107 protein-coding genes and 2 riboswitches (1 of these 109 running past the window's edge) are annotated in these 110,192 nt (G+C 69.2%); of the genes, 45 read left to right on the top strand and 62 right to left on the bottom strand.

Features of this window, described 5'->3' with window-relative positions:
• The 4 genes in view from AC07XP_RS03375 to AC07XP_RS03360 are tightly spaced (at most 27 nt apart) and all read right to left on the bottom strand, a layout consistent with a single transcriptional unit that may run on beyond the window.
• Positions 1–550 carry the start of an enoyl-CoA hydratase/isomerase family protein gene (locus AC07XP_RS03375; RefSeq protein WP_495263794.1) on the bottom strand. Its footprint begins 569 nt before the window's first position, so 550 of the gene's 1,119 nt are visible here — the first part of the coding sequence; it begins with the start codon at positions 548–550; the stop codon falls past the left edge of the window.
• A 27-nt stretch (positions 551–577) separates the two neighbouring features.
• Positions 578–1,732 carry an acyl-CoA dehydrogenase family protein gene (locus AC07XP_RS03370; protein WP_070059332.1) on the bottom strand — a complete coding sequence of 385 codons (1,155 nt, stop codon included), beginning with the start codon at positions 1,730–1,732 and terminating at the stop codon, positions 578–580.
• A complete protein-coding gene (locus AC07XP_RS03365; protein WP_070059333.1) occupies positions 1,729–2,127 on the bottom strand; it encodes a lysozyme inhibitor LprI family protein in 399 nt (132 codons plus the stop codon). The genes AC07XP_RS03370 and AC07XP_RS03365 overlap by 4 nt, the downstream gene beginning before the upstream one ends.
• A complete protein-coding gene (locus AC07XP_RS03360) occupies positions 2,124–3,647 on the bottom strand; it encodes a CoA-acylating methylmalonate-semialdehyde dehydrogenase (protein WP_495263793.1) in 1,524 nt (507 codons plus the stop codon). Before AC07XP_RS03360 ends, AC07XP_RS03365 begins: the two co-directional genes overlap by 4 nt.
• A gap of 152 nt (positions 3,648–3,799) precedes the next feature.
• Between AC07XP_RS03360 and AC07XP_RS03355 the strand changes: the two genes are divergently transcribed.
• Positions 3,800–4,708: a LysR family transcriptional regulator gene (locus AC07XP_RS03355; protein WP_062476442.1), complete on the top strand. Its 909-nt coding sequence runs from the start codon at positions 3,800–3,802 to the stop codon at positions 4,706–4,708.
• 13 nt (positions 4,709–4,721) lie between these two features.
• On the opposite strand, the gene AC07XP_RS03350 is transcribed toward AC07XP_RS03355, so the two are convergent.
• The 4 genes from AC07XP_RS03350 to AC07XP_RS03335 all read right to left on the bottom strand — a co-directional run bounded on the left by AC07XP_RS03350 (position 4,722) and on the right by AC07XP_RS03335 (position 8,747).
• Positions 4,722–5,789, bottom strand: a complete 1,068-nt coding sequence (locus AC07XP_RS03350) for a DUF4241 domain-containing protein (protein WP_495263792.1) — start codon at positions 5,787–5,789, stop codon at positions 4,722–4,724.
• 12 nt (positions 5,790–5,801) lie between these two features.
• The gene (locus AC07XP_RS03345) at positions 5,802–7,199 is read right to left on the bottom strand and encodes a CoA transferase (RefSeq protein ID WP_495263791.1); all 1,398 of its coding nucleotides are present in this window, start codon (positions 7,197–7,199) and stop codon (positions 5,802–5,804) included.
• Positions 7,200–7,303: 104 nt separating this feature from the next.
• On the bottom strand, positions 7,304–7,942 hold the full coding sequence (locus AC07XP_RS03340) for a 3-oxoacid CoA-transferase subunit B (RefSeq protein ID WP_095744909.1): 639 nt from the start codon (positions 7,940–7,942) through the stop codon (positions 7,304–7,306).
• 1 nt (position 7,943) lies between these two features.
• Entirely contained in the window at positions 7,944–8,747 is an 804-nt protein-coding gene (locus AC07XP_RS03335; protein ID WP_062476435.1) for a CoA transferase subunit A, read from the bottom strand.
• 93 nt (positions 8,748–8,840) lie between these two features.
• Here AC07XP_RS03335 and AC07XP_RS03330 point away from each other — a divergent pair, with 93 nt between their 5' ends.
• Positions 8,841–9,407, top strand: a complete 567-nt coding sequence (locus AC07XP_RS03330) for a LuxR C-terminal-related transcriptional regulator (protein ID WP_062476432.1) — start codon at positions 8,841–8,843, stop codon at positions 9,405–9,407.
• A gap of 138 nt (positions 9,408–9,545) precedes the next feature.
• On the opposite strand, the gene AC07XP_RS03325 is transcribed toward AC07XP_RS03330, so the two are convergent.
• On the bottom strand, positions 9,546–9,992 hold the full coding sequence (locus AC07XP_RS03325; protein ID WP_495263790.1) for a GNAT family N-acetyltransferase: 447 nt from the start codon (positions 9,990–9,992) through the stop codon (positions 9,546–9,548).
• A gap of 204 nt (positions 9,993–10,196) precedes the next feature.
• Between AC07XP_RS03325 and AC07XP_RS03320 the strand changes: the two genes are divergently transcribed.
• Complete coding sequence (locus AC07XP_RS03320; RefSeq protein WP_172438277.1) at positions 10,197–10,343, top strand: hypothetical protein; 147 nt, start codon at positions 10,197–10,199, stop codon at positions 10,341–10,343.
• 16 nt (positions 10,344–10,359) lie between these two features.
• Here the strand turns inward: AC07XP_RS03320 and AC07XP_RS03315 are convergent, their stop codons facing one another.
• The 13 genes from AC07XP_RS03315 to AC07XP_RS03255 all read right to left on the bottom strand — a co-directional run bounded on the left by AC07XP_RS03315 (position 10,360) and on the right by AC07XP_RS03255 (position 25,824).
• On the bottom strand, positions 10,360–11,325 hold the full coding sequence (locus AC07XP_RS03315; protein WP_495263789.1) for a Bug family tripartite tricarboxylate transporter substrate binding protein: 966 nt from the start codon (positions 11,323–11,325) through the stop codon (positions 10,360–10,362).
• Positions 11,326–11,373: 48 nt separating this feature from the next.
• A complete protein-coding gene (locus tag AC07XP_RS03310) occupies positions 11,374–11,754 on the bottom strand; it encodes a VOC family protein (RefSeq protein WP_495263788.1) in 381 nt (126 codons plus the stop codon).
• On the bottom strand, positions 11,751–12,734 hold the full coding sequence (locus AC07XP_RS03305; RefSeq protein WP_495263787.1) for a hydroxymethylglutaryl-CoA lyase: 984 nt from the start codon (positions 12,732–12,734) through the stop codon (positions 11,751–11,753). The genes AC07XP_RS03310 and AC07XP_RS03305 overlap by 4 nt, the downstream gene beginning before the upstream one ends.
• Positions 12,731–13,903: a CaiB/BaiF CoA transferase family protein gene (locus AC07XP_RS03300; RefSeq protein WP_495263786.1), complete on the bottom strand. Its 1,173-nt coding sequence runs from the start codon at positions 13,901–13,903 to the stop codon at positions 12,731–12,733. The genes AC07XP_RS03305 and AC07XP_RS03300 overlap by 4 nt, the downstream gene beginning before the upstream one ends.
• A 110-nt stretch (positions 13,904–14,013) precedes the next feature.
• Entirely contained in the window at positions 14,014–14,787 is a 774-nt protein-coding gene (locus AC07XP_RS03295; RefSeq protein ID WP_062476414.1) for a magnesium transporter CorA family protein, read from the bottom strand.
• Positions 14,787–15,485: a phospholipase D-like domain-containing protein gene (locus tag AC07XP_RS03290; RefSeq protein WP_159277368.1), complete on the bottom strand. Its 699-nt coding sequence runs from the start codon at positions 15,483–15,485 to the stop codon at positions 14,787–14,789. The genes AC07XP_RS03295 and AC07XP_RS03290 overlap by 1 nt, the downstream gene beginning before the upstream one ends.
• Positions 15,485–20,752: a DNA repair ATPase gene (locus AC07XP_RS03285; RefSeq protein ID WP_495263785.1), complete on the bottom strand. Its 5,268-nt coding sequence runs from the start codon at positions 20,750–20,752 to the stop codon at positions 15,485–15,487. The genes AC07XP_RS03290 and AC07XP_RS03285 overlap by 1 nt, the downstream gene beginning before the upstream one ends.
• Positions 20,753–20,764: 12 nt before the next feature.
• Entirely contained in the window at positions 20,765–21,310 is a 546-nt protein-coding gene (locus tag AC07XP_RS03280) for a TFIIB-type zinc ribbon-containing protein (RefSeq protein ID WP_495263784.1), read from the bottom strand.
• 14 nt (positions 21,311–21,324) lie between these two features.
• Positions 21,325–23,493: a flotillin family protein gene (locus AC07XP_RS03275; RefSeq protein ID WP_159277371.1), complete on the bottom strand. Its 2,169-nt coding sequence runs from the start codon at positions 23,491–23,493 to the stop codon at positions 21,325–21,327.
• A gap of 121 nt (positions 23,494–23,614) precedes the next feature.
• On the bottom strand, positions 23,615–24,259 hold the full coding sequence (locus AC07XP_RS03270) for an OB-fold-containig protein (protein WP_070059349.1): 645 nt from the start codon (positions 24,257–24,259) through the stop codon (positions 23,615–23,617).
• Between the two features lie 42 nt (positions 24,260–24,301).
• Positions 24,302–24,661: a hypothetical protein gene (locus tag AC07XP_RS03265; RefSeq protein ID WP_062476395.1), complete on the bottom strand. Its 360-nt coding sequence runs from the start codon at positions 24,659–24,661 to the stop codon at positions 24,302–24,304.
• A gap of 2 nt (positions 24,662–24,663) precedes the next feature.
• A complete protein-coding gene (locus tag AC07XP_RS03260; RefSeq protein WP_495263783.1) occupies positions 24,664–25,395 on the bottom strand; it encodes a PspA/IM30 family protein in 732 nt (243 codons plus the stop codon).
• Between the two features lie 12 nt (positions 25,396–25,407).
• Positions 25,408–25,824: a YjfI family protein gene (locus AC07XP_RS03255; RefSeq protein WP_062476391.1), complete on the bottom strand. Its 417-nt coding sequence runs from the start codon at positions 25,822–25,824 to the stop codon at positions 25,408–25,410.
• 141 nt (positions 25,825–25,965) lie between these two features.
• On the opposite strand from AC07XP_RS03255, the gene AC07XP_RS03250 reads away from it, so the two are divergent.
• Positions 25,966–26,883, top strand: a complete 918-nt coding sequence (locus tag AC07XP_RS03250; protein ID WP_495263782.1) for a LysR family transcriptional regulator — start codon at positions 25,966–25,968, stop codon at positions 26,881–26,883.
• Between the two features lie 15 nt (positions 26,884–26,898).
• Here the strand turns inward: AC07XP_RS03250 and AC07XP_RS03245 are convergent, their stop codons facing one another.
• Entirely contained in the window at positions 26,899–27,276 is a 378-nt protein-coding gene (locus tag AC07XP_RS03245) for a DUF779 domain-containing protein (RefSeq protein WP_095947459.1), read from the bottom strand.
• Positions 27,276–28,796, bottom strand: coding sequence for an aldehyde dehydrogenase (gene adh, locus AC07XP_RS03240; RefSeq protein WP_495263781.1), 1,521 nt, complete (start codon positions 28,794–28,796; stop codon positions 27,276–27,278). Before adh ends, AC07XP_RS03245 begins: the two co-directional genes overlap by 1 nt.
• Positions 28,797–29,031: 235 nt before the next feature.
• Here adh and AC07XP_RS03235 point away from each other — a divergent pair, with 235 nt between their 5' ends.
• Positions 29,032–30,927 (top strand): sigma-54-dependent Fis family transcriptional regulator, encoded by a 1,896-nt coding sequence (locus AC07XP_RS03235; RefSeq protein ID WP_495263780.1) that lies wholly within the window; start codon positions 29,032–29,034, stop codon positions 30,925–30,927.
• A gap of 56 nt (positions 30,928–30,983) precedes the next feature.
• Complete coding sequence (locus tag AC07XP_RS03230) at positions 30,984–31,814, top strand: class I SAM-dependent methyltransferase (RefSeq protein ID WP_493192631.1); 831 nt, start codon at positions 30,984–30,986, stop codon at positions 31,812–31,814.
• A 7-nt stretch (positions 31,815–31,821) separates the two neighbouring features.
• On the opposite strand, the gene AC07XP_RS03225 is transcribed toward AC07XP_RS03230, so the two are convergent.
• Both AC07XP_RS03225 and AC07XP_RS03220 read right to left on the bottom strand, forming a co-directional pair.
• The gene (locus tag AC07XP_RS03225) at positions 31,822–32,622 is read right to left on the bottom strand and encodes a DUF1266 domain-containing protein (protein WP_495263779.1); all 801 of its coding nucleotides are present in this window, start codon (positions 32,620–32,622) and stop codon (positions 31,822–31,824) included.
• A gap of 44 nt (positions 32,623–32,666) precedes the next feature.
• The gene (locus AC07XP_RS03220) at positions 32,667–33,668 is read right to left on the bottom strand and encodes a hypothetical protein (RefSeq protein WP_157755025.1); all 1,002 of its coding nucleotides are present in this window, start codon (positions 33,666–33,668) and stop codon (positions 32,667–32,669) included.
• Positions 33,669–33,998: 330 nt separating this feature from the next.
• Here AC07XP_RS03220 and AC07XP_RS03215 point away from each other — a divergent pair, with 330 nt between their 5' ends.
• The 3 genes from AC07XP_RS03215 to AC07XP_RS03205 all read left to right on the top strand — a co-directional run bounded on the left by AC07XP_RS03215 (position 33,999) and on the right by AC07XP_RS03205 (position 38,833).
• Positions 33,999–34,385 carry a DUF4259 domain-containing protein gene (locus AC07XP_RS03215; RefSeq protein ID WP_495263778.1) on the top strand — a complete coding sequence of 129 codons (387 nt, stop codon included), beginning with the start codon at positions 33,999–34,001 and terminating at the stop codon, positions 34,383–34,385.
• 220 nt (positions 34,386–34,605) lie between these two features.
• A complete protein-coding gene (locus tag AC07XP_RS03210; protein ID WP_495263777.1) occupies positions 34,606–37,641 on the top strand; it encodes a hypothetical protein in 3,036 nt (1,011 codons plus the stop codon).
• Between the two features lie 148 nt (positions 37,642–37,789).
• On the top strand, positions 37,790–38,833 hold the full coding sequence (locus AC07XP_RS03205; protein WP_495263776.1) for an RNA methyltransferase: 1,044 nt from the start codon (positions 37,790–37,792) through the stop codon (positions 38,831–38,833).
• On the opposite strand, the gene AC07XP_RS03200 is transcribed toward AC07XP_RS03205, so the two are convergent.
• Positions 38,826–39,578, bottom strand: a complete 753-nt coding sequence (locus tag AC07XP_RS03200; protein WP_495263775.1) for an alpha/beta fold hydrolase — start codon at positions 39,576–39,578, stop codon at positions 38,826–38,828. The two genes, AC07XP_RS03205 and AC07XP_RS03200, sit on opposite strands and share 8 nt — an antisense overlap.
• 240 nt (positions 39,579–39,818) lie before the next feature.
• Between AC07XP_RS03200 and AC07XP_RS03195 the strand changes: the two genes are divergently transcribed.
• A complete protein-coding gene (locus AC07XP_RS03195) occupies positions 39,819–41,417 on the top strand; it encodes an OpgD/OpgG family glucan biosynthesis protein (protein ID WP_492741566.1) in 1,599 nt (532 codons plus the stop codon).
• A 25-nt stretch (positions 41,418–41,442) separates the two neighbouring features.
• On the opposite strand, the gene AC07XP_RS03190 is transcribed toward AC07XP_RS03195, so the two are convergent.
• Positions 41,443–41,937 carry a pentapeptide repeat-containing protein gene (locus AC07XP_RS03190; RefSeq protein WP_495263774.1) on the bottom strand — a complete coding sequence of 165 codons (495 nt, stop codon included), beginning with the start codon at positions 41,935–41,937 and terminating at the stop codon, positions 41,443–41,445.
• Positions 41,938–42,222: 285 nt separating this feature from the next.
• Entirely contained in the window at positions 42,223–42,636 is a 414-nt protein-coding gene (locus tag AC07XP_RS03185; RefSeq protein WP_159272246.1) for an FKBP-type peptidyl-prolyl cis-trans isomerase, read from the bottom strand.
• Positions 42,637–42,772: 136 nt separating this feature from the next.
• Here AC07XP_RS03185 and eat point away from each other — a divergent pair, with 136 nt between their 5' ends.
• The 4 genes from eat to AC07XP_RS03165 are packed head-to-tail and all read left to right on the top strand — an operon-like array spanning position 42,773 to position 46,973.
• Entirely contained in the window at positions 42,773–44,179 is a 1,407-nt protein-coding gene (gene eat, locus AC07XP_RS03180; RefSeq protein ID WP_495263773.1) for an ethanolamine permease, read from the top strand.
• 9 nt (positions 44,180–44,188) lie between these two features.
• A complete protein-coding gene (locus AC07XP_RS03175; protein WP_492695587.1) occupies positions 44,189–45,583 on the top strand; it encodes an ethanolamine ammonia-lyase subunit EutB in 1,395 nt (464 codons plus the stop codon).
• Positions 45,580–46,395, top strand: a complete 816-nt coding sequence (gene eutC / locus AC07XP_RS03170) for an ethanolamine ammonia-lyase subunit EutC (protein WP_495263772.1) — start codon at positions 45,580–45,582, stop codon at positions 46,393–46,395. The genes AC07XP_RS03175 and eutC overlap by 4 nt, the downstream gene beginning before the upstream one ends.
• Entirely contained in the window at positions 46,392–46,973 is a 582-nt protein-coding gene (locus tag AC07XP_RS03165; protein WP_062474448.1) for a peroxidase-related enzyme, read from the top strand. The genes eutC and AC07XP_RS03165 overlap by 4 nt, the downstream gene beginning before the upstream one ends.
• Positions 46,974–46,995: 22 nt before the next feature.
• Here AC07XP_RS03165 and AC07XP_RS03160 read toward each other — a convergent pair whose 3' ends face one another.
• Genes AC07XP_RS03160 through AC07XP_RS03150 form a run of 3 tightly spaced genes read right to left on the bottom strand, consistent with a single transcriptional unit; the run spans position 46,996 to position 50,089 of the window.
• Entirely contained in the window at positions 46,996–48,759 is a 1,764-nt protein-coding gene (locus tag AC07XP_RS03160; protein WP_495263771.1) for a phosphoethanolamine transferase, read from the bottom strand.
• Between the two features lie 57 nt (positions 48,760–48,816).
• On the bottom strand, positions 48,817–49,392 hold the full coding sequence (locus AC07XP_RS03155) for a phosphatase PAP2 family protein (protein ID WP_070059370.1): 576 nt from the start codon (positions 49,390–49,392) through the stop codon (positions 48,817–48,819).
• A complete protein-coding gene (locus tag AC07XP_RS03150; protein WP_495263770.1) occupies positions 49,379–50,089 on the bottom strand; it encodes a phosphatase PAP2 family protein in 711 nt (236 codons plus the stop codon). The genes AC07XP_RS03155 and AC07XP_RS03150 overlap by 14 nt, the downstream gene beginning before the upstream one ends.
• A 138-nt stretch (positions 50,090–50,227) precedes the next feature.
• On the opposite strand from AC07XP_RS03150, the gene AC07XP_RS03145 reads away from it, so the two are divergent.
• Both AC07XP_RS03145 and AC07XP_RS03140 read left to right on the top strand, forming a co-directional pair.
• Positions 50,228–50,902 (top strand): response regulator, encoded by a 675-nt coding sequence (locus tag AC07XP_RS03145; protein WP_062474437.1) that lies wholly within the window; start codon positions 50,228–50,230, stop codon positions 50,900–50,902.
• Positions 50,899–52,257: a sensor histidine kinase gene (locus AC07XP_RS03140; RefSeq protein ID WP_495263769.1), complete on the top strand. Its 1,359-nt coding sequence runs from the start codon at positions 50,899–50,901 to the stop codon at positions 52,255–52,257. Before AC07XP_RS03145 ends, AC07XP_RS03140 begins: the two co-directional genes overlap by 4 nt.
• 30 nt (positions 52,258–52,287) lie before the next feature.
• On the opposite strand, the gene AC07XP_RS03135 is transcribed toward AC07XP_RS03140, so the two are convergent.
• From AC07XP_RS03135 to AC07XP_RS03125, 3 genes are all read right to left on the bottom strand, one after another.
• Positions 52,288–52,710: an acyl-CoA thioesterase gene (locus AC07XP_RS03135; RefSeq protein ID WP_307694017.1), complete on the bottom strand. Its 423-nt coding sequence runs from the start codon at positions 52,708–52,710 to the stop codon at positions 52,288–52,290.
• Positions 52,707–53,540, bottom strand: a complete 834-nt coding sequence (locus tag AC07XP_RS03130) for a DMT family transporter (protein WP_235926640.1) — start codon at positions 53,538–53,540, stop codon at positions 52,707–52,709. Before AC07XP_RS03130 ends, AC07XP_RS03135 begins: the two co-directional genes overlap by 4 nt.
• 77 nt (positions 53,541–53,617) lie before the next feature.
• The gene (locus AC07XP_RS03125; RefSeq protein WP_369647498.1) at positions 53,618–54,400 is read right to left on the bottom strand and encodes an SDR family oxidoreductase; all 783 of its coding nucleotides are present in this window, start codon (positions 54,398–54,400) and stop codon (positions 53,618–53,620) included.
• 140 nt (positions 54,401–54,540) lie between these two features.
• On the opposite strand from AC07XP_RS03125, the gene AC07XP_RS03120 reads away from it, so the two are divergent.
• Positions 54,541–56,244 (top strand): electron transfer flavoprotein-ubiquinone oxidoreductase, encoded by a 1,704-nt coding sequence (locus AC07XP_RS03120; protein ID WP_095947441.1) that lies wholly within the window; start codon positions 54,541–54,543, stop codon positions 56,242–56,244.
• 60 nt (positions 56,245–56,304) lie between these two features.
• Here the strand turns inward: AC07XP_RS03120 and AC07XP_RS03115 are convergent, their stop codons facing one another.
• Positions 56,305–57,366: a hypothetical protein gene (locus AC07XP_RS03115; protein ID WP_495263768.1), complete on the bottom strand. Its 1,062-nt coding sequence runs from the start codon at positions 57,364–57,366 to the stop codon at positions 56,305–56,307.
• Positions 57,367–57,431: 65 nt separating this feature from the next.
• On the opposite strand from AC07XP_RS03115, the gene denD reads away from it, so the two are divergent.
• The 4 genes from denD to AC07XP_RS03095 all read left to right on the top strand — a co-directional run bounded on the left by denD (position 57,432) and on the right by AC07XP_RS03095 (position 61,374).
• Positions 57,432–58,448, top strand: a complete 1,017-nt coding sequence (gene denD, locus AC07XP_RS03110) for a D-erythronate dehydrogenase (protein WP_495263767.1) — start codon at positions 57,432–57,434, stop codon at positions 58,446–58,448.
• A gap of 55 nt (positions 58,449–58,503) precedes the next feature.
• Positions 58,504–59,478, top strand: a complete 975-nt coding sequence (locus AC07XP_RS03105) for a TRAP transporter substrate-binding protein (RefSeq protein ID WP_095744873.1) — start codon at positions 58,504–58,506, stop codon at positions 59,476–59,478.
• 80 nt (positions 59,479–59,558) lie between these two features.
• The gene (locus AC07XP_RS03100) at positions 59,559–60,071 is read left to right on the top strand and encodes a TRAP transporter small permease (RefSeq protein ID WP_062474469.1); all 513 of its coding nucleotides are present in this window, start codon (positions 59,559–59,561) and stop codon (positions 60,069–60,071) included.
• A 10-nt stretch (positions 60,072–60,081) separates the two neighbouring features.
• On the top strand, positions 60,082–61,374 hold the full coding sequence (locus AC07XP_RS03095) for a TRAP transporter large permease (protein ID WP_062474420.1): 1,293 nt from the start codon (positions 60,082–60,084) through the stop codon (positions 61,372–61,374).
• 36 nt (positions 61,375–61,410) lie between these two features.
• Here the strand turns inward: AC07XP_RS03095 and AC07XP_RS03090 are convergent, their stop codons facing one another.
• The gene (locus AC07XP_RS03090; RefSeq protein ID WP_495263766.1) at positions 61,411–62,190 is read right to left on the bottom strand and encodes an AraC family transcriptional regulator; all 780 of its coding nucleotides are present in this window, start codon (positions 62,188–62,190) and stop codon (positions 61,411–61,413) included.
• Between the two features lie 109 nt (positions 62,191–62,299).
• Here AC07XP_RS03090 and AC07XP_RS03085 point away from each other — a divergent pair, with 109 nt between their 5' ends.
• From AC07XP_RS03085 to gcvP, 6 genes are all read left to right on the top strand, one after another.
• Positions 62,300–63,490 (top strand): MFS transporter, encoded by a 1,191-nt coding sequence (locus AC07XP_RS03085; protein ID WP_495263765.1) that lies wholly within the window; start codon positions 62,300–62,302, stop codon positions 63,488–63,490.
• A gap of 243 nt (positions 63,491–63,733) precedes the next feature.
• The gene (locus AC07XP_RS03080; RefSeq protein ID WP_495263764.1) at positions 63,734–64,225 is read left to right on the top strand and encodes a L,D-transpeptidase Cds6 family protein; all 492 of its coding nucleotides are present in this window, start codon (positions 63,734–63,736) and stop codon (positions 64,223–64,225) included.
• A 96-nt stretch (positions 64,226–64,321) separates the two neighbouring features.
• The gene (locus tag AC07XP_RS03075) at positions 64,322–64,858 is read left to right on the top strand and encodes a hypothetical protein (protein ID WP_062474467.1); all 537 of its coding nucleotides are present in this window, start codon (positions 64,322–64,324) and stop codon (positions 64,856–64,858) included.
• A gap of 31 nt (positions 64,859–64,889) precedes the next feature.
• Positions 64,890–64,980, top strand: a riboswitch (glycine riboswitch).
• 12 nt (positions 64,981–64,992) lie between these two features.
• Positions 64,993–65,097, top strand: a riboswitch (glycine riboswitch).
• Positions 65,098–65,144: 47 nt separating this feature from the next.
• Positions 65,145–66,320, top strand: a complete 1,176-nt coding sequence (gcvT, locus tag AC07XP_RS03070) for a glycine cleavage system aminomethyltransferase GcvT (protein WP_495263763.1) — start codon at positions 65,145–65,147, stop codon at positions 66,318–66,320.
• A 71-nt stretch (positions 66,321–66,391) separates the two neighbouring features.
• The gene (gene gcvH, locus AC07XP_RS03065) at positions 66,392–66,763 is read left to right on the top strand and encodes a glycine cleavage system protein GcvH (RefSeq protein WP_062474411.1); all 372 of its coding nucleotides are present in this window, start codon (positions 66,392–66,394) and stop codon (positions 66,761–66,763) included.
• Between the two features lie 58 nt (positions 66,764–66,821).
• Positions 66,822–69,731: an aminomethyl-transferring glycine dehydrogenase gene (gene gcvP / locus AC07XP_RS03060; RefSeq protein WP_492726007.1), complete on the top strand. Its 2,910-nt coding sequence runs from the start codon at positions 66,822–66,824 to the stop codon at positions 69,729–69,731.
• Between the two features lie 31 nt (positions 69,732–69,762).
• Here the strand turns inward: gcvP and AC07XP_RS03055 are convergent, their stop codons facing one another.
• The 3 genes from AC07XP_RS03055 to AC07XP_RS03045 form a co-directional block, all read right to left on the bottom strand.
• Complete coding sequence (locus AC07XP_RS03055) at positions 69,763–70,002, bottom strand: hypothetical protein (protein WP_495263762.1); 240 nt, start codon at positions 70,000–70,002, stop codon at positions 69,763–69,765.
• Between the two features lie 117 nt (positions 70,003–70,119).
• Positions 70,120–71,031, bottom strand: coding sequence for a DUF3014 domain-containing protein (locus AC07XP_RS03050; RefSeq protein ID WP_307694026.1), 912 nt, complete (start codon positions 71,029–71,031; stop codon positions 70,120–70,122).
• Positions 71,032–71,173: 142 nt separating this feature from the next.
• Positions 71,174–72,292 carry a DUF2855 family protein gene (locus tag AC07XP_RS03045; protein ID WP_495263761.1) on the bottom strand — a complete coding sequence of 373 codons (1,119 nt, stop codon included), beginning with the start codon at positions 72,290–72,292 and terminating at the stop codon, positions 71,174–71,176.
• Between the two features lie 50 nt (positions 72,293–72,342).
• Here AC07XP_RS03045 and AC07XP_RS03040 point away from each other — a divergent pair, with 50 nt between their 5' ends.
• On the top strand, positions 72,343–72,963 hold the full coding sequence (locus AC07XP_RS03040; RefSeq protein ID WP_495263760.1) for a TetR/AcrR family transcriptional regulator: 621 nt from the start codon (positions 72,343–72,345) through the stop codon (positions 72,961–72,963).
• On the opposite strand, the gene AC07XP_RS03035 is transcribed toward AC07XP_RS03040, so the two are convergent.
• The 5 genes from AC07XP_RS03035 to AC07XP_RS03015 all read right to left on the bottom strand — a co-directional run bounded on the left by AC07XP_RS03035 (position 72,938) and on the right by AC07XP_RS03015 (position 77,679).
• Positions 72,938–73,615, bottom strand: coding sequence for an alpha/beta hydrolase (locus AC07XP_RS03035; RefSeq protein WP_495263759.1), 678 nt, complete (start codon positions 73,613–73,615; stop codon positions 72,938–72,940). The genes AC07XP_RS03040 and AC07XP_RS03035 overlap by 26 nt on opposite strands.
• A gap of 39 nt (positions 73,616–73,654) precedes the next feature.
• Entirely contained in the window at positions 73,655–74,695 is a 1,041-nt protein-coding gene (locus tag AC07XP_RS03030) for an NAD(P)H-dependent flavin oxidoreductase (protein ID WP_495263758.1), read from the bottom strand.
• A gap of 104 nt (positions 74,696–74,799) precedes the next feature.
• Positions 74,800–75,297 (bottom strand): hypothetical protein, encoded by a 498-nt coding sequence (locus tag AC07XP_RS03025; protein ID WP_495263757.1) that lies wholly within the window; start codon positions 75,295–75,297, stop codon positions 74,800–74,802.
• A gap of 7 nt (positions 75,298–75,304) precedes the next feature.
• Positions 75,305–76,606: a UDP-N-acetylglucosamine 1-carboxyvinyltransferase gene (locus AC07XP_RS03020; protein WP_495263756.1), complete on the bottom strand. Its 1,302-nt coding sequence runs from the start codon at positions 76,604–76,606 to the stop codon at positions 75,305–75,307.
• Between the two features lie 155 nt (positions 76,607–76,761).
• The gene (locus AC07XP_RS03015) at positions 76,762–77,679 is read right to left on the bottom strand and encodes a protein NO VEIN domain-containing protein (RefSeq protein ID WP_495263755.1); all 918 of its coding nucleotides are present in this window, start codon (positions 77,677–77,679) and stop codon (positions 76,762–76,764) included.
• Positions 77,680–77,790: 111 nt separating this feature from the next.
• Here AC07XP_RS03015 and AC07XP_RS03010 point away from each other — a divergent pair, with 111 nt between their 5' ends.
• Complete coding sequence (locus AC07XP_RS03010; protein ID WP_495263754.1) at positions 77,791–78,510, top strand: hypothetical protein; 720 nt, start codon at positions 77,791–77,793, stop codon at positions 78,508–78,510.
• Between the two features lie 3 nt (positions 78,511–78,513).
• On the opposite strand, the gene AC07XP_RS03005 is transcribed toward AC07XP_RS03010, so the two are convergent.
• On the bottom strand, positions 78,514–78,831 hold the full coding sequence (locus AC07XP_RS03005) for a hemagglutinin (RefSeq protein ID WP_390344812.1): 318 nt from the start codon (positions 78,829–78,831) through the stop codon (positions 78,514–78,516).
• 108 nt (positions 78,832–78,939) lie between these two features.
• Here AC07XP_RS03005 and AC07XP_RS03000 point away from each other — a divergent pair, with 108 nt between their 5' ends.
• Positions 78,940–79,161, top strand: coding sequence for a DUF7661 family protein (locus tag AC07XP_RS03000; RefSeq protein ID WP_143599026.1), 222 nt, complete (start codon positions 78,940–78,942; stop codon positions 79,159–79,161).
• Positions 79,162–79,172: 11 nt separating this feature from the next.
• Here AC07XP_RS03000 and AC07XP_RS02995 read toward each other — a convergent pair whose 3' ends face one another.
• Positions 79,173–79,442, bottom strand: coding sequence for a hypothetical protein (locus tag AC07XP_RS02995; RefSeq protein ID WP_390344816.1), 270 nt, complete (start codon positions 79,440–79,442; stop codon positions 79,173–79,175).
• 107 nt (positions 79,443–79,549) lie between these two features.
• On the opposite strand from AC07XP_RS02995, the gene AC07XP_RS02990 reads away from it, so the two are divergent.
• From AC07XP_RS02990 to AC07XP_RS02980, 3 genes are all read left to right on the top strand, one after another.
• A complete protein-coding gene (locus AC07XP_RS02990; protein WP_495263753.1) occupies positions 79,550–81,646 on the top strand; it encodes a S8 family serine peptidase in 2,097 nt (698 codons plus the stop codon).
• 89 nt (positions 81,647–81,735) lie between these two features.
• Positions 81,736–81,987: a hypothetical protein gene (locus tag AC07XP_RS02985; protein WP_495263752.1), complete on the top strand. Its 252-nt coding sequence runs from the start codon at positions 81,736–81,738 to the stop codon at positions 81,985–81,987.
• Between the two features lie 91 nt (positions 81,988–82,078).
• Positions 82,079–83,683 carry a phospholipase D-like domain-containing protein gene (locus tag AC07XP_RS02980; protein WP_495263751.1) on the top strand — a complete coding sequence of 535 codons (1,605 nt, stop codon included), beginning with the start codon at positions 82,079–82,081 and terminating at the stop codon, positions 83,681–83,683.
• Here AC07XP_RS02980 and AC07XP_RS02975 read toward each other — a convergent pair.
• On the bottom strand, positions 83,674–84,645 hold the full coding sequence (locus AC07XP_RS02975) for a LysR family transcriptional regulator (protein ID WP_495263750.1): 972 nt from the start codon (positions 84,643–84,645) through the stop codon (positions 83,674–83,676). The genes AC07XP_RS02980 and AC07XP_RS02975 overlap by 10 nt on opposite strands.
• Positions 84,646–84,773: 128 nt before the next feature.
• Between AC07XP_RS02975 and AC07XP_RS02970 the strand changes: the two genes are divergently transcribed.
• Both AC07XP_RS02970 and AC07XP_RS02965 read left to right on the top strand, forming a co-directional pair.
• On the top strand, positions 84,774–85,994 hold the full coding sequence (locus AC07XP_RS02970; RefSeq protein ID WP_495263749.1) for a M20 aminoacylase family protein: 1,221 nt from the start codon (positions 84,774–84,776) through the stop codon (positions 85,992–85,994).
• A gap of 41 nt (positions 85,995–86,035) precedes the next feature.
• Positions 86,036–87,028 carry a Bug family tripartite tricarboxylate transporter substrate binding protein gene (locus AC07XP_RS02965; protein WP_495263748.1) on the top strand — a complete coding sequence of 331 codons (993 nt, stop codon included), beginning with the start codon at positions 86,036–86,038 and terminating at the stop codon, positions 87,026–87,028.
• A gap of 16 nt (positions 87,029–87,044) precedes the next feature.
• Here AC07XP_RS02965 and AC07XP_RS02960 read toward each other — a convergent pair whose 3' ends face one another.
• Positions 87,045–87,245 (bottom strand): hypothetical protein, encoded by a 201-nt coding sequence (locus tag AC07XP_RS02960; RefSeq protein ID WP_062474379.1) that lies wholly within the window; start codon positions 87,243–87,245, stop codon positions 87,045–87,047.
• 157 nt (positions 87,246–87,402) lie between these two features.
• On the opposite strand from AC07XP_RS02960, the gene AC07XP_RS02955 reads away from it, so the two are divergent.
• Positions 87,403–87,693 (top strand): hypothetical protein, encoded by a 291-nt coding sequence (locus tag AC07XP_RS02955; RefSeq protein WP_062474377.1) that lies wholly within the window; start codon positions 87,403–87,405, stop codon positions 87,691–87,693.
• A gap of 114 nt (positions 87,694–87,807) precedes the next feature.
• Entirely contained in the window at positions 87,808–88,695 is an 888-nt protein-coding gene (locus tag AC07XP_RS02950) for an amidohydrolase family protein (protein ID WP_495263747.1), read from the top strand.
• Between the two features lie 12 nt (positions 88,696–88,707).
• On the opposite strand, the gene AC07XP_RS02945 is transcribed toward AC07XP_RS02950, so the two are convergent.
• From AC07XP_RS02945 to AC07XP_RS02890, 12 genes are all read right to left on the bottom strand, one after another.
• Entirely contained in the window at positions 88,708–89,463 is a 756-nt protein-coding gene (locus AC07XP_RS02945) for a tRNA-uridine aminocarboxypropyltransferase (RefSeq protein ID WP_495263746.1), read from the bottom strand.
• Between the two features lie 56 nt (positions 89,464–89,519).
• On the bottom strand, positions 89,520–90,743 hold the full coding sequence (locus AC07XP_RS02940; protein WP_495263745.1) for a DUF1501 domain-containing protein: 1,224 nt from the start codon (positions 90,741–90,743) through the stop codon (positions 89,520–89,522).
• 14 nt (positions 90,744–90,757) lie between these two features.
• Positions 90,758–92,353 carry a DUF1800 domain-containing protein gene (locus AC07XP_RS02935; RefSeq protein WP_495263744.1) on the bottom strand — a complete coding sequence of 532 codons (1,596 nt, stop codon included), beginning with the start codon at positions 92,351–92,353 and terminating at the stop codon, positions 90,758–90,760.
• Between the two features lie 115 nt (positions 92,354–92,468).
• The gene (locus tag AC07XP_RS02930; protein WP_495263743.1) at positions 92,469–93,143 is read right to left on the bottom strand and encodes a DsbA family oxidoreductase; all 675 of its coding nucleotides are present in this window, start codon (positions 93,141–93,143) and stop codon (positions 92,469–92,471) included.
• A gap of 47 nt (positions 93,144–93,190) precedes the next feature.
• On the bottom strand, positions 93,191–94,612 hold the full coding sequence (locus tag AC07XP_RS02925; RefSeq protein ID WP_369632327.1) for an MFS transporter: 1,422 nt from the start codon (positions 94,610–94,612) through the stop codon (positions 93,191–93,193).
• A gap of 49 nt (positions 94,613–94,661) precedes the next feature.
• Positions 94,662–96,563, bottom strand: a complete 1,902-nt coding sequence (locus tag AC07XP_RS02920) for a bifunctional sugar phosphate isomerase/epimerase/4-hydroxyphenylpyruvate dioxygenase family protein (RefSeq protein WP_495263742.1) — start codon at positions 96,561–96,563, stop codon at positions 94,662–94,664.
• A gap of 141 nt (positions 96,564–96,704) precedes the next feature.
• Complete coding sequence (locus AC07XP_RS02915; protein ID WP_070059403.1) at positions 96,705–97,481, bottom strand: alpha/beta fold hydrolase; 777 nt, start codon at positions 97,479–97,481, stop codon at positions 96,705–96,707.
• Positions 97,478–98,722 (bottom strand): MFS transporter, encoded by a 1,245-nt coding sequence (locus AC07XP_RS02910; RefSeq protein ID WP_495263741.1) that lies wholly within the window; start codon positions 98,720–98,722, stop codon positions 97,478–97,480. The genes AC07XP_RS02915 and AC07XP_RS02910 overlap by 4 nt, the downstream gene beginning before the upstream one ends.
• The gene (locus tag AC07XP_RS02905) at positions 98,719–99,144 is read right to left on the bottom strand and encodes a carboxymuconolactone decarboxylase family protein (RefSeq protein WP_095947412.1); all 426 of its coding nucleotides are present in this window, start codon (positions 99,142–99,144) and stop codon (positions 98,719–98,721) included. The genes AC07XP_RS02910 and AC07XP_RS02905 overlap by 4 nt, the downstream gene beginning before the upstream one ends.
• Positions 99,141–100,355, bottom strand: coding sequence for a 3-carboxy-cis,cis-muconate cycloisomerase (gene pcaB / locus AC07XP_RS02900; protein ID WP_095744850.1), 1,215 nt, complete (start codon positions 100,353–100,355; stop codon positions 99,141–99,143). Before pcaB ends, AC07XP_RS02905 begins: the two co-directional genes overlap by 4 nt.
• A gap of 16 nt (positions 100,356–100,371) precedes the next feature.
• Positions 100,372–101,205, bottom strand: a complete 834-nt coding sequence (locus tag AC07XP_RS02895) for a shikimate dehydrogenase family protein (protein WP_495263740.1) — start codon at positions 101,203–101,205, stop codon at positions 100,372–100,374.
• A gap of 30 nt (positions 101,206–101,235) precedes the next feature.
• Complete coding sequence (locus AC07XP_RS02890; protein WP_390344842.1) at positions 101,236–102,159, bottom strand: shikimate dehydrogenase family protein; 924 nt, start codon at positions 102,157–102,159, stop codon at positions 101,236–101,238.
• A gap of 199 nt (positions 102,160–102,358) precedes the next feature.
• Between AC07XP_RS02890 and AC07XP_RS02885 the strand changes: the two genes are divergently transcribed.
• The 8 genes from AC07XP_RS02885 (at position 102,359) to map (ending at position 109,030) form a co-directional block, all read left to right on the top strand.
• Positions 102,359–103,153: an IclR family transcriptional regulator domain-containing protein gene (locus tag AC07XP_RS02885; protein WP_056573982.1), complete on the top strand. Its 795-nt coding sequence runs from the start codon at positions 102,359–102,361 to the stop codon at positions 103,151–103,153.
• A 74-nt stretch (positions 103,154–103,227) separates the two neighbouring features.
• Positions 103,228–104,235: a Bug family tripartite tricarboxylate transporter substrate binding protein gene (locus AC07XP_RS02880; RefSeq protein WP_495263739.1), complete on the top strand. Its 1,008-nt coding sequence runs from the start codon at positions 103,228–103,230 to the stop codon at positions 104,233–104,235.
• Between the two features lie 132 nt (positions 104,236–104,367).
• A complete protein-coding gene (locus AC07XP_RS02875; RefSeq protein WP_062482520.1) occupies positions 104,368–105,033 on the top strand; it encodes a response regulator in 666 nt (221 codons plus the stop codon).
• Complete coding sequence (locus AC07XP_RS02870; protein WP_495263738.1) at positions 105,034–106,449, top strand: sensor histidine kinase; 1,416 nt, start codon at positions 105,034–105,036, stop codon at positions 106,447–106,449.
• A 22-nt stretch (positions 106,450–106,471) separates the two neighbouring features.
• Positions 106,472–107,491: a Bug family tripartite tricarboxylate transporter substrate binding protein gene (locus AC07XP_RS02865; protein WP_495263737.1), complete on the top strand. Its 1,020-nt coding sequence runs from the start codon at positions 106,472–106,474 to the stop codon at positions 107,489–107,491.
• Positions 107,492–107,506: 15 nt separating this feature from the next.
• Positions 107,507–107,911, top strand: coding sequence for a DUF6194 family protein (locus AC07XP_RS02860; RefSeq protein WP_495263736.1), 405 nt, complete (start codon positions 107,507–107,509; stop codon positions 107,909–107,911).
• A 67-nt stretch (positions 107,912–107,978) separates the two neighbouring features.
• On the top strand, positions 107,979–108,239 hold the full coding sequence (locus AC07XP_RS02855; protein WP_062482851.1) for a ParD-like family protein: 261 nt from the start codon (positions 107,979–107,981) through the stop codon (positions 108,237–108,239).
• On the top strand, positions 108,239–109,030 hold the full coding sequence (gene map / locus AC07XP_RS02850) for a type I methionyl aminopeptidase (RefSeq protein ID WP_495263735.1): 792 nt from the start codon (positions 108,239–108,241) through the stop codon (positions 109,028–109,030). The genes AC07XP_RS02855 and map overlap by 1 nt, the downstream gene beginning before the upstream one ends.
• 33 nt (positions 109,031–109,063) lie before the next feature.
• Here the strand turns inward: map and AC07XP_RS02845 are convergent, their stop codons facing one another.
• The gene (locus AC07XP_RS02845; RefSeq protein ID WP_495263734.1) at positions 109,064–110,038 is read right to left on the bottom strand and encodes a Csu type fimbrial protein; all 975 of its coding nucleotides are present in this window, start codon (positions 110,036–110,038) and stop codon (positions 109,064–109,066) included.
• Between the last annotated feature and the right edge of the window lie 154 nt (positions 110,039–110,192).

Here is a 110,192-nt window from a genome sequence, read left to right as displayed (position 1 = left end):
TGTCGTGCGCGTTGATGTTGGCGGCCGTGAGCGCCAGGAACAGGCCCGTGCGGCCCGGCGTGCGGCGCAGGAACCAGCTGCCGCCCACGTCGGGATACAGGCCGATGTTGATCTCGGGCATGGCGATGCGGCTTTGCAGCGTCATCACGCGGTGCGAGGCGCCCGCCAGCAGGCCCACGCCGCCGCCCATCACGATGCCGTGGCCCCAGCACAGGAAGGGCTTGGGGAAGGTGTGGATCAGGTGGTCGAGCTCGTACTCTTCGCGGAAGAAGTCTTCGGCGTAGGTGTTGCGCGCGGGGCCGCAGTCGAGCAGCGTCTGGTAGAGCTGGCGCAGGTCGCCGCCGGCGCAGAAGGCTTTTTCGCCCGCCGCGTCGAGCAGCACACCGACGATGCCGGCGTCGGCTGCCCACTCGCGCAGCTTGGGCGTGAGCAGGCGCACCATGTCCACGGACAGCGCGTTGAGCGAAGCCGGCGCATTGAGCGTGGCCACGGCAAAACGCTGGCCGCCGGCGGTCTTGATTTCGTTGAAGAGAACTACGTTGTCGGTCATTGTTTTCAGGTCCTGGATGCGGCGCGTTCAGCGGATATCGCTGTCGCCTTCCAGCAATTTTCGCGCAACGATGACGCGCATGATTTCGTTGGTGCCTTCGAGGATCTGGTGCACGCGCGTGTCGCGCACCAGGCGCTCGAGCGGGAACTCGCTCAGGTAGCCGTAGCCGCCGTGCAATTGCAGTGCGTCGTTGCAGACGTTGAAGCCCGCATCGGTCGCGAAGCGCTTGGCCATCGCGCAATAGGTGCTCGCGTCCGCATGGCCCGCGTCGAGCTTGCTGGCGGCCAGCCGCACCATCTGCCGCGCGGCGACCAGCTCGGTCGCCATGTCGGCCAGCTTGAACTGCAGCGCCTGGAAGCTCGCGATCGGCTTGCCGAACTGCTGGCGCTCGTGCAGGTAGCGGCGCGCTGCGTCGAGCGCGCCCTGCGCCGCGCCCACCGAGCAGGTCGCGATGTTGATGCGCCCGCCATCGAGACCCTTCATGGCGATGCGAAAGCCCTCGCCTTCCTTGCCCAGCAGGTTCTGCGCCGGCACGCGCACGTTGTCGAAGTTGATGGTGCGCGTGGGCTGGCTGTTCCAGCCCATCTTGTGCTCCTTCTTGCCGTAGCTCACGCCCGGCGCGTCGGCCGGCACCGCGAAGGCCGAGATGCCGCTGGCGCCCGCGCCGCCCGTGCGGGCCATGAGCACCAGCACGTCAGTGGAGCCGGCGCCGGAGATGAAGGCCTTGTTGCCGTTGATCACGTACTCGGCACCTTGCAGTTCGGCGCGCGTCTTGAGCGACCCCGCGTCGGAGCCCGCGCCCGGTTCGGTCAGGCAGTACGACGCCAGCTTGCGCCCGCTCGTGAGGTCTTCGCCCCACTGCTGCGCCACCGCGTCGGTGGCCCAGGTGCCGAGCATCCACGTCGCCATGTTGTGGATCGTGATGAAGGCCGTGGTCGACGGGTCGACCGCGGCCATTTCCTCGAACACCAGCGCCGAGTCGAGCCGCGGCAGGCCCAGGCCGCCGATACGCTCGGGCGCGTACAGGCCGCAAAAGCCCAGCTCGCCGGCCTTGGCGATGGCCTCGCGCGGAAAGACCGCCTCGGCATCCCACTGCGCGGCATGCGGGGCGAACTCGGCCTGCGCGAAATCGCGCGCGGTCTGTGCAAAGGCGTTCTGTTCTTCGGACAGTTCGAAATTCATGGTTGACGACCCTTCCAGAGGTCCAGTTCGGCGGTGCGTTTGCGGGTCGATTTTTCCAGGCACGCGTTGAACACCAGCGGCCAGATCGAGCCGCCTTCGTTCGCCTTCGCGGCCCGCTTGCACCCGGGGTCGCGGCCCTTGAGCCAGGTCCGCTGCTCGGTGCGCAGCGCGACGCGCATCTGCGGCGAAAGCGTCTTCATCACCTCGCCGTAGCGGATGTTGAGCTCGGCGTCGGCCGCGCGGAAATCGCGCAGCGCGCAGTCGTTCATCTGCTGCTGGTTGCCGTTGGGGTTGCAGTCGACCGGCTCGTCGGAACCGGCCGCCTGCGCCCCGCCGGCCAGCAGGGCAAGCGCCGCCGCGGCGGCCCAGGCTGCGACGCGAAGCCCCTGCCTCACTTGAGGCTGATCGTGGTGTTGACGCCGTGCGAGACGGTGCTGTCGTCGAACCAGCGTGCCGTCACGGTCTTGGTCTGCGTATAGAACATGATGACCTGCTTGCCGTACGGGCCCAGGTCGCCGAGCTTGGAAGCGCGCGAACCGGTGAACGAGAACATCGGGACCGGCACCGGGATCGGCACGTTGATGCCCACCTGGCCCACGTCGATGTCTTCCTGGAAGCGGCGCGCCGCGGCGCCCGACTGCGTGAAGATCGCCGTGCCGTTGCCGTTCGGGTTGCTGTTGATCAGGTCGATGGCCTCGTCGATGGTCTCGGCGTCGGCGATGCACAGCACGGGGCCGAACACTTCCTGTTCGTAGATGGTCATGCCGGGCTTCACGCCGGTGAAGATCGTCGGGCCGACGAAGTTGCCCTTCTCGAAGCCGGGCACGGTGGGCTTGCGGCCGTCGAGCACGAGCTTGGCGCCGTCGGCTTCGCCGCGCTCGATCAGGCTGTTCACGCGGTCGTACGCTGCGCACGAAACGAGCGGGCCCACGTCCACGCCCTTTTCAGTGCCCGCGCCGATCTTCAGCGTCTTGGCCTTCTCGATGAGTTCGGGCACCCAGTTGCGCGCCTCGCCCACCAGCACCGCGACCGACACGGCCATGCAGCGCTGACCGGCGGCGCCGAAGCTCGCACCGGCCAATGCGTTGAGCGTCTGCTCCTTGTTGGCGTCGGGCATCACGATGGCGTGGTTCTTCGCGCCCATCATGCATTGCGCACGCTTGCCGGCCAGCGTGGCGCGGTTGTAGACGTGCGTGCCGACCTTGGTCGAGCCGACGAAGCTGATCGCCTTGATGTCCTTGTGGTCGCAGATGCCGTTGACGACCGCTTCGCCACCGTGCACCACGTTCAGCACGCCCGGCGGCACGCCGGCTTCGAGCGCGAGTTCGCACAGGCGCATCGTGACCATCGGGTCTTGCTCGGAAGGCTTGAGCACGAAGGTGTTGCCGGTGACGATGGCCATCGGGAACATCCACAGCGGGATCATCGCGGGGAAGTTGAACGGCGTGATGCCGGCGCACACGCCCAGCGGCTGCAGCAGCGTGTAGGTGTCGACGCCGTTGGCCACGTTGTTGGCCAGCTCGCCCAGTTGCAGGTTGCCGATGTTCGAGGCGTGCTCGACCACTTCGAGGCCGCGGAACACGTCGCCCTCGGCGTCCGGCAGCGTCTTGCCCTGCTCGGCCGTGAGGATCGCGGCCAGCTCGCCCATGTTCTCGCGGATGAGCTGCTGCAGCTTCAGGAAGATGCGGGCGCGCGCGCCCAGGGGCGTCTTGCGCCAGGTCTTGAAGGCTTCCTTGGCGGAGGCCACGGCGGCGTCGAGTTCAGCCTGGGTGGCGAAGGGCACTCGGGCCAGCACCTGTTGCGTGGCCGGGTTGACGACGTCGCGCCATTCGGTGGTCTTCGATTCGACGAACTTGCCGCCGATGAGCAGCTTGACGGTGGCGACCTGCGTCGAGGGGGTGGTGGTGGCGTCCATGGGGGTTTGTCTCCTGTGAATACGGGACCGGTTCGAACCGGTGCAGCCTGCATCCTAGCTTTGCAGATTTGCCATGACAATAGACAAATATGCGTCATCGCTTTGCAAAAATGCAAAGCACCGCACGCCACCCCACACGAGGCCGCACGCACATGGACTGGGACAACCTGCGCTACTTTCTCGAACTCGCCCGCTCGGGCACGCTGATGAGCGCGGCGCGCCGGCTGGAGGTCGACCACACCACCGTCGCGCGGCGCATCCAGGCGCTCGAAAAGGAGGTGGGCGCGCCCCTCTTTTCGCGCGAGGCCGGCGGCCACCGGCTCACCGAGGCGGGCCGTCGGCTACAGCCGCAGGTCGAGGCGATGGAGAGCGCCTTCCAGGCCGTGGAGAGCACCGCGCCGGCATCGCAGGAAGGCCTGTCCGGGCTGGTGCGCATCGGTGCCACCGAGGGCTTCGGCACCGTGGTGCTGGCGCCGCAGCTGGCATTGTTCGCGGTGCAGCACCCGAAGCTCACCATCGACCTGCTCGCGATGCCGCGGCTGGTGCACCTGTCTCGGCGCGAGGCCGACATCGTCATCTCGCTCGAGCGGCCGGCGCGCGGGCCGGTGGTGGTCACCAAGCTCACCGACTACACGCTGCGCCTGTACGCATCCAAGCAGTACCTGGCCGCGCACAAGCCCATCAAGACGCGCGAAGACCTGCGCGGCCACACCTTCATCAGCTACGTGGACGACCTGCTGTTCAGCAAGGAGCTGCAGTACCTGGACGAACTGCACCGCCCCGACAGCTTTGCGCTGCGCAGCACCAGCGTGCTGGCGCAGCACCGGGCGGTGGCGGCGGGCGCGGGGATTGCGGTGCTGCCGGCGTTCATCGCGCAGGACGACCGCGCGCTCAAGCCGGTGCTGCCGGACGCGGCGAACTTCACGCGGACCTTCTGGATGTCGATGCCGGCGGAAACGAAGCACCTGGCGCGCATGCAGACGGTGTGGGAATTCCTGCGCGCGACGGCCACGGCGCAACAGCAGGTGCTGTTGCCTGACAGCGCGGCGAACGCCAGGTGACCGGCTCGCGCGCTCAGGAAAACAGGCGCTTCAGGAACCCAGGCTTGGCCGCCGGTGCCGGCGCTGCCACCTTTTCGAGCAGCTCGATCAGCCCGTCCACGCGCGGCTTCTTGAGCCGGCGCGCGTAGTCGATGTAGCTCTCTTCCTCGTCCATCCGGTAGAACTGCGGCGGCATCGGCAGTTGGCCTGGCAGCGCCGCCAGCAGCACGCGCAGCGCGTCCAGCTGGTTCATGCGGATGGCGCTCATGATCGCGGTCTCGCCGAGCGAAGGGACGATCTCGTTGGGCTGCGCGAGCCCGCCGTCGAGCAGGGGCTGGATCGCCGTCGCATCGCCTGCGACCGCCGCCGCGCCCAACGCCTCGAGCGCCGCCAGCTTCTCGGGCGAAAGGCTGGCCACATAGGCGTCGCTGCGCTTGTCGTCCTCGTCGCGCGCATCACCGCCCTGCATGACCATGAAGTCGGTCACGAGCGCCACGGGCTCGCCCGCGGCGTCGAGCGCCCAGAAGCTCGGGTAGCTGCCGTCGCCCCAGCCGGCGCTGAAGATCAGCACGTTGTTCGCGCTGCCCGCGCCCAGCGGGTAGTGGTCGGCGATGTCGGACGAAGCGAGGTCCGCGCCGAGCACGTCGTCGTAGTAGCTGACGTACTCGGGGTTGGTGGCGGACTCGCGCGCCTCGCGCTCGGCCATGGCCTTGGCGCCGTCGGCGTCCATGAAGCAGCCGACGCCGGCATCGACCGGGTAGCCATAGAACTCGTCGCTGCCGAGCTCGTCCTGCGACTGCCCTTCGAGCAGCGCCGCCTCCCAGCGCAGCTCGCCCGTCTGCAGGCCGGCGCGCTCACGCAGCCACAGCACGGCCAGCGCATGGCGGCCTCCGCCTTGCAGCACCTCGACGGGGAATGCGCCCCGCCCGCTCACGCTGCGAACGAAAGGCTCGCGCTCGGGCTGCACCAGTGGATCGCAGGCCACGATGCGGCCGCTCGTGATGTTCAGGGCCCCGCAAGGCTGGCGCTGCAGATGCCGTGCGCGCAGCGCCTCGTCGTCAAGAAAAATGCTCTGGAGGTTGTCGATGTCTAGGTAAGCCATGCGCCCAGTTTCTCATCCCCCGGCAGTGGCGGGCCACACGGGCGGATGGCTGCCCGGCGGCATCGACGGCCGCGGCCAGGCGGCCGGTGTATGTGACAGCTGCGCGCTGTGGCGCACCGCAGCCAGTTCGCCGAAGCCCGAGGCGGAGGTCTCGACGTACGGCGCGACATCGGCCCGCGCGATCGACAGCCCGCCGTCCACGCGCCCCAGCCCGCGCAGCCACTGCCCCGTCTGCGCCAGCGACACCTGCACATGCCAGCTGCCGCCCTCCTGCAGCTGGCGCCACAGCGCCGCGGCGGCGCCCAGGGCGATCAGGTAGCCGCTGGCTTCGTCGAGGATCTGCATCGGCATCGGGCGCGGCTTGCCGTCGCCCGCGGCCTCGCCCTCCGCATGGTTGAAGCCCATGGCGGTCTGCACCAGCGAATCGAAGCCGCGCCGATCGGCCCACGGCCCCTGCGTGCCATAGGCCGTGAGCGACACGCAGACGATGCCCGGCCGCTCGCGCGCCAGCGCCTCGGGACCGAAGCCCAGCGCCGCGATGCCGCCGGGGCGGTAGCCCTGCACGAAGACATGCGCATCGGCGACGAGGCCGTGCAGCACGGCGCGACCTTCATCCGTGCACAGGTCCACGTGCGTCGAGAGCTTGCCGCGGCTGGTGTCGGCGATGGATTCGATGTTCGGCAGGTTCGGCGAATTGACCAGCATCACGTCGGCGCCATAGGCCGCCAGCGCCCGGCCGCCGACCGGCCCCGCGAGGATGCGTGTGAGGTCGAGCACGCGCAGGCCTTCGAGCGGGCGCTGGTCGTCGCGCAAGGGCGGCAGCGTGCGCGGCGGTGCATCGCCGATGCGCTCGATGGTGAAGAGCGGCTGCGCCGCCACCGCCTGCCCGTGGGGCGAGGCGTCCCATTCGTCGAAGCGGCGCAGTGCGGTCGCCACCAGGCCTTGCGCGGCGGCGGCCGATTCGAAATCGACCGCGCGCCAGCCGGCCATCGCGGCCTCGGCGTCGGCGCGCGTGGCGTTGGCCGGGTCCAGCTTCATGAGGCGCAGCGCGCCTTCGCGGTGGTGCTTGAAGTTGGCGTGGATGCGCACCCAGCCGTCGGCGCAGCGGTACATGCCGGAGAAGGTGTCCCACAGATCGGGCACGCGGCCGTCGAGGCTGAACCAGCCCGTGCAGTCGAGCGCGGCGTGCAGCATGTCGACCGCGACCTCTTGCCGCGCCACGCCGCGCCGGTGTCCCAGTTCGCAGGCCGCGAGCGCGGCGGCCGCGATGCTGGCCTGCGCCGCGAGGCCGACCGCGAAGGACGACGGCAGCACCGGGTCGGCGCCCGTGAGCCGCGCGAAGGCCAGCGCCTCGGCGGGCAGCCCCGCCAGTTGCCAGAGACCGGCCAGGACTTCTTCACTCGTTGCCATGCGTCGCCCCTTCAGGGAAGGAAAAAGAAATGAAAAAGGCAGGGTCCGCTTGCGCGGCCCTGCCCTTGTTGCTGTCGTTGCGTTCGCGACCTTGTGCGAGTTGCTTACTGGATCAGCTTCGCACCGGTCTTGGCCTGCAGCGCGTCGAAGCTCACGCCCGGCGCCAGCTCGACCACCTTGAGGCCTTCGGGCACGACGTCCATCACGGCCAGGTCGGTGATGATGCGGTCGACCACGCCCACGCCAGTCAGCGGCAGCGAGCATTGCTCGAGGATCTTCAGGTCTTCGGTGCCGTCCTTCTTCTTGGCCACGTGTTCCATCAGCACGATCACGCGCTTCACGCCGGCCACGAGGTCCATGGCGCCGCCCATGCCCTTGACCATCTTGCCGGGGATCATCCAGTTGGCGAGGTCGCCCTTGGCGCTGACCTGCATCGCACCGAGGATCGACAGGTTGATCTTGCCGCCGCGGATCATCGCGAAGCTGTCATGGCTGCCGAAGATGGCCGAGCCGGGCAGCGTGGTGACGGTCTGCTTGCCGGCGTTGATGAGGTCGGCGTCGACGTTGTCTTCGGTCGGGAACGGGCCGATGCCGAGCATGCCGTTTTCGCTCTGCAGCCAGACTTCCTTGGTGCCGGTGTGGTTGGCCACCAGGGTCGGGATGCCGATGCCGAGGTTGACGTAGAAGCCGTCTTCGAGTTCTTGCGCGGCGCGGGCCGCCATCTGGTCTTGGGTCCAGGGCATCTCAGGCTCCTTCTTTCTTGTTGACGGCCTTCACGGCCGATTCGCTGCCGGCGGCGGCGGCCTGGGCGATGGCGGTCTGGGCCTCGACCTTGGCGGCGGCGGCATCGACCGAGGCGCTCACGGTGCGCTTCTCGATGCGCTTTTCGGGCGTGGCGTTGAGCACCAGGCGGTGCACGTAGATGCCCGGCAGGTGGATGTCGTCGGGGGCCAGCTCGCCCACTTCGACGATCTTCTCGACCTCGACGATGCAGACCTTGCCGGCCATGGCGGCGGCGGGGTTGAAGTTGCGTGCCGTGAGACGGAAGCGCAGGTTGCCGGCCTTGTCGGCCACGTCGGCCTTGACCAGCGCCACGTCGGGCACCAGCGAGTGCTCCATGACGTAGGTCTCGCCGCCGAACTCGCGCAGTTCCTTGCCTTCGGCCACTTGCGTGCCCACGCCGGTCTTCGTGAAGAAGGCCGGAATGCCCGCGCCGCCGGCGCGCAGCTTCTCGGCCAGCGTGCCCTGGGGCGTGAATTCGAGGGCGAGTTCACCGGCCAGGTACTGGCGCTCGAACTCCTTGTTCTCGCCCACGTACGACGCGATCATCTTCTTGATCTGGCGCGTCTCGAGCAGCTTGCCGAGGCCGAAACCGTCGACGCCCGCGTTGTTCGAGATGACGGTGAGGTTCTGCACGCCGGAATCCTTCAGCGCGTCGATCAGCGCTTCGGGAATGCCGCACAGGCCGAAGCCGCCGACCGCGAGCGTCTGCCCGTCGGCCACGACCCCCTTGAGTGCCGCGTCTGCGGAGGGATAAATCTTGTTCACTCGGGCTCCTTGATGGGTGGTGGAGAGTGGGTGGGAAAGGCTTCAACGATACTACCTACTCGTATACGTAGTATTTCGTAATGGTGACACCCGATGCCCGAGATCGATTACCGGCTGGCTTTTGAACATGCACCCGTCGGCATGGTGGTCTCGAGCAACCGCACCATCGTCGCCTGCAACCAGCGTGTGTGCGAAATTTTCGGCGCGGAGCCCTCTGCCTTGGTAGGACATTCGTTCAGCATCCTGTACCCCAGCGTGGCGGAGTTCGAGCGCATCGGCAAGCGCATGGAGCCCTTTTTGAACGCCAGCGGCCACTATGCCGACAACCGCATGATGAAGCGACTGGGCGGGCTGCACGGCGCGCTGGCCGGCGAGACCTTCTGGTGCCACGTCACCGGCCACGCGATGAACCGCGCGGCGCCGCACGAGGCCGGCATCTGGACCTTCGAGGACCTGGGCTCGCGCCGCGCGGTGAAGGCCGAGCTCACGCCGCGCGAGCGGGAGGTGGCGGCGCAGGTGATGCGCGGGCTGACGTCGAAGGAGATCGGGAAGGCGCTGGGCATCAGCCATCGCACCGTTGAATTGCATCGGGCGCGGTTGATGCGCAAGTACGCGGCGGCGACGACTGCGGAGCTGGTGCAGAAGTTGATCGCGGGGTGATTCCTTCAGGGCGCGTGCACAGGCCACCGGGTACTTCCCTCCGCGAATGTCCCCCGGGCTTCGCCCTCCTCCTTGATTTCGCTGCGGGAAGTACCCAGTGTCCTGCGCACACTGAGCGCGGTCGTGGTGCGGGGCGCGCTAGAGCACCATCTCCATGCGCACCAGGTCTCGCAGCGGGATGCCGTTCTGCTTCGTCGCCTTGCCCCAGCGGCGCACGAAGTAGTCGACGTCGACCCCGACGATGCGAAAGCCGAAGCGCTGGTAGAAGGCCAGCTCGCGCAGGCTGCTGTTGCCTGTGCCGACTTCGAGCCGGTGCGCACCGCGCTGCCTGGCAAGCGCTTTCGCCTTCTTCAGCATCGCGGTGCCGATGCCCTGGCCCTTGTGGGCTTCAGCCACGGCGATGTTCATGATTTCCCAGGTGTCGACGCGCGTGGCCATGAGCACCATCTGGCCGACGACCTCGCCGGCCTGTTCGGCCAGCCATTGCTCGCCGCGCAGCAGGTACTTTTCGATCTCGGGGCGCGGGCCGTCCGCGTCGAACAGGAGCGGCCAGGGCACGGCATCCGCCGGGGCGGCCCTGCGCATCGTCAAACCCTTCATGCGAGTGTTTCGTTCTTTCCGTTGCATGACCTCATTCTGAGTTCTGGGCAGAAGTTCCCTGCCAGAGGCCCCGGATCGTTGCGAAAACGGAAACGCCGTGTCGACAAAACCCGTGCGCCATCGCACGTTGGGAGGCCTATCGTGGAACCCACGCGAACACATCGTTCGCCCCACACAGGAGCAGACACCATGTCCACACCCCTTCATTCGGAAAAGAACCTCCTTCAGCAGACGAAGCTGTCCGTGGCCCAGGCCCGCGCGCTGGCCGGGCACCAGGTGCCCGTGGCGCTCGGCCTCGCGGCGGTGATCCTGTCGGTGCTGGGCGTCAAGCCCTGAACCTGGCCGGGGGCGTTCACTCCGGCTTGATGTCGGCGCCCTTGATCACCTTCGACCAGGCCGCGAGTTCCTGGTCGACGAACCGGCCCAGCGTTGCGGGGTCCATGTAGGTCGCGAAGGCGCCCTGCTCGTCCACCTTCTTGCGGAAGGCCTCGCTCTCGACGATCTTCCTGATCTCGGCGCTGAGCTTGTTCACCACTTCGGGTGGCGTCTTCGCCGGGGCGAACACCGCGAACCACGACTCGACCTCGTAGCCCGGCAACCCGGCCTCGGCCGAAGTCGGCACGTTCGGCATCGACGCGTGCCGCTTGCTGCCGGTGTACGCCAGCGCCTTGATGCGCCCGCCCGCGAAGTGGCCGATGACCGAGGGCGGCGTGGTGATGAAGATGTCGACATTGCCCGCCACCAGGTCGTTGATGGCCGGCCCCGAGCCCTTGTAGGGCACGTGCGTGGCCGGTTGCTTGGTCTGGCGCGACAGCAGCTCGCCGGCGATGTGCTGGATCGAGCCGTTGCCCGACGAGGCATAGAACAGACCGCCCTCCTTCTTCCTGCCGTACTCGATGAGCTCCTTCATCGAAGTCACCGGCAGCTTGCCGCTCACCGCGACCACGTGCGGCGCGCGCATCACCATCGCCACCGGCACGAAGTCCTTGGTCGGGCTCCAGCGCAGGTTCGGGTACAGCGACGGGTTGCCGACGTGGTAGCCCGAGTACTGCAGCAGCAGCGTGTAGCCGTCGGGCGCGGCGCGAGCCACGAACTCGGTGCCGATGTTGCCGCTGGCGCCGGGCTTGTTGTCGACCACGACCGGCTGGCCCAGCGCGCGCTGCAGCGGGTCGGCGACCAGCCGCGCCATGATGTCGGTGGAGCCCGCGGGTGCCGTCGGCACCACGAAGGTCAGGGGTTTGGAAGGCCAGGTGTCGGCCTGCGAGGCGACGGCGGCCAGCGCGAGGCCGACCGCGAGCAGGCGGTGAACGGGTTTCATGGGTTTGTCTCCGGTGGTTTTTTGTGGGCTGTCTTCGGGCTGTAGGCGTCAGTGCACCAGCTCCGAAATCTCGATGAGGTTCAGGTCGGGGTCGCGCACGTAGACCGAGCGGATGCGCGACGTGGCGCCCGTGCGCATCACGGGGCCCTCGAGGATCGGCACGCCCTGCGCTTGCAACCGCACGATGACTTCTTCGAGCGGCACGCTGGCGATGAAGCACAGGTCGAGCGAACCGGGCGTGGGGAGCTCCGCCTTGGGCTCGAACTCGTGGCCCTTCACGTGCAGGTTGATCTTCTGGTGGCCGAAGCGAAAGGCCTTGCGGCCGGCGCCGAAGGTTTCCAGCGTCATGCCCAGCACCTCGACGTAGAAGCGCACACAGGCTTCTTCGTTCGCGGTCGTGAGCACCAGGTGATCCAGGTGGTCGATCATGCGTTCTCCTTCTTGATGGGGCGCGCCTTCGCGCGCTCGACGATGGCGTTGAAATCGGCCGGCGGCGCGTGCCGCGTCAGCCGGTGGCCGGCGCGCGAGACCTGACTCGACAATTCGTGCTGCACGAGCGATTCGAGTTCAGCCGCAGCGCCGATCAGGCCTTCGAGGTCCATGCCGGTGTCGTAGCCCATGCACTGCAGCATGTGGACCACGTCCTCGGTCGCGACATTGCCGGTCGCGCCCGGTGCATAGGGGCAGCCGCCGATGCCGCCGAGCGACATGTCGAGCCGGCGGATGCCCACCTCGACCGCGGCGATGGTGTTCGCCAGGCCCATGCCGCGCGTGTTGTGGAAATGCGCCGTCCATTCCAATGCCGGATGCCGCGCGCGCACGGCCTCGCACACCGCCTGCACCTGCGTGGGATAGGCCATGCCGGTGGTGTCGCACAGCGTGAGGCCTTGCACGCCCAGCGCCGCGAAGCGGTCGGACCAGCCGAGCACCGTTGCCAGCGGCACCTCGCCTTCCATCGGGCAGCCGAACACGCAGGAGAGCGACACGTTCACCGGCACCTTCGCCTGCTTCGCCAGCGCGATCACCTCGGCCAGTTGCGCGAACGACTGCTCGCGCGTCATCCGCAGGTTGCTGAGGTTGTGCGTCTCGCTGACCGACATGACGATGTTGAACTCGTCGATGCGGCTTTCCAGTGCGCGCTCCGCCCCCCGCACGTTCGGCACCAGCGCTGTGTAGACCACGCTAGGCCAGCGCGCGATGCGCTGCATCACTTCTTCGCCGTCGCGCAGCGCGGGAATGGCCTGGGCCGAAGTGAACGAGGTGACCTCGATCTTGGCGTAGCCGAGCGTGCCGAGCCGGTCGATCAGCGCGACCTTGTCGTCGGTGGGGATGAAGCGGCTTTCCATCTGGAAGCCGTCGCGCGTGGCGACCTCGTTGATGAACAGCCGCGTGCCGTTGCCGGTTTTCATACGGCCTCGCTTTCCACGCCACGCACCGGCCAGCCCGCGCCCTGCAGGTCCGCCGTGTGTTCGCCCAGACGCGGCGCCGCATGCGCGATGCGCCCCGGCGTGGCGCTGAGCTTGGGCACCACGCCCGGCACCTTGAGCAGCGCGCCGTCGGAGCCGCGCGCTTGCACGATCATCTCGCGCGCCAGGTACTGCGGATCGGTCGCGATGTCGGCCACCGTGTAGATGCGCCCGACCGGCACGCCCGCCACGTCGAGCACGGCCAGCACCTCGTCGCGGCTGCGCTGCAGGGTCCACGCTTCGATGGCGGCGTCGATCTCTTCCACGCGCAGCACGCGGCCGTCGTTGTGCACGAGCCCTGCGTCATTCTCCAGGTCCGCGCGGTCGATGGCGCGCATCAGCCGGCGGAAGATGCTGTCGCCGTTGCCTGCCACCAGCACGTAGTGGCCGTCGCTGCAGCGGTAGGCGTTGGTCGGCGCGATGCCCGGCAAGGCGCTGCCGGCCCGCTCGCGCACGGCACCGAAGGCGTCGTACTCGGGCAGCAGGCTTTCCATCACGTTGAAGACCGACTCGTACAGCGCCACGTCGATGAACTGCCCCTCGCCGCCGTGAGCCGTGCGGTGGTGCAGCGCCGTGAGCACGCCGATCACGCCATGCAGCGCGGCCAGCGTGTCGCCGAGCGAGACGCCCACGCGCACCGGCACCCGGCCGGGCTCGCCGCTGAGGTAGCGCAGCCCGCCCATCGATTCGCCGAGCACGCCGAAGCCCGGCTTGTCGCGGTAGGGGCCGGTCTGCCCGTAGCCCGAGATGCGCAGCATGATGAGCCGCGGGTTCAGCGCATGCAGCTGCTCCCAGCCCAGGCCCCAGCCTTCGAGCGTGCCGGGCTTGAAATTCTCAATGAGCACGTCGGCCTCGAGCGCCAGGGCGCGCACGGCCTCCTGCCCTTCGGCGCTGCGCAGATCGAGGCACACGGAGCGCTTGTTGCGCGACTGCACCTCCCACCACACCGAGGTGCCATCGCGCAGCAGCCGCCACCTGCGCAGCGGATCGCCGACGCCGGTGGGCTCGACCTTGATCACGTCGGCGCCGAACTCGGCGAGCGTCTTGCCGGCGAAGGGGCCGGCGATGAGCTGGCCGAGCTCCAGCACCTTCAGGCCTTCGAGTGCGTTCATCTTTGTCTGTCTCCAGGTGGGTTGCCCCGACTCTAGGAACAGATGGCGATGAACGGAATTGCTCGGATGGCAGCAGGCCTTCGCGAAACGCGAAGACCCTGCGGTGCGCCCTACTTTTTCTTCAGCGTGGACGCAGGCCTGGCAACCACCGGTGGCTCGGCCGGCGTCTTCACCCAGCCGCGCAGCATCACGCCCAGGCAGATGCCGGCCGCGAAGATCAGCCAGTACACCCACGACGGCAGGTTCTCCACCCCGCTGTGCAGGTTCATGCCGAAGGCCGCGCCGATGGCCATGAGCGGAAAGGTCAGTGCGGCGATGGTGTTGAGCTTGTGCTGCGCACGGCTCATCTCGAGGGCCGAGTGCGCCTGCGCCTCGGCGGCGCGTGCGAGCCGGTAGTCGAGCGACATGCGCGTGTCGGCCAGCAGCAGCTCGAAGCCGCGTGCGATCTCCACCGCGAGGTCGCGCTGGTCGATGAGCATCAGGTCGCCCTTCACCGCATCGCGCGCGGCCTGCAGGGTGTCCTGCATGTTCCGCGCGGCGCGGGTGAGCGGGATCAGCGGGCCGAGGATCTGGAACAGGTCTTCCGAGGTCTCGGCGGCCTGGTGGCGGATCTCGAAGGTGCTGAACGCCGCGCGGTAGCTTTCGAGCAGCTTGGCGAGCGCGCGCTCGCCGGGGTTGTTGCCCTTGTGCAGCCATGCGCCGTCGGGCTTGCGCAGGAACACGATGGGCTTGCGCTCGGCGCCGGTGCCCGAGGGCGGCTCGTGCAGGATCACCATCAGGTGCTCCTGCTCGTGGATGATGCGCTGCGCGCCGTAGGTGCTTCCGCCCAGCCGCTGCTGCATGGCGGCGGGCAGCTCCCAGTCGTAGTCGATTCGTCTTGGCATCAGGGGGCCTGCAGTTCTTTCCACAAGGTGTCGAATTCGTCCGCGAAGCGGCGCACCAGCGGCGGGTCGTTGCTCAGCACCAGGTTCTCCTCGTTGTACTCGCAGGCGCTGCGGGTCCAGTTGTAGCTGCCGTTGAGCAGCCGCGCGCCGTCGAAGATCGCGAACTTGTGGTGCATGTGGGCCTCCGTACGGTCCACCGCCACCGGAATGCCCGCCGCGCGCAGCTGGCCGACGTCGCTGCCGCGGTCGTATTCCTTGTCGTTGTCGGTGATGAAGCGCACCGTCACGCCACGCCGGTGCGCCGCCAGCACCTCGGCGGTGATGCGGTCGTCCGAGAGCGTGAACACGCACAGGTCGACCGCGCGCTTCGCCGTTCGCAGTTGCTGGTTGATCGCCTGCAGGCAGGCCGTGCCCGGGCTGAAATAGGCCTGCGAGCGCACCGTGACGCTGTCGGGCGAGCGGCCGGTGTCGATCGCACGCACCACGCCTTCGAGCCACTTGAGCAGCGACAGCTGCTCGGGGTCGGCGGTGCGCGAGCGCACGAGGTCGAAGGCGCGGTTGCGCAGCTGGCGCAGGCCGTCTTCGGGCGGCGAGGCTTCGCGCAGGGTGTGGACCAGCACGCGGCGCTCGTCGTCGCTCAGGCGCGCGTCGGCCAGGGTGGCGTCGAGTTGGGCCAGCAGTTCGGGCAATGCGGACATCAGTGATCCTTGTCGGCTTTGGGCGGAGATGGTGGCGGTGGCACGCGCTTGGGCGCGGCCCGCGTGGCCTGCACCTCGGCCGCGAGGCGCTCCATGTCCTGCTTGATCGAGCGGTCGAGTTCGAGCCGGCGTTCGGTGGCGGTCACCAGCGGCAGGATCAGCTCGCGGTAGGTCACGGCGATCTGCAGCATGGCGTCAGCCAGGCGCTGGCTCTCGTTCGGTCCCTCGGCAGCAGGCTTGGGCTCGGGCTTGAGTGCATCGACCGCACGCGCCACATCGAGCATGCTGCTCGCGATGCGCTGGCTGCCGTCCACGTCGGCGCCACCGAGCTTGCGCTGGCGCACGAACTCGTCGCAGATGGCGGTCCAGCGCGCGCTTTCCTCCGGCGTCGGGCTGCCCAGCAGTTGCGCGAGGCGCAGCAGGTTTTCTTCCGCGCCGGTGGTCAGCGTCTGCGCTTCGCCGCGGTAGTGGTCGCGCAACAGCGCATCGAGCTCGTCGTCGCGCATCAGCGGCGTGATCTTGCCGGCCAGCTTGGTCATGTTGCGGTAGCTGCCCTGCAGCTTGAACGGCGGCGCGACACGGTAGGCCTCCTGCTGCGCGGCCGATTCGATGTACGCGAGGTTCACCTTCAGCAGCAGGTCGCGCGCCCGGAACAGGCGCTGCAGCAGCGCCTTGATCTCTTCCAGCTCGACCGAACTGTAGGCGTGCGAGAGCGCGCTGCTCGGCACGTCGTGACCCTGCGCCATCTTCACCAGCAGCTGCACGTCCTTCGGATCGCGCGAGGCCAGCGGCATCAGCGTGGGGTTGGAGGTCAGGCTGTTCTCGATGTACGAGAGCGCGAACGCCGCCTCGCGGCCCGAGAGCACGTCACCCAGGTTGTAGATGTCGGCGCGGTTGGCCAGCATGTCGGGGATCTTGAACACGTCGCCCGACTCGGTGTACGGGTTGCCCGCCATCACGATCGCGAAGCGCTTGCCACGCATGTCGTAGCTGCGCGGCTCGCCGTTCCACACACCCTCGATGCGGCGCGTGCCGTCGGCCAGCGCGATGAACTTCTGCAGGAACTCGGGGCTGGTGTGCTGGATGTCGTCCAGGTACAGCATCACGTTGCTGCCCATCGCCAGGCCCAGGTTGAGCTTTTCCAGCTCCTGCCGCGCGGCGCTGTTGGGCGCGTTCACCGGGTCGATGGCCGTGACGCCATGGCCCAGCGCCGGGCAGTTGATGCGCACGAAGATCAGCCCGAGCCGATCGGCCACGTACTCCATGAGCGTGGTCTTGCCGTAGCCGGGCGGCGAGATCAGCAGCAGCAGGCCCATGCGGTCGGTTCGGCTGCCCTCGCCCGCCGAGCCGATCTGCTTGGCGAGGTTGTCGCCAATGATCGGCAGGTACAGCTCGTCGATCAGCTGGTTGCGAACGAAAGTCGACAGCGGCTTGGCCTGGAACTGGCTCAGCTTGAGCCGCGCCTTCTCGCGCTCGAGCAGCTCGTGGCGCAGGCTGTGCAGCGCCTCGTAGCCCGGCACCGCGTGCATCGTGTGGAACAGGAAGCGGCGCCAGAAGTCGTTGAGGTTCAGCGTGAGGCGCCCTTCGGCGACGCGCGGGTGCTCGCCACGCAGACCCTCGACGGTGCGGTCGAGCGCCGCGTTGACGCGGGTGCGCTGCAATGGCATGGCCAGCACGCTGGCCGCGTCGTCGGTCCAGTCGACCGATTGCGGCGCCTGGTGCGTCGCGTAGGCGCGCACCCAGTCGCGCGCCAGGCGCCAGCGCTCGGCCGGCGGTGCGGCATCGAGGTCGTGCTGCCACGCATCGCGCCGGCCGCCGCGCTCCAGTTCGCGCAGCAAGGCCGCCGCGAGGTCCTCGCCTGCACCCGACACGGCCCAGGCCTCGCCCCCATGCGGGCCGGCGAGTTCGCGCACGAGGTATGCGGCGGCCTGGTCGCACAAGGTGGTCACGCGGCCGTCGTGCGCGTCGCGTGTTTCGTCGTTCGCGGTGTCGGCCACAGGCAGCAGGTCGGGCACCACGTCGCGGGCGAAGTGGTTCAGTGCGCGCGCGATGTCGGCTTCGAGCTGCTCCAGCGCATCTCGCCGGCCGAACAGCGCCAGCATCTGCATCGCGGCACGCGCGCGGCGCAGCATCGATTCGCGGTGCGCGATCAGGTGGCCGTGCTGCCAGTAGAGCAAGGCCAGCGCGCGTTCGGTCGGGCCCCAGGCGAGCAGGCCCGCCTGGTCCTGCATGCCGACGAGCGCGCCCAGCAGGCGCATCGCGTCGTCGTCGTGGATGCCCTTCTGGTAGCCCTCCTGGTAGCGCGCCGCAGCGAAGCGGCGAACCATGTCGAGCAGCTGCGGATGCAGCGGGTCTTCGGCCAGCAGCGTGAGCACCTCGGCCCAGGTGCGCTCGGCCTTGCCGTCGAGCAGCGCCTCCAGCAGGCGGCCGGCGAGGTACTCGGCACGCGACAGCTCGGGCGTCTCGGACACCAGCGACTGGCTCCAGTAGCGCTGCAGCGGCAGCAGCCGGGGTTCATCGACCGGGCTCTGGTAGTCGGTGCCCGTCACCTGGTAGGCCATGCCCTCGTCGCGGGCCACGAGCGTCAGGTCGACCGGCTGGCGGTGCACGGTGAAGGCGTGGCGACCGAGCCGCAGCGTGTCGCCGCCCTCGCTCACCAGCTCGCGCTTGTCGCGGATGGAGCGCAGCGCCTGGTCGCGCGCGGTCTTCAGGCGCGTGTCGAGTTCGTCGGCCGGCACCGCGGCGCCCAGCGTGCGCAGGTCGGCGATCAGCGTGTGCAGCTTGCCGATCATCGGGTCGGCCGCGAAGTAGCTGTGCACCTGCGTCAGGTCTCCGAACTGCGCGATGCGCCGCGGGATGCCGTCGAGGATGCGCCCTGCCGCGTCGACCACGCCCTGCGCGCGGCGCTGGCGGGCGTCGACCAGGCTCTGGCGGCGCGCGGACAGCGCCTCGTACACGGTCTCGCGCTTCTCGGCGATGTCGGCCAGGAAGTCTTCCTGCTCGGCGAAGCGGCCTTCGATTTCCTCCAGCTGCGCCAGCAGGCGCGTGAGCGCGTCGTCGCACTTCTCGGGCGTGTCGGCGAACTCCAGCGCGTTCTCGACCGCCTGGCTGAAGAGCTTGAACTGCGCGCCGAACTCCGCGCGCGCCTCGGTCGCGCCCAGCGACTTGCGCCGCGCGCGTGCATCGGCACGCATGCGGTTGATGTCGGCGTAAATCAGCGAGATGCGGTCGAGGATCGACGTGCGGATCACCGCGTCGCCGCCCGGCAGGCTGCCCAGCTGCTCGGTCAGCAGGTCGAGGCCGGCGGCCTGCTCGTCGAGCGTGGCCAGCATCTGGCCGAGCGCGGGCGAGGTGGCCAGGTTCGGCAGTTCGAGCGCAAGCTTGTCCAGCGCCTGGCGCTGGCCGTGGAAGGCCGTATCGGCCGCCAGGAACTGCATCGCGCGCTCGCCGATGCGTTGCTGCTCGACCTCGAGCGCGGCGTCCATCGCGGCGATGCGCGGCAGGTCGGCGTAGCGCAGCTCCTTGAGCATCTGCAGCGCGCCGCGCCGTTCGCGCAGCCGGCCCAGCGCCTTCACGAAATCGTCGGGGGCGCGCCAGAGGGTGCTGGCAATGTCGACCAGCAGCGCGTGCTGCTCGTCTTCCGCGCGGGCCAGCGCACGCGCGGTTTCGCGGCGGATGGTGTCAACCTTTTCGAACTCGGCCAGCGTGCTGCGCGCCACCTCGGCGATGCTGCGCAGCTCGGCCATGAGGCCGGTGGCCTCGGGCGCGTCGAGCCAGAAGTAGGCGTCGCTCACGCGGGTGCACTGGCGGATCAGGTCTTCGTAGGCGGCGCGCGTGGGCGCCTGCTCGCGCACCGCGCGGGCGATGCCCATGAGGTCGCTCACGCCGCGCACCAGCTCGGCGTTGCCGATCTTGCCGAAGAAGCCGGTGGCGGGCGGCTGCGCGCTCACGTGCTCTTCGCTGGCGAAAGGCGTCTGCCACAGCTGCATCGGGTGCACGCGCGTGGGCTCGACGTCGTCGCCGTTGAACACCAGCATGCGGCCGTCGGCAAAGCGAGCGTAGCCGTTGGCGATGATCGGCGTGGCGAGCTTCTTGTCGATCAGGTTGTAGTTGAAGAGCGCATAGCGCCCCGGCTTCGGGTCGTAGAACACATAGGCCACGTCTTCGCCGTTGGGCGAGCGCAGCATGCGCTTGAAGCGCAGGTTTTCCACCACTTCGGCCGGCAGGTCGAAGCGCTTGTACTCGCCCGACTGCAGGTAGTAGCCGCCCGGAAAAATGATGCCGTGGTCTTCGGGCAGCTGCACGCAGGAGCCGCCGATGGCGTCGATGCGCTCGACCTGCTGCGTGCGGATGTTGAACACCAGGTAGCGCGTGACCTGCTCGCGGTAGGGCTTCACGCGCAGCAGGATCAGCATGCCCAGCTTGGCCCAGGCGATCTCGGCGTCGGTGAGCGACTGGCTCTTGTCCTCCACCGGCTCGCTGTAGATACCCAGGCCGGTCTCGGTGTTGTTCTCGATCTTGACCGTGAGGTCGCCGCCCAGCGTCTCGACGAACACCGTGTCGAGCACGTTCACGTGCGGATGCTTGCCGCCCACGTGGTCTTCGCGCGTGGCCACGGTCCACTCGAAATCGTGGCTCGCGGGCAAGGCGATGTCGCGCTCGCCGCGGTTGTCGATGTAGTTGATGTTGCCGTTGCGCTCGATGGCCCAGCGGAACACGCGCACGTCGTGCAGCTGCTGGCCGATCTGGAACGAGGCGAGCAGCTTGTCCTGCGTGACGCGCAGCTGCAGCAGCGTGGCCTGCTTGTAGTAGGCGTAGAGCTCGCGGAAGTCGGAGGCGAAACGCGCGTCTTCCAGGAAGGTGCCGACCAGCGGCACGGGCTGCAGCTCGTCGTTCTCGGTGGCGGCTTCGCCCGGCGATGCGAGCCGGTACAGGCCGAACACGTCGCCCACGGCCGTTTCCTTGCGCAGGCCGATGAAGACGTTGTAGCCGAACAGCAGCAGGTCGCCGATGCGCACGATGTCGCGCGCCACGGCGTTGTTCTCGGTGCGCGCGCGGGTACGCAGAATCAGCGCTTGGTCGGAACGGCCGAACTCGGCCAGCCGCTGCTCGTTGAGCGCCTGCGTCTTCTTCAGCAGGCCCTCGCCCTGGGTTTCGAGCCGCTTCTTCAGCAGGTCGTAGCTGCCGCTGCCGGAGACCAGCGCTTCGGTGGGGTCGATGGGGGCCTGGGCGCCGGGCGGCGCTGCGGTGTCGTCGGTGGGTTGCATGGATCGGCGCGGTCAGTCCGCGCGCAGCAGTGCGAGCAATTCGTCGCGGTGAGGCTGGGTGTCGAGCCAGGCGCGGATGCGGTCCAGCTCGTCGATGCAGTCGTCGCCGTAGCGGCGGCGCAGTGCGGCCAGACGCGCCTCGCGCACCTCCTCGGTCTGCAGCCGGCGCTGCCAGCCGTCGGACAACAGCTCGTCGAGCCGGCCGGCCAGGCCACGGCTCACGAGGGCGCGCCATTCGCCCTGGTCGAACCAGAGGTTCTGGCAGGCCACGCAGCGGTCGATGCGGAAGTCAGGCCCGGCGCTCACGCGCAGCCGCTGCATCAGGCGCTCGCATTCCGGGCAGTGGCGCACGGCAGCGATGTCGAACACCTCGATCACCTCGTCGTCGACCTCATGCGGCACGCGCTTCGGGTCGGCGGCCTTCCAGCTGCGCCAGTCGTCCATGTCCATCACCATGCCGTGGCAGTCGCCGCACTGCACGCCGAGCAAGGCTTCGGCGAGTGCGACGGGCTGCATCACGGCATGGGCGGCGCAACTGCACTTCAGGTTCGGGTTCATCGCGCGCCCCCGGCTCAGTTGCGGAAGGAGGAGATCAGGTTCTGCAGCGCCGACTTCTGGCTCTCGGTGCCGTCGCTGGCGATCTTGCTCATCAGCGAGGCGACGCTGAGGTTCTGGATTTCGCCCGACGAATTGCCCAGCGCGCCGACGATGTCGCGCAGGTCCTTCACCACGTCGCGCTCGCCCGAGAGCTGTTCCTTGAAGGCGACCTGCACCGCCTGGCTCTTGGAGATGACGCCGTCGATGCCCTTGCCCACGGAGAGCGAGCGCACGAAGCTGTCGAAGTAGTCGCCCGAGCCGCCCACGATGTCGATCTTGGCGTTGGCGAGCGCGGTGCCCAGCACATCGGCCTGTTCCTTGGCGATGGACGTCTGCGCGTCGATGCCCTTCATGGTTTCGATGTGCGACTTTTCCAGGCGCATGCGGAATTCTTCGTGGTCGCGGGTCTCGGGGCTCATGGACTTCATGGCCTCGAACTTCTCGTGCAGGCCCTTCGCCTCGGCGTTGAAGCGGGCTTCGATCACCTGCGCATCGGCCTGGCCCGACTTGAGCGTGGCCTCGGCGTCGGCCGTGCGCACGTTGACTTCGGCGAGGCCGAGCTTTTCCTTGCCCGAGGCTTCGGCTTCGAACTTGGCACGCATGCCGGCCGCTTCGGCCTGCGAGCGGGCCTCGATGACCTGCGCATCGGCCTGGCCGGCCTTGAGGATCGCGTCGGCATCGGCCTGGCGCACATGCACGTCGGCCAGGCCCAGCTTTTCCTTGCCCGAAGCCTCGGCTTCGAAGCTTGCGAGCTTGGCCTGGGCCGTGGCGATTTCGACCTTGGCAGCGGCCAGGCCCGGTGCGGCGGAAATGGCTTCCACGCCCTCGGCTTCGCGCTTCTTCGATTCGGCGTCGCGCTCGGCCACCTTGAGCTTGGCATCGGCCAGCGTGAGTTCTTCGGCGGCCTTGTGGCGGGCGCGCTTCTCTTGCGTTTCGGCGGCCTTCACGTCGAGCACCATCTTCTCTTCGGCCTGGCCTTCGGCCATGATCACGACCGACTTCTTGGTGCGCTCGGCCTCGGCCACCACGCGCAGTTCCTTGATGGCCTCTTCCTGCTCGGCCACGGTGCGCTCGACCACGATGCGCTCGCGGATCACGTCGGCAATGGCCTTCTTCTGCACTTCGACGGCCTTGTCCTTCTCGATGCGCTGCAGGGTCACTTCCTTCTCGCGATCGACGATCTCGAGGTCGCGGGCGCGCGTGACCTTTTCTTCCTCGATGGCCACCGCGCGCTTGCGGTTGTTCTCGGCCACTTCCTTTTCGCGCTGCACGTTCTCCTGCTGCACCGAGACGGATTGCTCGGCCATGAGGCGCGCGGTTTCGGACTTGGTGCGCTCTTCGGACTGGATCTTGGAGGTCTCGGCTTCTTCGCGGGCGCGCACGCTGGCAATTTCGCGTTGCTGGCGCGCTGTGGCATCGGCCTGCTGGCGCTCGAGTTCGAGCAACGCTTCTTGCGTCTCGACGTTCTTCTTCTTGATCTGCATTTCCTCGTTGCGGCGCAGTTCGTTGGTGCGCACGTGCTCGACCGCCGTCAGCTCGGTGATCTTCTTGATGCCCTGCGCATCGAGGATGTTGTTGGCGTCCAGCTCCGACAGCGGGGTCTGCTCGAGGTAGTCGATGGCGGCGTCTTCGAGCACGTAGCCCGAGAGGTCGTTGCCGATCTGGCTGATGATCTCGTCGCGGAAGCCGTCGCGCGCCTGGTACAGGTCGACGAAGTCCATCGACTTGCCCACCGTCTTGAGCGCTTCGGAGAACTTGGCCGAGAACAGCTCTTCGAGCGTCTCGTGGTTCGATGCCCGTGCACAGCCGATACCCTGCGCCACCTTCAGCACGTCGTCAGCGGTCTTGTTCACGCGCACGAAGAACTTCACCTTGATGTCCGCGCGGATGTTGTCGCGGCAGATGAGGCCTTCGTTGCCCGAGCGGTCGATCTCGATGGTCTTGACCGAGATGTCCATCAGCTCGGCCTTGTGGATGATCGGGTAGACCATGCGGCCGGTGAAGGTCACCTCGGGCTCGGCGCGCAGCGTGTTCACGATGAGCGCGTGGCCCTGTTCGATCTTGCGATAGAACTTGGCGAACATCGCGAACAGGCCGAGGATGACGACGGCCAGTATGACCACGGCGAAGATGATGGGCTCCATTTTTTCTCCAGATGCTTTAAGAGCGAGCGAACGAACTTGGGTGAGGAATGCGCGCAGTCAGACGGTGTGAATGAATCCGGCGTGGCCGATGAACGGACATGGCGGGTTCGTTCACGCCTTCTCAGACGATGTCTTCGTGCGCCGCGATGAGGTAGCGCGCGGCCACCTCGTCGTATTCGAGGATGAGCGCGTGCGAGCCGCGCTTGAGGGCGTTGGGCGTGGGCGCCCAGACGCGGATGTTGAGGCTGGCGCCCCGGCGCGCCACTTCGGCACGGCCGTCTTTCTCGTTCACCACGCCGGTGACGACGCGGCAGACCTGGCCCACCAGCGCCGCATTGCTCACGGCCGTGTGGCTCACGAAGAGGCCCTTGAGCGGGCGGATGGCCACCGCCGTCACCGGGATGGCAAGGGCCGCGCTGACCACCAGCAGCACCGTGCCGGCCACCAGCTTGAGCACCATCGTCGGCACCAGCGGCAGCAGCCACTCGCCGCCCAGGCACGAGAGCGTCCAGGCCACGAGCACCAGCAGGCTGACGGCCACCGAGAACGGCACGCCGTTCAGGCCGAAGGCGACCACGTAGCTCGCGATCTGGCCCATGTCGCTGGTGTCGCCATCGGCATGCGTCTGCAGGTCGACGTCGATCCCGCTGCTCTCGAAGTCGACCATGCCGACCACCGCGAGCACCCAATAGATCACCACGACGCCGAGAAGCACCGTGTAGATCGCGGTGGGGTACCCCGTCACCGCTCCCATGAAATCGCCCATTGATCCTCCCGCGTGCGGGTTGGTTGTTGTTCTCTTTTCTTCTTACCTGCCGCCCGGCTTCTTCGTGCCGGTGTTCTTCTTGTTCGCCTTGCCTGCAAAGGCAATCAGTTCGCGCGTGGCCCTCTCCTTGATGGCCAGGCGGTCGTCGGGTGACAGACCATACCGCGCCGCCAGGAATTCGTAGTCGGCCGTGTTCAACGACACCGTGAGACGCGGCCGCTTCGGCTTCGAGGTGGTCGCCAGCCCCAGCACCTGCCGGATCTGGTCGGGCGTGGACACATGCTGCTCGAACGCCGCGGTGCGCACGGCCTCGAGCACGGCTTCTTCCACGTCGAAGGCCACCTGGACCGCGCGGATCGCCTCGTCCGAGCCTTGCCAGCGTACCGGCTTGACCCGCACCATCGTCACTCCGACGCCGGTTCGGACGGCTTGGGCGGTTCGGCCGGCGTGGCCTGCCGGGCGCGGATGCGCTCCATCACCTTGCCGGTGCGGTCGGCATCATTGCCGATGCCTGCCGCGGCCAGCTTCTTTTCGAGCGCGCTGTGGCCGAACTCGTCTTCGAGCTGCTGGCCCGCCGTCATGCGGTCGGACAGGTCTTCGTGACGCGAGCGGATGCGCTCCAGCGATTCGCGTGCGCTGGCCAGGCGCGAGCCGCCGCTGCCGATGTTCTCGGAGATCGACTGCGTGGCGCGGTAGACGCTCTCGGTGGTCTTGGCGATGCCGATCTCGCGCTCGTGCTCGCGGATGCGCGCCTCGGCCGACTTGATCAGGTCCTTGAGCCGCGACACCTGCAGCGCATACGAGGCGTGGGCCTTGGCCTGCTCCTCGAGTTCCTGTTCGAGCGTGCCGACCTTGGACGCCACGTCGAGCGCCAGGCCTTCCTGGGTCTTGTTGAGGGCTTCGAGCGCCAGGCCTTCGTAACGCGCGACCTCGCCCTTCAGGCGTTCGATTTCGCGGGCCGACTGCATCTCCTTGGCCATGACGCCCGTGAGGTCGCCCTTGGCCTTCTCGATGCTGTGCTTGGCGTCGATGATTTCCTGCTCGTAGATGCGCGTGGCGTTGCTGTCGATCACGCTCTCGCCGATTTCGCGGGCGCTGCCGCGCAGCAAGGTGACCAGCTTCTTGATGACTGTCATGATGATCTCCGCTTAATTCAGGAATTCGGACAAGGCGTCGAGTGCATCGAGCGCGTTGTCGCTGAGCACGGCCACTTCGCGTGCGATGTCTTCCACGCTCGCGTTGCGCCCCAGCGCCCCCGTGAGCACGTAGCGCCCGCCGACGCGCCCGAAGGACGACAGCGGCACCGACGGATTGAGGTCGAGCAGCGATTCGAGCAGCTCGGTGCGCCGCGCAGGCTTCACGTCTTCTTCGGTCCAGAGGTAGCAGATGCAGATGATCTGCATGTCGGAGCTGGTGACGAAGATCGGCAGCTCGTCACGCCCTTCGATGCTCACCTGCACCACCGGCGTACTGCCCGGAATCGGCTGCAGCTGAACAGACAGCCCGCCCATCGCGGCACCGGCCAGCACATCGAGGCCTTCGAGTTGATCCAGCAGTGATTGCATACCTCTCCTTTGGGTTGTCTACCGTGGGAAGCGCGCGATGCTTCGATGGATTCACTATAGGTGCAGCGACATAACATGTCAAAAATTCTTTTAACCCATGCGCATGACTTTCGGCACTGGCGCGCTCTCTAGAATCCGCCGATGGCCAGCACCATCAACCCCGCGCGTGTCGATTTCGTGACGCTGCGCCTGTTCTGCGCCGTGGCGCAGTCGGGCAGCATCACCAAGGGCGCGGAAGCGTGTCACCTCGCGCTCTCGGCGGCGAGCCGGCGCCTGTCCGACTTCGAAGCCGCCACGGGCTCCAAGCTGCTCGAACGCAGCGCCCAGGGCATCGCGCTCACACCGGCCGGGCATGTGGCGATGCAGCATGCGATGCGCCTCTTCCAGGGCTTCGAGCAGTTCAGCAACGAGCTGGGTGACTACGCCAGCGGCGTGCGCGGCCATGTGCGGCTGTGGGCCAACATGTCGGCGCTGACGGAGTTCCTGCCGACCACGCTGGCGGCCTTCCTCGGACAGCATCCCGATATCCGCGTCGAGGTCGAGGAGCAGCTGAGCGGCGACATCGTGCGCGCGCTGGTCGACGGCCTCGCCGACGTGGGCGTGTTCGCCGAGAACACGCCCGCCTACGGCCTGGACGTCGCGCCCTTTCAGACCGACGAGCTCGTGGTGCTGTGCGCCAGGCCGCACCCGCTGGCTCGCCTGCGTGCGAAGCAGGTCGACTTCAAGACCTGCCTCGCGCACGAGTTCGTGGGGCTGAACCGCAGCAGCTCGCTGCTCGAACTGACCTCGCGCGCGGCCGAACAAGCGGGCATTCCGATGCGGCTGCGCGTGCAGGTGCGCAGCTTCGATGCGATGTGCCACATGATCGCAGCCAACCTCGGCATCGGCGTGGTGCCGCTGGCCGCCTGCAAGGCGCAGGTGGCCGCGCTCGACCTGAAGGTGGTGCACCTGAAGGACGCCTGGGCCACGCGGCGCCTGCTGATGGCGACGAAGACGGGCGCGGCGCTGACGCCCGCGACGCAGCTGCTGGTGCGGCAGCTGCTCGCCTCGTCGCACTGACGACCGGCCGGGGCCCTACTCCGCCCCCTCGGCCTCGAGCACCGCCCACTCCGCCTCCGTGAACAACCGCGAGCGCGTCAGGAAGCGCACCCCCAGCGGCCCCTCCAGCGAGAACATCCCGCCGCGCCCCGGCACCACGTCGATGATCAGCTGCGTGTGCTGCCAGTACTCGAACTGCGGCCCGCTGATGTAGAACGGCATGCCGCCGATGCGGCCCAGCAGCCGGTCGTAGTCGCCCACGATGAACTCGCCCTGGGCGTAGCACATGGGCGCGCTGCCGTCGCAGCAGCCGCCCGACTGATGGAACATCAGCGGGCCGTGCCGTGCGGCGAGGTCATCGATGAGCGCGAGCGCCGCGTCGGTCGCGGTGACGCGCAGGACCTCGCCGGTCATCAGAAGAAACCCAGCTTGTTCTCGCTGTAGCTCACGAGCAGGTTCTTGGTCTGCTGGTAGTGGTCGAGCATCATCTTGTGGTTCTCGCGTCCGATGCCCGACTGCTTGTAGCCGCCGAAGGCCGCATGCGCCGGGTACTGGTGGTAGCAGTTGGTCCACACGCGCCCCGCCTGGATGCCGCGGCCCATGCGGAAGGCGCGGTTCATGTCGCGGCTCCACACGCCGGCGCCCAGGCCGTAGAGCGTGTCGTTGGCAATCGCCAGCGCTTCTTCCTCGTCCTTGAAGGTGGTGACCGACACGACCGGTCCGAAGATTTCCTCCTGGAAGATGCGCATCTTGTTGTGGCCGCGGAACACGGTCGGCTTCACGTAGTAGCCGTCGGCCAGGTCGCCGTCGAGTTGCTGGCGTTCACCGCCGATGAGCACCTGCGCGCCCTCCTGCCGGCCGATGTCCAGGTACGACAGGATCTTTTCCAGCTGCTCGCTCGAGGCCTGCGCGCCGATCATGGTGGCCGCGTCGAGCGGGCTGCCCTGCTTGATGGCGGCCACGCGCTTCAATGCGCGCTCCATGAAGCGGTCGTAGATCGATTCCTGGATCAGTGCGCGGCTCGGGCAGGTGCAGACCTCGCCCTGGTTCAGCGCGAACATCGTGAAGCCTTCGAGCGCCTTGTCGAAGAAGGCGTCGTCGCGCTCCATCACGTCGGCAAAGAAGATGTTGGGCGACTTGCCGCCCAGCTCCAGCGTGACCGGAATGAGGTTCTGGCTCGCGTACTGCGAGATCAGCCGGCCCGTGGTGGTCTCGCCGGTGAAGGCGATCTTGCCGATGCGGTTGCTCGACGCCAGCGGCTTGCCCGCCTCCACGCCGAAGCCGTTGACCACGTTGAGCACGCCCGGCGGCAGCAGGTCGCCGATGACCTCCAGCAGCACCAGGATCGACACCGGCGTCTGCTCGGCGGGCTTGAGCACCACGCAGTTGCCGGCCGCCAGCGCGGGCGCGAGCTTCCACACGGCCATGAGGATCGGGAAGTTCCACGGAATGATCTGGCCGACCACGCCGATGGGTTCGTGAAAGTGGTACGCGAAGGTTTCGTGGTCGATCTCGCTGATGCCGCCCTCCTGCGAGCGCACGCACGAGGCGAAGTAGCGGAAGTGGTCGATGGCCAGCGGCAGGTCGGCGGCCATGGTCTCGCGGATCGGCTTGCCGTTGTCCCAGGTCTCGGCGGCGGCCAGCATGGCCAGGTTTTCCTGCATGCGGTCGGCGATGCGGTTCAGGATGTTGGCGCGCTCGGTGGTCGAGGTGCGGCCCCAGGCGCCCTTGGCCTTGTGGGCGGCGTCGAGCGCGCGCTCGATGTCGGCGGCGCTGGAGCGCGGCACTTCGCAGAAGACCTTGCCGGTGACGGGCGTGATGTTCCCGAAATACTGGTTCTCCACCGGCGCGACCCATTCGCCGCCGATGTAGTTGCCGTAGCGCTTCTTGAAAGGCACTGCGGTACCGAATTTGCCCGGTTCGAGCATGTCCATGGGTTGTCTCCGTTGGGTAAGGTGTGAACGGGCACCGCGACATGCGGCGGCCCGCACAGGCACCGCAAGCGGCATACCCGCGCGGATCGGGACAATCCCCAAGCCCCGCGCCACAGGGGCGCGGCCCGCGCAGAGGGTTTCCATTCGCAATCTGCGACAGATGCGCGCGACGGCGGCGACTACGATGTCGCACAAGGCGAATCGCCGGCAATCCCCGCCCACGGAGTTCCGCAAGATGAGTGAAGCTTCCGCCCCCTCGGTCAGCGTCGCACAAGCGCGTGAGCTGTTCTTCGCGCAGGGCCGCGACCCGGCGCCGTGGATCGCGCCGCACATCTCGCGCTCGTGGCAGCGCAGCCGGCCGGTCGATCCGCACTGCATCGACCCGACGCCCATGGCGCCTTCGCTGCTCAACGAGCGCCGCGAGCAGGCGATGCGCCTGCTCAGCTGCGCGCAGCCCGAGCTCGACGGGCTCGCCGAGCATGCGGTGGGCAATGGCTGCATCGTCGCGCTGTCGGACGCCAGCGGCCTGATCCTCGAAGAGATCGGCAGCCCCGACTTCCTGCCCAAGGCCCAGCGCGTGGCGCTGCAGCCGGGCGTGGAATGGTCGGAGAGCCACCGCGGCACCAACGCCATCGGCACCGCGCTGGCCGAGCGCGTGGCGCTGATGGTGCTGGGCGGCGAGCACTACCTGGCGCAGAACGGCCGGCTGGGCTGCGCGGCGGCGCCCATCTTCAGCGGACGCGGCGAGCTGGCCGGCGCGCTCGACATCTCGGGCGAGACCGCGCGCGTGAACCACCATGCCCTGGGCCTGGTGCGCATGGCGGCGCAGCAGGTCGAGCACCGCATGCTGCTGGCCGAGGCCTCGGGCCACGTGCTGCGCTTCCATGCGCGGCCGGCGCTGATCGGCACCGCGCGCGAAGGGCTGATGGTGATCGAGGGCGGGCGCATCGTGGCCGCCAACCGCGTGGCGCTCGACCTGTTCGGGCGCACGTGGGAGGGCCTGCTCGACCTCGATGCCGAAGAATTCCTGGGCGCGCAGTGGCCGCGCATGGAGCACCGGCGCAGCCTGCTCACGCTGCCGGGCGGACGGCAGATCGCGACGGTCATGGAGCGCACGGGCACGGCGAACAGCGGCACGGGCCGCTCCGGTGGCGCGCGGCAGGTGATGACCGCGAACGCCGCCCCCGTCGACAACGACGACGTGGTGCGCCCATTGCTGGCGCGCGCCGTGCGCGTGCTCAACGAAGGCGTGCCGGTGCTGGTGAATGGCGAAACCGGCAGCGGCAAGGAGGTGTTCTCACGCCGCCTGCACGCCGCCAGCCGCCGCAGCGCGGGCCCGTTCGTGGCGGTCGATTGCGCCTCGCTGCCCGAGACGCTGATCGAGGCCGAACTGTTCGGCTACGAAGAAGGCGCCTTCACCGGCGCGCGCCGCAAGGGCATGCCGGGTCGCATCCGCGAAGCGCACGGCGGGGTGCTGTTTCTCGACGAGATCGCCGAGATCCCGCTCGCGCTGCAGACGCGCCTGCTGCGCGTGCTCGAAGGGCGCGTGGTCACGCCGCTGGGCGGCGGCCAGGGCGTGGCGGTCGATTTCGATTTGATTTGCGCCACGCACGCCGGCCTGCCCGCGCTGGTCGAGGCGGGGCGCTTTCGCGCCGACCTGATGTACCGCGTGGCCGGCTTCACCGTCGCCCTGCCCGCGCTGCACGAGCGTGCCGACCGTCGCGCGCTGATCGCGCGGCTGTTCCTCGAATCGGGCGGCGCCGCCAAGCACCTGTGCCTGGAGAACGATGCGCTCGAACGCCTGGCCGCCTACCGCTGGCCCGGCAACGTGCGCGAGCTGCGCAGCGTGCTGCGCGCGCTCGTGGCGCTGGCCGACCCGGGCGATGCGGTGACGGCCGATGCGCTGCCCGCGCACCTGCAAGACGCCGCACCCGTTGCCGACGTCAGCGAAGCCACACTGTCGCAACCCAACGCACCGCTGCAGACCATCACGCGCCACGCCATCGACGAAGCCCTGCGCGCCTGCGACCACGACGTGGCGCGCGCGGCCCGCCGGCTCGGCGTTCACCGCAGCACCGTGTACCGCCACCTCGCGCGCCAGCGCCCGCCCGCGGGCAACACCAAAGACTGACTTGCCCGCACGCACGGGAGCGGCCAGACTTTGCGCATGGCCCTGCCCCCGCATTCATGACCACCGGCAAATCCGCGCGCAAGCTCTCGGCCGTGCCGTCCACCTTGCGAATTCCGCTGGCCGCGCGGGCTTCGGGCGATGCGCTCTTTCCGCAGATGGCCGTGCGCGACGCCTACGCCGCCGGCATCCTGGAGCAGATCCGCGACGACGACCACGCCCTGCCTGACGACCGCACGACCATCTACGGCATCCTCGCGCGCACGCGGCGCTTTCGCAGCCTGGCGCAGGACTTCCTCAAGCTGCACCCGGGCGCGCGCGTCGTGAACCTGGGCTGCGGCCTGAGCCACTACTTCCAATGGCTGGACGACGGCAAGTCGCGCATGACCGACGCCGACCTGCCCGAGGTGCTGGCCCTGCGCCGCGAGCTGCTGCCCGAAACGCATCCGCGCCACGACCTGCGCGAACTCGACCTCACGGCGCCCGGCTGGTGGGAGCAGCTCGGCCTGCCGCGCAAGCGCCAGGCGCAGCCGGTCTTCCTGTTCACCGAGGGCGTGCTGATGTACCTCACGCCCGAGCAGGTGAACGCCGTGTTCACCACCTTCGGCGAGCGCGCGCCTGCGGGTTCGGTGCTGGCCTTCGACGCGATGTGCTGGCTGGCCGTGGGCCGCGCGCGCCAGCACCCTTCGGTGCGCGCGACCGGCGCGGAGTTCCAGTGGGGCCTGCGCCGGTACGAAGACCTCACGCAGCCCCATCCGCGCCTGCACCTGGACGGCACCTACCGCGTGATGGAAGGCATCGGCTGGCCCTACACGCTGTTCGCGCCGATGGTGCTGTTCTTTCTCGGCGTGCCGATCTATGCGGTGTACGCGCTGAGGGCGAAGGACTAGGGCTGCGTCAGGCGAAAGGCACGCTGCGCCACGGGCTGCGCGTGTCGCTCAACAGCAGGCGGTTGGTGCGCAGCAGGTGCTCTTCACGCGCATCGGAGTACTGCCAGATCAGGCCCGCCGCGATGTACGCGGCGCTCACCTGCGACCAGTTGGCATAGGCCGCGCGCACCTGCGATGCCAGGCCGCCCGCAAAGTCCGCGAACTCCGCGCGGTCGATGAAGCCCAGCTGCACGGCCCAGCGCGACAGGTTGGCCAGGCGCACCGCGTCCCAGGCCACGAGGTTCGTCAGCTGATCCGGCGCCACGCCGAAGTGCTTGCGCAGGGCCTGGACCCAGCTCTGGCTGCCGGTCATCAGCTGGCTCAGCTCGGCGCTCGAGTGCCCGGTCTGCGCGGACAGCGCCCGCATGTCCAGGTGCTCGCGCGCCTTGATCTGGAAGAACGCGGGAAACCACGCGTCCATGACCAGGCGCAGCACGCCGGGCGTGGATTGCACCGCCGCATCGATTGCACCGATGGCCTTCCAGGCCGGCAGGTACTTCGCGCGCTGCCCTTCCTCGGTCAGCCAGCGCGCGGTCTGCTCGAAGCTCGCGCGGTCGCTCACGTTCCACACCTGCGCGATGCCTTCGCGCAGGGTGTCGTTGTCCTTGCCGGTGAGCACCGCGTTCACGCAGTCGCCGTTGAAGGCCGACAGCGGCGTGCTCAGCGTGACCAGCCATTGCTCCTGCGCGGAAAGCGCGGGCGCGGCGGTGTCGAACTTGAGCTTGTCGTTGTCGAGCATCGCGTGCGCGAGCGTGTCCTTGAACCCCATGAAAACTCCCCCGAAATTTGTTGAATGGTGCGCGGGCGGATCGATCAGGCCTTCGATTGCAGGCGCACAACCTCCTGCTGCAGAAACGCGAGGAAGGGTGCGCGCAGCGATTCCTTCATGTGCGCGGGCAGCGCCATCGGCGGGGTCGAGCCGGTCAGCAGCTGGTCGCCCTTCTCCCCGATCTGCAACGCCCGCACCTCCACCCGCTCCAGCGCGATGCGCAGCGGCGACTCCATCAGGTCCTTGCCGTACAGCGCCTGCGCGGTGAGCGCCACGCCGTAGGGGCCGCCGAACAGCGGAAAGTCGGCCAGCGCGAACTGCAGCGTCTCGCCCGCGGGAATCTGGAACTTGTCCGTCACCTTGCCCAGCTTCTTGGCCAGCTTCGGGTTGGCGGGGTCGAGCAAGGTGTCGACTGCGCCGTGGTCGGCCACCAGCTCGGCCAGCGTCCAGACGCGCTGCTGCGCCTGCCGCTGGCTGCCGTTTTCCGCGTGGTACGCGAGCACCGCCGCGACCGTCGGCGCCAGCAGCTCGCCGCAGCGTTTGAGCAGCACCGGCTCGGGCGCGTCGGCCACGCCGGACCAGTCTTTCCACGCCTTGAAGCGCGCGAGCAGCGTCGAGACGAACGAAGGCGCATCGTCGGCGCGCGCAGGCAGGGCATGGCCCTGCGCCGGTGGCGGTGCGGCCGACAGCACGGTGAAGTCGTCCTGCACGTACACGGCCTGGTCGGTCAGCAGCAGGCCTTGCGAGGTGCGCTTGCCGCTGAGCCGGTTCATGGCGTGGTAGCCGAGGAAGAAGAGCGGAATCTCGTCGCCCAGCCACGGCCTGGGCAGGTACATCTGCTCGACCGCCTGCGCGAACACCTGCGGTGCGTCTTCGTGGTCGGGGTGGTCTGCCTGGTCGGGCAGGAAGGAAAAGGCCGACAGGTCGGCATGCAACGGTGCCTGCACCTGTTGCTGCACGCGTGCGCGCAAGGCATCGCCGTGGCGCGCGCGTTCGGGCGGCAACGCGCCCAGGTGATCGGTGAACGACGAAAAAACGAATGACATGCTGAATCTCTCCCTGAAACCGTGGTTGTGAATGGGTAAGCGGCCCGGCATCTGCTTCCGTGGGCCATGCACGGCAGATCGGCCGTGACCGCGGCGTGTCCTGGAAGGACACCGCCGCAACGCCGGCCCAAGGGAAGTGTTCCCCGGCGGCTCACGGACTGGATGATCACGCGCCCCCATGTCAGGGGCGCGGCCATGCTACTGGGAAGCGTCGCCTGGCATTCTGACGAATTCTGCGAGGGCGCGCGATCACGAAATTAGCGCCGCTAGCATCACCGCATCTTCAAACCGTGGCCACTCTGTGATGCGCCACACACGGGAGTCAAACGAATGGGTACATGGTCGACAGCAGGCTTCGGCAACGACGAGGCACTCGATTGGCTGGCGGAACTGCAGGAAGCCGATGACGCGCTCGCCTTCATCCGCGAGACGCTGGATTCAGGTTCGACCGAAGGCACCGTCGCCGCGGCCGAAGTGCTGGCGCTGCTCGCCGGCCAGGGCAGCGCCGACGTGCACCCGGACGCCGTCGACTGGTGCGCCGGCAAGGCCGCGCCGCCCACCGACCTGCGCCATGCCGCCGCCGACGCGCTGCAGGCCATCCTCGACGACCCCGAGGCGGACGGGCACGACACTTGGGCCGAGCTGGGCGAGGACGACGAGGACTACCTTGCGTGGCTGGCCAACCTGAAGAGCCTGCAGGTCCGGCTGCGCGGCTGAACCGCGCTGAACGCGCCCGGCGTTCCGGCCAAAGCGCGCGCCGTGTTACGTAACGAGTGGCGACAGCTGCCCGTTTTGCACCACGGGCCTGACAGGGCCATTCGCACAAAAATCGTTTCGAATCAACGGGATACGGTGTTTTCGGTCCGTCGTTGACGGCCGAAGTCGAAGGCGGCACGCATGTTGCCCTCTGTAGTCATTTATTTGACGAGGAGGCCGCATGACCACCACCGTATCGCCGATCGCTTCGATCCCCGCCGCCGCCGAAAGCGGCGCCCCCGTGGTGCTTGCACAGGCCAGCGTCACCCCCCTGGGCCCCGTCGGATCGGGCGCCCCCATGGCCGCGCCCGCCGGGCCGACCAGCCTGGGCACCCTGTCCAACGCCACGCCCGGCACGGTCGTCATGCGCGACGGATTTCGCATGCCGGTGGACGGCAACCAGACCCTCATCGCCGGCGACCGGGTGATCGTGCCCGACGGCGGCCAAGCCAACGTGCTCTTCCCCGGCTCGGCCACCAACAAGGCGCCGCTGGCCGGTGTGTTCGCGGGCGGCACCGACGCCACCATCACCTCGACCAAGCTGTCCAGCGGCCTGGAGCAGGTGAACGTCGACGTGGCCGCCGGCAACCTCGATGTCACCTCGCCCGACAGCGACGCGGAAGCCGCGGCGCTCGCCGTGAGCAAGAAGACCGCGGCCGGCAGCGGCATCGGCCTGGGTGAATTCGCACTCGGCGCGCTGGGCGCCATCGGCCTGGGCGCCGCGCTGAGCGGCGGTGGTGGCGGCGACGGCGGCGGGTTCCCGCTGTTCGTCTCAGGCATCGGCGACAGCGACGCGGATGCCGATTCGGATGCCGATGCAGACGCCGACTCCGACTCGGATGCGGACGCCGATGCCGATGCCGATTCGGACGCCGACGCGGATTCGGATGCAGACGCCGACGCTGATGCGGACGCCGATTCGGACGCGGATGCCGATGCCGACGCAGACCACCTGCTCGATCCGGGCGACGGCCTCGCCGGGCACCTGCTGGGCGCCCTCGACAACGCGCTCGGCCTGGGCGGCGGTGCGACCAACGTGCGCAGCGCCTCCGGCTCGTCGGGCACGCTGGCCTCGCTGATGCCCGTGGCCGACGGCCTCACCGACCTGGTCGACGACCTGCTCTCGCCGGTCACCGGCGAGGAGTTCAAGCCCAACGATCCCAACGAGTTCGAGCCGGTGGACAACGCGGTCGAAAACATTGCCGTTCACGTGGGCGGCGTGCTGACCCCCGTGGTCGACGGCCTGCTCGGCGAAGGCCTGACCGACGCCCTCGTCGGCTCGCTGATCGGCCAGGTCGACTACCTGACCGACGCGCTGGGCAATGCGCTGGAGAACGTGCTGGGCAGCGAAGGCCTGCTCGGCGGCATCACCACCCCGCTGGGCCTGGACGGCCTCGTGGACGACCTGCTCGGCACGGACGGTGTCGTCGGCCAGGTGCTCGAAGGGCTGCTGGGTGACGGCAGCCTGCTGGGCAGCGTGCTCGGCGAAGACGGATTGATCGGGCAGTTGCTGGGGGATGACGGGCTGCTCGGTGGCGTGCTGGGCGATGGCGGTTTGCTGGGTGGCGTCCTCGGCGGCGAAGGCGGCTTGCTGGGCGGCGTGCTGGGTGACGACGGCCTGTTGGGCGGCCTGCTCGGTGGCGATGGGGGTCTGCTCGGCGGCGTGCTGGGCGACGACGGCTTGCTGGGCGGTGTCCTCGGTGGCGAAGGCGGCTTGCTCGGGGGCGTCCTGGGTGACGATGGCCTGCTGGGTGGCGTCCTCGGCGGCGAGGGCGGCCTGCTTGGCGGCGTGCTGGGCGACGACGGCCTGGTCAACGGCCTCCTCGGTGACGAAGGCATCCTGGGCGGCGTGCTCGGCGGCGACGGCGCGCTGTCCGGCCTGCTCGGCAGCGAGGGCCTCACCGGCGGACTGCTCGGTGGCGACGGGCTCGTGGACAGCCTGCTCGGCCCCGATGGCGCGGTCGGCTCCCTGCTGAACGCGACCCCGCTGGCCGGCCTGCTCGGCGGCGAAGACGGCTTGCTCGGCGGCCTGGTGGGCGATGACGGGCTCCTGGGTGGCGTCCTCGGTGACGACGGCCTGCTGGGCGGTGTGCTGGGCGACGACGGCATCCTCGGTGCGGAAGGCCCGGTCGGCGGCCTGTTGAATGGCGTCCTTGGCGGCGACGGCGGTGGCTTGCTCGGCGGCGTGCTGGGTGACGATGGTTTGTTGGGCGGACTGCTCGGCGGTGACGGCGGCCTGCTGGGTGGCTTGCTCGGCGACGACGGCCTCTTGGGCGGCGTCCTCGGTGGCGACGGTGGCCTGCTCGGCGGTGTGCTGGGTGACGACGGCCTGCTGGGTGGCGTCCTCGGTGGTGAGGGAGGCCTGCTCGGCGGCTTGCTGGGTGACGAAGGCCTTCTGGGCAGCCTGCTCGGCGGCGGCGACGGCGGATTGCTTGGCGGCGTGCTGGGTGACGACGGCTTGCTGGGCGGTGTCCTCGGCGGCGACGGTGGTCTGCTCGGTGGATTGCTGGGCGACGACGGCTTGCTGGGTGGTGTCCTCGGTGGCGACGGTGGTTTGCTCGGCGGCGTGCTCGGTGACGACGGCCTCCTGGGTGGCGTCCTCGGCGGTGACGGCGGTCTGCTCGGCAGTGTGCTGGGTGACGACGGTCTCCTGGGCGGCGTCCTCGGCGGTGACGGTGGTTTGCTCGGCGGCGTGCTCGGTGACGACGGCCTCCTGGGTGGCGTTCTCGGCGGCGACGGTGGTCTGCTTGGCGGCGTGCTCGGTGACGACGGCCTGCTGGGCGGCGTCCTCGGTGGCGACGGTGGTCTGCTGGGCGGCGTCCTCGGTGGCGGCGAAGGCGGCTTGCTCGGCGGCATCGTCGGCGAAGACGGCCTCGTGGGCAGCCTGCTCGGCGGCTTGCTCGGAGGCAAGAGCCCCGTCGCGGACATCCTGGAGCCGGTGTCGTCGGTGCTCTGCCATGCAAGCGATGCCGTGGCACCGGTCGTGGCCGAGGCCACGCAAGCCGCATCCGGCGCCGCGGTGCCCGCGGCCGACATCCTGGCCGGCGCCAGCTCGGCAGTTGCCCCGGTGGTCGCCGAGGTGGTGAACACCGTCGAGCACGCGGTCACGCCGCTGGTGTGTGAGGTCGTGGCCCCGATCACCAGCCTGCTTGACCACAGCGGCACAGGCTCCGCGCTGGCGCCCGTGACGAACATCCTGCACGGCCTGCTGGGCTGACCGAAGGCGGGAGCGGCCGGCAACGGCCCTCCCCTTCACACGCTTTCTCACGCACCGCAGGCGCGGCGCCCGCTCCGGCGCGCCGCGCCTTCGCATGCCTGCCGTGCACAATTGGCGCTCCCCCGAGCCCCTTTGCCCCACGCCGCGCATGCGAATCCACGAACTGAAACGACGACTCCGCGAGGCCGGGGCCGGCCCCAGCCACGAGCAGCGCATCCTGCGGCTGTGGTCGCATGCGCTGCCGCGCAACAGCGGCAGGCGCCTGCCGGCCACCTTCTTCCCGTCGTCGCTGATGGAGGCCCTGCCGGCCATCGAAGCCGAACTGGCGGGCCTGGCGCGCATCCATGCGGTTCACCCTGGCGCCGACGGCTCCGAGCGGCTCCTCGTCGCGCTGGCCGATGGCCAAACGGTGGAAAGCGTGCTGCTGCCGCGCGACGGGCTGTGCGTGTCGTCGCAGGTCGGCTGCGCCGTCGGGTGCCAGTTCTGCATGACGGGCCGCGACGGCCTGCTGCGCCAGGTCGAGAGCGCCGAGATCATTGCGCAGGTCGCCCTCGCGCGCCTGCGCCGGCCGGTGCGCAAGGTGGTGTTCATGGGCATGGGCGAACCGGCGCACAACCTGGACAACGTGATCGAGGCCATCGAGCTGCTCGGCACGGTCGGCAACATCGGCCACAAGAACCTGGTGTTCTCCACCGTGGGCGATCCGCGCGTGTTCGAACGGCTGCTGCAAGCGCGCGTGCGGCCCGCGCTGGCGCTCTCGCTGCACACGACCAATGCCGAGCTGCGCAAGAAGCTCCTGCCGCGCGCGCCGAACCTGACGCCCGAAGCCCTCATTGACGCGGGCGAGCACTACGCCCGCGCCACCGGCTACCCCATCCAGTACCAGTGGACGCTGCTCGAAGGCGTGAATGACGGGCCCGAGGAAGTCGAGGGCATCGTGCGGCTGCTCTCCGGCAAGTACGGCGTGCTGAACATGATCCCGTTCAACACGGTGGACGGCGTGGCCTTCGGCCGCCCGTCGCGCGAGCGCTGCGAGCAGATGGCCCGTACGCTGCACGAACGCGGCATCCTCACGAAGCTGCGCTATTCGGCCGGCCAGGACGTCGACGGCGGCTGCGGCCAGCTGCGGGCGCGCGCGGCCGAGGTGCGGGTGACGGTGCCGATCCGCCGCGCCGACGAGCGGCTCAGCTGAGCGAGGCCATCCAGTCCCACACCGCGCCGGGCGCCTCGACCATCACGTTGTGGCCATGCGGGCCGAGGTCGCGAGCGTCGGGGTCGAGGGAGCGGGTCTGCTCCATCGTCACCAGCGCGTCGTGCCGGCCCTGGCCGAGATGAACCGGGCAGCGCGCCAGGCCGACCAGTTCGGACAGCGGCGGCTTGCCCACGGCATTGGCGCGCGGGTCCATCGCGAGGCGCCAACCCTCGTCATCTTTCGTCACGCCGCGTGCCACGACGAGCGCTGTCGCTTCGGCGATCGCCGCCAGGCCGGAGACCTTCAGGTAGCGGTCTTTCGCCTCCTCTTCCGTCGCGAAACGCTTGGCGGGCTGCGTCGCCAGCGTCTCCATGCGGCGGACCTCTTCATCGCTCCATGCGACCTTGATGCCCGCCGCGAACACCGCGTGCGGCGCAACGCCGAACCATCCCGTCGCGAGCGCTAGGCCGATCACCCCGCCCAGCGAATGGCCGAGCACCACGAGCCGGCCTTCGGGCTGCAGATGCGGCAGCACCGCACGCGCCACGGTGGCGGCGTGCTGGCCGATGGCGTAGGAAGCCTGCCGGTCCGATGCGCCGTGCCCGGGCAGGTCGAGCGCAAGCCAGCGGCCGCGCCATCGCGCGCCGGCCTGTGCGCACAGCGGCGACCACACCGCGCCTGTCGCGCCCATGCCGTGCAGCAGCACCAGCAGGTCCGGGCCTTCGCCGCCTTGTTCGATGTACATGTCCGGGGTCTCCTTGGCACTTTCGATGGCGCGAGAATACCCGGCGACGCCCCGAAAAGGGCCCGATCGGCACCCGCTGCCGCAAGACAGCGCGGGGCCTTGTCCGGCCCCGTTTGCGCGGAATGGCTGACGCGCCGTACCCTGTGGTCCGGGGCATGCTTGGCGTTGTTTTTCCCCCGTCCCCCCGACGCTTCTCTTTTCCCTTTTCCTCCAAAGGCTTTCGCCGCCCCTCAAGAACCCATGCTTGATCGCCGATCCTTCCTCGCCGCCGGCAGTGCCGCCGCCGCACTCGCTGCCCTGGGACTGCCCGAAGAGGCGCTGGCCGCCAACGGCCTGCAACTGAGCCAGCCGGCGCCCTTCTCCTTCGATGCGCTCGTCGCACAGGCCAAGCGCCTCGCGACCCGCCCCTACACCGCCGCCGCGCCGCTGGCGCCGCAGGTGCTGGAGCGCATCGACTACGACGCGCACGGCAAGATCCGCTTCGACCCCGCCAACGCCCTCTTCCGCGACGGGCCCGGCGCGTTTCCCGTCACGTTCTTCCACCTCGGCCGCTTCTTCCAGACCCCGGTGCGCATGCACGTGCTGGAGACCGCCGGCGGCGACAGCTTTGCGCGCGAGGTGCTCTACAGCCCCACGTACTTCTCGATGCCCCCCGACAGCCCCGCGCGCGCGCTGCCCGAGGGCGCCGGGTTCGCAGGCTTCCGCCTGCAGGAAAGCCGCTTGGGCGATCAAAGCAAGCTCGACTGGCAGAAGAACGACTGGGTCGCCTTTCTTGGCGCCTCGTACTTCCGCGCCATCGGCGAGCTCTACCAATACGGCCTGTCGGCGCGCGGCATCGCGCTCGACGTCGCGGTGCCCGACAAGCCCGAGGAGTTTCCGAACTTCACGCGCTTCTATTTCGAGACACCCGCTGCGGGCAACACCACCTCGATGACCGTCTACGCGCTGCTCGAGGGGCCGAGCGTCACGGGCGTGTTCAAGTTCGTCATGCAGCGCGGCAAGGCCGTGATCATGGACATCGACGCGCGCGTATTCCTGCGCCGCGACGTGTCGCGCCTGGGCCTGGTGCCGCTCACGTCGATGTACTGGTACTCGGAAACCATCAAGCCCACCGCCATCGACTGGCGCCCCGAGGTGCACGACTCCGACGGCCTCGCGATCTGGAACGGCGCGGGCGAGCGCATCTGGCGACCGCTCAACAACCCCACGCAGACCCGCGCCTCCGCCTTCGCCGACACCCGGCCGCGCGGCTTCGGCCTGCTGCAGCGCGACCGCAACTTCGACCACTACCAGGACGGCGTCAACTACGAGAAGCGCCCCAGCCTGTGGATCGAACCGCTGGGCGACTGGGGCGAAGGCTCGGTACAGCTCATCGAGATCCCGACCGACGACGAGATCCACGACAACACCGTCGCCTTCTGGGTGCCCAAGGCCGATGCCAAGGCAGGCGCGAGCTACAGCCTGCAGTACCGGCTGCACTGGACCGACCAGGAGCCCTTTCCATCACCGCTCGCGCGCTGCGTCGCCACCCGCATCGGCCGCGGCGGCCAACCGGGCCAGCCGCGCCCGCAAGGCGTGCGCAAATTCATGGTGGAGTTCATCGGACAGCCGCTCACCACCGTGCCCTTCGGCGTCAAGCCCGAACTGGTGCTCACCGCGCCGCGCGGCAAGTTCTCCTACGTCTTCGCCGAAGCCGTGCCCAACGGCGTGCCGGGCCACTGGCGCGCGCAGTTCGACTTCACGCCCGAAGGCACGGAGCCGGTCGACATGCGGCTGTATCTGAAGAACGGGGATCAGACGTTGACGGAGACCTGGCTGTACCAGTACCAGCCGGGGTGAGCGAGAACGGCTGCATCTTGCAGCCTCAGTTGATTCGTGCGTTGGTCAGCTCCATGTCTTCGAACTGACTGCCCGTGAAGTCGACCTGCTCGCCCTGCAGGTTGGTCGCACTCACTTGCGTGCCTCTGCACTCGAGCAACTTCAGACCTGACCAATGGCTCGCATCGAAGTTCAGTTCGGTCCAGTTGCATCGAGTGAAGGTGCAATCACTGAGCGTGCTGGCCTTGAGCTGCGCCGCACTGAAAGTGCAGTCCACGAAGGTGCATCCGCTGATCGCGATGCGCTGCATGTCGCATTGGCTGAAGGAGCAACCGCTGAACTGGCATGCGGTCCAGATGGCGTCTTGAAAAGTGGTCGCAGTGAAGCTGCTGCCACTGAAGGCGCTGGACGAGAAGGTGATCAGGTTGAGGTCCAGGCCGGCGTAGGCATTGCCGTCGCTCTGGCCGGAAAGGCCCGCGGGCGCGCCGCCTGCGCCTTTTCGCCATTTGTCGTGGTCCTCGATGATTTGTTTAGCGCTCACGGTGCACCTCGACAAATCCGACTGCACATGAGGGCACCACGCGGCCCAGAAACATCAGAGTGGCGGTGCCAGTGATATGAAGCGTGCGCGTCGGCGCGGCACGGAATGCGGACATGTATTCCTCCCAGAAGCCGCTCCTGTGGATCAGGAGTCAGGTGGCGGATTGTGGGAGGCCCATGTGCGCAAAAACAGGGGGAAAGAATCGGGCAACTATTGCGTGGCGAGCAGCGTGATGGACTGCACGCACCGCCCATTGCCCAAGCCGGCTCCAACCGGCTGCGACCACTATTTCTTCGTGACCGACACCAGCTCGACTTCGAAATTCAGCGTCGCATTCGGCGGAATCAGGCCGTTGCCCGCACCGCGCGCACCGTAAGCAATCGACGCGGGGCAGGTCAGCTTGGCCTTGCCGCCCGGCTTCATCTTCTGCACGCCTTCGGTCCAGCAGGGGATCACGCCGTTGAGCGGGAACTCGGTGGGTTCGCCGCGCTTATACGAGCTGTCGAACTCCTTGCCGCTGTCGGGGAAGGTGCCGCGGTAGTGCACCTTGACCACGTCGGTGGCGGCGGGCGATGCGCCGGTGCCTTCCTTGAGCGACTGGTAGATCAGGCCGCTGGGCGTGGTGACTGCCGCGGACTGCGCAAAGGCTGCGGGAATGGCAAATACGGACACGAGCGCGGCACAGAAAAATGACTTCACGAAACACCTCGGTGGTTGAAAAGCTGCCGATTATGGACAGCCCCCGTGAAGCCGCCTGTACGCCGATGTATCCGATGGAACGGCCCTTGCTTTGGGACAGGTGCACTGTCACCATCCGCCCAGAGAGGAAGCCCCCATGCGCTCCAACGACGCTCCGCCGGCCCCCGTCGCCGGCACCGGTCATCTCAAGAAAGTCCTCGGTCCCGTCCAGTTGTGGGGCATCGCGGTCGGCCTCGTCATCTCGGGTGAGTACTTTGGTTGGAGCTACGGCTGGAACACGGCCGGCACGCTCGGCTTCCTGGTCGCCACGGTGCTGGTGGCGACGATGTACACGACCTTCATCTTCAGCTTCACCGAGCTCTCGACCGCCATCCCGCACGCGGGCGGCCCCTTCGCCTATGCGCGGCGCGCCTTCGGGCCGCGCGGCGGTTTCGTGGCGGGCTTCGCGACGCTGATCGAATTCGTCTTCGCGCCGCCAGCCATCGCGCTGGCCATCGGCGCCTACCTCAACGTGCAGTTCCCGGGCATCAACCCGAAGTGGTTCGCGGTCGGGGCCTACGTGGTCTTCATCGGGCTGAACTGGATCGGCATCGGCATTGCGGCGGCGTTCGAGCTGTTCGTCACGGTGCTCGCGATCTTCGAGCTGCTGGTGTTCATGGGCGTGGTCGCACCAGGCTGGTCGATGGCGAACTTCGTGGCCAACGGATGGGCCGGCGGCAACGTGCTGAACGGCGCGGCGGTGTCGGGCATCTTCGCGTCGATCCCGTTCGCGATCTGGTTCTTCCTGGCCATCGAGGGCGCGGCCATGGCGGCCGAAGAGGCGCGCGATCCGCACCGCACGATTCCGCTGGCCTACACCACCGGCATCGTCACGCTGGTGCTGCTGGCCTTCGGCGTGATGATCTTCGCGGGCGGCGTGGGCGACTGGCGCCTGCTCGCGAACATCAACGACCCGCTGCCTCAGGCGATGAAGGCGGTGGTGGGGGCCAACAGCGGCTGGTTGCACATGCTGGTGTGGATCGGCCTGTTCGGCCTGGTCGCCTCGTTCCACGGCATCCTCATGGGCTACTCGCGCCAGATCTTCGCGCTCGCGCGCGCCGGCTACCTGCCCGCCTACTTCGCCGGCCTGAGCCCGCGCTTCGACACGCCGCACCGCGCCTTGCTGGCCGGCGGCGTGGTGGGCATCGCCGCCATCTTCAGCGACGAGTGGGTGCAGTTCGGCGGGCAGACGCTCACGGCCAACATCGTCACCATGGCCGTGCTCGGCGCGATCGTGATGTACCTGGTCTCGATGGCCGCGCTGTTCAAGCTGCGACGCACCGAGCCCGATCTGCTGCGCACCTACCGCGCGCCCTTCTACCCCGTGTTCCCCGCCGTCGCGCTCGGGCTCGGCCTGGTGTGCCTGGGCGCGATGGTCTGGTTCAACCCGATGCTCACGGTGCTGTTCCTCGTGCTGATGGCGGCCGCCTACGGCTACTTCCTGCTCACCTCGGCGCAGCGCGACGCCGCCGCGCCGGACGCGATGCTGTCTTCCACGCCCTGACAAACAAAGATGCGCTACCGCACCACCATTGCCGGCCAGGGCTTCGCCTTCGACGATCTGCGACAGGTGCTCGCCTGCGCCAGCCCCGCGCGCTCGGGCGACTACCTCGCGGGCCTCGGCGCGGCGACCGCGCAGCAGCGCATGGCGGCGCGCCACGTGCTGGCCGATACGCCGCTCAAGCAGTTCCTCACCGAGGCGCTGATTCCCTACGAGCAGGACAACATCACGCGGCTCATCATCGACACGCACGATGCACAGGCCTTCGCGCCAGTCGCGCACCTCACGGTCGGCGACTTCCGCAACTGGCTGCTGTCGGAACAAGCCACCACAGAGGCACTCGCCGCATTGGCACCCGGCCTCACGCCCGAGATGGTGGCGGCCGTGTCCAAGCTCATGCGCAACCAGGACCTGGTCGCGGTCGCGAAGAAGTGCCACGTCGTCACGCGCTTTCGCGACACCATCGGCCTGCCCGGCCACCTGGCCGTGCGCCTGCAACCCAACCACCCCACCGACGACCTGCGTGGCGTGGCCGCGTCCACGCTCGACGGCCTGCTCTACGGCGCGGGCGACGCGGTGATCGGCATCAACCCCGTGTCCGACAGCCTGCCGGTGCTCGGGCGCCTGCTGCACATGCTCGACGAGGTGATCCAGCGTTTCGAGATCCCCACGCAAAGCTGCGTGCTCACGCACGTGACCAACACGCTGAAGCTCGCCGAGGCCGGCGCGCCGGTGGACCTCGTGTTCCAGTCGATCGCCGGCACCGAGAAAGCGAACCTCTCGTTCGGCGTGACGCCCGCGCTGCTCGACGAGGCCCACGCCGCGGCGCAGTCGCTCGCGCGCGGCACCGTCGGCAACAACCTCATGTACTTCGAGACCGGCCAGGGCAGTGCGCTCTCGGCCAACGCCCATTTCGGCGTCGACCAGCAGACCTGCGAGGTGCGCGCCTATGCGCTGGCGCGGCGCTACCGGCCGCTGCTCATCAACACCGTGGTCGGCTTCATCGGCCCCGAGTACCTGTACGACGGCAAGCAGATCATCCGCGCCGGGCTCGAAGACCACTTCAGCGGCAAGCTGATGGGCCTGCCGATCGGCTGCGACATCTGCTACACCAACCACGCCGAAGCCGACCAGGACGACATGGACACGCTGCTCGTGCTGCTGGGCACGGCGGGCATCAACTTCATCATGGGCATCCCGGGCGCCGACGACGTGATGCTCAACTACCAGAGCACCTCGTTCCACGACGCCCTCTTCCTGCGCGAGACGCTGGGTCTGAAGCGCGCGCCCGAGTTCGAGGCCTGGCTGCAACGCATGCAGATCACCGACACCACCGGGCGGCTCGCGCCGCCCACGGCCAACCGGCTGTTGAGCGACATGGGCGGGCTGTCCGCGCTGGCCCCATGAGCGATTCACCCGTCACCCCCAACCCCTGGGCGCAATGGCGCGCCGCCACGCCCGCGCGGCTCGCACTCGGCCGCGCCGGTGCCGGCATGCCCACCGACGAAACGCTGCGCTTCGGCTGGGCCCACGCGATGGCGCGCGACGCGATCCATGCGGCGCTCGATGTCGACGCGCTCGATGCCGCACTGCGCGCGGACCAGTGGGACGTGAATCGCGTGCGCAGCCGCGCGCCCGACCGCACCACCTACCTGCGCCGCCCCGACCTCGGCCGCCAGCTCGATACCGAAGACGCCGCGCGCCTGCGCGACGATCGGCCCGTGGGCGGGTGCGACGTCTGCCTCGTGATCGGCGATGGTCTCTCCTCCCTCGCCGTCGCCCGCCACGCCGTGCCGCTGCTCGCCGCGCTGCGCCCGCAGTTGCCGCCCGGCACGCGCCTGTCGCCCGTGTTCATCGCCACGCAGGCGCGCGTGGCGCTGGCCGACGAGCTGGGCGAAGCGGTCGGCGCAGCGCTGTCGGTCATGCTGATCGGCGAGCGCCCGGGCCTGAGCTCTCCCGACAGCCTCGGCATCTACCTGACCCATTCGCCACGCCGTGGCCGGCACGACGCCGAACGCAACTGCATCTCGAATGTGCGACCCGAGGGGCTGTCGTACGCGCAGGCCGCCTTCAAGCTCGCGTGGCTGGTGCGCGAGTCGCTGCGCCGGGGGTTGAGCGGTGTGGGGCTCAAGGACGAGAGCGACCTGGCGGTGCTGGCTGCAAGCCCGGACGCCGTTGCCTATGATCCCGGGACCGATCCCCAGGAGACAAGCAGATGAACGCCCCCCGCTACCCCCTCGCCGAACTGAAAGACCTGCCCGACGACATCCGCACCGCGATCCTTGCCGTGCAGGAAAAGGCCGGCTTCGTGCCCAACGTGTTCCTCGGCCTTGCGCGCCGCCCCGCCGAGTGGCGGGCCTTCTTCGCGTACCACGACGCGCTGATGCTCAAGGAAGAAGGCTCGCTCACCAAGGGCGACCGCGAGATGATCGTCACCGCCACCAGCGCGGTCAACCAATGCCTGTACTGCGTGGTGGCGCACGGTGCGCTGCTGCGCATCTACGAGAAGAAACCGCTGGTGGCCGACCAGGTGGCGGTGAACTACCGCAAGGCCGACATCACGCAGCGCCAGCGCGCGATGCTCGACTTCGCGATGAAGGTCTGCGAACGCTCGCACGAGATCGACGACCGCGACTTCGGGCCGCTGCACGCGCACGGCTTCGACGACGAGGACATCTGGGACATCGCGGCCATCACCGCCTTCTTCGGCCTGAGCAACCGCCTGGCCAGCTTCAGCGGCATGCAGCCGAACCCGGAGTTCTTCCTGATGGGCCGGCTGCCGCGCGAAAAGAAGTAAGAAGCCGAAGCTGCGAGCGCGCTCAGGCCTTGCCGCGGCACGAGGCCAGCGCATCGAGCGCGGGCTTGTAGGTGGGCGTGGTCACGTCCATGAGGCCCAGCACCGTGTGATAGAGGTTGTCGTGCGTGAGCGGCGCGTCCAGGCCCGCCTCCATGCACGAGCGCGAGAGCTTGCGGCGCGCGCTCATGCCGTCGCCGAACCAGGTGACCATGGGCACGTGCTTTTGCGCATCGGGCGCGAAGCTGTAGGGCACGCCGTGCAGGAACAGGCCGTACTCGCCCAGCGACTCGCCGTGGTCGCTCATGTACAGCAGCGCCGTGTCGTACTGCTTCGATTGGGTCTGGAGCCAGTCGATGGTCTGGCCGAGGAAATGGTCGGTCTGCGCGATCGAGTTGTCGTAGACGTTCATCAGCTCGGCATGCGCGCACTCGGCCAGCGCGTTGGTCTTGCACTCGGGCGTGAAGCGCTTCAGCTCGGGCGCCGAGCGCTTGTAGTAGGCCGGGCCGTGGCTGCCCATCTGGTGCATCACGAGCACAACGCCCTTGGCGCGGCGCTCGGCGGGCAGCGCGGCGATGCGTTCATCGAGGCCCTTGAGCATCACGTTGTCGAGGCATTCCTCGCCGTCGCACAGGGCCTTCTTGGTGGCCGCATCGAGCCCGTCGAAGGCCGAGGCGTTCGGGATGCGCGCGCACACGCCCTTGCAGCCCGCCTGGTTATCGAGCCAGAACACGGCCAGGCCCGAGGCCTGCAGCACGTCCATGAGGTTTTCGTATTCGTCCTTGCGCGACTCGTAGCCGCTCTTGCCCAAGGGCGAGAACATGCAGGGCACCGAGGCCAGCGTGTTGGTGCCGCACGAGCGCACCTCGCGGTAGCTCAGCACGTTGCGCTTCGCCAGCTCGGGCGTGGTATCGCGGGCGTAGCCGTTCAGGCCGAAGTGATCGGAACGCGCGGTCTCGCCCACCACCACCACGAACAGCGGCGGGCGCTTCTGCGCTGCGTAGCTCGCGCCCAGCGCCGTGCCTGCGGTGATCGGGATCAGCTTGCTGCTGCGCTTGAACATCGGCTTGAGCACCACGGCGCCAGCCGAGTACAGGCTGGCGATCGGGTTCATCATGTAGCGCAGGTGCACGTTGTTGCGCATCAGCGGCGCAAGCTGCCGGTTCATGGCCACGGCCGTGACCACCGCCACGACGGCGGCCAGCACCAGCAGCAGCGCGTTGCGCCAGACGTGCGACAGCAGCCCCATCGGCACGATGCGCACGCGCCAGATCGCCCAGGCCGCGGGCAGCACGACCACGAGCACGTTGAAGGCCATGCGCCCGCTCAGCAGGTCGCGCGCTTCGTTGGGGTCGGTCTGGAACGCGTTGGCGATCATGCTCGGGTCCATCACCACGCGGTACTGGAGCATGTAATGCTGCGCCACCGCGGCGATCACGACCACGAGCAGCCACAACGGCTTCATCCAGCGCGACCAGGCCGTGAGCGACAGCATCGCGACGGTGCCGCAGAAGGTGAGCATGCCCAGCGCGGCGATGGTCGGCATGTAGGTGCTGGGCGCGCCGCCCAGGCGGGCCAGGTCGTTCAGCAGCGGCCAGTTGGCGGTGAGGCCGAGGTACAGGCTGAGCCAGACGATCACCTGCCGGGTCGAGCGGGGCTGCGAGATCCAGCGGTCGATGCGTTGCCAGAAAGTGCCGGCGGCGCCCGCATCCGACAGCGGCGCGGGACGGGATTCAGATCGGCTGGGAGCACGCGCCAGGAGCGCGGAGTCGAGACGCGAAACAGACATGCCGCCAATGTAGGCAGCGCGCCTGAAGAGAGCCTGAACAGTTCATTCAGAGCGCATTCAGGCTCGGCCGATGCGCGCGCGGCGCAGCAGCCGCAAGCGCGGGCTGCGCGACACCGCGCGGCCGGCGGGGCGGCTGATGCCGCGCTCCACCACGATCGAGACCAGCGCCGCCAGGATCGCGGCGGCCGTCACGTCGGTCGGGAAATGCAGGCCCAGGTACAGCCGGCTCCAGGCCACCACCACCGCCGCCACCAGGGCCAGCCGCATCGGCGTGCGCCAGGGCAGGCACCACAGCGAGAAGGCGGCGGCAAACGTGCCGGCCGCATGCAGGCTGGGGAAGCCCGGGCGCGCACCCTGCGGCACCCACTGGATGCCCAGGCCGTAGAACGCGGGCCGCGGGAACGGCAGCACCGAGCGGAACACGTTCACCACCAGCCACACGACGAGCACGCTGACCAGTGCGGTGAAGAAGGCGTGGCGCCAGCGGCGATCGAAGGCCGCGGCGGCCGCGATGGACAGCGCCAGCAGGGTCGGCAGCACGTCGGACGCGAACATCGCGAAGCGCAGGCTCCACGCCGGCGCGGAGGCCGAGGCGTTGATCCAGCTGAACAGGGCGAAATCAAGGGCTTGCATGCAGGGGCGCGGTGCGCTCGATGGGAGGGGACGTCCGGCGGCGCGTCGCCACCAGCTCGATGAGGAAGCCGACGCTCCAGCAGACCCAGGCGGTCCACAGCGTGTGGCTCATGTAATGCGCGCCGCGCATCTGCTGCGCCACGCCGAGCACGAGCCCGGCGACCAGCGCCACACACAGCCACACGATGGCCCCACGCGGCGCCACATGTCGCAGCACGAAATACCCGCCGAGGTAGGCAAAGGCGGCCGAGGCATGGCCGGCCGGGAAGCAGCCGCCCGGCCCGCCGTCGTCCTGGCCCCAGGCCCAGTGCGACACATAGCGCGCCACGCCGCCGAACTCCTTCAGGTCCCAGGGGCAGCTGGTGTCGCTCGCGTGCTTGATCAGGCTCACGGCCAGCACCGAGGCCAGCACCGTCAGCGCCAGCTGCACGCGGGCGCCCGTGTCCAGGCGCCGCAGCACGCCCACGGGCCAGCGGATGGCGGCGAACAGGCCGATCACCAGCAGCCAGCTGAGGTTTCTCGCGCCCTCGTGCATCACGTGCACCAGGAAGGGGTTCTCGCGCCAGGGAAAGCCCATCGGCGTGCCGGCCAGGCGGGCCAGCGGCAGGTCGCCGCCAAGGGCGTCCCAGATCATCAGCAGGGCCAGGGCAAGCAAGGTCAGGGCTCCGAGACGGAGATGCGGGGTACGACGGGTCATGAAGAAAAACAGGCCTCGGAACAGACTGGCGCGAGCCTACGCACGCGGGATGAACCCAGTCTGAAGCGACCTGAACGATTCCTGACGCGATCGCCAGAGGGGCGGCGCTAGACTTCGAGTTTTTGTAAGGGCCACCGCGTGCGAATCTTGCTGGTCGAAGATGACAGTTCGTTGGCAGACGCGGTCTGCAGCTACCTGGTCGCCAAGGCGTTCGTCGTCGACGTGGCCCCCAGCCTGGCCGAGGCGCGCGGCGCCCTGCTCTCGGTGCAGTACGCGGCGGTGCTGCTCGACCTGCATCTGGGCGACGGCGACGGCCTCTCTTTGCTGCCGCAGGTGCGTGCGCTGCGCGAGCCGCCCATCGTCATCGTGCTCACGGCGCGCGACCAGGTCACCGACCGTATCCGCGGGCTCGACGCGGGCGCCGACGACTACCTCATCAAACCCTACGACCCGGCCGAGCTGCTGGCGCGGCTGCGCGCCGTGGAGCGCCGGCGCAGCGCCAACACCTCGCCGGTGCTGCAGCTGGGCACGCTGGAGATCGACCTGGCCCACGACCGCGTGCGCAAGGACGGCGTGCCCGTCGTGCTCACGCAGAAGGAATGGGCCCTGCTGCGCGTGATGGCCACGCGGCCCGAACGCATCCACACGCGCGACAACCTGGCCGACGCGCTGTACGGCTTCGGCGACGAGGCCGACAGCAACACGCTCGAGGTGTTCATCAGCCGGCTGCGGCGCAAGCTCGGGCGCAGCCACATCCAGACGCTGCGCGGCCTGGGCTACCGGCTGTCGTTCTCTGCGGACGACGAGGAATGACCAGCGCCCTGCTGCGCGACCGCCGCGATTCGCTGGCCGGGCGCCTCACGCGCACGCTGATCCTGTGGGTCGGCGGCGTGTGGCTGCTGTGTGTGCTCGCCGTGGTCTGGTACGTGGACCGCGAGATCAACCACAACTTCGACAACGAGCTGGTGGAGGTGTCGCACCGCATGTTCGACATGGCGGTGCAGGAGCTCGAGAAGCTGCGCCTGCGCCATGAAAGCGGCAAGCAGGACACGCCGCTGATCGCACCCAAGCAGCTGTTCTCCGAAGACGCCGTGATGTACCAGGTGGTCGACGTGCACGAGCACGTGCTGCTGCGCTCGGCCGAAGCGCCCGACGACGCCTTCGATGTGCCGCTGGCCGCGGGCTTCGCCAACAACCAGACCTGGCGCATCTACACCGTGCGCCATCCCACGCTGGGCCTGTACTTCCAGGTGGCCGACCCGCTGGACGAACGCCGCCGCGCGCTGAACCGCACGCTGTTCGGCCTCATCATCCCGCTCGGCGCGGTGTTGCCGCTGCTGGCGCTGGTGCTGCGCCGGGTGGCGCGCACCGAGCTGCGCGTGCTGCAGCAGCTGGCCGCCGAGATCGAAAAGCGCAACGGCGCCGACCTGCGCCCCATCACCCTGCCCGGCCTGCCGCAGGAACTGCGCGCGGTGGGCGACCATGTCAACCGGCTGCTGCAGCGGCTGTCGCAGTCGCTCGACGTGGAGCGCGCGCTGGCCGCCAATGCCGCGCACGAACTGCGCACGCCGCTGGCCGCCGCGCGCCTGCGGCTGCAGACCGCGCTCGACCACGACCTGAAGCGCGCCGACGTCGAAGGCGCGCTGCAGGCGCTGCAGATGCTGAGCCACCGTGCTGAAAAGCTGCTGCAGCTGTCACGCGCGGAATCGGGCGCCTCGCTCGCGCGGGCACGGGTCGATCTGGTCCAGCTGGCGGGCACGGTGGCGCAGGAGTTCTGGCAAGACCCGCACATCAACGAACGCCTGAAGCTCAAGGTGCCCGACAGCGCGGCGCCCGTGGCCTTCGGCGATGTCGACGCGTTGGCGATCGCGCTGCGCAACCTGGTGGAGAACGCGCTGCGCTACAGCGGCGACGGCCGCGTGACGATCGAGGTGGCGGCGCCCTGCGTGCTCGCGGTGCGCGATGGCGGCCCGGGTGTCAGCCCCGAACAGCTGCAGTCGCTGCACCACCGCCATGTGCGCCACGGCTCGGACCGCGCCGGCTACGGCCTGGGCATGTCGATCGTGAGCACCATCGTCGAGAAGCACAACGCGACGCTGGAACTGGCCTCGCCGCCGCCCGGCATGGCGCGCGGCTTCGAGGCGCGCATCGTGCTGCGGCCGGCCTGAGCTTTTTTTCGCAGACGCGTCAGCGCGTCCTCAGTCGCTGACGATCTCGCGCAGCCAGTCGGGCAGCGCCAGCGCCTTCTGCTTCGGAAAGTCGACCCAGATGGTGGTGGCGCCGCCGGCCGCGCAGAGCACGTCGGGCGCGTCCTCGCGGACCATGGTGGCCCAGCTTTCGAAGGTGGTGCGCCCCGGGTCGCTCACGTACATCTGGATCCGCACGTTGCCCGGGTACTCGATCTGGCGGTAGAAGTTGCAGAAGGCGTTGACGATCACCATGCCCTCGCCGCCCGGCGTGGGCTCGACGCCGAGCGAGCGGATCCAGTCGATGCGCGCCGTTTCGAGGTAGCGGAAGTAGGTGCCGTTGTTCAGGTGGCCCATGGCGTCCATGTCGCCCCAGCGGATGGGGATCGACATTTCATACACGAGCTTCTTCTTTTCGGGGATTTCGATTCTCATCGGTGGGCCTTGATGGATGCGAGGATGCCCAGGACGAACAGCGCCGCCGCCACCCACTCGGTGGCCTGCGGCCAGCGGCCGTCCCAGAGGAAGGAATAGAGCAAGGCGAACAGCGTCTCGCTCACGATGAGCTGGCCGCACAGGCTGGCCGAAAGGCGCTGGCTCGCGACGTTCCAGAGAATGGTCGCGAGCCACGACGAGCCGAAGCCGCTCGCCAGCGCGATCCAGATGAAGAGCATGCCGTCGGGCTGCGACTGCAGCGTGGCGACATCGCTGCCCGCCACAGCCCACAGCAGCAAGGCCCCGAGGCCGGTGGCAATGCCCAGCCAGTTGGCCCAGTCGGCCGCATGCACCTCGCGGTGCCGTTGCAGCCAGGCGGCGTTGAGCAGGCCGTAGACCGTCCAGCTCACCATCGAACACAGCGCCAGCGCGATGCCCCAGCCGAAGCGCGCGCCGCCACCACCGCCCGCGCCGTGCTGCGCCGACCACGCGCCCCAGATCATCAGCGCGATGCCCGCGCCCGTGAGCAGCAGGCCGGGCAGCAAGGCCCGCATGTGCAGGCCCGCGGGCCGGCCCAGCAGCATCATCCAGACGGGAATGGTGCCGATGATGAGGCTGGGCACCTCGGTGCCCGCCGCCGCGATGCCGAAGGCCAGCAGCAGGTAGTAGCCGCTGAAGCCCAGCACGCTGAGGCCGAGCGCCGCCAGCGCCTGCCGGCCCGTGGGCCAGCGCACGGCCGCGGGCCGTGCGAACACCGCCAGCGCCGACACCGCGCCGAACACTGCGAAGCGCGCCGCTGTGATGTCGACCATGCCGAAGTGGCCGACCATGCGCGGCGCCACGAACACCAGGCCCCAGAGCGCGCCTGCGCCCAGGCCGGCGGCAATGCCGATCCAGGCCCGGGGGCTCAGATCGCGAACCCGTCGTCGGCGGCGATGACCGCGCCGTTCACGAAATGGCTCTCGCCGCTGGCCAGCAGCACGATCAGGCCGTCGAGGTCTTCGGGCTTGCCCACGCGCTTGCGCGGCAGCATGTTGACCAGCTTGGCGCCGCCCTCGGTGCTCCAGTGCTCCTCGTTGAGCTCGGTCGTGATGTAGCCCGGGCACAGCGCATTCACGTTGATGCCGAAGCGGCCCCATTCGAGCGCCATGGCCTTGGTCATCTGCACCACGGTGGCCTTGCTCATGCAGTAGGTGCCGATCTGCGGCATGACCTTCAGCGCCGCTGACGACGCGATGTTGATGATGCGTCCGCCGATGTAGGTGCCCGGCGCCTTGCCCTGGGCGCGCGCCAGCATGCGCTTGCCGACCTCCTGCGCGACGAAGAAGGAGCCCTTCACGTTGGTGTCGAAGATGTAGTCGTAGTCCTCGGGCGTGACGTCCTGCAGGCGCTGCGTGGCGCTCACGCCCGAGTTGTTGACCAGGATGTCGATGGGCCCGACCTCGGTCTCGGCGCGCGCGACGGCGGCCTTGATGCTGCCAATGTCGGTCACGTCGAGCTCGACCACGTGGGCGTCATGGCCCTCGCCCTCGATGCGCGCGCGCAGCTCCTTGAGCTTCTCGACGCGGCGGCTGGCCAGCACCACGGCGGCGCCGGCACGGGCCAGTGTCTTGGCAAACTGGGCACCCAGTCCGCTGGAGGCGCCGGTGACGAAAGCCACGCGGCCGGAGAGATCGATGCTGTAAGCCATGAGCTGAATCCTGTGGAGTCGCGCAGGTGACGCAGGGTGCCTCGCCTGCGGGCGACAAGGCCACCGCCGGACGCCGCATAAAATGCCCGGCGAACCGGGACGCCCCCGCGCCTCTAAAAATCATTATCGACCCAACCCACATGACGCACGACGAAATCCTCGCCCAGTTCGGCCCTCGCGAAGCCATGGAATACGACGTGGTCGTGGTCGGCGGCGGCCCCGCCGGCCTCTCGACCGCGATCCGCCTCAAGCAGCTCGCCGCCCAGCAGGAGAAGGAAATCTCCGTCGTGGTGCTCGAGAAGGGTTCCGAGCCCGGCGCGCACATCCTGTCGGGTGCCATCATGGACCCGCGCGCGCTCAACGAGCTGCTGCCCGACTGGGAGGAACTCGGCGCCCCGCTGAACCAGCCCGTGACCGACGACGCCATGGTGTTCCTGAGCGAAAAGTCGGGCCTGCGCACGCCCAACGCCTTCCTGCCGGCCTGCTTCCAGAACCACGGCAACTACATCATCAGCCTGGGTGCCTTCACCAAGTGGCTGGCGCAGCAGGCCGAGAACCTGGGCGTGGAAATCTTCCCCGGCTTCCCGGCCGCCGAAGTGCTCTACAACGAGAACGGCTCGGTGCGCGGCGTGGCCACCGGCAACATGGGCGTCGGCAAGGACGGCGAACCCACCGAGAACTTCCAGCTCGGCATGGAGCTGCTGGGCAAGTACACGGTGTTCGCCGAAGGCGCGCGCGGCCACCTGGGCCGCCAGCTCATCGCCAGGTTCAAGCTCGACGAAGGCCGCGACCCGCAGACCTACGGCCTGGGCGTCAAGGAAGTCTGGGAAATCGATCCCAAGCGCCACCAGCCCGGCTTCGTGCTGCACACGGCCGGCTGGCCGATGGACAACAACACCTACGGCGGCGCGTTCCTCTATCACATGGAGGACAACAAGGTCACGATGGGCTTCATCACGGGCCTGGACTACAGCAACCCGTACCTGAGCCCGTTCGAGGAAATGCAGCGCTGGAAGCTGCACCCCAACATCCGCTGGTACCTCGAGGGCGACGAAGCCAAGGGCATCAAGCCCGCCAAGCGCATCGGCTACGGCGCGCGCGCCATCACGGCCGGAGGCCTGATGTCGCTGCCCAAGACGGTGTTCCCGGGCGGCGCGCTGGTCGGCTGCGAGGCCGGCTACCTGAACGTGAGCCGCATCAAGGGCAGCCACGCCGCCATCAAGACCGGCATGCTGTGCGCCGAGGCCGCCTTCGACGCCGTCATGGCCGGCCGCCAGCACGACGAACTCACGGCCTACCCGGCCGCGTTCGAGAAGAGCTGGCTCTACACCGAGCTGAACAAGGCGCGCAACTTCAAGGCCTGGTTCAAGAAGGGCCTGGGCATCGCCACGGTCATGAACGGCGTCGAGCAGTGGCTGCTCAAGGGCCACATCCCATGGACCCTGCGCCGCAACAAGCCCGACCACCAGTACCTGAAGCCGGCCGCCGAGTGCAAGCCCATCGTCTATCCGAAGCCCGACGGCAAGCTCACCTTCGACCGCCTCTCCAGCGTGTTCATCAGCAACACGAACCATGAAGAGCAGCAACCCGCCCACCTGACGCTGAAGGACGCGTCGGTGCCGGTCAACGTCAACCTCGCCAAGTTCGCCGGCCCCGAAAGCCGCTACTGCCCGGCCGGCGTGTACGAGTTCGTGCCCGACGAAGCCAGCGCCGGCAAGGAGCGCCTGCAGATCAACGCGCAGAACTGCGTGCACTGCAAGACCTGCGACATCAAGGACCCGACGCAGAACATCGTCTGGGTCACGCCCGAAGGCGGCGGCGGTCCGAACTACGTGGGCATGTAAGACGCCCCGTCCTCAAGACGCCTCGAAAAGCCCTCTTCGGAGGGCTTTTTTCATGGCGCTTCAGGCGAGGTACGCGGCGACTTCGTCGGGCGTGAGGAAGTGCACCAGCGACACCTGCGGGTTCTGCTCGGCGTGCAGCACGTGGGTGAACCCGGTCCAGCCGCGCGCGGGCTTGTCGTCCGTCTCCAGCGCGACGAGCACCAGCCGCCCCTGCCGGCGCGCGTTCTCGCGCAGCGTACCCTCCCCCCAGGACCACGCCATGCGGTCCACCAACTCGCCCTGGGCGAAGGCCGTTGCCTGCAGCCAGAGGAAGGCGGCGGCATCGCTGTCCGCGTCGCGACGCGTGCGCGGCGGCTGCCGGATGCCCAGCGTCTGGGCGTGCGTTTCCATCAGGTCCTGCAGCAGCGAGAAGGCGTGGAAGTTGTTGTTGAGGCCCTGGGCGCGAACGACCATGCCCGCGCGCGACGCCGGCAGCAAAACCACCAGCTCGTCCTCGTACGACAGCTGGGCCGCGGCGCGCAGGAAGTGCAAGGCCTCGAAGGGCAGCGAGTCGTTGGCGTACATCGCCTCGATGTGCGCGAGCAGGTCTGCGTCCGCCACCAGCGACTGGTGGTTGCGCACGTCGCGCACCACCATGGTCATGAGCGGCAGCACCAGCAGGTCGACCGCGCGCTGCAGCGCATCGACCTCGAAACGCGCCTGCGGCGACAGTGCCGCGAGCGCCGCTTCGGCGGCCTGCCAGGCGGCGAGTTCTGCCTCGTCCTGCGGTTCGTCGCCCTCCTCGTCGGGTTCGTACGGCTGCGCCGCGCAGTAAGGCGCCAGCGACGCCAGCAGGCGCCCGGCCAGCTGGCGCACGGCGTCGAACATGAGCTGCGGATCGGCGCCGTTCTCGACCAGCGCACCGCAGAACACCGCCAGCAACGCGGCCCGGTGCGGATGCAGCTCGCCGAGCCGCGCGATGGCAGCCCGCAGCACCTCGTCCTTCGCCGAGCCCTCCACCACCTCGAAGTAGAGCGCACGGACCTCCGGCCGCTTGAAGAAGGAAGCCTGGGTGTCGAGGTCGGCGTCCTGCAGCACAGGCAGTCGCAGGGTGGCAAGGAGATCGGGAGGCAACATGGGCATGCGCAAATTGTGCGATACCGCCGACGCTATCCTCGCGACACAAGGACACAAGGAGACAAGACCCCATGCACATCGTCATCACCGGCGGCGCCGGCTTTCTCGGCGCGCGCCTGGCGCGCACCCTCCTGGCCCTGGGCCAGCTCTCGCTCGCCGGCGCGCCCGCCCGCGACATCGCCCGCATCACGCTGGTCGACCGCGCCCCGCCGCCGCCCGACCTCGCGGCCAACCCGCGCATCGCGGCCGCCACCGGCGACCTCAACGCCCAACTGGCCGACGACGACGCCACCTTCTGGCGCGAGGCCGACGCGGTGTTCCACCTGGCGGCCGCCGTCAGCGGCGAATGCGAGGCCGACTTCGACCTGGGCATGCGCAGCAACTTCGCCGCCACGCACGGCCTGCTCGAGAAGCTGCGCGCGCTCGGCACGCGCCCGGTGTTGGTGTTCTCCAGCTCGCTCGCCGTGTTCGGCGATTCGCCCGAGCAGCCGCTGCCCGCGCTCATCGACGACCACACGCTGCCCACGCCGCAGACCAGCTACGGCATCCAGAAATTCATCGGCGAGCAGCTGGTGGCCGACTACACGCGCAAGGGCTTCGTGCAAGGGCGCAGCGTGCGCCTCATGACGGTGAGCGTGCGCCCCGGCCTGCCCAACGGCGCGGCCTCGGGGTTCTTCAGCGGCATGATCCGCGAGCCGCTCGCCGGACTGCGCGCGGCCTGCCCGGTGCCTGACGAGACGCCCGTGGCCATCGCCTCGCCGGCTCGGACCATCGAAGGCATCGTGCGCGCCGCCGAAGCCAGCGACGCCGACTGGGGCCCGCGCACCGCGCTCAACCTGCCCTCGCTGGCCACCACCGTGGGCGAAATGGCCGCCGCGCTCGAACGCGTGGCCGGCCGCGCCGCCACCGACCTGCTCGACCGCACACCCGACGCCGCCATCCGCCGCATCGTGAAAACCTGGCCCGGGCGCTTCGACACGCCGCGCGCACGGGCCCTCGGGCTCACGGCCGACGAGAGCTTCGACGCAGTGATCCGCGCCTACGTCCGTGAAAGTCCCGACGCGGTCAAACTGGTTATTGGTGCATAGTCATTTCCTGACCTGCGCCTGACGCGCTTTCGACCCCCAACTCCCCGGAGACACCATGAAATTCGGCCACATCGCCGCCGCCTGCCTTTCGCTCGCCCTGGGCACCGCCGCCCTCGCGCAGCAACCCACCGTTCTCAAGATCGGCTATGCGACGTCCAAGGAATCGCATTACGGCGTGGGCTCCACCGTGTTCTGCGAAGAGGTCGAGAAGAACACCCAGAACCGCTTCAAGTGCCAGCACTTCGCCAACTCGGCGCTGGGCGGCGAGCGCGAGCAGATCGAAGCGATCCAGCTCGGTACGCAAGACCTGCTGAACACCTCGACCGGCCCCGTGGGCAACTTCGTGCCCGAGGTCAAGATCGTCGACATCCCCTTCCTGTTCCGCGACTACGACCACGCCCGCAAGGTCATGGACGGCCCCATCGGCCAGGACATCCTGACCAAATTCCCGAGCAAGGGCATCATCGCGCTGGCCTGGACCGAAAACGGCTTCCGCCACATGACGAACAGCAAGCGCGACATCGTCAAGCCCACCGACGCGGCCGGCCTGAAGATGCGCACCATGGAAAACAAGGTGCACATGGACGGCTACCGCACCTTCGGCATCCTGCCCACGCCGATGGCCTTCCCGGAACTGTTCGGCGCGCTGCAGCAAGGCACGGTCGACGGCCAGGAAAACCCGATTCCGGTGATCCTGTCCTCGAAGTTCTCGCAGGTGCAAAAGCACCTGTCGCTCACCGGCCACGTCTACTCGCCGGCGCTGCTGCTGCTGTCGCCCAAGGTGTGGAACAAGCTGTCGGACGCCGACAAGAAGGTGTTCACCGAAGCGGCGAAGAAGGCGTCGATCGCGCAGCGCAAGAAGGTCAACGACGACGAGAACAACGGCATCGCCCAGCTTGAGAAAGACGGCATGAAGGTCACGCGCACCGTCGACGGCGCGGCCTTCCGCGAAGCCCTGAAGCCGGCCTATGTGGGCTACGCCAAGGAATTCGGCGCCGACAACATCAAGAAGATCACGGACGTCAAGTAAGACTGCTCCGCCCCGACCGCGCCCGGCCCGCCTCAGTGTGCCGGGCGCTTCGCATTTCCGACACCACAGAGAACCACAACGTGCAAGCTTTCGAGCGCTACTTTCTCGCCGCCAACCGGTGGGCGCTGATCCTTCTGCTGGCGGCCATGTCCGTCATCATCTTCACCAACGTCGTGCTGCGCTACACCACGAACCAGTCGATCGAATGGGCCGAAGAGGTGTCGCGCCACATGATGATCTGGCTCACCTTCCTGGGCGCCGGGCCCGTGCTGCGCTACGGCGGCCACATCGCCGTCGAGAACCTGCAGGACGCCCTGCCCCGGCCCGCGGCCGTGGCGGTGCGCATCGTGGTGGCCGGGCTGCTGTTCGCCTTCTTCGGCTTCATGGTCTGGTACGGCTGGCTCTACATGGAACGCACGATGTTCCAGCTCACCGCCGTGACGCAGATTCCGTTCGCCTACATCTACAGCGCGATGCTGATCGGCGGCGTGTTGCTGATCGTGCACTGGCTGCTGGTGGTGCGCGGCTATGTGCTGAACCGCGAGTTCGCGTCCGACGCGCATTTCGACGCCAACGCGTCGGCCTCGCTGTAAGGAGAAGACCATGGATGCCAGCATTGTCCTGATCGTCTCCGCCTGCGTGTTCCTGGCCATCGGCGTGCCCGTGGCCTTCGCGCTCGGCCTGGCCACGGCCGCCACCCTGATCCTCGCGGAAAGCTACCCGCTGATGGTGCTGCTGAAGGAAACCTTCACCGGCATCGACAGCTTTCCGCTGATGGCCGTGCCCTTCTTCATCCTGGCCGCCGAGCTCATGAGCGGCGGCTCGCTCACCGAGGTGCTGCTGCGCTTCGCGGGCCAGTTCGTCGGCCACCGGCGCGGCGGGCTGGGCTACACCAACGTGGTGTCGCTGACCTTCTTCTCGGGCATCTCGGGCTCGGCGCTGGCCGACGCGGCCGGCCCCGGCTCGATGCTCATCAAGATGATGGACAAGGCCGGCTACGACCGCTCGTATGCTGCGGCGCTGACGGCCTCCACGGCCATCGTGGGGCCGATCATTCCGCCCTCGATCATCATGATCATCTACGCGCTGCAGGACGAGACCGTGTCGGTCGGCCAGCTGTTCGTGGCCGGCATCGTGCCGGGCATCCTGATCGCGGTGGCGATGTGCGTGGTGAACTTCTACGTCTCGAAGAAGCGCAACTACAAGGGCGACGGCCAGACGCCGCCGCTGCGCGAAATTCTCATCACGACGTGGAAGGCGATTCCCGCCATCCTGCTGCCGGTGGTGATCCTGGGCGGCATGCGCGCCGGCTGGTTCACGCCCACCGAAGCGTCGGTGGTGGCGGTGTTCTACGCGCTGGTGTGCGGCAAGTTCATCTACCGCACGCTCGAGTGGAAGATGCTGCCCGACATCCTGTCGCGCTCGGCCCTGCTGTCGGCGTCGGTGCTGATCATCATCGGGCTGTCGGCCTCGTTCGCCTGGGTGCTGACCATCGAGGGCATTCCGCAGCAGATGGCCGAATGGCTCATCAGCATGAACCTCTCGCCGTGGATGTTCCTGATCATCGTCAACGTGTTCCTGCTCTTGTTCGGCATCTTCATCGAGCCGCTGCCGGGCGTGATGGTGCTGGCGCCGATCCTGGCGCCGGTGGCAATCAAGCTGGGCGTCGACCCGGTGCACTTCGCGATGATCGTGATCTTCAACCTCACGCTGGGCATGATCACGCCGCCGGTGGGTGGGCTGCTGTTCGTGACCTGCAACGTGTCGAAGGTGCCGATGTCGGCGCTGGTGAAGGAGCTGGTGCCCTTCCTGTGGGCGCACGGCGCGGTGCTGATGCTGCTGACCTTCGTGCCGATGCTCAGCACCTGGCTGCCGCGCGCGCTCGGATTCAAGTAGCGGCGCAGGCCGCTCCCGCCCAGGCCCGCACTCGCCTCACGCCGGCGGGTGCAGGTACTGGCTCGGCGGCACGCCGAGCGTGCGGCGGAACATCGCGGTGAAGGCGCTCGGGCTCTCGTAGCCGTGCGCCAGCGCCACCTCCAGGATCGACGCGCCCGCGGCCAGCCGCGGCAGGCTCAGCAGCAGCCGCGCCTGGCGGCACCATGCACCGAAAGTCATGCCGGTCTCGCGTTCGAACAACCGCGCCAGCGTGCGCGCGTTCATGTGGAGCCGCACGGCCCAGCCGTCGAGCGTGGCGGGCTGCGCGGGGTCGCGGATCAGCGCCTCGCACAGCGCGGCCAGGCGCGCGTGGCGCGGCATCGGCACATGCAGCGACAGTGCGGGCGCGGCCTCGATCTCGTCGAGGATCAGCTCCATCACGCGCTCGTCGCGCCCGCCCGGCGGGTAGTCCAGCGGCAGCGACACGGCCGCCACGATCAGCGCGCGCAACAGCGCCCCCACGTGGATCACGCGGCACTCGGCGCCCAGGTCGGCGCGCGTGCCGGGCTCAACGAAGACAGTACGCATCTTCACCTCGCCCGCCATGCGGATCTGGTGCGTCATGCCCGGCGGCACCCAGACGCCGCGCCCCGGCGGCACCACCCAGCTGCCGGCCGCCGCGCCGACCATCATCACGCCCGAGATCGCATGGATGAGCTGCCCGCGCCGGTGCGCATGCGGCGGAATGAAAGCGTCGCCCGCCGGATCGGTGGCCAGCACGGCCACGGCGCGCGGGGTTGATTCGCCCTCGTCGGGGCGCAGATTCAGTTTGTCCATTTCACGATGATGTTTGCACATTCGTAGCGAGAACATCTTCCCCTGGCTTCCTACGATGGCTTTTCTCCCTCTTTTTCTCCAACCGGACATCCAGGAAAGAAGCCATCGCATGAACACGCGCCGACTCGGGCTGCTCACCGGCACCCATGCCGTCAACGACCTCTACCAGGGCCTCGTGCCCGCGCTGCTGCCCTTCATGGTGCTGGAGCGCGGCTACAGCTACACGGCCGTGAGCGGCCTGATGCTGGCGGCCACCGGGCTGTCGAGCGTGGTACAGCCGCTGTTCGGCCTGTACGCCGACCGCCACCCGCGCGCCTGGCTGGTGCCCGTGGGCTTCCTGGTGGCGGCGCTGGGGGTGGTGCTGGCGGGCCTGAGCCAGAGCTACCTGCTGACCTGGATCGCGGTCGCGCTGTGCGGGCTGGGCATTGCGGCCTACCACCCGCCCGCCACCGTGGCCGCGCGCGCGGCCGGCGGCGCCTCGCAGAAGGCGATGAGCGTGTTCTCGGTGGGCGGCACCATCGGCGCCTCGTTCGCACCCGTGCTGGCGGCCACGGTGGTCGGCGGCGGCAGCCTGTCGCGCAGTTACCTGCTGGGCATTCCCGCGGTGGCGATGGGCGTGGTGTGGGTCGCGGCGAATGCACGGCGCAGCGCGGCCGCCCAGCACGCGGCCACGGCGGCGCGCGCCGCGCAGGCCCGCGCCCAGGTGCTGAAGCCGCACAACGACTGGCGCGCCTTCAGCCTGCTGGTGGCGACCATCGTGGGCTGGTCGATCCCGTACGTCACGGTGCTGTCGATGCTTTCGCTGCGCATCACGCGCGACCTGCACGGCAGCACCTTCCAGGGCGCCGCGGCGCTCACCGCCTTCACCGCCGCAGGGGCCGTGGGCACGCTGGCCGGCGGCTGGCTCGGCGACCGTATCGGGCGCATGGGCACGATCCGCTGCGGCTACCTGCTCGCGCTGCCGGCCATGGCGGGCCTCGTGCTCGCCGCCACGCCCGGCGCGGCGCTGGCCTGCACCGCGTGGCTCGGCATGAGCATGTTCCTGCCCTTCGCCGCGCAGGTGACGCTCGCGCAGGACTACCTGCCGCGCAACCCGGCCACCGCCAGCGGCATCACGCTCGGCCTCGCGCTCTCGGTCGGCGGGCTGGTGTCGCCGCTGTTCGGCCTGCTGTCGGATGCACGCGGGCTCGGCGTGACGCTCACGGTGGTGTTGTGCGTGCTGTGCGTCGCGACCGTGCTGGCCTTGCGGCTGCGCAACCGGACGGTGCAGGTGATGGCGGGCGAGGCTGCCGCGGCCTGAGCTCTGCCCCGCGCACCCGGTGCACAGGGCACTGGGTGCTTCCCGCAGCGAAATCAAGGAGGAGCCGAAGGCGGGGGATATTCGCGGAGGGAAGCACCCGGTGTCCTGTGCACGCGCCCTGAACCACGGACCACCGAAATCCGTGGGCGATTCAACGCCGCACGCGCTCTCTTTCACTGCCAGAATCGACGCAAGCTTCGACGTCGAGCCTGACAGACAAGAAGAAGGAAAGAGAAGGACGCCATGCACCGAATCGTCGCCCAGGGCAGCAGCCTTGTCGCTGCCGGCTTGCTGGCCACCGCCGGTATCGCGGCCACGCCGGCCACCGCACCCGTTGCGCCCGTTGCAGCCGTTGCACCAGCAGCCGCCCCCGCCAATCCCACCAATCCCGTCACCCACCTCGCCGAAGTGGAAACCGCCGTGCGCGCCTGGGCCGCCGCCTGGTCCGCGCGCGACGTCGAGCGCTACCTCGCCGCCTACGCGAGCGACTTCACCCCCGCGCGCGGCCAGACCCGCGAGCGCTGGGAGGCCGACCGGCGCGCCCGCATCACGGGCAAGTCGCGCATCAGCGTGGGCATCGAGGGGCTGGTGATCAGCATCCAGGGCACCTCGGCCAGCGCGCAGTTCCGGCAGATTTACAGCGCCGACGCGCTCACCGAGACCGACCGCAAGACGCTCGAGCTGCAGCGCGTGGGCCCGCGCTGGCTGATCCGCAAGGAGAGCGCGGGCAACTGACGCGCGCCGCCTTGTCCCTGTAAGGCAAATGGTTCACGAAGATGTCACCACTTGCAACGATGCTGCAGCCTTCGACCTCCGAAAGCTGTGGCCGCCATGTTCCCCACCAAGACCGAGAAGGCACGCGACGAACTCCAGGCCGGGCAGCGCACGCTCAGCCAGCGTGAGCGCGCCCTGCTGCTCATGGCCGACGGCCGGCGCTCGCTGACCGACTTCAGCCCGCTGTTCCCCAGCCGCGTCGAGGCCGAGCAGGCGATCCAGGGGCTGATGCAGCGCGGCTACCTGCAGGTCGCGCGCCCGGTCGCGCCGCCTCCTGCACCGGCCCCCACGCCCGTCCCCGCCGCCGAGCCGATCCAGGTCGCCACCTCGGCCGACAGCTTCGACGGCAAGCGCTCGCTGGCCACCACGCGCATGTTCCTGTTCGACATCTGCGAGCGCATGTTCGTGCGCCGCGACCCGCGCTTCGCCAACCAGATGCGCGACGCCCTGCGCGAGGCCCGCGACCGCGAGGCCATGCTGACCATCGCCGCGCTGATGCTCTCCGAGATCGAGAAAGCCGCCGGCCCCGAGCGCGCCGACTCGCTGCGCGAGCGCATCGACAAGCTGCTGCCGCCGGCAGAAACCGTGCACTGAGCCGCCAGCCCCGGCCCCGCGATCCACTACACTCGCCGGGTCAGGAGAGAGCCCCGCGCGACGGGGCCGCCGAAGGCGCAGGGGTTCCCCGAACGCTCAGGCAAAAGGACTGACAAGACGCCGGCAACCACCGGCGTTTCCTTGCTGGAGAGAGGCCGTGGCATTGCACGCGGCCCACCGAAGGAGCAAACCCCGATCGTGGGGCGAATCTCTCAGGTAAAGCGGACAGCAGGGGTGGCCCGTGGCGTTGCAGCCATGGATTTCGACTGCCCCTTTGGAGTGCCCCGTGGCCGCTTCTTCCGCTTCTTCGGATACTCAACTTCTCAAGACCCCGCTGTACGACCTCCACGTGGAGCTCGGCGCCCGCATGGTGCCCTTCGCCGGCTATTCCATGCCCGTGCAGTACCCCGCCGGCCTCATGGCCGAGCACAAGCACACACGCGATGCGGCCGGCCTGTTCGACATCTCGCACATGGGCCAGCTGCGCCTGGTCGGCCCCGATGCCGCCGCCGCGTTCGAAACCCTGATGCCCGTCGACGTGATCGACCTGCCCGCCGGCAAGCAGCGCTACGGCCTGCTGCTGAACGACGAGGGCGGCATCCTCGACGACCTGATGTTCTTCAACGAAGGCAATGGCTCGCTCTTCGTGATCGTGAACGGCGCCTGCAAGGTGGCCGACATCGCCCACATCCAGGCCAGGATCGGCGCACGCTGCCAGGTGCAGCCCCTGCCCGACCACGCCCTGCTCGCACTGCAAGGCCCTCAGGCCGCCGCCACGCTGGCACGCCTGTCGCCCGGCATCGAGCGCTTCGTGTTCATGACCGGCGGCGCGGTGCAGATCGGCGGCATCGCCGCCTTCGTCACCCGCAGCGGCTACACCGGCGAAGACGGCTTCGAGATCTCGGTGGCCGCAAAAGACGCCGACGCCCTCGCCCGCCTGCTGCTCGCGCAGCCCGAGGTGAAGCCCGTCGGCCTGGGCGCGCGCAACTCGCTGCGGCTCGAAGCCGGCCTGTGCCTGTACGGCAACGACATCGACACCACCACCACCCCGGTCGAAGCCTCGCTCAACTGGGCGATCCAGAAGGTGCGCCGCGCGGGCGGTGCGCGCGAAGGCGGTTTTCCGGGCGCGGCCAAGGTGCTGGCCCAGCTCGCCGCCGTCGCCTCGGGCGCGGCCGGCCACACCGACCACAAGACGCTCACGCGCAAGCGCGTCGGCCTCGTGGCACTCGAACGCATTCCGGTGCGCGACGGCACGCTGCTGCAGTCGCTCGAAGGCCACGACATCGGCGCCGTCACCAGCGGCCTGCTCGGCCCCACGGCCGACCGCTGCGTGGCCATGGGCTACGTGGCCGCCGCCTTCGCCGAGCCCGGCACGCGCGTGCAGGCCATCGTGCGCGGCAAGCCGGTGCCGATGGAGGTCTCGACGATGCCTTTCGTGCCGACGCGCTACTACCGCGGCTGACCGACACTGAACACCGCAGACCCGGCTAGGCTCTGCACCCCGATTCCATTTTTTCCACGAGGAGTTTTTTCATGAGCATCAAATACACCAAGGACCACGAATGGGTGGCGGCCGAAGGCGGCGCCGCCACCGTCGGCATCACCGTGCATGCGCAGGACGCGCTGGGCGACGTGGTGTTCGTCGACCTGCCTGAAGTGGGCAAGACCTTCGCGCAAGGCGAGGTCGCCGGTGTGGTCGAGTCGGTGAAGGCCGCCGCCGATGTGTTCATGCCCGTGTCGGGCGAGATCACCGAAGTCAACGAAGCGCTGCGCGCCGACCCGTCGCTGGCCAACAGCGACCCGCTGGCCGCCGGCTGGTTCTTCAAGGTCAAGCTGAGCGAGCCCGCGCAGCTCGACGCCCTGCTCGACGCCGCCAGCTACGACAAGTTCGCCGCCGAATCCTGATCCGCTGAACAGCAGCTTCCTCGCACCTTCGTTCCTTCTCCCCCGAGCCTTCACCGCCATGCCGATTCCCGCCCTTCCCTCTTTGCAAGAACTAGAGAACGCCGAAGAATTCCTCGCCCGCCACATCGGCATCGATGCGGCGGACGAGGCGCGCATGCTGCCGGTGATCGGTTCCGAAACGCGCGCGGAGCTCATCGACGGCATCGTGCCCGCGGCCATCCGCCGCGCCCGGCCGATGCGCCTGCCCGCGCCGGTCACCGAGGCCGACGCGCTGGCCGAGCTGAAGACGCTGGCGTCGAAGAACAAGGTGTTCAAGAGCTTCATCGGCCAGGGCTACTACGGCACCCACACGCCGGGCGTGATCCTGCGCAACATCCTGGAGAACCCCGCCTGGTACACCGCCTACACGCCCTACCAGGCCGAGATCTCGCAGGGCCGCATGGAAGCCCTGCTCAACTTCCAGACGATGGTGTGCGACCTCACGGGCATGGCCATCGCCAACGCCTCGATGCTCGACGAGGCCACGGCCGCCGCCGAGGCCATGACGCTCGCCAAGCGCAGCGTGAAGAGCAAGAGCAACGTCTTCCTCGTGTCGGGCGACTGCCACCCGCAGACCATCGAAGTCATCAAGACGCGCGCCGCGCCGCTGGGCATCGAGGTGAAGGTGAGCACCGTGTCGGAAACACTGCCGCACCTGATGGTGAGCGGCGAGTTCTTCGGCGTGCTCGCGCAGTACCCCGCCACCACCGGCCACGTGCACGATCTGCGCCCGCTCGCGGGCCACGCGCACCAGTGCGACGCCGCCTTCATCGTCGCGGCCGACCTGCTGGCGCTGACGCTGCTGGTCGCCCCCGGCGAGTTCGACGCCGACATCGTCTGCGGCACCACGCAGCGCTTCGGCATGCCGCTGTGCAACGGCGGCCCGCACGCCGCCTACCTGGCCTGCCGCGATTCGTTCAAGCGCTCGCTGCCCGGCCGCCTCGTCGGCGTGAGCGTCGATACGCACGGCCAGCCCGCCTACCGCCTTGCGCTGCAGACGCGCGAGCAGCACATCCGCCGCGAGAAGGCCACCTCGAACATCTGCACCGCGCAGGTGCTGCCGGCCGTGGTCGCCAGCATGTACGCCGTGTACCACGGCCCCGACGGCCTGACGCGCATCGCACAGCGCGTGGCCGTGCTCACCGCCATCCTCGCCAAGGGCCTGTCGCAGATGGGCCGCGAGCCGGTGAACACCACCGCCTTCGATTCGCTGACGATCCGCACCGGCGACGACACGGCCGCGATCATCGAGCGCGCACAGGCCGGCGGCGTCAACCTGCGCCAGCGCCTGCAGCAGCACCTGGGCATCTCGCTCGATGAAACCACGACGCGCGCCGACATCGAAACCCTGTGGGCCCTGTTCGTGCCCGCCGGCACCGCGATGCCGCGCTTCGACGAGCTGGCCGCCAACACCACGCCGCTGATTCCCGAAGACCTGCGCCGCACCAGCGCCTTCCTCACGCACCCGGTGTTCAACACCCACAAGAGCGAAACGGCGATGCTGCGCTACATCCGCAGCCTGTCGGACAAGGACCTCGCGCTCGACCGCAGCATGATCCCGCTGGGCAGCTGCACCATGAAGCTCAACGCGACCAGCGAGATGATCCCCATCACCTGGCCCGAGTTCGCCAACATCCACCCCTTCGCGCCCGCCGACCAGCTGCAGGGCTACGCCCAGCTCGACGCGCAGCTGCGCGCCTGGCTGTGCGAGGCCACCGGCTATGCGGGCATCAGCCTGCAGCCCAACGCGGGCTCGCAGGGCGAGTACGCGGGCCTGTTGGCCATCAAGTCCTTCCATGAAGCCAAGGGCCAGGGCCACCGCAACATCTGCCTGATTCCCTCGTCGGCCCACGGCACCAACCCGGCCAGCGCCCAGATGGTGGGCCTGCAGGTGGTGGTGACGGCCTGCGACGCACAGGGCAACGTCGACATGGACGACCTCAAGCGCGCCTGCGAGAAGCACAGCGCCCACCTGGCCGCCGTGATGATCACCTACCCCAGCACGCACGGCGTGTTCGAAACGCGCGTGAAGGAACTGTGCGAGCTCGTGCATGAACATGGCGGCCGCGTGTACGTCGACGGCGCCAACATGAACGCGCTGGTCGGCGTGGCCGCGCCGGGCGAGTTCGGCGGCGACGTGAGCCACCTGAACCTGCACAAGACCTTCTGCATTCCGCACGGCGGTGGCGGCCCGGGCGTCGGCCCGGTCTGCGTGGTCGAAGACCTCGTGCCCTACCTGCCGGGCCACGCCACGGCCGGCGTGCCCTCGAACGGCGTGGGCGCCGTGTCGGCCGCGCCGCTGGGCAATGCGGCCGTGCTGCCGATCAGCTGGATGTACTGCCGCATGATGGGCGCCAAGGGCCTGCAGGCCGCGACCGAGACGGCCATCCTCAGCGCCAACTACATCAGCGCCCGCCTGAAGGACCACTACCCCACGCTGTACGCGAGCCCCAACGGCCACGTCGCGCACGAGTGCATCCTGGACCTGCGCCCGCTCAAGGACACCAGCGGCGTCACCGCCGAAGACGTGGCCAAGCGCCTCATCGACTACGGCTTCCACGCGCCCACGCTGAGCTTCCCCGTGCCCGGCACGCTGATGGTCGAACCGACCGAAAGCGAACCGCTGGCCGAGCTCGACCGCTTCGTCGACGCGATGATCGCCATCCGCGGCGAGATCCGCCGTGTGGAGGAAGGCGTCTGGTCGAAGGACGACAACCCGCTCAAGCATGCGCCGCACACCGCCGCCAGCCTGCTCGGCACGGAGTGGAGCCACCCGTACTCGCGCGAACTCGGCGCGTTCCCGCTGGCCGAACTCAAGCAGGCCAAGTACTGGCCGCCGATCGGCCGCGTCGACAACGTCTACGGCGACCGCAACCTGTTCTGCAGCTGCGTGCCGGTGGGCGAGTATCAGGAAACCGAAGAAGCCTGACGAAGGCGCGGCGGCGCAGGCCGCCCGCCGTTCAGCTTTCGCGGCGGTACATCGCCCACTTCACGGTGAGCAGGTCCGCGGCGATCTTCGCGGCGTTCACGCCCGCGTAGGTTTCGGACGGATCGAACGCGAAGGCCGCCTGGTAGCGCTTGATGTGCGCGTAGTCCCGATCGAAGGTCATCGGGCCCATGAGTTCGGTCGGGTCGGTGCCGGCGGGAAGCGCCAGGAATTTCCCGGGGTCGGTGGTGCTCTGGTAAAGATCGACGCTCATCAGGTTCATGGCTTGCCCTCGAAGTCGTAGGCGCAAATCATCTCGGCCCTTCGCGCCGCATGCAATCGGCCCGCGCCTACAGGGCGTGCAGGCGGGGCGCTGTCAGTGCATCGCGCCTCAGGGCTGCTTCTTCTTCGCGATCTCGCCGGTGGCGATCTGCGCGCGCAGCCCGCGCAGGCTGGCCTTCATCTTGCGCTCGTTCTCGGGCCCCATGCGCACCAGGATCTTCTGGCCGGCCGAGAGCGATTCGAGCTTCGGATCGGCGTACTCGTAGCGCACCCAGGGCCGCTGCGAAGGAATGTCGCCCTTCACCTCGACCAGCTTCACCTGCACCGGCCCCGTGGGCTCGGGCGCCTGCAGCAGGTGGTCGATCACGGCGATGAAGCGGTCGTTGAAATAGCGGCCCGGATAGCCCAGCTCTTCGTACGCCTGCTGGAACAGCGGGTACAGCCGCGCATACACCGCCGCCGCCTTGGCCGGATCGACAGCCCCGGCCAGCATCACGATGCCGTTGTAGCGCGCCGCGTTGTTCGCCGCGATGGTCTGCACGCCGCCCTGCTGCGGCCCCTCGGTGATGAAGCGCTGCGGCGCGGGCTGCACGGGCCACTTGCTGGCGGGCGCCTGCTCGCGCGGCAGGTTGTCGACCGTGGCGACGAAGCGCCGCACCACGCCGTCGGGCTGCAGGTAGGCCGCGACGGCCTTGCCGCCCAGCAGCTCGGTGAGCGCCTTCATCACACGCGCATCGGAACTGGCCAGCGCGGGCAACGCGGCATCGGGCGGGGCCAGCGCCTCGACCGGGTTCTGCGGGCCCTTCGGCTCTTCAACCTTGGGCGGCTCGGGGGGCGCGTCGTTCGGGGCGACGGCCACGGGCGCGGTCGGCAGCGGCGCCAGTTGCTGCTGCTGGTACCAGCGCCAGCCGAAATAGGCCGCCACCAGCACGACCAGCGCCAGGCCGACGATGGTGCCCATCGGCGCTTCCTTGCGGGGTCGGAATTCAGGGGTGTCGCGGGGGGAGTCGGCGTCGGACATGGGCGGTTTCCTTTTGCGGGATGGCAGTGGGGAGACGAAAGGCAATGGTGCACCAGGATGGCCTGCACGGCCCGCACGATCGCCACGTTCTCGTAACCCCCTGTGACGCCCCACCCGCGCCGAAGTTCAGTCGCTCAGCCCGTCACGCGCCGCCGATGCGCACCACATGCGCCTCGCGCGGATCGACGCGGCCCGCGTGCAGGTCGGCGATCACGGCCTGCGCATGCGCGAAGCCGCGGCCCTGCGCCAGCGTCATCCAGCGGTTGCCCGGGCGGCTCAGCTCGGCGATGAAGCGGCCCTGCGCGTCGTTGAAGCGGCGGTTGACCTCCTGCGGGCCCCAGTCGGCATTGCGCTTGCGGATCTGCACGGGCGCGAAGTAGAGCTTGGGCGTGGGGCCGGGCAGCGCGCTGGTGTCGCCGAGGAACTCGGTCTTCTGCGCCGAGCCCGCATAGCAGTCGTACACCAGCGACTCGCCGAAGTGGTGGTGCACCGTGGCGCGCAGCGCGTCGTGGCCCGCGAAGTCGACATACAGCGTGGGCACGTCGGCCGCCAGCGTGGCGATCTCGCCGTAGGCCACCGTGCGGTCGTAGCAACCCAGCGCCTCGACGAAGGCGCGGTTGCCTTCCGACGTGGCCGCGATCAGCTGCAGGCCTTCGCGGCGGCCGAGGCAGAAGGCCGTGCCGAACGCGGTCTTGCTCGATGCGCTCGACACCACGACCTGCGTCGCGCCGAAGAAGGCGTTGTCTTCGAGAAAGTCGGCCAGCATGAACGAGGTGATGAACAGCGGGCGCACCAGCATCTGGTAGTCCTCCAGCGCGGCGACGTAGCCCGCGTCGTGGCTGCAGCGCATGTACTGGTTGTAGGCCGACACCAGTTCGCTGCGGTGCGCCGCGCCGTCGTAGAAGCCGCGCGGCGTCACGCGCACCGGCTGCATGCGCAGGTGGCTGGCAATGGGAAAGTAGCCGTAGAAACGCTCGCCCACCGCCACGCCTTCGACGTTCGATGCCACCACGTCGGCAAAGCCCCAAGCCGGCATGTGGCCCCAGTCGGCGTCGCCGGTGGGAAAGAACTGCCAGTACTTCATCACCGCATCGCCGAAGGCCGCGTAGGTGATGTTGTTGGTGGTGAGCGAGAAGCGCTCGATCTGCATCAGCACCTCGCCCGGCTGCAGGCTGCCGGCGTCTTCCGAAGTGACGATGCGAGTGGTTCCGAGTGCGTTCTTGCGCGTTTCGAGGCGGGTTAAAGTGAATGCGTTGTTCATTCGCAAACTGTAGGACGGCCCGCTTCGCCGCGGGTTCGGAAACCCGGTCCATGCCCGCCGCACCCCGCTCCAAGCCCCTGAAACGCCCCACGCAGGCGCGCGGCAAGTTCACCGTGCAGGCCATCTACGACGCCTTTGTTCGGATTTGGCGCACACAGGGCTGGGAAGGCGTGACCACGCGCGCCGTGGCGCTCGAAACCGGCATCGCCGTCGGCACCTTCTACGACTACTTCCCCGACAAGGAAGCCCTGCTCTCGGGCTATGTGCGCCACTGCGTCGAGGCGCTGCTGGCGCGGCTCGACCAAGAGGTGATTGCGCCACCGGACATCGACTGGCGCGAACGCACGCAGCGCCTCGTGTGCCTCACCTGCGACACGCACCTCGACGGGCTGCCCGCCTTCGACCACGAGATGCTGATGCTCGAACACCGCGTGGCCGAGCCCAAGCACCACCGGCGCGTGTACGACGAACTGCTCGTGCGCTGGACGCAGGCCTTCGCCGCCTGCCGCGACCTGCAGCCACCGCCCTCGCCCGCCACCGTGCAGGCGCTGCTGACCGCGGCCTGGGGCGGGCGCCGCTACCGGCTGCTGGTGCAGCCCGACAACGCGGCGGGGGATGCCTGGGTCGCCGAGATGGAAGCGATGGTCAGGGCGCGGCTGTTGGCGCGCTGAGCGCCTGCAGCCACGCCAGCGTGCCCTGCAGCTCGGCCGGGCGGATCTCGTGCGCGCCGGGAAAGTCCGAGCCCGACAGCGCCAGCGGCAGCCCGCGCGCCAGTTCGCGCGTGGCCTGCGCGGCGCTCGGCGGAATCACGTTGTCGGCGCTGCCGTGGCTCACCCACAGCGCCTTGCCCGCGAAGGCCTCGGGCGGCGCGATGTGCGGCACCACCTCGGGCAGCAGCCGGCTGTGCCACACCAGCGCGGCGCGCAGCTTCTCGGGCTGCGTGAGCAGCAGCGACAGCGACATGATCCCGCCCTGGCTGAAGCCGCCGACCACCACGCGCTCGGGCGGAATGCCCAGCTGCTGCGACGCCGACGTGACCATCTCGCCGATGAGGAAGCGGCTTTCGCGCTCCTGTTCTTCATCGATGCGGCGCCCGCCCTCGGCCAGCACCTGGAACTCGAACCACGCGTAGGAGCCGGGCGACAGCACGTACGGCGCGCGCAGGCTCAGCACGTGGAACTGCGGCGGCATCATGCGCGCCAGGCCGAACAGGTCCTGCTCGTTGCTGCCCACGCCGTGCATCAGCACGAGCAGCCAGGGTTCAGGGCCGCCCGAGGGTGCGGGATGGTGCAGGAACTGCAGGGGCAGATGGAGCGATGTCATGGGTCGGAAGGGTTTCGAAAAAATGACGGACGGCGCGGCTCAGCGAAAGCCCTTGGCCAGCACCCGTGTGACCTCGGCCGAGGACACCTCGCGGCAGCCGGTGGCGTTCTGCCCCGACCACAGCGGAGAAAAATCGCCGCTGCCCTGCGCCTCGGCCTTGGCGCGCAGCGGCGCGATGCCCGAGGTGGCGAGCGGAAATTCCGGCGCCGGGCCGATGGGGCCCAGCTCGCGCATCACGCGGTTGACGATGCCGCGCGCGGGTCGGCCGGTGAACAGGTTGGTGAGCGCCGTGTGGCGCGCGGCCTCGCTCTTCAGCGCCGCGCGGTGCAGCGCGCTGGTCATGGCCTCGGGCGTCAGCAGGTAGGCCGTGCCGACCTGCACGCCGGCCGCGCCCAGCGCCATGGCCGCGGCCACGCCGTCGGCATCCGCGATGCCGCCGGCCGCGATCACCGGCACCTTCAACGCGTGCACCAACTGCGGCAGCAACGCGAAGGTACCGAGCTGCTTCGTCAGGTCGTGCGACAGGAAATGGCCGCGGTGCCCGCCGGCCTCCAGCCCCTGCGCGATGACCGCGTCGACGCCCCTCGCCTCGAGCCACAGCGCTTCGTCGACGGTGGTGGCCGAAACCAGCACCTTCGCGCCCCAGCTGCGCACCTTGGCCAGCAGCGGCTCGGGCGGCAGCCCGAAATGGAAGCTCACCACCGGCGGCTTGAACTCGGCCAGCAGATCGGCCACCTCGGCGCTGAAGGGGTTGCGCCCGGGGCCGGTCGGGATGCCCGCGGGGTCGATGCCGAACTCGGCGTAGTACGGCGCCAGCGCGGCACGCCAGGCGGCCTCGCGTGCCTCGTCCGGCGTGGGCGGGGTGTGGGCGAAGAAATTGACGTTGTAGGGCTTGTCGGTGCCCGCGCGGATCGCCGCGAGTTCGCTGCGCATCGCGTCGGGGCCGAGCATCGCGCACGGCAGCGACCCCAGCGCGCCTTCGTTGCACACCGCGATCGCCATCGCGCTGGCCTGCGCGCCGGCCATCGGCGCCTGGATCAATGGAAGTTCGGTGCCGAGGATCTGTTGCAACGTCGTCATTCGGGGTGCGCTCCTGTGTCCGTGTGTCGAATGCACGGCATTGTCCGGCCAAGCCGTTGAGCGCGGCGCCCGCGGGGTCATCGCGGGCGCAAACGCCCGCCGGCTCAACGCGCCTTGCCGAAGTCCTTCAGCTTGAAATCGGTGTCGTCCTGGTAACCGTACAGGCGGCACACCGCGCGGAAGTCTTCCACCGCAAAGCCGGTCCAGGTGTAGTTGCGAGCACGGCGGCCCGTCTGGCGATTCTGCACATCGAAGGACAGCGAGGCCTTCGGCTCCGGCAGGTTGATCGTCTTGTGCAGGCTGGGCACGAACTTGAACTCCTGCATGCCGAAGCGCTTGGAAGCCCCGAGCGCCGTGCGCACGACGATGGCCTCAGGCGTGAACTCGTAGCGCGACACGAAGAGATAGTCGCGCCGCACCGCGACGATGACGGCGAGCGCCAGCAGCAGCGTCACCGCATAGAACAGCGGCGTGTCGATCGTGCGGTCGACCAGGAAGCGGTAGGCGTAGTTGAACACCAGCGAAGTCAGGCCGACCATCAGCACCAGCTGCCCGAGCTGCATCAGCAGCCACTTGGCCTTGTTCGAGACGGAGACGATCACGACCGCTTCACTCCTCGCTGGTCCACTCCACCTGCACGCCCAGGCTGCGCAGGTTTTCCACGAAGCGCGGGTGCGCGCGCCGGATCGGGGTCGCGTTGCGGATCTCGGACTTGCCTTCGATGCTGGCGGCCACCATGAACAGCGCGATCGCCACGCGGATGATGTAGGGGCTCTCGACCACCGCCGGCGTGAGCGCGTGGCCGCCGAAGGTGATGAGCCGGTGCGGGTCGGACGAGAACACGTGCGCGCCGAACTTGGACAGCTCGCCGGTCCAGCCCAGCGCGCCGTCGTACACCTTGTTCCAGAACATTGCGTTGCCCTGCGCGCGCACGCCCAGCGCAATGAAGATCGGCAGCAGGTCGACCGGGAAGTACGGCCACGGCGCGGCTTCCACCTTGGTGAGCACGTTGCTGGTGAACGGCGTCTGCACCTTCAGCGGGCCGCTGCGGATGGCGCGCGACCAGCCGTCGGCATGCTCGATCTGCACGCCGAACTTGGCAAAGGTGCGGTCGATGAGCGGAAAGTTGCCCGGCGCGCTGTTGCGCACCACGACGTCGCCGCCGGTGATCGCGCCCAGCGCCAGGAAGGTGGTGATCTCGTGGAAGTCTTCGTCGAAGCGGAACTCGCCGCCGCCCAGCGCGCCGCCGCCATGCACCGTGAGCCGCGAGGTGCCCATGCCCTCGATGCGCACGCCGATCATGGCCATGAAGCGGCAGAACTCCTGCACGTGCGGCTCCGAGGCCGCGTTGGTGAGCGTCGAGGTGCCGTCCGCGGCGGCCGCGCACAGCACGAAGTTCTCGGTGGTCGTCACCGAGGCGTAGTCGAGCCAGTGGTCGGTGGGCGTGAGCCGGCCGGGCGCGTACACCAGCAGCGAGCCCTCGGTGCGCTCCACCTGGCCGCCGAAGCGCTGGAACACCTCGACGTGCGGATCGATCTCGCGCACGCCCAGCGTGCAGCCCTTGACGTTGTCTTCCAGCCGCGCCACGCCGAAGCGCGCCAGCAGCGGCGGCACCAGCATGATCGACGAGCGCATTTCCTCGGGCAGGCGGTGGAGCGCCGCATCGAAGGTGGTGGCGCGGTGGTGCAGCTCGAGCGTGCCGCTCTCGTGGTCCATGCGGACCTCGCTGCCCAGCGTGCGGAAGATGTCGAGGATCTTGCGCACGTCGGTGATGTCGGGCACCCCGTGCAGCCGCAGCGGTTCGCCGGTGAGCAAGGTGGCGCACAGCACCGGCAGCACCGCGTTCTTGTTGGCGGAGGGAATGATGCGGCCGCGAAGGGGCGTACCGCCGTGCACGATGAGGTTGGACATGAAGGGGGCGAACAGAGGGGGCGAAGGCACGAACTGTTCGCGCCGGACGGCGGAACTTTACCGTTGGAAACGACGGGTTTCCGGGGGCTCAGTTGTAAGAATTTGGAAACGCCCGCGACGCACAGGTACGGCCGCGGCGTTGCCTGGGAGGCCCGTCAGGCCTTGCGCTGGAAGCCCGGCGCCTGGTCCACTTCGGTCGGCTTGTAGATCTTGTGCGCCGCCGTCGCGCTGCCCGCGTCGGCCACCACCAGCAGGCGCCACAGCGGCTCGCGCACGGCGCACATGCTTTCCTCGGGCGTGAGCGCGAAGGTCGGCAGCGCCGGGGCGGTGCCCTTCACGACCACCTTGAGCAGCATCGCGCCCTTGGCGTTCGACACCTCGATGTCGTAGCCCAGCGCCTTGCTGGTGACGTCTTCCGCGTTGTAGCCGTAGCCCTTGAAGTGGCCCATGACGTAGGCCATGGCGGCGGCCTGCACGGCGTCGGTCGTGGTCGGGCCGGCCGGGGCAGCGTCGGCGTCGTCGGCCGCCGGCACGCCGCCGCGGGCCTTGGCGGCCGTGATGTCGGCCTCGGTCGGCACCCAGCCGCGCGCACCGCGCACCAGCACGGCGAGCTGCTGCTCGGGTTCCCAGCTCGCGACGTGCCATTCGGCGTCGTCGCGCACGCGGGTCGACACCTTGGCGCTCTTGTTGCTCTCGAGCTCGGCAATGGCGACGCGGTTGGTCTGCAGCACGGCGCGGAAGCCCTGGCCGGCGTCGAAGGTGCGCTTGAGCAGGGCCAGGCGGTCCTTGGCGCGCTGCGCCTGCTGGGCGCTGCGCACGCCGCCGCCGGGGCGGCGCTGGGCGTCGAGCGATTCCAGGTAGAACCAGCGGCCACCGGCCGCCACGCTCACGTACTCGCCCCAGATGGTGGCGATGACGTTGTCGCCGGTGGCGAGCCAGGCGTGCTCGAACGGTTTGTCGCGTGCGTCGAACACCCCCATCTTGGCGACGATTTCGACCGGCGTGAGGCGCGGTCCGGAGAGCCGCATCTCATCGATGGCGGCGAGCACGGAGGGGTCGACTTCCTTGTCCATTCAGCGGAATTCTGGCGAGTTGGGAGGGGGTGGGAGTATGCCGCATCGGCCGTCGCTCCCCGGTGCCCGGCGCCGCGCCGCGTGTACCCTCCGTGCCTTGAAAGCCCCCGCATGCACGACCTGCTGACCTCCTATTTCTGGCACGGCGACACGCTGCGCAGCCGCAGCGTGAGCGGCATCGTGCATGCGGCCCTGCTCGACGTGCCCGAGCCCCCGGCCCGCCTCGTGGCCGACTGGCAGCGGGAGATCGCCACGAACGTGCCGCTCGAACCCGGCGATGTCGAGCCCATGCCGCTGGCCCGCGCGCGCACGCGCTGGCCCGACTATGCGCAGTGCGTGCAGGCGATGTCCGGCTGGCTGGGCACGCTGGGCTTGCCCGCGTCGCTGCTGCCCGCCAGCGACGTCGCCCTGATGGCCTGCCGCGGCGCCCGCTACCACCACGACGGCGCGCAGTACGGCGGCGCGGCCTTCTGCAACCTGTTCCTCAGCGAAGACAAGGGCCTGGACGTGCACTTTCCCGTCACCGGCCACCGCATCCCGCTCACGCGGGGCACGGCCCTGCTGTTCGACACGGGCCAGCCCCACGCCGTGGTGCCGCGCGGCAGCGACCACGGTTTCAATGCGGCCGATTTCCCGGACAGCCAGGACCTCACGCAGTTGTTCCTGACCTGGGAGCTGTCGATCGAAGACGCGCAGGTGGCGCGGCTGCTCGGCGTCGGCTTCGATGTCGATCCGGTCACCGCGTCGCGGCTCGATGAAGAACAGGTTCGAGTGAACGGCGAACCGGCCGAGGTCTGCACGAGCTCCGGGCTTTGGCGTAGCGCCCAATAGAAGTCACTCGCCCAGGCGGTAGTGAGTCCCCGGCCGCGCCGCCGAATCGATGATGTCCCGCCACGACTTGCCCGCGTTGCGCAGTTGCTCGATCGACGGGCCCAGCGTGTTGCCGTAGCGGCTGTGCGACCTGGCTTCGAGGGCCTGCAGCTCGTGCGAGGGCGTCAGCGCGCGGTAGTGCAGCTTGAGATCGTCCCGCTGCGCGAAGATCCAGCGCGCCACCTGTTCTTCACTCACACCGTCGGCCAGCATCCGCTCAGCGGCAGGCCCCAGCTCGGCCACGGCCGCTTCGTAGGTCTTGCGTACGTTGAGGTCTGCCATGCGGACTCTGGAGTGGATTGACGGGCGATTCGGCCCATTGTGCATACGACGAGGGCGCTACAGTGGCGGTCCCCTCATCTCTTTTCGTGCATGCCCGGAGCCCCGACGATGCGCCACCTCTTCAACGTGTTCGGCCGCACCCTGCGCGTCGAAATGACCGATGCCCGCTGGCGCAGCCACTGGGTCGGCGCCGACGGAAAACTGGGCCTCGCCCAGCTCGCGATTCCGCCGGACGTGGCGCCGGCCGACCTGGCGCAGTACCTCTACGACATCTACCACGAGAACGCGACGCCGACGAACGGCGATGTCTTCGAGATCGGGGCGAAGTGAGCCCGGCGCGGCTATCGCTGCGCGGCCTTCGATGACGCACGAAACAGCAGCCAGGCCACGCCGCCAAACGCCAGCACGAACACCAACAGCGGCCCCACCTCCCGGGCCCTGAAGCCCTCGCTCGCGAGGTTGCCAAGCAAGGTCCACGGCACCAGCGGAAACGCGAGCAGCACCACCACCGCAGGCACATGCGCGTGCAGCGGAAAAAGAACCAGCGCAAGGCCCGTCGACAGCAGGCTCGCCACCAGGTACGCGAACAGAAGCTTGAACACCACTTTCATGCGGCGATTCTGACCGCCTCCTTGCCCAAGCCGGGGTGACAGATGACACGGCAATCTGCTACACCTCGCGGTACCCACCCGTCCCCCTGTGCAAGGAGATCCGACCGATGGCCCCAGCCAAGAAGCGCGTCGCCGCGAAGAAGCCCTCGCCCGCTGATACGAAAGTCCCCAGGATGCCGCACGGGGTGCTGACGCCGGCGCTGTCGTCCGGCAGCGTGCGGCTGCACGTGACGGGGCAGATCAAGCTCCTCAACAGCTGGGTCGATCTCCCGCCCGAGATGGCCGCCGCGATGGTGGCGCAGTCGGCACAGGCCGATGCACCCGCCGCGGGCCACCTGCCGGGCGAAGCCTCCCCCGCCCTCACCGCCGCGCTCGCCGGCGCGGCCGACGCGCTGTGCACGCGGCTCTCTCCGGTGTCGACCTTCGGGCTCGCGCAACTCCAGCGCCTGCCGATGGACGTCGAGACCTCGATGGACCCGCGGCTGCAACTGGCGGTGATGAACCGCCGCGCGGGCAAGCAGAGCATGCCCATCTCGTCCGCCGATGGCGATTCGGTGCCGGTGGTGGCGCGCGTCACCAGCCATGCCGAGTGGGCCGACATTCCCGATGTCGATGCGGGTTCCGACATCGGCACCGCCGACGACGGCACGGTGCTCGTCACGGGCCGCATTCCGCTGGGCAAGGCAGAAGTCATTCGCCAGCATCCGGCCGTGCTCAGCATGAAGGCCTCGCAACCCGTGCTGCCGGCGCTGAACAACACCATCGCATCGATGGGCGTGCAGGCCGACAACCTCGCGCTCGCCGGCACGGCCGGTGGCAGCGGCGTGGTGATCGGCGTGGTCGATTCGGGCGGCGACTTCGCGCACCAGAACTTCGTCAAGGCCAACGGCAAGACGCGCCTGCTGGCCCTGTGGCAGCAAGGCGCGCCGGCCAAGGCCAACAGCCCCTACGGCTACGGCCGGCTCTTCGAGGCCGCGGACATCGACAAGGCGCTGAAGAAGGCCGATCCGTACAAGGCGCTGGGCTACGACCCCGGCGCGGGCATGCCGGGCAGCCCGGGTTCGCACGGCACGCATGTGATGGACATCGCCGGCGGCAACGGCCGGGGCTCACTGCAACCCGGCGTGGCGCCGAAGGCCGACCTGATCTTCGTCGAGATGTCGGCCCGCGACATCGCGTGGACCGGCCACAACGCCGTGTTCAGCTCCTTCGGCGATTCGGTGCAGATGCTCGAAGCAGTGAAGTTCATCTTCGACCGCGCCGGCGACAGGCCCTGCGTCGTCAACCTGAGCCTGGGCACGAACGGCGGCCCGCACGACGGCACCTCGCTGGTCGAGCAGGGCTTCGATGCGCTCGTGTCGCAAAAGCCCAACCGCGCGATCGTGCTGGCGGCCGGCAACTCGCAGGAAGACAACACGCACACGGCGGGCACGGTGCCCGGCAACGGGCACCTCGACGTGTCGTGGACCCTGGTCAACGGCAAGGGCGGCGAGTTCGAGCTCTGGTACGGCGGCAGCCAGCGCCTGCGCGCCGAGCTGCTGGGCCCCGACGGCGAGGTGCTGGCCAGCGTCGCACCGGGAGAAAACTTTCCGCTCGGCGCGGGCAACGGCGAGATCGCCGCATTCCTCAGCAGCCGCATCACCGACCCGAACAACAAGGACAACGTGATCGGCATCTGGCTCGCACCCAACTGGCCCGACGGCGAGTTCAAGGTGCGGCTGCACGCCCTGGCCGCCGACGACGTGCCGTTCCATGCGTGGCTCGAGCGCCTGGACAGCGGCCAGTCGTACTTCGGCCAGCCGGTGAAGTCGCACCTGCTGGGCTCGCTGTCGACAGGAAAACTGTCGATCGTGGTCGGTGCGTACGACGCTCGCAAGACGGGCGAGCCCGCCGCCAGCTTCTCGAGCGCAGGCCCGACGCGCGACGGCCGCCCCAAGCCCGAGGTCAGCGCCCCCGGCGTGCAGGTGAAGGCCGCGCAGTCGCGCACGAAGGACGGCATGGTGAAGAAGTCGGGCACCAGCATGGCGGCGCCGGCGGTGACGGGGCTGGTCGCGCTGATGCTGGCCAAGGCTCACAAAGCGGGCAAGAAGCTGACCATCGCCGACATCCGCGCCAGGCTGAAGGCGGGCGTCAAGCCCGGCGCCGGGCCGGCCGGCTGGGACCCGCAGCGCGGCGACGGCCGCGCCGACAGCGGCGCCATCTGACGATCCAGCCATGACCCCCACGCCCGGTGCGGTTGTGCCGAACCCGAGCGGGGGGTGTAATCTGTGTTCCCGCCCCCATCTGCCCTCTCATGCCCATCGATTTGCGCTCGCTCAAGAAGCTCGACTTTTCGGCCGCCCCCGCGCCGGTGTCGGGCGAGCGCGTCGTCGTGCTGGTCAAGCTGTGCGAGGGCGCCGAGCGCCCGGACTACATCGCCGCGCGCGCCGACATCTCGCCGGGCCTGTTCTCGGCCGAGATCCCGCTCGACAAGCTCCAGCAGCTCGAAACCGACCCGGCCGTCGAGTCGGTCGAGTTGTCGCGCCGGCTGCCCAACATCTCCTGACACGCGACCCACCCGGGTCGCTGCCTTCGCGCATGCCATGCCGGCAGGCGCCCGCACACGCGTGCCCCACACCCCATCCCAAGGAACACCCATGAAAGTGCTCGACGATGCCGCGCGCGCGGCGGTCCGGTCGGTGATCGCCACCCACCAGGCGCAGTTGGCCGCCCTGCCCGGCTACGTGGCGGCGGAGCCGGGCTTTCCGCTGGTCGACGGCCGGTTCCTGCGCGAGCCCGCCGTGATCGTGTTGGTCGACCGCAAGCGGCCCTTGTCGGAGGTGCCCGTGGCCGAGCGCGCGCCCCGGCAGCTCGGCCCCTACCGCGTCTGCGTGATGCAGGCCGACCCCGCGCGGCAGCTGGCCGCCAGCGCGGACTTCGAGGACACGGTGAACGCGCTCGCCGAAGCCGCCGTCGGCCTCGTCTACAAGCCGCCTGCGGGCCAGCCCATCGACAAGGTCTACAACGTGAAGCAGCCCTTCCTGTGCCACGTCGGTCCCGACGCGGGGTGGCCGGTGCTGCGGCCTTTTCTCGAAGGCACCACGCGCTCGCTGTCGGTGGCGATGTACGACTTCAACGCCGACCACGTCGCCCAGGTCTTCATCGACCTCGTGCGCAACGGCGGCATCGCGGCGGCGCTGAGCTGGGACGACGGCATGACGAAAGAAGAACAGGTCATCCGCAAGAAGCTGCGCAAGCTGCAGCAGGAGGCCGACTTCACGGCCTGGCTCGTGCAGTGCGGCAAGGGCCGCCGCTTCGCCAGCGCATACCACGAGAAAGTGGCGGTGCGCGACCACAAGGCCTTCTGGCTGTCGAGCGGCAACTGGAGCCGCCGCAGCCAGCCCGACATCGACCCCGTGGGCACGCCCGCGCAGGCCAAGGGCATGTTCAGCAAGGGCAACCGCGAGTGGCACGTGATCTGCAGCGACGCCGTGCTCTCGAAGGTGTTCGAGAAGTACATCCTGCACGACCTCAAGGCCTCCGAGAAGGAAGAAGCCGACGGCGCCGCCGACGCGGCGCTGGACGTGGCGCCCAAGCTCACATTGCCCGACGTGTTCGTGCCGCTGGACCACCTGCTGGAACAGGCCGTGACCTTCGCGGGGCCGGTGGTGCCGGTCGAACCCGCACGGCTGCCCGCGGTGAAGACCACGGTGAAAGTGCAGCCCGTGCTCACGCCGGACAACTACCTGCCGCACATCAACGCGCTCATCGACAGCGCACAGACCTCGCTGTACCTGCAGTTCGCCTACATCACCTGGAGCGATGCCGACAAGGACGCGGACTTTCGCGCGCTGCTGCGCAAGCTCGCACAGCGCAGCACCGAGCCGGACCTCGACCTGCGCATCATCCTGGGCAGCACCAGCGCGGCCGACAACATCCGCAAGCTGGTCGAGGCGGGCTGCAACCAGGACGTGTTCCGCGTCCAGGGCAGCATCCACAACAAGGGCATCATCGTGGACGGCCAGGTGGTGCTCGTGAGCAGCACCAATTGGTCGGGCGACGGCGTGCTGCGCAACCGCGACGCCGGGCTGATCATCCACAACGAAGAAGTGGCGCAGTACTACCAGCAGGTCTTTCTCGACGACTGGGACTCGCGCGCCAAAAGCCGCGTGGACGACGACCCGCCGGTGACGCTGGCCTCAGCCGGCGCGCCCACGCCGCCGGGCATGGTGCGCATGTCGTGGAGCGACTATCACGGGTGAGACAACGCCTCGATGAAATCCACCGAGTGCAGCACCCGCCGCAGCTCCGGATCGTCCGAGGCCTGCCACGCCGGCAGCTGCGCCAGGAAGTGCGCGATGAAACGCGCCGCCGCGTGCGACGGCGCTTCCTGCGCGCGGCGCACGATGCCCACGACGTTGCTGTGGAAGCGCTCGCGCAGCTGCAAGGTCACGAGCGCATGGCGCAGGCTCTCGGTTTCCACCAGCGGCCAGGGGCAGAAGGTGAGCATGTCGGTCTTGCGCACGAGGCCCAGCATCATCGACGGCGAATGCGCCAGCTGGATGCGCTGCACGGGCGCGGCCAGGCCGTGCTGGCGGAACAGGTTGTCCAGAAAGCTCGCGCCCTCGCCCGGCGTGAAGTTGAGCACCCAGTCGTCCTGCAGCAGCTCGGCCATCGACTGCGCACCGGCCCGCGGGTGGCCGCGGCGCGCCACCACGGTCATGTCGTAGCGGAACAGCGGCTGCGCCTGCAGCCCCTGCATGGCCTCGTCGGGGCCGATGCGGCCGATCAGCAGGTCGAGGCTGCCTTCGCGCAGCCGCGGATAGCTGAGCGCCGACAGGCCGTCGAACATCTCAAGCTGCACGTGCGGCAGCTCTTCGCGGAACAGCGACACCACGCGCGGCAGCAGGGTCTGCGTGATCCAGGGCGTGATGGCCACGGTCAGGCGCTGCTGCGCGCCGGTGTCGCGGTGGCGTGAGAGCGTGTCTTCGGCCTGGCGCAGCTGGGCCAGCACGCGCTGCGCATGTTCGAGCAGCTCCAGCCCGGCCGGCGTGAACGCGATGCCGCCGCCGTGGCGCGTGAACAGCGCCACCTGCGCATGCGCCTCCAGTTCGCGCAGGCCCTGCGTGACCGTGGCCTGGGTGACGCCCAGCGCCCGCGCGGCGGCGCGGATGCTGCCTTCGGAGGCGACGGCGGCGAGATAGCGGAGCTGGTGCAGCTTCATGGCGGCCGATTATCCGCAGCCGCTCGCGGCGACAGGCGCCGCCCGCCCCTGCATGGCGGCGCCTGTCTGCCCCGGCTGGCAACGAATTCCTAGACTCGCCGCAAGACAGCAAGGAGACAGATTCCCCCATGACGACCTACACCGTCGACAACGCCGCCGCCCTCGACAGCGTGCTGCCCGCCGTGCGCGAGGTCGCGCCCGAGATGGTCGGCCTGCGCCACCGCATCCACGCCCACCCCGAGCTGGCCTACGAAGAGCACGTCACCAGCGAGCTGGTGGCCACGCGCCTGGCCGAGTGGGGCTACGAGGTGCACCGCGGCCTGGCCGGCACCGGCGTGGTCGCCACGCTGACATGCGGCACGGGCACACGGCGCCTGGGCCTGCGCGCCGACATGGACGCACTGCCGATTCAGGAAGCCACCGGCCTGCCCTATGCCAGCCAGGTGCCCGGCAAGATGCACGCCTGCGGCCACGACGGCCACACCAGCATCCTGCTGGCCGCCGCGCGTGTCATCGCGCAGGAGCGCGGCTTCGACGGCACGCTGCACCTGATCCTCCAGCCGGCCGAGGAAGGCCTGGGCGGCGGGCGCCGCATGGTCGAAGAAGGCCTGTTCGATCGCTTTCCCTGCGACGCCATCTTCGCGCTGCACAACATGCCCGGCTTTCCGGCGGGCAAGTTCGGCTTCAAGGAAGGCTCGTTCATGGCCTCGTCCGACTCGGTCACGATCACGGTGACGGGGCGCGGCGGACACGGCTCGGCGCCGCACCTGTCGGCCGACCCGGTGGTGGCGGCGGCGCACATCGTCGTGGCGCTGCAGACCATCGTGTCGCGCAATGTCGATCCGCGCGAGATGGCGGTGGTGTCGGTGGGCGCGATCCACGGCGGCGACGCGCCCAACGTGATTGCCGACAGCGTGCAGATGCGCCTCACGGTGCGCGCCTACCGCCCCGAGATCCGTGCCATGCTGCGCGAGCGCATCACCGAACTGGCGCAGGCGCAGGCCGTCACGCTCGGCGTGAAGGCCGAGGTGGACTACCACTGGCGCTACCCCGCGCTGGTGAACGACGAGGAATCCACCCGCTTCGCACGGCAGGTCGCGCACGACTGGCTGGGCGACGACGGCCTGCTGCCGCCGCTGGCGCCGCTCACGGGCAGCGAAGACTTCTCCTTCATGCTGGAGCGCTGCCCCGGCAGCTACCTGATCGTGGGCAACGGCGAAGGCGAGCACCACCGCACCGGCGGCTGCATGGTCCACAACCCCGGCTACGACTTCAACGACGCGATCCTGCCGATCGCGGCCAGCTACTGGGTGCAGCTGGTACGCCGCTTCCTCGCCGCGCAGGCCTGAGCGGGCCTTCTCCTTTCCCACTTCCCCGTACTGGAACCGCGATGACCCGTCTTGCTTCTTCCGTTTCGCGCCGCGTGGCACTGAGCGCGCTCGGCGCCGCCGCCTTCTGTGCCGCCGCCCCCGCGTTCGCGCAGGGTACCTACCCCGCCAAGCCCATCAAGCTGCTGGTCGGCTACGCGCCGGGCGGCTCGGTCGACATGGCCGCGCGCGTGGCGGCGGACATCCTGTCGGCCAAGCTCGGCGCGACGGTGGTGGTCGAGAACGTGACCGGCGCCGCGGGCGTGGTCGCGGCGCAGCGCGCGGTGAGCAGCCCGGCCGACGGCTACACGCTGCTGGCCGGCTCCAGCAACGAGATGGCGGCCACGGTGCTCGTGAACCCCGCGCAGCGCTACGACCCGGTGAAAGACCTGACCCCGGTCAGCCTGCTCGCCTTCGCGCCCGTGCTGCTGGTGGCGAGTCCGAAGGTGGGCGTGAAGAACCTCGACGAGTTCATCGCGCTGGCCAGGCGCAACCCCGGCAAGTACAGCTACGGCAGCTCGGGCGTGGGCTCGACGCTGCACTTCGTGGGCGAGCAGATCAAGCAGCGCGCGGGCCTGTTCCTCACGCACATTCCCTACCGCGGCACCGCGCCGCTCACGAGCGACCTGGTCGGTGGCACGCTCGACTTCGCGATCGTGTCGCCCACCGCTGCGGCACCGTTCCTGCAGGGCGGGCGGATCGTGCCGCTGGGTGTCTCGTCGGCCAAGCGCTTTCCCGGCCTGCCGCAGGTGCCGGCGCTCGGCGAGCATCCGCAACTGAAGGGCTATGAGCTGAGCGGCTGGTTCGCGCTCGCGGGCCCGAAGGACCTGCCCGCGCCCGTCGTGCAGAGCCTGCGCGCGGCGCTGCAGGCCGGCCTGGCCGACCCGGCGATCCGCCGGCGGCTGGAAGAAGGCGGATCCATCCCCGCCACGGGCAAGGAAGACCTCGGGCAGATCATGCGCGAGGACACGGCCAAGTACGCGACGCTGGTGAAGTTCGCGAACATGCGCGACTGAGGCCCGCCGGGTCGTTTCAGCGCGGGGCGTCGCCGCCCTGGCGCTCCTCCACCCACCACTTCGCCTGCGCGGCATTCATCGCGCGCGCATTGACAATCATTTCCTCGATCTGCGCACGCGTGGCCGGCGAATCGACCATCCAGGCGGTCTGCACGGCATGCGCGGGCCCGCCTTCGGCAAGCCGGTATTCCAGACAAAAACGAACCTCATTGCTCATCGGTGATCGAACCCTCTCTCTTCGCCACCGATTCTGTCTGACTCAAGTGAAACAGAACGCTTCTTCGATGCGTCGCAGCCACAGGAAGCGATGGCGTTTTGAGGCCATTCGTTCACAATGATTGCACCGTTGTTGCAGCGGAAAGGAGTGTGAAACCATGTTCGACTTCTTGTTTCGGCCCACCCACACGGCCTATTTGAAACGTGCCTCGGCACTGCTCGAAGAGGCGCAGATGGCACGCATCGAACACCAGGCTGCCGCAGAGCATCACAGCGCCCTCGCCCGCATGTACGCGGAACGTGCCCGGCGGCTCGAGAACGAGCTGTACCGGCAACCGCGCGCCGCGGAGCACGGCACCGAGGCAGTGGCGGTCGCGGTGGAAGACCGCCCGCAGCTGTACTCGCTGGATGGCAGCCGCAAGGCGACGACGCACCCGGCCGGCAGCTGACGCCGGCCCGCGCGATCGCCTCGAGGTCGCGCCCGGCGACAAGGGCGCGGCTGTGCCGATGCGGTGATCTGTGGTGATGTAATCCGGCTCCCCGGCCCTCACCGCGAGAACCCCATGCGCTTCATTGCCTGCATCGCCGCCTGCGCGGCCCTGGCCCTGTCCCAAGCCCACGGGCAAACCGCCGCGCCTTACGACGGCCCGCTGTTCGACACCCACCTGCACTACAACCAGGAAGCCTGGGACGGCACCGCCGGCCCCTTCCCGCCCACCGAGGCGCTCGCGCGCATGCAGCGCAACCAGGTGAAGGCCATCATCGCCAACTCGCGGCCCAATGCCGGCACGCAGACCCTGGCCGCCGCGCGCGAAACCCGCGCCGCCGGCGTCACCGTGGTGCCCTTCGTGCGCCTGTACCGCAACCGCGACGACTACAACAACTGGTTCCGCGACGAAAGCATCCACGAGATGGTGCTGGCCGAACTGGCGCGCGGCACCGCCAGCGGCCCCTACCGCGGGCTCGGCGAGTTCCACCTGTACGAGAGCGCCAACGCCAACGGCCCGGTGGCAAAGAAACTGATCGCACTGGCCGAGGAGAAAAAGCTCGCCGTGCTCGCGCACGTGGACGACGTGGCCGTCGACCTGCTGATGGCGAACGCGCCGTCGAAGGGCCGCGCGCTACGCCTCATCTGGGCCCACACCGGCATCGGCGGCACGCCGGTCGAGCGCGTGCAGGCGATGCTGGAGCGCTACCCGCTGCTGATGGGCGAACTCTCGTACCGACCCGGCCTGACCTGCGAGGACGGTCGCCTGTGCCCCGAGTGGCGCGCACTGATCCTCAAGCACCCCGATCGCTTCATGGTCGGCTCCGACACCTGGGTCAACCAGCGCTGGAGCGCCTACGACGAGATCATGCGCGGCTACCGCACCTGGCTGGGCGACCTGCCGCCCGCCGTGGCGCAGCGCATCGCCTGGGGCAACGCGGCGGCGCTGTTCGACCTGCGCTAAGACCGACCGGTCTCAGGCGGCCTGATCGCGCCGCGCGGCCACCTCGCGCAGCCGCTGGTGCGCGGCACCGTCCCACGCCACAGGCTGCTGGTTCTTCGCGCACAGGTAGTGGTGCGTGAACACGCCCAGGTAAGCGTCCAGCGTCTGCTGCGCAGCGTGCTCGCCGGCCAGGTCCATGCACATCGCGGCCACCTCGCTGGTGCAGAAGTGGTCGTTGCGGCCGGAGTTGCGCAGCTTGTACTGCGTGATCTGCTCGGGCTGCAGGCTCAGCACCGGCAGCCGGTCGAGGTAGGGGCTGCGGCGAAACATCTTGCGCGCCTCGGCCCAGGTCGCATCGAACAGGATGAAGAGCGGGCGCTTCGCGCTGCCGCCGCCGGCCGCATCAGGCGATGCAGGAACCCCCAGCACCACGCGCTCGGGCGCCGCGTACTGCCCCGGGAACACCACATAGGGCTGCCATTGCGGGTCGCCCAGCAACGCCAGCAGCGCGGGATCGGTCTCGGTGCGGGCCCAGCCGAAGGCGAAGGTGTCGGCCACCACATCGGCCACCAGCCACCCGGTGTTGGTCGGCTTGAGCGGCTCGATGTCCGCCATGAGCAGGCACACCCCCGCGCGCGTGGCCACCGGAGGACGCACGGCGCACATGCAATGGCTGGGCACCAGCCGGCAGCCCGCACAGCGCTCGCGCTTGAAACCGCCACGGGCAAGAAAAGGCTTGGCGCTGCGCGCCAGGCGCGCGACGCGAAGGAGGGAGACGGCGTGAGGCATGCCCCGATTCTCGGTGGCGTTGCCGCCAGCGCCGTGCGGCGGCATGCGCCGGATCGCTAGACCAGCCGCAGGTCCTTCACCGCCGCACCGCCGAACACCCGCGCCACCTGCGCCGTCGACAGCCCGTACATCCGCTGGAACAACCCGCCCAGCACCGCCCGGTACTCGTTGAGCACCGCGTGGTCGCGGTTCTGGAACAGCGTGGCCTGCGTCAGCGGCTGCTGTTCGCCCACGACGCGCCCGCCCGCCTGCGCGGCCAGGCCGCCGCCGAGCACCCAGTACACGGTGCCGTGCCCGTGGTCGGTGCCGCGGTTGCCGTTCTCGCGGAAGGTGCGGCCGAACTCGCTGACGACGACCACCACGGTCTGGCGCCAGGCAGGCTCGCCCATCTCCTGCGCGAAGCCCGCCACGCCGCGGCCCAGTTCTTCGAAACGGTTGGCCAGGTAGCCCTTGGCCGCGCCCTGCCCCACGTGGGTGTCCCAGCCGCCGACGTCGACAAAGCCGATGTCGAAGCGCTCGCGCATCAAGAGCGCCATGCGGCGCGCGACCTGCTCGAAGCCCTTGGGGCTCATGGCGTTGCGGCTGGCGGCGTCCATCTCGGCCTGCATGGCGCGCACCACCTCGTCGCGCACCTGGAAGCCCTCGGCCACGGGCTGCGCGAGCGCGGTGTTGCGGTACATCGACGCAATGATCTGGCTCTGCCGCGCATCGAGGGCCTGCCGCGCCACGCCCGCGAGCGCCATGTTGGCGGCCTTGGCGTCGTCGCCGCGCAGCACGATGGGCAGCTGGTCGGTGAAGGCGATGGGCGACACGTCGGCCAGCGGTCCGGCGCCGAGCACGCCGGCCAGCCGGTTGAGAAAGCCCGAGCGGTAGTCGCGCCGCGCGTTGTCGGGCGCCACGCCCAGCTCGATGGCGTCCTGCGTCTCGAAGTGGCTGCGCGTGAGGTCGTCGGTGCCGGCGAAGGCGATGAAGGCCGCCTGCTTGCGCTGGTACAGCGGCAGCACGCTCTGCGCGAGCGCGGGGTGCAGGCCCCAGTCGCCGCCCTCGAGCGGCAACGCGCCGTCGGGCGTGCCGGGCCGGGGGATGGCGATGTTGGGCCGCGAGGCGTAATAGAAGTCGCTGTTCGCGGTGGGCACCAGCAGGCTGGTGCTGTCGTAGGCGCCGCGCAGGAACACGACGAGCAGCTTGGTGCCCTCGGCAGCGGGCGCGGCGACCGCGCGCGCTGCGGCGCCGGCCAGCGGCGTGGCGGCGATGAGTTGCAGCAGGTGTCGACGTTGCATGACGGTCCCTCTTTTCAACGCCGCATCAGCTCGGGCGATGCCAGCAGGAAGGTGTTCCACTCCGGCGGGTTCTTCGCCTGCGCGAGCGCCTGCTGCGTGTCGGCGCTCAGGCCGGGTTGCAGCGCCTGCACGGCGCGCGACTCGGCCAGTGGCGGAAACGGCGGCTTCTCGAGCGGGGCCTTGTCGTCGGTGCGGAACAGCACGGCGCCGCCCGTGCCGATGGCGCGCGCGATTTCGAAGCGGGTGTTCATCTGGCCCGCGCTGGCCCAGGCGGCCTCGTTGAGCGGGTAGCCGTCGGGCGTCTCGTGGGCGTACAGGGTCTCGCCCATGCGGTTGATCCAGCCGATCATCGGCGTGGTGTTGAGCACCACGCGCTCGTCGTAGGCCAGCCGCACGCCCGCCACCACGTAGTGCACGGGGTCACGGAACTTGCGACCCAGCGAGGCCGCGAACTCGCGCGATTCGAACAGCGCCTGCAAGGTGGCGGCAATGTCGCCGTCGCTGCGCGTGAAGGTGGCGGCCATGCGATCGACCAGCGCGGGCGGCGGCTCGTCGGCCACGAAGTACACGGCGAGCTTGCGCGAGATGAAGCGCGCGGTGGCCGGCGCGCGCGCCAGGCGGTCGAGCGCCTCGTCGGTCTCGGCCAGGCCGCGCGCCTGGATGGGCTGGCCCAGGAAGGTCTTCGGGCCGTAGTCGTGCCGGTTCGGGTGGAACTCGAACAGGCCCTGGCGCACGTAGTCGGCGCGCACGGCCGGGCGCACCGCGGGCGGCGCCGCGTCGGGCGGCTGCACGCTGACGCCCACGCCGGTCAGCACGCGCGCCAGCTCCTGCACGTCGGCCTGCGTGTAGCCGCCGCCCACGCCCAGCGTGTGCAGCTCCATGAGCTCGCGCGCGTAGTTCTCGTTGATGCGGTTGGCGGCGTTCTGCGCGTTGTCGAGGTAGCGCAGCATGGCCGGGTGCCGCGCGGTGGCGCCCAGCAGGTCGCGGAACTTGCCGAGCGCGTGCGGGCGGATGGCGTTCTCTTCGTAGTCGCCGACCATCGCGCGCACCAGGTCCTTGCGGATGCTGACGCTGAAGTGGTTCATCCAGAACCAGGTCATCTGCTCCTGCAGCTGGTTGGGCGAATACAGCGCGCGCAGCAGGAAGCGCTGCTGCGCCTCGCGCGCGAGGGTGTTGAGTTCCTGTTGGTAGGCCGTGCGCGCGGCCTTCTTCGCTTCTTCGTCGGGCAAGGCATCGGCGGCCTTGCGCCGGGCATCGAGCGCGAAGACGAGCTGGTCGAGCGGCGTGCGCGAGATGGCCATGGCGTCGATCTGTGCCTGCGCCGCCGCGGGCAGCGGACGCGGCGCGGGACGCAGCTGGCGGCCCATCCAGCGCGGCAGGCCGTCGCGCGCCAGCTCGGCCTGGCTGCCGGCGTTGGCGCCCCAGCTCACGCGGTCCAGCCAGCGCAATTGCGCAGCGGGCGTGTCGGCGGCATGGCCCAGCGCCGTGAGCGGCGGGCCCTCGGGACGCAGCAGGCCGGTGGAGCAGGCGGTGAGCGCCAGCACGGCGACCAGCGTCACGGCGATCGCGCGCGAACGGTGCAGCTTCGGAAACGGCATGCGGTCGATCATGCGCCCTTCAACCGCTTCGCGATGTAGGCGGTTGACCGACCTCGGGCCGCGCTCAGGTAAAGCTGAAGGTCAGCTTCGTTTCAGGACGAAACGACGGGGCCGAGGCCCCGCACGTTCAGGCCATGGCCGTGCTGCTGGGCTCCGCGCCCGCAATCTGCCGCAGCGCGCGCTCGAACACCTCGACCGGCTGGCCGCCGGAGATCAGGTGCTGGTCGTTGATGATGATCGCGGGCACCGAATGGATGCCGGCGTCGGTGTACAGGCGCTCGCGTTCGCGGGTTTCCTGCGCGAACTCGTCGCCGGCCAGGATCTCGCGAGCCCGCGCCGCGTCGAGCCCCGCCTCGGTCGCCGCGCGCACCAGCACGTCGGTATCCGAAGGGTTCTGGCTGTCGGTGAAGTAGGCCTTCAGCAGCAGCTTCTTGAGCGCCACCTGCTTGGCCGGGTCTTCCAGCTCGGCCCAGTGCAGCAGGCGGTGGGCGTTGAAGGTGTTGTACACGCGGGGCCGCCCCCCGGCGCTGAACTCGAAGCCGACGGCCGCGCCGCGCTGGCGGATCGCCTCGCGGGCCTGGGTCTGCTGCTCGCGCGAGGAGCCGTACTTCTGGTTCAGGTGCTCGAAGGTGTCCTGGCCTTCGGGCGGCATCTGCGGGTTCAGCTCGAAGGGCTGGAAATGCAGCTCGGCCGTGACCTCCGGCGCCACCCGTTTCAGGGCGGCCTCGAGCGAGCCGAGGCCCACGGCGCACCAGGGGCAGGACACATCGGAAACGAAATCGATCTTGAGATGGGCGGTCATGGCGCCATTCTTCATGGCGCCACAACCCCTTTGTGCGCGCGGGGTCTTCAGGCCATGGCCTTGCGGCGCTCGCGCTCCGTGCGGGCGCTGGCCAGCGTTTCTTCGCGCAGCCGGTCGTACTCGGCCTTGTCGACCGGCACGGCGTTCGGGTTGCCCAGGTCGTGCATGTGGACGCGATAGGTCTCGCGGGCGCTCATGGCGGCCAGCGCGGCCAGCACGGTCACGGCGAAGGTGATGGCACCCACGGTGAACCAGATGTTGGTCGAGCCCGGAGGCGCCACGGCGGCGAACAGCGCGGGCAGCAGCGCGGTGAAGGTGGTGCCGATGTTCTGCGAGATGGCCATGGCCGACACGCGGTTGCGGGTGCGGAACAGCTCCGGGTAGAAGCTCGGGAAGGTCGCGTTGTAGCCCTGGTACACGACGCCCCACATCAAGAGCGACATGCAGATCGCCAGCGGCACGTTCTTGATGCTGATGGCGTACAGGTACACGAACGACAGCAGGCCCGAAGCCAGTGCGCCCACGATGATCGGCGGCTTGCGGCCGATGCGGTCCGACAGGTTGCCCACGAACGGGATCACCAGCACGGCCAGGATGTTGCCCAGCACGGGAATCCACAGGTACACGTCTTTCTGGAAGCCGATGCCGTAGGCGGCCTGCACCGCGTAGGCCGCGCCGAACACGGTGGCGACCACGGGAATCACGTTCATCAGCGCCATGCAGATCACGCGCAGCATGTCGCCCCAGCTGTCGGTCAGCGCCTGGACGATGGGCGCCTTGGCCACTTCGCCCTTCTGGTCGACTTCGGCGAAGGCCGGCGTCTCGTCGACCTCGCGGCGGATGATGTAGCCGGCCACGATCACGATGAAGCTCAGCAGGAACGGAATGCGCCAGCCCCACGAGTTGAAGGACTCTTCAGGCATGTAGTGCGCCAGCGGCAGGAACACGGCGGCCGCCAGGATCTGGCCGGCCTGCACGCCCTGCAAGGTGAAGCTCGCGAAGAAGCCGCGGCGCCCGAACGGCGCGTGCTCCAGGATCATCGAGCTCGCGCCCGAAATTTCGCCGGCCACGGCGAAGCCCTGCACCAGGCGCAGGAACACCAGCAGCGCCGGTGCCAGCAGGCCGACCTGGTCGTAGGTCGGCAGCAGGCCCACGGCCACGGTCGAGAAGCCCATCAGGAACATGCACAGCACCAGCACCTGCTTGCGCCCGTGCGTGTCGCCCCAGTGGCCGAGCACGAAGGCGCCGATGGGGCGCGCGACATAGCCCACGCCGTAGGTCGCGAGCGACGCGATGATGGCCGTGGTCGGGTCGCCCTTGGGGAAGAAGATCTGCGGAAAGATCAGCGCCGCGGCGGTGGCGTAGATGAAGAAGTCGTAGTACTCCAGCGCCGAGCCGATCCAGCCGCTGGCGGCGGCTTTCCTCGACTGGTGCTTGCCTTGCGGCTCTTTGGCGGATGGGTGGGCCATGGGTTGTCTCCAGTGGTGTGACGAAGGTGTCGGATGCAAGGGGAAAGAATCAGTCTTTTTGTTGGGGCTGCTGCGCCTGCGACGCCATGCGCGCGGGTGCGTTGAGCGCGCCGTAGGCGTCGTAGCCGCCCACGCGCTGCGCGACCTCGAAGAAGAGGCCGCCGTCGAAACTCTCGGTGTAGATGTGCAGGTAGTCGCCGGCCGCCGAGCGGTCGAACAGCACGCCCGCTTCGCGCATGCGCGCCAGCAGTTCGGGCGCCACGTCGATGCGCGTGGCCAGGTCGTCGTAGTAGTTGTCCGAGATCGGCACGAAGCGCGTGCCGTTGGCGCGCAGCCGGGCCACGGTGTCGAAGATGTCGTCGCAATCGAGCGCGATGTGGTGCACCGCGCCGCCGCCGGTCACGCTCAGCGTGCGCGCAGTGCGCGTGCGCTGGCTCAGCGACACGTTCAGCACCAGGCGCAGGCTGCGGTCGGCATTGGCCACGCCGCGGCTTCGGATCAGCCCGAAGGGGTCGGCCAGCTCCAGGCTCTCGCCAGGCTCCAGGCCGAGCACGGCGCGTGTGAACAGCACCCAGGTGTCGAGCTGGTCGAGCGCCAGGCCCAGCGCGACGTGGTCGATGCGCGTGAGGCCGGCATCGTGCGCGTCGGGCCCCGCGTCTTCGAGGATGAAGTCGGTCTCGTACAGCCCGTTGGCGCCCAGCGCCTCGGGCACGAAATGGATCAGGTTGCCGCCCGGCGCCACGATGGCCGGCACGCGCAGCTCGTTCGGCCCGACCGGGCTGTCGTGGCGCTGCGAGCGCATGGCGCTGGCGCGGCCCACGGCCGCGAGCGGGTCGGCGCAGCGCACGCCCAGCGCGCAGACCGAGGTGCCGTGCGCCTCGAAACGCTGGCGCGCGAACGAATCGGGCTGCGCGTTGACGATGAAGTGGATGCCGCCCTGGCGGTACAGCGTGACGGCCTTGGAGCGATGGCGCCCCACACGACGAAAGCCCAGCTGCCCGAGCAGCGCGCCGAGCGTGGCGGCCGAGGCCTCGTCGGCCGCGAACTCGATGAACGACAGGCCCGAGAGCGCCGGCGCGGGCGGCGGGTTGAACAGCTCCACGCGCTGCGGCTGCACGGGCGCGTGACCCGCGGTGAGCCGCTCGCGCGTTTCGCTTTCGAGGTACAGCAGCGAGCGCATCGCATCGACGGCGGTGCGACGGTTCGGCGTCTCGCGGAAGATGTCGTTGAAGATCTCCAGCGACAGCGGCCCGGTGTAGCCCGCGCGCAGCACCTGCTCGAAGAAGCCGACCACGTCGAAGTCGCCCTGCCCCGGGAACGAGCGGTGGTGGCGCGCCCATTGCAGCACGTCCATCGACAACAGCGGCGCGTCGGCCATCTGCACGAAGAAGATCTTCTCGCCCGGAATCGCGGCGATGCCCGCCGGATCGTCCTTCAGCGACAGCGTGTGGAAGCTGTCGAGGATCAGCCCGAGGTGCGGGTGGTCGGCGCGCTGCACGATGTCCCAGGCCTGGGCATAGCGCGAGGTGTGGCGGCCCCAGGCCAGCGCCTCGAAGCCCACGCGCAGGTTGCGGCGCGCGGCGCGCTCGGCCAGCTCGTGCAGCTGGGCGGCGGCGCGCGCCGGGTCGTTCACCGACAGCGGCGAGGTGTTGGAGCAGCACAGCACCAGCGGCGCGCCCATGGCTTCCATGAGGTCGAACTTGCGTTCGGCGCGCTCCAGGCTGCGGTGGAACTGCGCCTCGGGCATGCCTTCGAAGTCGCGGAACGGCTGGTACAGGTCGATAGCCAGGCCCAGGTCGGCCACGATGCGGCGCAGCTCGGCGGCGGTGCCGCGGAAGTTGACGAAGTCGGCTTCGAACAGCTCGATGCCGTCGAAGCCCGCGGCCGCAATGGCTTCGAGCTTCTGGCGGAGGGTGCCGCTGAGCGAGACGGTGGCAATGGCGCGGTGCATGGGGATGGACTGTAGAAAGAGCCCGGGCGCGCCACAACGCAAATCAGCCCCGTCTGATCGATGATCGAACGCTGCCGATCATCATTCGAACGAAATAGGGGTTACACCTAGCCCGCGTGGGGATGCGGGCCGGGCGTTTTTTCAGAGGCTGCGCCAGTAATCGATCAGCATCTGCGCGAACTCGACCGGGCGCTCCACCGCGCTCAGGTGCGCGGCGTCGATGGTCGCCAGCCGCGCGCCCGGGATCTGCGCCACCATGGCCTCGGACATGGCCAGGGGAGTGGCCTCGTCTTGCAGCCCGCCGATCACCAGCGTGGGCGTGGCGATGCGGCGGTTGCTGTCGCGGAAGTCGATGGCGGCCACGGCGTTGCAGCTCTCGATGTAGCCCTGCGCGTCGGTGCGCACCAGCGTGTCGTGCAGGGTGCGCGCGGCCACCGCGCCCTCGGGGGTGGCGGCATAGGCCGGCGTGAGCCAGCGCGCCACGGCGCCCGGGGCGATGGCGGCCACGCCCTTGGCGGCCACGGTTTCCGCGCGCAGGCGCCACGGGGCCTGGTCGGGGTAGTGCGCGGCCGAATTGGCGATCACCACGGTCTTGAGCTGCGCGGCGTGCCGCACCGCCAGCGCCTGCGCGGTCATGCCGCCCATCGACAGGCCCACGAAGTGCACGGGCTCGCCGCCCGTCTCGCGCGCGATCAGCTCGGACGCGTCCTGCGCCAGCGTTTCCACGCGCAGCACGCCGGGCACCACCTCGGAGCCGCCGTGGTTGCGGTGGTCGTAGCGGATCACCGTGTGGGCGCGCGCGAGCTGCGCGGCCACGCCGTCCCACATGTGCAGGTCGCAGCCGAGCGCATGGCTGAGCACGACGAAGGGGCCGTCGCCTTCGCGCACGACATTCAGGCGGGGGGTGGAAGTGGTCATGGTGTGGAGTCCTTATGGGAAGCGGATGACGAAGCAGGTTGTGCAAGGCGCGGCAGCCACAGGAACGCGATGGCCAGCAACACGGTGCCGGCCATCAGCATCGGCACCACCATCGGCCAGGCACCGTACGAAAAACTCGTGTCGACAAACAGCGCGGCGACCTGCCCCACGCAGAACGCGACCATCATCATGCCGAAACCGGACCACGACACGGCGCGCCCCGCCAGGTGCGGCAGGTCGCCCACGGCGCCGGCCTGCCCGCAGGGCTGGTGGATGCCGTGGCCGAGGCAGTACACGGCGTGGCCCGCCAGCAGCGGCACCGCGCTGTGCGGCATCAGCCAGCAGCCCAGCGCCTGAATCACGGCCCCGGTGATGCTCAGCACCGCGCCCAGGCGCACGGTGCGCATCGGCCCGAAGCGGCGCAACAGGCTGCGGCACATCGTGGTGCTGAAGATGTAGACCAGCGAGCCGCCGGCCGGAATCCAGCCGTACCACGCGGGCGACCAGCCGAGGTAGCCGATGTAGACCATCGGCGAGAGCAGCAAGAAGCAGAACAGCCCGCCGTAGGTGGCCGCCGCCACCGAGGCCCAGGCGCGGAAGGCGCGGCTCGCGAACACGGCGCGCGTGCTGCCGCGCGGCGCGGACGATTCGCCCTCGCCCCACGGCCGGCGGGTTTCGCCGAACGAGCGCCAGCACAGCGCGAACAGCACCACGGCATAGAGCGCCATCGCCACCATCACCCAGCGCCAGCCCGCGCCCTGCACCAGCCAGGCGCCGAGCAGCGGCGCCATGAGGCCGACCACGCCCAGCCCCGTGAGGCCGCGCGCCATGACGTGCGGGCCTTCGTGCGCCGGATACAGGTCGCGCACCGCGGCACGCGCGCACACGAGGATCGCCGCCATCGAGAAGCCCTGCAGCGTGCGCCAGCCCGCGAGCACCGCCACGCTGCCGGCGAACGCACCGCCGAAGGCCGCGATGGCATAGCAGCCCAGGCCCGCGAGCAGCACCGGCCGGCGCCCGAAGCGGTCGGCCAGCGGGCCGCACAGCAACTGCGCAAAGCCGAAGGCCAGCACGAACAGCGTGAGGCTGGTGCTGGCCGAGCCGAGTTCGCCCGCGATGGCGGGCAGCGCCGGCAGGTAGCTGTCGGTCGCCACGGGCTGCGCCGCGAGCAGCAGCGGCAACAACAAGGTGAAGCCGACGTCGAAGCGGCCCTTGCCGCCCCGGCCTTCCGTCGCGCTCACTGCGCCGCCACTGGCGGCAGCAGGCCCTTCTCGCGCAGGATGTTCGTCGCGATGCCGAAGGCGTGGTTGGCCACCGGCACGCCGCAGTAGATCGCGGCCATCATGATCACTTCCTTGATCTCGTCGGGCGTGAGGCGCGACTCGGGCGGGCCGTCGAGCGCGGCGCGCACGTGCATGGCGAATTCTTCGTACGCATGGATGCCCAGCATCATCGACAGCACCATGAAGCGGCGCGTCTTGTCGCCCAGCGCGGGGCGGCCCCAGATGTCGTTCCACGCGTGGCGCGTGATGAGCTCCTGGAACTCGGCGTTGAAGCCGTTGCGGTTGGCGAGCGACTTGTCGACCCAGGCGTCGCCGAGCACGCGGCGGCGGTTGACGAGGCCGTCTTCGTAAGGATTGCTCGGGGTGTCGGGGGCGGTCATGGCGAGAGTTCCTTGTCGGATGAGAGTTGGGCTTGCAGGGCTTTCACCTGCGCCAGTGCGGTCTGGCCGGCGTTCACGGCCAGCGCCGGGTCGAACCATTCGTCCGCCGCGTCGCGCGGCAGCTCGGCGCGCAGCCGGTCGATGTTGGCGCGCATGCGCGCCGCATCGACCTGCAGGCCGGGCAAGGCGCCGGCCATGGCGCGCACGCTGCCGTGCGCCGACATCAACAGCTGCGGCCATTCGGCCAGCTCGGCCTGCCAGGCGCCGAGCGCGCGTTCGTGCTGCTGCGGCATGGCGCCGAGCAAGGCGGCCACGCGCTGCGGCGCGCGGTGCGCGGCGGCGATGGCGACCATCGAGGCCACGGGGTTGCGCTTGTGCGGCATCGCCGACGAGCCGCCGCGCCCGGGTTCGCTGGGCTCGGCGACCTCGGCCACTTCGTACTGGCCGAGCAGCGAGATGTCGACCGCGACCTTGCCCAGGCTGCCCGTGAGCAGGCCGAGTTCGCACCCGAGCGCGACCCATTCGTCGCGCTGCGTGTGCCACGTGGCGCCGGGGTCGCCCAGGCCGAGTTCCTTGGCCATGCGCTGGCGCACCGCGGCGCCCTGCCCCTTCATCTGCGCCAGCGTGCCGACGGCGCCGCCGAGCTGCAGCTGCAGCGCGTGCTTCGCGGCGGCGCGCAGGCGGGTGCGGCTGCGCACCAGCGGCGCGGCCCAGCCGGCGCACTTGAAGCCGAAGCTGGTGACCGAGGCCGGCTGCATCAGCGTGCGTGCGAGCATCGGCGTGTCGGCGTGCTGCACCGCCAGGCGCAGCAGTGCGTCGGCGGCCTTGGCGAGGTCGGCCTCGACCAGCGCGACGGCTTCGCGCGTGACCAGCGCCATCGCGCTGTCGATCACGTCCTGGCTGGTGCTGCCGAAGTGCACGAAGGGCACAGCCTCGGCATTGAACAGGCCCACCGCTTCGCGCAGCGCCTTCACCAGCGGGATGGCGACGCTGCCGGCGCGTCCGCTCTCGCGCACGATCTTGGCCACGTCGAACAGCTCGACCTTGCAGCTGCCGACGATCGAATGCGCGGCGCTCTCAGGAATCAGCCCCTCGGCCGCCTGTGCGCGCGCGAGCGCGGCCTCGAAGCGCAGCATGGCGTCGACGAAGGCGCGGTCGCTGAAGGCGCCCAGCGTTTCGGAGGTGGAAAGGAAGCCTTCAAAAATGCTCATGCGTGTTCCGGTGTTTTCAGTATTTCAGTTGGGCCACGGCGCGCAGTTCTTCGGGTGAGGCCGTGCCGAAGCCGAAGAACTCGAGGTAGGCCGGGATCATCTCGAACAGCATGTCGGTGCCGACCTGCACCTGGCAGCCCTTGGCCTTGGCGGCCTGCAGCAGCGGCGTGTATTCGGTCTTCATGACGACCTCGCCGACGAAGGTCTCGGGCGCGATGCGGTCCACGTCGAAGGGCAGCGGGTCGCTGTCCTTCATGCCCAGCGGCGTGGCGTTGACGACCACGTCGAAGCCGGCCGGGTCCTTCGATCCGGTGGTGACCTTCATCTGCGGATAGTGCTCGCGCAGCCGCGCGGCCAGTGCCTGCGCCGAAGCGTCGCTCATGTCGAACAGCATCAGCTCGGCCGCGCCGGCCGCCGCGATCGACGCCGCAATGGCCGACCCGACGCCGCCCGTGCCCGACACCAGGACGCGCGTGCCCTTGAACAGGCGCCCCTTGCGCTCCACGCCGCGCACGAAGCCCGCGCCGTCGAACTGGTCGCCCAGCAGGGTGCCGTCGGGCCGCTTGAGCACGGCGTTGCAGGCGCCCGCGACGCGCGCGGTGGGCGTGACCTCGTCGACCAGCGACATCGTCGTGACCTTGTGCGGCATCGTCACCAACGCGCCGCGCAGGTTCGAGAACTTGAAGATCTGCGCGAGCGACACCGCGTAGTCCTCGGGCTTCACGCCCATGGGCACCACGACCGCGTCGATGCCCTGCTTGTCGAACCAGGGGTTGTAGATCATCGGCGCCTTGAAGGCCTCGGTGGGGTAGCCGATGTGGGCGATGAGCGTGGTCTTGCCGGAGATCATGGGGGTCGTCTTGTTCAGGAAGGTGCGGGGTCAGGCCACGCTCGGGGATTGGTAGCGCAGGGGCATTGCGATCTCGGCGTGCATCGCCGGCGGATAGATGAGCTCGCGCAAAAAGTCGGCGTCGGCCTGCATCGCATCGGCCGCGTCGATGTGGCCGAAGTAGCGGAAGTAGTGCGGCATCTGCTGCACCAGCATCTCGAAGCCGGCCTGCGCATTGAGCCCGCGCGCCCGCGCCGCGCGCACCAGCGGCGTGGGCTGGTTGCGCAGCAGGATGTCGAACAGCGCCGCGTGCGGTTCCATGCGTGCCACGTCCAGCGGCAGCGCGTCGTCTTCGGCCAGGCCCAGCGGCGTGGCGTTGATGACAAGGTCGTAGCCCTCGGGCGCGTTGCTGTCGACCGCGACCACGGTCGCGTCGAAAAAAGCGTCGAGCTTGGCGGCCACGCCCGCGGCCTTGCCGGAGGCGGTGTCGAAGAAGGCGATGTGCTCGGCGCCGTTCACCGTGCCGCCTTCGGCCAGCGCCACGCCGATGGCCGCGGCGCTCACGCCCGCGCCGAGGATCAGCACGCGCTTGCCGCGAAACGGCACGTTGCAGCGGTCGAGCGCGCCGATCAGGCCTTCGCCGTCGAACAGGTCACCCTCGAGCTGGTCGCCCTCGGTGCGGCGCACCACGTTGACCGAGCCGGCCACGCGGCCGAACAGGCCGCAGCCGTCGAGCAGGTCGACCACGCGCGGCTTGTGCGGCGGCGCGATCACCATGCCGCGCACGTTGCGCGCCAGGAAGGCCGACTTCATGAACACCGCGAAGTCGCGCACCGGCACCTGCATGGGCACCAGCACCGCGTCGATGCCGTAGCGCGCGAAGGCCGCGTTGAACATGCGCGGCAGCCGCACGTTGCGGACCGGGTCGCCGGGGATGAGGTAGGCCTGGGTGCTGCCGGTGATGATGGGGCTCATGGGCGTGCTTCCGTTCGTCAATCGCTCGTTTCGGGGCGGAGCAGCGGGCTTTATAGTCCCTTCGCGCACAGCCTGCCGACATACGGGACGAGAAACGTTCGATGATCGATCTTTTAAGTTCGTCAATCGATCAAATTGCGGGTTTTTACTTATCCATTCAGACTCCGCCGCCGTGCCGGACGCGGGCACACTTCCGCCCATGAACAGCACCAGCCCCGACGACTCGACGCCGCCCGCCGGCCTGGACAAGCGCGACTGGATCGCCGGGCTGGAGCGCGGCGTGAGCATCATCGAGGCCTTCGACGACGCCAACCCGCGCCTCACGGCCAGCCAGGCCGGCCAGCGCACGAACATGACGCGCACCGCCGCGCGGCGCTACCTGCTCACCCTGCAGCACATGGGCTACGTGGCCAGCGACGGCAAGCTGTTCTGGCTCACGCCGCGCGTGCTGCGCCTGGGCCAGTCGTACCTCGAATCGGCCCGGCTGCCGCGCGTGGTGCAGCCTTTTCTGCAACGCGTGGCGGCCGGCACCAACGAGATCGCCTACCTCAGCGTGATGGACGGCGACGAGGTGGTCTACATCGCGCGCAACGGCCCCAACCGCAGCATGAGCACCGGCTACGTGCTCGGTGCGCGCGTGCCGGCGCAGGTCACGGCCTCGGGCATGCTGATGCTGGCGCTGCGCAGCGACGCCGAGCTGAACGACTGGCTGGCCACGCGGCAGCTCACGGTGTTCACCTCGCACACCATCGCGAGCATGGAGCGCATGAAACTCGAGCTGGCACGCATCCGCGCCCAGGGCTGGGCGTTGTCGGAGCAGCAGCTCGACCTGAACTCGCGCGGCATCGCCGTGCCGCTGCGCGACCGCCACGGCACGCTGGTGGGCGCGCTCAACATCACGATGCCGATGGGGCACGAGAGTTCGGAAGACGCGGTGGCCCGCGTGCTGCCGGTGCTGCGCGAGACGGCGCAGGCGATGCGCAACCTGATCTGAGGCACTGACAGCATTCCGACAGCATCCGCCCGGCAGGATGCGGGCTTCCATCCAAAAAATACTGGAGACAAGCCATGTCCGACCGCTTCCCCACCGACGTTTCCCTGAGCCGCCGCCACTGGCTGCAAGCCGGCGGCGCCCTCACCCTCGGCGGCCTGCTGCCTTCGATAGCTTCGGCGCAAGATGCCTGGCCCAGCAAGTCGATCCGCTTCGTCGTGCCTTTCGCGCCGGGCGGCAGCTCGGAGATCGTGGCGCGTTCCACCGCCGCCGAGCTGTCGCGCACGCTGGGCCAGAGCGTGTTCGTGGACAACAAGCCCGGCGCGGCCGGCAACATCGCCATGAGCGAAGTCGCGCGCGCCACCGACCAGCACACGCTGATCCTGGGCCACATCGGCACGCTGGCCGTGAACCCCTACATCTTCGCCAAGCTGCCCTACGACGCGAACAAGGACTTCAAGCCCGTGAGCCTGCTGGCCAAGGTGCCCAGCCTCTACGTGGTGCACCCCGACGTGCCGGCGAAGAACCTCAAGGAGTTCATCGCCTACGCCAAGAGCAAGCCCGGCAAGCTGAGCTACGGCTCGGCCGGCAACGGCAGCGCGGGCCACCTGGCCTTCGAGTACCTGAAGATGACCGCCGAGGTCTTCATGCTGCACGTGCCCTACCGCGGCACCGGCCCGATGGTGACCGACCTGCTCTCGGGCCGGCTCGACGCCTCGGCCATCGGCGCAGCGGCGATCATTCCGTTCATCAAGGCCGGCAAGGTGCGCTGCATCGCGACCGGCTCGGCCAAGCGCCTCGCCCAACTGCCCGACGTGCCGACCGTGGCCGAGCAAGGCTTCCCCGGCTTCGAAATGACGCAGTGGTACGGCATGCTCGCGCCGGCCAGCATCACGCCCGCGCAGATGGCCAAGCTGTCGGCCGAAACCATGAAGGCCGTGAAGTCGCCCGACTCGATGCAGCGCCTCACGGCCGATGCGGCCGAGGCCGTGGGCGGCACGCCGGAGCAGTTCGCGCAGTTCATCACCGCCGAACAGAACCGCTGGCAGAAGGTCATCGCCCGGGCAAACATCAAGCCTGATTGATTGGCACTCCCCCAGGCTTCGCGCACTTCGTGTCGCTACGCCACCCCCCTCGCCGGGGGCAACACCAGCGGCCCGGCAAAGCCGGTTCCGCGGTGTTTCGCGAAAAGACGGGGCACCACTAGCATCCAGCCCATGCGCATCCTCTTGGCCGAAGACGAACACACCCTGGGCACCTGGCTCTGCAAGGCGCTGGAGCATGCAGGCATCCAGGTCGAATGGGTGGACGACGGCCGGCTGGCCGACCGGGCGCTGCAGCAGCGCGACCACGACGCGCTGGTGCTCGACCTGGGCCTGCCTGGCATGGACGGCCACACGGTGCTGCAGCGACTGCGCGAACGCGACCAGCGGCTGCCGGCGCTGATCCTCACGGCGCGCGATTCGCTGGACGAGCGCGTCGCCTCCCTCAACGCGGGCGCGGACGACTTCCTCGCCAAGCCCTTCGCGCTGGCCGAGCTGGAAGCGCGGCTGCACGCGCTGGTGCGCCGTGCGCGCGGCGTGGAGCATCCGCGCCTGGCCTGCGGGCCGCTGGTGTACGACGGCGCACGCCGGCAGTTCACGCTGGGCGGCGAAGCGCTCGCCCTGTCGCCGCGCGAACAGGCCGTGCTGCGCGCGCTGGTGCAGCGCAGCGGCGAGCCGCTGTCGAAGCAGCAGATCCTCGATCGCGTGTTCTCCGACGACGACGAGGTGCACCTCGAAGCCATCGAGGTGCTGGTGTACCGGCTGCGCAAGCGGCTCGACGGCAGCGGCGTGCGCATCGTCACGCTGCGCGGCCTGGGCTACGTGCTGGAAGCGGACTGAGTGAGCGCGCTGCGCCGCTTCACCGACCGCCTGCGCCGCACCAGCCTGTGGCAGCGGCTCGCGCTGCTGCTGTTCCCCGCCCTGCTGCTGGTGACGGGCATCGAGCTGTGGATGACGCGGCACGACGCGCTGGCCGCCGCCAACGCCGCGTACGACCGCTCGCTGCTCGGCGCGCTCAAGTCGATCGACGCGAACATCTCCACGGCCTCGGGCGGGCTCTCGGTCGAGCTGCCGTACACGATGTTCGAGTTCTTCGAGCTCACGGCCAGCGGGCAGGTGTTCTTTCGCGTCGCGACCTCCGACGGGCTGGTGGAGCTGGGCAGCGCCGACCTGCCCGCGCCGCCGGTCGAGCCGGCGATGGGCGTGCCGGCCTTCTACGACGCCACCTACTTCGGCGAGGCCGTGCGGCTCGCGGCCTACCGGCGCGACCTGGACCGCGCGCCGGCGGGCAGCACCGGGCGCAGCGTGCTGATCCAGGTTGGCGAGAGCACGCGCTCGCGCCAGGAGTTCACAAGCCGCTTCGTGCGCAGCGCCGCGCTGCGCGACGGGCTGATCCTCGCGATGCTGTTGTGCGGCACCGCGCTGGCACTGGCGGCGGCGCTGCGCCCGCTGTCGCGGCTGGCGCGCGAGGTGCAGGCACGCACGCCCGACGACCTCACGCGCATCGCCGAGACCGACCTGCCCGCGGAGGTGCGCCCGCTGGTGGCCGCCGTGAACCAGCAGATGGCGCGCACGCAGGAACTGGTGGCGCAGCAACGGCAGTTTCTGGACGACGCCTCGCACCAGCTGCGCACGCACTTGACCACGCTGCAGATGCAGGCCGACTACGCACGCCGCGAGGACGACCCGGCGCAGGTGCGCGCCGCACTCGATGCGCTGGGCGCCGAGATCAGCCGCGCCACGCGCAGCGCGCAGCAGCTGCTGGCGCTGGGCCGCAGCGACACCGTGGCCGTGGCACCCGCCGAATTCGACACCGCCGAGCTGCTGCGCGAAGTGGCGGTCGACCTGTTGCCGCTGGCGCGCGCCAAGCGCATCGACCTGGGCATCCACGCGCCCTCGCCCGAGCTGCATGCGGTGGGCGACCGCGGCCTGCTGCGCGAGGCGCTGAGCAACCTCGTGGCCAATGCCATCGCCTACACGCCGGCGGCCGGCACCATCACGCTCTTCGCGGCCGGCGACGCCGCGGGCTGGAGCCTCAACGTGGAGGACGACGGCCCCGGCCTGAGCGAGGACGAACGCGCCACCTTGGGCCAGCGCTTCCGGCGCGGCACGCGCGCGGACCAGGGCGGCTTCGGACTCGGCCTGGCGATCGTGCGTTCCATCGCGCAGCGGCACCGTGGCGATTTGCGGCTCGAAGCGCGCGGCGCGGGGCCGGGCCTGCATGCCATCATCTGGTGGCCCCGGCCTGCGGGGTGAACCGCCGCCCTCCTTCCCTTCAATGCCACGCCCCTTCGCTCTCACCCGTCGCCATGCGCTGCGCGCGCTGTCCGCGTGGCTCGCGCCCGCCGCGCTGCACGCGACGGCAGCCGCGGGCGACGTGTCCGAAGGCCCGGCGGAATGCGTGATTCCCGCCAAGGCCGGCGGCGGCTTCGCGCTGACCTGCGCGCTGGCGCGCGATGCGCTGCAGGCCGTGCGCCCCGCGCGCACGCCACTCGCGCAGCGCTACCTGCCGGGCGGCATCGGCGCGGTGGCCTTCGACCGCATCGCGAGCGGCCAGCTCGGCGGGCCGGGCACGCTGGTCGCGTTCTCCAGCGGCTCGCTGCTCAACCTCGCGCAGGGCCGCTTCGGGCCGCACCCGCCCTCGGCCGTGCGCTGGATCGCCACGCTGGGCACCGACTACGGCGTGGTCGCCGTGCACCGCGACTCGCCCTACCGCCGTTTGCAGGACCTGATCGCCGCGCTGCGCCAGGACCCGTCGCGCGTGGTCTTCGGCGCGGGCGGCACGGTCGGCAGCCAGGACTGGGTGAAGGCCGCGCTGCTCGTGCGCGCGGCCGGCGGCGCACCGAAGGCGATGCGCTTCGTGTCCTTCGAAGGCGGCGGCGACGCGCTGGGCGCGCTGCAGGGCAAGCACGTCGACGCGTTCCCGGGCGACGCCGCCGAGGCGCTGCAGGCCATCGCCGGCGGCGCGCCGCTGCGCCTGCTCGCGGTGCTGTCCGAAGCGCGGCTGGGCGGTGCGCTCACGGGCGTGCCCACCGCGCGCGAGCAAGGCGCGGACATCGTCTGGCCGACCGTGCGCGGCGTCTACCTGAGCGCCAACGTGCCCGACGCCGCCGTGCGCGCCTGGACCGCCGCCTTCGCCGAGGCCACCGCCGCGCCGGGCTACGCGGCGCTGCGCGAACGGCACGGCCTTTATCCTTTCGCCCTCACCGGCGCCGCACTCGACGACTACGTGCAGGCGCGCATCAAGGCCTACCAGGCACTGGCCGATGAGCTCGGCCTGCGGCGCTGGAAGCCTTGACCTCATCCAATCTCCATGACCGAAGACGACATCACCCAACACCTCATCGACATGCTCGGCGGCGGCCATTTCGAAGTGGCCGACGACAACACCTTCTTCTTCCACGGCGCGGACAACAAGTTCCCCTTTGCCACGATCGTGACGAAGGACAACGAGTTCGACAGCGCCTCGAAGCTGAACCGGCCCGGCGTGTTCCGCCTGAACGTCGGCGTGGGCAAGGAGAGCTTTCGTGCGCTGTTCGGCGAGCAGCCACCAGTCGACATCGACTACACCGCGATCGACCGGCTGATGCCGCACCCGGTGTACGCCAAGATGCACTGGGTCAGCGTGATCAACCCGAGCGCCGCGACCTTCGAGACCGTGAAGCCGCTGCTGGCGGAGGCGCGCAACCTGCTGATCGCGCGAGACAAGAGCGCGTAGACCGGCCTCAAACACCCGACCACATGAAACGCATACAATCCATATACGTTTCATACAGAGGTGGCCCATGGGCATCGTCAAGATTTCAGACCTGATGCACGAGAACCTGCGCGTGGCGGGCAACGCCCTCAGCCGGTCGATCAATGCGCAGGCAGAGCACTGGATGCGGGTCGGCATGCTGACCGAGATGCATCCCGACCTCGACTACCGGGAGGTCTGCCAGTTGCTGATCCAGGCCGAGCTCTCGGGCGGGCTGGACATTGCCGCGACAGTCACTGCGGCCCCGCCCGGCAAGCCCCGCGCCCCCGCGAACGGCAAGCAGCACTGATGGCACACGACGTTCCCCTCCGCTCGGCCGACGAGTTGGTGATGGCGCGGCGGGCCGCCCAGTTGGCTGCCGAGGTCCTGGCGATGATCGAGCCCCACGTCGTGCCCGGCGTGAGCACCGAAGCGCTCGATCGCCTCTGCCACGCACACATCGTGAAGGTGCAAGGCGCCATTCCCGCCAACGTGGGCTACCTGGGCTATCCGAAGACCATCCTCACCTCGGTGAACCAGGTGGTGTGCCACGGCATTCCCTCGGCCGACAAGATCCTGAAGGCGGGCGACATCGTCAACATCGACGTCGCCGTCAACAAGGACGGCTGGTTCGGCGACACCAGCCGCATGTTCTTCGTCGGTGCGCCCAGCGTGCTCGCGCGCCGGCTGGTGGAGACGACCTACGAAGCGCTGTGCGCCGGCATCCGCCAGGTGAAGCCCGGCGCGACGCTGGGCGACGTGGGCCACGCGATCCAGTCGGTCGCGCAGCGCGAGCACTTCAGCGTGGTGCGCGAATACTGCGGGCACGGCATCGGCCGCATCTACCACGACGAACCGCAGGTGCTGCACTTCGGGCGGCGCGGGGCGGGCCTCGTGCTGGAGCCGGGCATGGTCTTCACCATCGAGCCGATGCTCAACGCGGGCCGCGCCGAAACGAAGCAGCTGGCCGACGGCTGGACCGTCGTGACCAAGGACCGCTCGCTGTCCGCGCAGTGGGAGCACATGGTGGCGGTGACGGCCGACGGCTACGAGGTGCTGACGGCCTGGCCGGGCGGCACGGGGACTTACGCGCCGATCTGATGCGCGGCCCGGCCCTGGGGCGATGGCGATTCTTCAGTAGGTCACGGTGACCGTGATCGTGTCGCTGTAGCTGCCCGGCGTCACATTGGTCTGGGCCGGCACCCGCCCATAGACCGGAATGCTGCTGCCGGGGTTGCCACTGCCGTCGACCGTGTCCGTGCCGACGGTGTTGCCCCAGCGCAGCGAGCGCGCGGCATCGCGGTACAGCTCGTACTGGATGTAGTCACCGGTGCCGCCCGCCATGCGCCGCTGCGTCCCCGCCACGTTCACGCCATTGCTCAGCCCCACCTTCCAGGCGGTGCTGGGCGGGCAGGCCATCGTGATGGCGGCCGTGCCGTTGACCGCGGACGCCAGCGAGCTGGCACTGCCGAAGTCCAGGTCGGTGGCCGTCACGCTGACGGCGCAGGCGCTCGAATAGGTGGCCGTGACCTGCGTGTAGAAATTCGTCACGCCGGTGTACTTGGCCGAGCTCGCGTTGCAGCTGCCGGGGGCGTTGCCGCTCTTCATGCCCCAGACGACCTGGGAGTTGTAGATGTTGGCCTGGTAGCTGCCCGCCGCCAGCGATTGCCCGGACGGCACGCGGCCGTACAGCGGGATGTTCAGCGCGACGTTGCCGCCGCTCGCCGGCAGCACGAACACGCCCGCCGCGCTGCTGTAGGTGCCGCCGCCCGGCGGTGGGCCGACGATGCTGCTGCGGCCCGCATCGGAATAGATGTTGTAGGCCATCTGCGAGCCGTTCCAGTTGGTCATGTAGCGCGGCGCGTAGCCGGCGATCTCATTGCCCTGGTAGACGTACACGCAGTAGTTCATGTACATGGTCTGGCCGGTGTCGTTCTGGCAGGCGAAGCCGACCGTGGCGGTGGTGTCCGTCGCCGCCGACGCCGTCACGGTGCCGAAGGCGAAGCTCGGCTGGCTGGCGACCCAGCAGCTCGGGTCGGCATGCGCCGCGCCCATGCCGAGCAGCCACGAGAGCGCCAGCGCCAGTTTCACGAATCTCAACGTCCACATGTCAACCGCTCTTTCTGCAAACCACCGCCCTCGGGACGCCGCCAGTCGAACTGCGCCCGGCACACCGCGCCGTCGGGCGTGCGCACGGCCAGCGTGTTGCGCACGTCGAGCGTGTCCAGGTACACCCAGCCGTCGTAGCCCACCACCGCACCCC

This window comes from Variovorax sp. GW531-E2 (assembly GCF_059423125.1).
This window is presented reverse-complemented; position numbering and strand designations above follow the sequence as displayed.

Excerpts from the sequence above, each read along its gene's own strand:
- AC07XP_RS02975 (WP_495263750.1), bottom strand. The coding sequence starts at position 84,645 with ATGAAGCTGCACCAGCTCCGCTATCTCGCCGCCGTCGCCTCCGAAGGC.
- AC07XP_RS03300 (WP_495263786.1), bottom strand. The coding sequence starts at position 13,903 with ATGAACGCACTCGAAGGCCTGAAGGTGCTGGAGCTCGGCCAGCTCATC.
- AC07XP_RS03275 (WP_159277371.1), bottom strand. The coding sequence starts at position 23,493 with ATGGAGCCCATCATCTTCGCCGTGGTCATACTGGCCGTCGTCATCCTC.
- AC07XP_RS02970 (WP_495263749.1), top strand. The coding sequence starts at position 84,774 with ATGACGACCTACACCGTCGACAACGCCGCCGCCCTCGACAGCGTGCTG.
- AC07XP_RS03130 (WP_235926640.1), bottom strand. The coding sequence starts at position 53,540 with ATGGTCGGCCACTTCGGCATGGTCGACATCACAGCGGCGCGCTTCGCA.
- AC07XP_RS03280 (WP_495263784.1), bottom strand. The coding sequence starts at position 21,310 with ATGAACCCGAACCTGAAGTGCAGTTGCGCCGCCCATGCCGTGATGCAG.
- AC07XP_RS03205 (WP_495263776.1), top strand. The coding sequence starts at position 37,790 with ATGCGAATCCACGAACTGAAACGACGACTCCGCGAGGCCGGGGCCGGC.
- AC07XP_RS03040 (WP_495263760.1), top strand. The coding sequence starts at position 72,343 with ATGCCCGCCGCACCCCGCTCCAAGCCCCTGAAACGCCCCACGCAGGCG.
- AC07XP_RS02895 (WP_495263740.1), bottom strand. The coding sequence starts at position 101,205 with ATGATCTCCGGCAAGACCACGCTCATCGCCCACATCGGCTACCCCACC.
- AC07XP_RS03090 (WP_495263766.1), bottom strand. The coding sequence starts at position 62,190 with ATGGACAAACTGAATCTGCGCCCCGACGAGGGCGAATCAACCCCGCGC.
- AC07XP_RS02930 (WP_495263743.1), bottom strand. The coding sequence starts at position 93,143 with ATGACCGCCCATCTCAAGATCGATTTCGTTTCCGATGTGTCCTGCCCC.
- AC07XP_RS03345 (WP_495263791.1), bottom strand. The coding sequence starts at position 7,199 with ATGGCAACGAGTGAAGAAGTCCTGGCCGGTCTCTGGCAACTGGCGGGG.
- map (WP_495263735.1), top strand. The coding sequence starts at position 108,239 with ATGGCACACGACGTTCCCCTCCGCTCGGCCGACGAGTTGGTGATGGCG.
- AC07XP_RS02915 (WP_070059403.1), bottom strand. The coding sequence starts at position 97,481 with ATGACCACTTCCACCCCCCGCCTGAATGTCGTGCGCGAAGGCGACGGC.
- AC07XP_RS02845 (WP_495263734.1), bottom strand. The coding sequence starts at position 110,038 with ATGTGGACGTTGAGATTCGTGAAACTGGCGCTGGCGCTCTCGTGGCTG.
- AC07XP_RS03245 (WP_095947459.1), bottom strand. The coding sequence starts at position 27,276 with ATGACCGGCGAGGTCCTGCGCGTCACCGCGACCGACGCGGCGCTCGCG.
- AC07XP_RS03210 (WP_495263777.1), top strand. The coding sequence starts at position 34,606 with ATGACCACCACCGTATCGCCGATCGCTTCGATCCCCGCCGCCGCCGAA.
- AC07XP_RS03315 (WP_495263789.1), bottom strand. The coding sequence starts at position 11,325 with ATGAAACCCGTTCACCGCCTGCTCGCGGTCGGCCTCGCGCTGGCCGCC.
- AC07XP_RS03115 (WP_495263768.1), bottom strand. The coding sequence starts at position 57,366 with ATGCCCATGTTGCCTCCCGATCTCCTTGCCACCCTGCGACTGCCTGTG.
- AC07XP_RS03370 (WP_070059332.1), bottom strand. The coding sequence starts at position 1,732 with ATGAATTTCGAACTGTCCGAAGAACAGAACGCCTTTGCACAGACCGCG.
- gcvP (WP_492726007.1), top strand. The coding sequence starts at position 66,822 with ATGCCGATTCCCGCCCTTCCCTCTTTGCAAGAACTAGAGAACGCCGAA.
- AC07XP_RS03135 (WP_307694017.1), bottom strand. The coding sequence starts at position 52,710 with ATGAGAATCGAAATCCCCGAAAAGAAGAAGCTCGTGTATGAAATGTCG.
- denD (WP_495263767.1), top strand. The coding sequence starts at position 57,432 with ATGCACATCGTCATCACCGGCGGCGCCGGCTTTCTCGGCGCGCGCCTG.
- AC07XP_RS03270 (WP_070059349.1), bottom strand. The coding sequence starts at position 24,259 with ATGGGCGATTTCATGGGAGCGGTGACGGGGTACCCCACCGCGATCTAC.
- gcvH (WP_062474411.1), top strand. The coding sequence starts at position 66,392 with ATGAGCATCAAATACACCAAGGACCACGAATGGGTGGCGGCCGAAGGC.
- AC07XP_RS03015 (WP_495263755.1), bottom strand. The coding sequence starts at position 77,679 with ATGGACAAGGAAGTCGACCCCTCCGTGCTCGCCGCCATCGATGAGATG.
- AC07XP_RS02905 (WP_095947412.1), bottom strand. The coding sequence starts at position 99,144 with ATGACCGCCCCCGACACCCCGAGCAATCCTTACGAAGACGGCCTCGTC.
- AC07XP_RS03050 (WP_307694026.1), bottom strand. The coding sequence starts at position 71,031 with ATGTCCGACGCCGACTCCCCCCGCGACACCCCTGAATTCCGACCCCGC.
- AC07XP_RS02950 (WP_495263747.1), top strand. The coding sequence starts at position 87,808 with ATGCGCTTCATTGCCTGCATCGCCGCCTGCGCGGCCCTGGCCCTGTCC.
- AC07XP_RS03055 (WP_495263762.1), bottom strand. The coding sequence starts at position 70,002 with ATGAGCGTCGATCTTTACCAGAGCACCACCGACCCCGGGAAATTCCTG.
- AC07XP_RS02890 (WP_390344842.1), bottom strand. The coding sequence starts at position 102,159 with ATGAGCCCCATCATCACCGGCAGCACCCAGGCCTACCTCATCCCCGGC.
- AC07XP_RS03310 (WP_495263788.1), bottom strand. The coding sequence starts at position 11,754 with ATGATCGACCACCTGGATCACCTGGTGCTCACGACCGCGAACGAAGAA.
- AC07XP_RS02875 (WP_062482520.1), top strand. The coding sequence starts at position 104,368 with ATGCGCATCCTCTTGGCCGAAGACGAACACACCCTGGGCACCTGGCTC.
- AC07XP_RS03005 (WP_390344812.1), bottom strand. The coding sequence starts at position 78,831 with ATGGCAGACCTCAACGTACGCAAGACCTACGAAGCGGCCGTGGCCGAG.
- AC07XP_RS03320 (WP_172438277.1), top strand. The coding sequence starts at position 10,197 with ATGTCCACACCCCTTCATTCGGAAAAGAACCTCCTTCAGCAGACGAAG.
- AC07XP_RS03285 (WP_495263785.1), bottom strand. The coding sequence starts at position 20,752 with ATGCAACCCACCGACGACACCGCAGCGCCGCCCGGCGCCCAGGCCCCC.
- AC07XP_RS03360 (WP_495263793.1), bottom strand. The coding sequence starts at position 3,647 with ATGGACGCCACCACCACCCCCTCGACGCAGGTCGCCACCGTCAAGCTG.
- AC07XP_RS03165 (WP_062474448.1), top strand. The coding sequence starts at position 46,392 with ATGAACGCCCCCCGCTACCCCCTCGCCGAACTGAAAGACCTGCCCGAC.
- AC07XP_RS02920 (WP_495263742.1), bottom strand. The coding sequence starts at position 96,563 with ATGCACCGCGCCATTGCCACCGTCTCGCTCAGCGGCACCCTCCGCCAG.
- AC07XP_RS03215 (WP_495263778.1), top strand. The coding sequence starts at position 33,999 with ATGGGTACATGGTCGACAGCAGGCTTCGGCAACGACGAGGCACTCGAT.
- AC07XP_RS02965 (WP_495263748.1), top strand. The coding sequence starts at position 86,036 with ATGACCCGTCTTGCTTCTTCCGTTTCGCGCCGCGTGGCACTGAGCGCG.
- eat (WP_495263773.1), top strand. The coding sequence starts at position 42,773 with ATGCGCTCCAACGACGCTCCGCCGGCCCCCGTCGCCGGCACCGGTCAT.
- AC07XP_RS02940 (WP_495263745.1), bottom strand. The coding sequence starts at position 90,743 with ATGCAACGTCGACACCTGCTGCAACTCATCGCCGCCACGCCGCTGGCC.
- AC07XP_RS03265 (WP_062476395.1), bottom strand. The coding sequence starts at position 24,661 with ATGGTGCGGGTCAAGCCGGTACGCTGGCAAGGCTCGGACGAGGCGATC.
- AC07XP_RS03000 (WP_143599026.1), top strand. The coding sequence starts at position 78,940 with ATGCGCCACCTCTTCAACGTGTTCGGCCGCACCCTGCGCGTCGAAATG.
- AC07XP_RS03150 (WP_495263770.1), bottom strand. The coding sequence starts at position 50,089 with ATGACCCGTCGTACCCCGCATCTCCGTCTCGGAGCCCTGACCTTGCTT.
- AC07XP_RS03010 (WP_495263754.1), top strand. The coding sequence starts at position 77,791 with ATGCACGACCTGCTGACCTCCTATTTCTGGCACGGCGACACGCTGCGC.
- AC07XP_RS02945 (WP_495263746.1), bottom strand. The coding sequence starts at position 89,463 with ATGCCTCACGCCGTCTCCCTCCTTCGCGTCGCGCGCCTGGCGCGCAGC.
- AC07XP_RS02955 (WP_062474377.1), top strand. The coding sequence starts at position 87,403 with ATGTTCGACTTCTTGTTTCGGCCCACCCACACGGCCTATTTGAAACGT.
- AC07XP_RS03155 (WP_070059370.1), bottom strand. The coding sequence starts at position 49,392 with ATGCAAGCCCTTGATTTCGCCCTGTTCAGCTGGATCAACGCCTCGGCC.
- AC07XP_RS03045 (WP_495263761.1), bottom strand. The coding sequence starts at position 72,292 with ATGAACAACGCATTCACTTTAACCCGCCTCGAAACGCGCAAGAACGCA.
- AC07XP_RS03330 (WP_062476432.1), top strand. The coding sequence starts at position 8,841 with ATGCCCGAGATCGATTACCGGCTGGCTTTTGAACATGCACCCGTCGGC.
- AC07XP_RS03235 (WP_495263780.1), top strand. The coding sequence starts at position 29,032 with ATGAGTGAAGCTTCCGCCCCCTCGGTCAGCGTCGCACAAGCGCGTGAG.
- AC07XP_RS02990 (WP_495263753.1), top strand. The coding sequence starts at position 79,550 with ATGGCCCCAGCCAAGAAGCGCGTCGCCGCGAAGAAGCCCTCGCCCGCT.
- AC07XP_RS03140 (WP_495263769.1), top strand. The coding sequence starts at position 50,899 with ATGACCAGCGCCCTGCTGCGCGACCGCCGCGATTCGCTGGCCGGGCGC.
- AC07XP_RS03195 (WP_492741566.1), top strand. The coding sequence starts at position 39,819 with ATGCTTGATCGCCGATCCTTCCTCGCCGCCGGCAGTGCCGCCGCCGCA.
- AC07XP_RS02865 (WP_495263737.1), top strand. The coding sequence starts at position 106,472 with ATGCCACGCCCCTTCGCTCTCACCCGTCGCCATGCGCTGCGCGCGCTG.
- AC07XP_RS03340 (WP_095744909.1), bottom strand. The coding sequence starts at position 7,942 with ATGCCCTGGACCCAAGACCAGATGGCGGCCCGCGCCGCGCAAGAACTC.
- AC07XP_RS03080 (WP_495263764.1), top strand. The coding sequence starts at position 63,734 with ATGCACCGAATCGTCGCCCAGGGCAGCAGCCTTGTCGCTGCCGGCTTG.
- AC07XP_RS03260 (WP_495263783.1), bottom strand. The coding sequence starts at position 25,395 with ATGACAGTCATCAAGAAGCTGGTCACCTTGCTGCGCGGCAGCGCCCGC.
- AC07XP_RS02960 (WP_062474379.1), bottom strand. The coding sequence starts at position 87,245 with ATGAGCAATGAGGTTCGTTTTTGTCTGGAATACCGGCTTGCCGAAGGC.
- AC07XP_RS03035 (WP_495263759.1), bottom strand. The coding sequence starts at position 73,615 with ATGACATCGCTCCATCTGCCCCTGCAGTTCCTGCACCATCCCGCACCC.
- AC07XP_RS03200 (WP_495263775.1), bottom strand. The coding sequence starts at position 39,578 with ATGTACATCGAACAAGGCGGCGAAGGCCCGGACCTGCTGGTGCTGCTG.
- AC07XP_RS03105 (WP_095744873.1), top strand. The coding sequence starts at position 58,504 with ATGAAATTCGGCCACATCGCCGCCGCCTGCCTTTCGCTCGCCCTGGGC.
- AC07XP_RS02880 (WP_495263739.1), top strand. The coding sequence starts at position 103,228 with ATGTCCGACCGCTTCCCCACCGACGTTTCCCTGAGCCGCCGCCACTGG.
- AC07XP_RS02925 (WP_369632327.1), bottom strand. The coding sequence starts at position 94,612 with ATGGCCCACCCATCCGCCAAAGAGCCGCAAGGCAAGCACCAGTCGAGG.
- AC07XP_RS03305 (WP_495263787.1), bottom strand. The coding sequence starts at position 12,734 with ATGAAAACCGGCAACGGCACGCGGCTGTTCATCAACGAGGTCGCCACG.
- AC07XP_RS03120 (WP_095947441.1), top strand. The coding sequence starts at position 54,541 with ATGACGCACGACGAAATCCTCGCCCAGTTCGGCCCTCGCGAAGCCATG.
- AC07XP_RS03355 (WP_062476442.1), top strand. The coding sequence starts at position 3,800 with ATGGACTGGGACAACCTGCGCTACTTTCTCGAACTCGCCCGCTCGGGC.
- AC07XP_RS03325 (WP_495263790.1), bottom strand. The coding sequence starts at position 9,992 with ATGCGCAGGGCCGCCCCGGCGGATGCCGTGCCCTGGCCGCTCCTGTTC.
- AC07XP_RS03030 (WP_495263758.1), bottom strand. The coding sequence starts at position 74,695 with ATGACGACGTTGCAACAGATCCTCGGCACCGAACTTCCATTGATCCAG.
- AC07XP_RS03230 (WP_493192631.1), top strand. The coding sequence starts at position 30,984 with ATGACCACCGGCAAATCCGCGCGCAAGCTCTCGGCCGTGCCGTCCACC.
- AC07XP_RS03250 (WP_495263782.1), top strand. The coding sequence starts at position 25,966 with ATGGCCAGCACCATCAACCCCGCGCGTGTCGATTTCGTGACGCTGCGC.
- AC07XP_RS02995 (WP_390344816.1), bottom strand. The coding sequence starts at position 79,442 with ATGAAAGTGGTGTTCAAGCTTCTGTTCGCGTACCTGGTGGCGAGCCTG.
- AC07XP_RS03020 (WP_495263756.1), bottom strand. The coding sequence starts at position 76,606 with ATGTCCAACCTCATCGTGCACGGCGGTACGCCCCTTCGCGGCCGCATC.
- AC07XP_RS02935 (WP_495263744.1), bottom strand. The coding sequence starts at position 92,353 with ATGATCGACCGCATGCCGTTTCCGAAGCTGCACCGTTCGCGCGCGATC.
- AC07XP_RS02885 (WP_056573982.1), top strand. The coding sequence starts at position 102,359 with ATGAACAGCACCAGCCCCGACGACTCGACGCCGCCCGCCGGCCTGGAC.
- eutC (WP_495263772.1), top strand. The coding sequence starts at position 45,580 with ATGAGCGATTCACCCGTCACCCCCAACCCCTGGGCGCAATGGCGCGCC.
- AC07XP_RS02980 (WP_495263751.1), top strand. The coding sequence starts at position 82,079 with ATGAAAGTGCTCGACGATGCCGCGCGCGCGGCGGTCCGGTCGGTGATC.
- adh (WP_495263781.1), bottom strand. The coding sequence starts at position 28,796 with ATGGACATGCTCGAACCGGGCAAATTCGGTACCGCAGTGCCTTTCAAG.
- AC07XP_RS03085 (WP_495263765.1), top strand. The coding sequence starts at position 62,300 with ATGAACACGCGCCGACTCGGGCTGCTCACCGGCACCCATGCCGTCAAC.
- AC07XP_RS02855 (WP_062482851.1), top strand. The coding sequence starts at position 107,979 with ATGGGCATCGTCAAGATTTCAGACCTGATGCACGAGAACCTGCGCGTG.
- AC07XP_RS03095 (WP_062474420.1), top strand. The coding sequence starts at position 60,082 with ATGGATGCCAGCATTGTCCTGATCGTCTCCGCCTGCGTGTTCCTGGCC.
- AC07XP_RS03125 (WP_369647498.1), bottom strand. The coding sequence starts at position 54,400 with ATGGCTTACAGCATCGATCTCTCCGGCCGCGTGGCTTTCGTCACCGGC.
- AC07XP_RS03220 (WP_157755025.1), bottom strand. The coding sequence starts at position 33,668 with ATGTCATTCGTTTTTTCGTCGTTCACCGATCACCTGGGCGCGTTGCCG.
- pcaB (WP_095744850.1), bottom strand. The coding sequence starts at position 100,355 with ATGAGCATTTTTGAAGGCTTCCTTTCCACCTCCGAAACGCTGGGCGCC.
- AC07XP_RS03350 (WP_495263792.1), bottom strand. The coding sequence starts at position 5,789 with ATGGCTTACCTAGACATCGACAACCTCCAGAGCATTTTTCTTGACGAC.
- AC07XP_RS02860 (WP_495263736.1), top strand. The coding sequence starts at position 107,507 with ATGACCGAAGACGACATCACCCAACACCTCATCGACATGCTCGGCGGC.
- AC07XP_RS03295 (WP_062476414.1), bottom strand. The coding sequence starts at position 14,787 with ATGCCAAGACGAATCGACTACGACTGGGAGCTGCCCGCCGCCATGCAG.
- AC07XP_RS03255 (WP_062476391.1), bottom strand. The coding sequence starts at position 25,824 with ATGCAATCACTGCTGGATCAACTCGAAGGCCTCGATGTGCTGGCCGGT.
- AC07XP_RS03225 (WP_495263779.1), bottom strand. The coding sequence starts at position 32,622 with ATGGGGTTCAAGGACACGCTCGCGCACGCGATGCTCGACAACGACAAG.
- AC07XP_RS02985 (WP_495263752.1), top strand. The coding sequence starts at position 81,736 with ATGCCCATCGATTTGCGCTCGCTCAAGAAGCTCGACTTTTCGGCCGCC.
- AC07XP_RS03290 (WP_159277368.1), bottom strand. The coding sequence starts at position 15,485 with ATGTCCGCATTGCCCGAACTGCTGGCCCAACTCGACGCCACCCTGGCC.
- AC07XP_RS03160 (WP_495263771.1), bottom strand. The coding sequence starts at position 48,759 with ATGTCTGTTTCGCGTCTCGACTCCGCGCTCCTGGCGCGTGCTCCCAGC.
- AC07XP_RS03075 (WP_062474467.1), top strand. The coding sequence starts at position 64,322 with ATGTTCCCCACCAAGACCGAGAAGGCACGCGACGAACTCCAGGCCGGG.
- AC07XP_RS03175 (WP_492695587.1), top strand. The coding sequence starts at position 44,189 with ATGCGCTACCGCACCACCATTGCCGGCCAGGGCTTCGCCTTCGACGAT.